This window comes from Streptomyces sp. NPDC096205 (genome assembly GCF_044763135.1).
Taxonomy (GTDB): Bacteria; Actinomycetota; Actinomycetes; order Streptomycetales; family Streptomycetaceae; genus Streptomyces.
On sequence record NZ_JBIWFS010000005.1, the window covers coordinates 284,747 to 400,089 of the forward strand.

Consider the following 115,343-nt stretch of genomic DNA (forward strand, 5'->3'; position numbering starts at 1 on the left):
CCGCGCCTCGGCGAGCTGCCGGGCACGGTCGGGCCGTACCCGCACCGCGAACAGCATGGTCTCGGCGTGGTCCAGGGGTCCGGTGAAGTACTTGTCGGCCAGTTCCTCCGGGCAGATCGGCGCGACCGGCCGGAACCACTCGCGCTGCTTGATCGTCTCGGAGACGTACCGGCGCGCCCCGCTCCAGTGGGCGGAGACCAGCAGCGACCGGTGGCCGAGGGCCCGCGGCCCGGTCTCCAGGCCGCCCTCGAGCCAGGCCACGCACTTCCGGTCGGCGAGCAGGTCGGCGACGCGCTCGACGAACTCCTCGTCGTCGGCGGCGCGTTGCGTGGATCGCCCGGGTCCGGCCGGGATGGTGCTGTCGGCGTCCAGCGCCTCCAGGCCCGTCAGCGGTGGTCCGGCGTAGGCCAGGGGCGCCCAGCGCGTGCGGCCCAGCAGCGCCGGGCGGTCGGCCGGGTCGGCGACGGCCAGCGCCGCGCCCAGTGCGATCCCCGAGTCGTCGCAGCAGGTCGGGACGGACACCCGGGTGATCTGGCCGGACTCGGCCAGGCGGGCGTTGGCGGTGATGTTCAGCGCGCAGCCGCCCGCGTAGCAGAGCGTGGCGTAGCTGGGGAACCGGCGGCTGATGCCAGTGACCAGCCGGACCAGGTCGCCTTCCACGGCGCTCTGCAGGGTGGCCGCCAGATTCCGACAGACCCGGTCGTCGGGAGAGCCGCCGACCAGGACGGTACGGCCGTCCGCCGCGCGGATCTCGTCGGGGAACACCGAGCTGAAGGAGTGCACGACGTCGTCGTCCGAGGAGTCCGCGAGACCGGCGTCCAGATACCCGCCGCTCACCGGGTCGTACTCCCACCAGGTGTCGCCGTAGCGCAGCGCGGTCCCGGCGAGCAGGTCCTCGGCCAGCACCTCGTACAGGTCCGGGGCGGCACGCCGGGTGGCCTGGGGTACGAGCATGACGCGCAGCACCGGCAGCAGGGCGCCGTCGGTGTCCCCGGTGGCCGTCAGCCCGAGCAGTTTGCCGGTGTCGAACTGGCTGCCGTGGACGCGCCGGGCCAGCGCCTCGAAGACCAGGCCGAAGCGCGGGCCGCCGCGGTTGTCGAAGGACATCACCGGGGTGAGCTGGTCGCCGTCGCCGAGGCAGACCATGCCGCACTCGGCGTAGTTGCCCGTCCCGTCCAGGGCCAGCACCAGGGCCTTGCGCGCGCCGGAGGTGTAGTACGCGAGGGCGGCGTGCGCGTAGTGGTGGCGCACCGCGGTCAGGGTGATGTCGCCGAGGCCCTGGGCCAGCGGCCAGTCCAGCGGCTTGATCACCCGGGTCACGGCCTCGGCCAGGCCGGTGCCGCCGGGGGCGGCCCAGCGGGCGTCGCCGTTGACCAGCTCGACCAGCGCGGGCGGCAGCACCTGGCATCTCGGCGTGTACCAGTCGGCCACGGCGATCCGCGTGACCGGGCTCGCCGCCCGCTCCCGCAGCTCGCTCAGCCACTGGGCGGCGGCCGCCGGGAAGGCGCCGTTGCCGCCGCACACATGGCGCAGGCCCAGTCGGCGCTCCGCCTCGATCACCCGGTAGCCGCTCGCGTCGGTGAGCGCCGCCCCGGCATCGTGGCCGAAGTGCATTCCGATCGTTGCCATGGAACCAGTCGCCCTTCCTGGCCCGGACCTGGGTCGCGGGAGCCGGGTCGTGGATCGGCGGGCCGCCGCGCGCGCGGCGGCCCGTCACGGAGTTCGTCGGGGCCGGGGTCAGGTCAGGGTGGCGAGACTGCAGGCGTGGTGGCGCTCCAGCAGGCCCTGCACCACCTCGCGCATGTAGGCGCAGTAGCCGGGCGACATCACCTGGATCGAGCCGTTCTCCTCCTCCAGCGCGCCGGCGGACCCGCCCGAGCAGGTGCCCTGGAGCTCACAGCCCTGGCAGCCGGGGCCGTTGGTGTAGGCGCGCATGCCGTAGTCCTGGTAGGCGGGGGAGGTGAAGATGCCGCGCCAGTCGTCGATGGAGCCCAGCTTGCGTGCGGTGGCCTTGCAGGCGAAGACGCTGCCGTTGGGCTCGATGGACAGCTGACGGCCGACCGCCGGGCAGGTCTTGTAGTCGGCCTGCTCGGCCCACTTGGCCTCGTCGATGATCATCAGGAAGGTCTGGTACCAGTAGCCGCTCAGCTGGACGCCGCGCTCGCGTCCGTAGTCCACGGCTGCCAGCAGCCGCTGTGCCACGTCGTGCGGACTGTGCTGCTGGAAGAACTCCTTGGCCTGGAAGGACACGATGACGTCCAGGGCGTCCAGGCCGGCCTCGGCGACGAAGTCGATGAGCGGGGTGCCCCACTTGTCCCAGGTGTACTGGGAGAGCACGGAGGTGATGCTGACCGGGACCCCCGCGGCCTTCATGTCGAGGATCGCCTTGCGGACCACCGCCCAGGGGGTGCGCTGCTGCTGGCCGCCGCGGAACTCGCCGGTCTCCGGGACCAGGTAGTCGATGGAGACGGTGGTGTCGACGTGGTGCTCGGCGAGCGCCGCCAGCAGTTCGTCGTCGATGCGGGAGCCGTTGCTGGTCAGGTCGTAGGAGAGGGTGACCCCGTCGTGGCGGTCGCCGAAGGTGCGCAGGACGTGCAGGATGGTGCCCCGCGCCAGGGTGGGCTCGCCGCCGAAGAACGACACGGTCAGATGGCCTCCGCCGTTGGCCTTGCGTAACGCGATGGCCTCCTTGACGGTCTTCTCGGCGACCTCCCGCGACATGTGCATCGAGGGGTTGCGGCTCTCGTCCGAGCCGTGGTTCCAGTCGCCCCGGGCGAGGGTGGGGCCGGAGTCCGCGCGGCCGGGGACGTCGTCGCGCGAGCGGCGCAGTTCGACGAGGACCGGTCCGGGTTTCACCGACTCGCCGGAGGTGTTGCGCTCCTCCACGCCGCCGTCGAAGTTGTAGGCGAAACAGCCCTGACAGGAGAAGTTGCAGGCGTTGGTGAGGACGAGCTGGATGGAGGAGTGGAACACGCCGCTGCCGAGCACGTCGCGCCGGCTCTCCAGCAGGGTGTCGATCTCCCTGGCCTCGTCGTGCCCGGCCTCGACCAGGAAGCGGGACTCCACGAGGTCGCGCAGCGAGTCCTCGTCCACGCGTGCGCGCAGCCGCTCCCAGCTGATGCCCTCGGCGGCCTCCCGGAGCAGTTCCACGATGTCCCGGTCGATCAGCCGCGCATTTCCGAAGAGTGAATGAAAGGCCATGGTTCGTTCGTCGCCCGCATATGCGTCGAGCCGACCCCCGAATGAGCTGAAATCCTGATCGTTCGCGGCACGCAGAGTGCGGACGTAGCGCGAGGACTGGTACATCGAATTCTGCATGGCTGAAGCCTTCTCCCTGCGGGGCACGAATTCCGGCGCGACCGACGACGCGGCCACGGGCGCACGGCACGACGCGGTGCAGCGCGACGACGGCGTCGGGGAGGTCGGGAAAGGCGCGCACCGGCGGCACGGCCGCGGGGGCGGTTCGCTCACAGCTCGCGGCCCGGCGCGCGACGGCACCGGGGCCCAGCCGACGGGCGGGCCCCGGGGTGGCTCAGCCCTTAGGCCGGCTCACACTCTTTCCGCTGCTCAGCGGAGGACGAGACGGTCTCCACCTGCTGACGCGCGGGCGTGATCGTCGGGGCGTTGCCCTTGTCCGGCGACACGAACGCGCACGGACGGGGGGACGACGCGCTGACGGGACGGACGACCTTCCTGACTTCGGCCATATGGCCCTCCTCAGTGGGTACGGCACACAATGCGCCTTACTGAAGCAGAAGACGAAGAGGCCTATGAAGACGCGAACCGGCCAGGGTGGATTGACTGTTTCTCACGCGGTCGGCCGGCCTTTTCGATCATTCGATATCCGCCACGCGACTTCCTACATGCCGCATACATCTGTCCACTCACGCTTTGATCAAGCGTGCGAGAGCACGATTATGTCAGCGGGGTTATTTCCGGCCTCTCACGGGGGCTGAACACGGCGGCCCAGCATGCGGCCCCATGCGTGGCTCGGAGCTTCGATGTAACGGTACGTCAGGAGGCATACGGGCAGCAGCACGGCGAAGAACGCTGCTTCCAGCGCGAGGTTCTCCTGCCACCGCCGGGCGATCGTGCCGCCGATCACCGCCAGCAGGACCGGGTGAACCAGGTAGACGGAGTAGCTGATCACTCCCAGCCCGGTCAGCAGCCTCGGCGGACGCCGACGGCGCAACATCAGACCGATGCCGAAGGTGAGCACGGCCAGCAGGAACGCCAGGATCCAGCCGCGCCGCGTGAACAGGTCCCCGTCGCCGTACCGGTAGGCACTCCATACGGCGCAGCCGACCACCACGATCGCTGTGCCCGCTGCGCGCCACCAGGTGCTCTGGCCGTGCTCGGCCCGGTGGACGGCCGTGCCGAGGAACATCACGGCGAGGATCATCAGGCCCTCCCACAAAGGGACCGTGCCGTTGAACACCAGGACGAGCGCCAGAACCCCGCCCAGCACTCCCCCGAACACGCGAAGTCCGCGTGATGCGGCGCTCGCACAGCAGACGGCGACCACCATGGCGGTCGCACCGCATGCGATCAGCGGGCCGGTCCCGGTGACGCCCGACAGGGCGGAATCCTGGAGCACCACCCCGGCCGTCGTACTGACAGCCCCCAGCACGGCCAGGGTGACGGCGACCGCCGCGGGCTGCTGCACCCGGACGGTGAACAGGGCGACGACCAGCAGGTAGAAGGCCATCTCGTAGGAAAGCGTCCACAGGACCAGCAGGACACTGGGCGTCCCGAGCAGTTCCTGGAGCATGGTGAGGTGGGCGACGGCCAACGCCCCGCCGCTCTGCGCCCCGAGGTCCCGTATCTCCGCGACACCGCACAGGCCCAGCAGGAGGCTGACGGCCACGACCGCCGCCCACAGCGGGTAGATGCGGAAGACCCGAACGATCCAGAACGTCCGGACGCAGCCGTGACGTTGCAGCGACGCGGGGATGATGTAGCCGCTCACGAGGAAGAACACCATGATGCCGTACCGGCTGAGGCTGAACTCCGGCAGCAGCTGCCGCCTGAACTCCGCCATGAAGACGTACGAGGAGTGGTCGAAGGCGACGACGAGTGCCGCGATGCCCCGCAGGGCGTCCAGCCAGCCCAGCCGCGCGGGACCGTTCACGGTGGACGCGGACAGTGGTCGCATGAACGCTTAGCGTAAGGGTGTCAGTAGGGCAGGCCCTCCGCGGCCGCGCGCAGCGCGGCGTGCAGGCACGAGGCGAGTTCGCCGTCCGAAGCACCGGGCTCCTCCGCGCAGCGCAGGGCGAAGTCCTCGGCCGCCGCACGCAGGGCACCGTTGAGGGTGGCCGCGTGCACCCTCACCCGCAGGTCGCCGACGTCGGCACCGGAGCGCTCGGCGAGGAGGCCGGCGAGGACGGGCAGGGCGTCGTCGTGCGCCTGGAGCCATACGGCGCGCAGCGAGGGCTCGGTGCGGGTCATGCGGATGAGGTCGAGGACCGCGGGGTCGGCGGTGGGCAGGGTGCCGTGCCGACAGGCATCGGTGAGGAACCGCAGCAGCGGAGTCTCGCGCGGCCAGTGGCGCAGTGCGTCGACGGCGACGTCGAGGCCCGCCGTCAGCAAAGGCCGTACACACCCTTCTTTGCTGGGAAAGTGCCGCCACAGGGTGCGCGTGGAGATGCCGACGGCCTGCGCGATCTGGTCGCCCGTCGTACCGGTGACGCCCTGTGAGGTGAAGAGGCGGACGGCCTCCCGGGCGATGTCCAGGCGCAGCGCGGTCCTGCGCCGTTCGCCGAGTGACGGCCTGGAGGCGGGGTCCGTCGCCGCCTCGTCCGAACGTGCCACATCGCGCACCGCCCGCCCCACCACCCCTGTCCGGCCGACGCGAGGAGCATACCGAGAGCGCGGGAAATGGCATTCGCCGACATCTTGTCACTGAGTGACACACGACCCTACCCTCTCGATGTGACCGACAAGTAACTACCGCTTTCGGTCAGCGACTTCAGCGATGCCTACGACCGCCGACGGGGCGGTGGAGCCGCCGCCGGGCGCCCAGCGAGCGCATGGCGACAACAGCCGCCTGAAGCCGCGCCGACCGCCCCACCGGGCAAGGCCGGCGGCGTGCGAACCATGCCTTGCGTACCGATCGACAGACAGCCCGCCCCCGTTCAGGGCTGCCTGAGCACTCGCCGGCCGACAGCGCCACCCGGCGACATCGCCGCACCTTCCGACGAAGCAGGGAGTGAGCCGCATGACCCGACCCCGCTCCACCACCGACCAGCCGGACCCGCCCGGGGAATACCCCTGCCCGCAGGGAACCGCGTTCCCGGCAGGCCGCAGACCGACCGTCCCCCTCCGGGGCCGCGCCCTGACCACCGCGCTGGTGGCCCTGGCGTGCCTGACCGCGCAGGGCATCGCCGTCACGGGCGCCACCGCCGCGGACGAGGTGGTCTCGCGGGGCGTTCCCATCCCCGCCTTCTATCAGCCGCCCGTCTCCCTGCCCTCGGCGGACGGCGCCCTCGTCCGTACCGAACCGCTTCGGCTCGCCCTGAGCCTGCCCGGCCTCGACGGCCGTCCGCTGCCGGGCACCGCGACCCGCCTGATGTACAAGTCCACGGACTCGGGCGGCGGGCCCGTCGCGGTGACCGGCGCCTACATCGAGCCCTCGACCGCGTGGAAGGGCACCGGTCCGCGCCCGCTCGTGGCCGTGGCGCCCGGCACCATGGGGCAGGGCGACCAGTGCGCCGCCTCCATGGGGCTGGAGCACCCCGTCGTGCTGAACGGCGAGACGGTGTCGGTCGGTTACGAGGACCTGGCGATCTACCGGCTGCTCGCCTCCGGCGCGGCGGTGGTCGTCACCGACTACGCCGGGCTCGGCGCGACCGACCGGCTCCACACCTACGTCAACCGCCTCGACGGCGGACACGCCCTGCTGGACGCCGCACGCGCGGCCCGTTCGGTCGCCGGGGCGTCCGTCACCGCCGACTCCCCCGTCGGCCTCTTCGGCTACAGCCAGGGCGGTGGCGCCAGCGCGGCGGCCGCCGAACTCCAGCCCACCTACGCCCCGGAGCTCAAGCTCGCCGGCGCCTACGTGGGTGCTCCTCCGGCGAACCTGACCGAGGTCGTCGACGGAATCGACGGCAGCGCCCTGGCAGGCGCGCTGGGCTGGTCGCTCAACGGCTTCCTCCAGTCCGACCCCGAACTGCGGACCATCGCCGACGCCCATCTCAACGCCGCCGGCAAGGCCGCCCTGCGCGACCTGTCCACGATGTGCGTCGGTGACGCGATCTTCGGCTACGCCTTCAAGAAGAGCACCGCCTGGACCACCAGCGGCAGGTCCGTCACCGACATCGTCGCCGGCGAGCCGAAGCTCCGGGCCGTGCTCGACAGCCAGCGCATCGGCAGGCTGAAGCCCACCAGCCCGGTCCGCGTGGCGACCGGCGTCCAGGACGACATCGTCCCGCACGCCCAGGCGAGGCAACTGGCCGTGGACTGGTGCCGCAAGGGCGCCAACGTCACCTACGACGCGATCAACCTGCCCGACCTCGGCGACGGGCTGCTCACCAACCACCTGGTGCCGCTCCTCACCGACCAGGGCGACGCCATCGCCTGGCTGAGCGACCGGCTCTCCGGCAAGGCCGCCGCTTCCAACTGCTGGACGATGCCGCTGCAGCCCTGACGCTTCCCGCTCCCCTCGCCCTGACGCTCCCCTCGTCGCGCAACCTTCAGGTTGCACATCACTCCTCGATGTGCAACTCTGAAGTTGCACCATACGACGACATTCGAGGAGCCCGTCATGAGCGAGGACCGCATCGAGCGCGACACCCTGATCTCGGCGCCCCTGGAGCGGGTCTGGACGCTGGTCGCCCAGCCAGGGTTCTGGGTGGCCGACAAGGCGAGCCTGCCGGGCACGGTGGCCAGGGAGGGCGAGACGATGGTGGCGAAGAACCCCGAGCACGGGGACTTCCCGGTGCGCGTGGAGAAGGTCGAGCCGCCGACCTACCTGGCGTACCGCTGGACCAGCGCCTTCCCCGGCGAGGAACTGCGCGAGGACAACTCCACCCTGGTGGAGTTCACGCTGACCCCGGAGGGCGACGGAACGCGGCTGCGTGTCGTGGAGAGCGGGTTCGCCGCGCTGGCCGGTTCGCAGGAGCTGCGCAGCCAGAACCACAAGGACCACAGCGCCGGCTGGCCCCTGGAACTCGACGCGCTCAAGTCGCGCGCCGAACAGCCCGCGGCATGACGGAAGAACGACCCGGCGCCGAGTCCGTCGACAGCGTCCTCGGCGCCCTGGCCGACCCGACACGGCGCCGGCTGCTCGACCTGCTCGCCGCGCACGGCGAGGCCACCGCCACGACGCTCGCCGGACAGCTCCCCGTCTCACGGCAGGCCGTGGTCAAGCACCTCGCCGTCCTGGACACCGCAGGACTGGTCTCGGCGAGCCGGGTCGGACGCGAGGTGCGCTACGCGGTGCGTCCCGCGGCGCTGGACACGACCGCGCGCTGGATGGCGTCGCTCGCCTCCGAGTGGGACCGCCGGCTCGCGCGCATCAAACGGATCGCCGAGGCGGCGGAACAGGCTCCGGACGATCCCACGGCCCCTGGCTGAGAGAAGCAGCTCATGGACACGGCACCACTGCGGGACGCCTGCACCACACTCCCCGACGCGGCCGCCCTCCCCGGCCTCGGCGAGCCCCACGACGGCGGCTGGCACGCCGACCTGATCCTGGCTCATCTCCTGAGCGTCGACGCCTCGACCGCGGCGGTCGCCGGCGCGCGCCCCACCTTCGACAACCGGATCTGCCTCGACCAGTGGAACCTGCACCGGATCGTCGCCGAGCACTCGGGACGGGCCGACCTGATCGCACACGTCCGCGGGCAGGCCGACCTGCTGTGCGCCATCGCGGACCGGCTCAGCGAGGAAGCCGCCTCGGTCCTCGTACCGTCACTGCTGCTGTCCGACGACACGGTCCTGCTGGACCAGCCGGTCCCGCCGGCAGCCCTGATCCAGGGCCTGGCCGACAACCACGTACCCGAGCACACGCGACAACTCCTCGCGCTCGACCGCGGGCCGTCACGCACAGCGGCGGTCATTCGGCCCTGATGCTGTCCACGTACACCACACCCTCGGCCGGGCCGCCGCTGCCGTGGCCGAGGTACAGGTTGAACGTCGCCACCTTGGCGAGATGGGCCGCGTCGAGCACCTCGCCCGCGTGCGCGGTGTCCCAGGGGGCAGGCTTGAACTCGCTGAAGGGCGCCCGGATCTCACGTCCGGTCGTGTCGGACAGCGGGACGTTGTACTCGAAGTAGGCGCCGTCGGACACGATCTGCAGCGTGGCGCCGTTCGCCGAACCGTCGCCCAGCAACCACAGCACCAGCGCGGAGAAGGCGGTCCAGTCCGCGTCGACGGTCCTACCGATGCCGGTGTATCCGGCGCTGCTGAAGTCGTAGGAGTAGGCCAGGCCGTACGAGCCCGAGGCCTTGTGGGCGGCCGACAGGGTCGTGGTGTTGGCGTTGACGTGGCTGTAGGCCTCGCTGAGCGTGGCGTCGTCCCCGGCGTACCCCTCGAAGTCGTCCACCCATCCGGCAGGGAGGGGGGCGACCTCGCCGAGGAGGACGAGGGCCGAGTCGGTGAGGGTCCTGCCGTTCACCCGGGCGTCCACCGAGAGGGTCACCGACCGGTTGTCCAGCCAGGCCGGGTCGATCGGCCAGTCACCGGAGTGGAAGCCGTCGGCGTCGAGGCGGAGCTGACGGGCACGTCCGCCGTTGACCGAGTAGGTGACCCTGCTCGCCGGCGCATGCGTGACCCGCACCCGGACGGTGGCCTCGGCGCTCGTCAGCCGCTGCCGGTCCGTGGGGGTCACGAGGTGCATGAACGGGGCGTTGCGGACGGCGGTGGTGCGTGCGGCGTACACGCCTCGCAGGTCATCGGCGAACACGGTGTAGGGGTCCTGGGCGTACCGGACGAAGTCCGCGTGCAGGGCGTGGCCCGGGGTCGGCACGTAGGAACGGGTGCTGCCCCCGAAGTTGGCCCAGGTCTCCATGTAGGTCACCCGGCGGGCCAGCGGGTCCGCCTCGATGGCGCCCAGCAGCTTCGTGAACCACTGCGGGGCACGGCCTTCTTCACCGCTCTCGCCGAACTCGGTGTAAGCCGGAACCTTGCCCTTCTCCTCGGCCAGGCGGACCACCATCGCCAGGTCCTGCACCAGGCTCTCCAGCCAGGCGTCCGACCCGGCGGAGTTGTCGTAGGCGTCGTAGCCGAGGACGTCGACGTAACCGTCGCCCGGGTAGGTCTTCAAGTAGCCCGCCGGGTCCCCGCCGAAGCTGGAGTTGGGCGAGTACGCGTAGAGCAGGTTGCGGACGTGCTTGGTGTCCCGCAGGTACTCGACCGTGTAGCGGAAGATCTCGATGTACTCCGCCGAGGTGGTGTGGCCGGCGCCCCACCAGAACCAGCCGCCGTTGTTCTCGTGGAAGGGCCGGAAGACGACCGGGATCAGGGTGCCGTCCGGCCGTCGTGCGCCCTTGACCGCTTTAGCGATGCGGTCGAGGAAGGCGTTGAACTCCGTGTGCTTCGCGCCTCCGGGGAGGATCTGGCTGACGACGCGGCCGGACGTGTCGTAGAAGTTCTCGCCGGTGACGAAGTTCGGCATATGGGCGCTGAGCGTGTTGATCCCGCCGAGGGCGTCCGCCTGCCGGATGCACCGGCTGAGCGCGGCGATGTTCTCGGCCTCGGTCGCGTCCTTTCTGCCCGGGCGTTCGTCGCCGTCGAGGATCAGGGTGTCCCAGCCGAACAGCGCGGGGTGGTCGCCCACCGCCGCCTTGGTGTCGGACGACCTGCCGTCCTGCGTGGTGAAGGTGACGCCGTAGGACAGGGCGTGCTGGTGGCCGAAGAGGATGCCGTTGCCCTGCTGCCGCATCAGGTACGCGAACAGCGCGCGGGTCGCGGAGGTCGCCTTGTCGTCGACGATCCGGACCGGCATCGGGGCGCCGGCCGGCACCGCGGTGGGGGTCGGGGTCGCCGCCGAGGCCATGGATGTCCCGGCGCCCGCCGCCATGGCGGTCGTGGCACCGAGGAGGACGAACGAACGGCGGTTCACGGCAGGTCTGTGCATGGCTGTCTCCTTGGACGTGGCCGGCTCTCGCGACGGAAGGCGGTTCACCGCAGGCCCGGACCGGGAACGCGCATCACGCACTACGCCTCACGCACCGACGACCCGCTCGTCGGTCTCCCGGCGCGTCCGTTCCTGTGACCTGTGGTGCGGGTCGTGCTGCCGACTGTGCCGGATGGGCGACAACGTTGTCTACGCTGTTGCGGGAGTTAAGTAACCGGTTTAGTGGATTGCCTGCCAGGAGTGCCTTTTTATGTCGCTCTCGTCAGGCCTCGACGCCTACCCCAAAGCCTGAAGGCCGGTGACGCTCTCACCGAGGGTGCGGCGGCAGTAGGCCAGATGGTCGGTGCCGTAGCCGCGAGGCCCGCACTCGACGACGAGGAGCAGGCCGAGGTAGAGGCGGTACAGGGCCAGGCGATGGTGGAGGGCCGGGGTGAAGTCGAGGGTGCCGCCGGCCTCGAGGTAACCGAGGACGAGGTCGCTCTCCGGTCCGGTGTCGCCGCCGAAGCCCAAGGAGACCAGCTCGGCGGCCGGGTCGCCCCAGAACGCCCGCTCGTGGTCGATGAGTCCGGTGATCCGGGCGGACCCGCCGGAGCCGGGGGCGTCGACGAAGATGTTGCCCGGCCACAGGTCGAAGTGGACCAACCGGGGGTCAGTGACCTCGTCCAGCGTGTACGCGCCTTCGGCGACCAGTGCCCGGATGCTGTCGGGTGACACGTCGAGCGGGGACCGCCAACGCACCGCCTCGTCCAGAAGTGCTTCCACCATGTCGGTGAAGGCTGTTCGCCAACTGGAGGCGGACAACCCCGACTCGGCGGCCGGGTAACCGAAGCGACCGTCCTCCGGAGTCAGGGTGTGCAGGCGTGCGACGACCGCACCCAGGTCCCGGCGCAGCGCCGCCTCGGAGTCGGGCGACAGCTGTGCGGCCGCCTGGTCCCAGCGTGTGCCGGAGAGCACCGAGAGGGCGAGGAACTCCGCTCCCGCATAGAAAAGGGCGGGAGTCGGAATGCCTGGCTCCGGCAGGTCCGCTATCCGGCGGTAGACCATCGCCTCCGTCGCCATGATGCCCCGCTCGTACCGCAGGACCGCCGCGTCGGCCGGTGGAGCGAGCTTCACGATGGCCGGCCGGCCGTCGTCGAGCAGCACCCGGTATGCGGTGTTGAACCAGCCGTCGGTCAGCTCGCTCTCCACTCGGCAGCCGCTGCCTGTCGATGTACGCAGCAGCATGTCGAGTTCGTCCGGCGACATCCGACGCTTGGTGAGGCTCTGCATGAAGGCTCTCTTCTGGAAGGGCTGCCCGGGGAGCGCTCCCATGGTGCCGAGGCTCCGGTCGGCTCGTCCAGACAGACAGGAGGGCCCTCTGTTCGGTGAGGACCAACGCTGCGGTCCGGCGCCGGCGGCTTCCTCCTCGAGGAGGCACACCAGGTCCATCGGCGGGTCCTACCAGGCGGATCACCTGCTACCGCTGGTCAGCACGTCTCCGCATGGAAGGGCCGCGCTCCGCTCGCGTGAGTCGCCGTCATTCTTCGGTGTCACAGTGTGTGACGGTCCCGGTGGGCCCCCATCGTGGGTGCGGCCCGTCGACCAGGGCCTCAGCTGCTTGTGCCCGGGTCCGGTGCCCGCTGCCCGAGCTCATTGCGGAGGGGTTCGCCTGTGGCCTCCGGAGGCGACGGACCCGCCGCCTCCGGGACGTCGTGTGTCAGGCGACGCCGGGGATGCCCCGGGCCTGGAACGCGGCGCGGACCGTGTCCGCCGCGCTCTTGCCGTACATCTTCTGCGCCGTCGCCACCGTCGTGTTCGCGGCCGCCGAGAAGCTGGTGTCGGGGGCGAAACCGAACTGGGCGTTGACGATGATCCGGTCGGCGACGCGCGCGCCGAGGCCGGTGCGGATGTCGAGCAGCGCGCGGGACCAGATCTCGCCGTCGGCGTGGACCTCGCCGACCCGGTCCGCGTACGTCTTGTCGGAGTCGATCCGGCGCAGACAGTGCGGGGCGTCGCTGTAGGTCACGGAGTCCCAGTCGGCGACACAGGCGACGTCGGTCTTCAGCGGCCAGCCGTAGCGCGCGGCGGCGTGCTCGCCGACGGCGACGGCGAGATAGTCGCCGAACGCCTCGCCGATGGAGCCGGCCTCCAGGGAGGTGCCGAAGCCGGGCACCTGGGCGTGGTGCACGGCATGGCCGTACTCGTGCACGACGACCTCGGCGTCCTCGGCGTCGTCCACACCGCCCTTGCCGAAGCGGATCTCCGCCTTCTTGTCGGTGAAGAAGGAGTTGTCGGCGCCCCACTGGTTGATACGCACCGGCTGCACCCGGTCGTTGGCGCCGGGCAGCTCGCTGCCGAATCCGAGGCCCTGGAGGTACTCCTGCGCCTCGTTGACCCAGAAGTACGCCATGACCTGCTCGAACTGGTCGTCGTGCCGGTCGTACGAGGTGGCGTCGGCGAGCCGCGCGGAGGCGCCGGTGTCGGAGCGGACCGAGGCCCAGCGGCCGGAGAGTCCGCCGCTGCCGTCCAGGTTGCGCAGCGCGACGGTCGCGTAGGCGGTGGCGGGAACCGCGTCGGCGGCGTCCTTGCCGTCGGTGAGGGTCTGGTCGCCCGAGGACTGGACGGGGTTGACCATGAAGACGCGGGCCTGCGGGCCGGCCGCTGCGGGGGCGGTGGCGGAGGCCGCCCCGGCCGTCATGAGCAGGGCCACGGTGGCGGTTGCCCCGGCGAGCAGACCGCGGGGTGTGCGGTGAGCCATGTACATCCTCCGGTGGTGGGTGACGTGGATGCGGTGGTGTGATGCGGGCGCGATCTTCGCGCACCGACCCCGCTTTTGACCAGGTCCATGGCAAACAGCGCGGCGCTGGGGGTGGCTGTCAGCGGCGCAGCGAGGGGTGGCGGTGTCCGCTTCGGCGTACACGCACGGGCCGGGAGACCTGGCCCGGACGAAAGCACAGACCAAGTCGGCTCCCGTCTTCGACGAGGACAGGTACCTGGGTGATTCGCGCCATCGTGACCAACTCGGCGGTCGGCACGGCACTGGGCACTGGGCACTGGGCACTGGGCACTGGGCACTGGGCACTGACGGGAGCAGCCCGCACCCCGTCATCGGAAACGTGCCGGCGGACCCGCGACATCGCCGACTCCGCGCGTCCGGTCGACAGCGCCACCGGCAGCGCCGCGGAGCACGATCGGGCCGATGGCGCCGATCGCCTGAAGTGTGGGCTGTGCTGGGCCACTTGACGCCGCGCTGAGCGAGTTCCGGGGGGTACCCGAACGCCCCTTGTCGGAGGGCGGTACGGGATCACTGGGCCGCGAGGACCTCTTGCGCCATCTGAAGCTCCGAGACCGCTCCCGGAGGTGTGGCCACGCGGAAGGGCACCCCGAAACCACTGAACGACTCGTCGAGGTCCTTGGCCGGGTGCGTGACCCGCAGGAGGAAAGGAATGCCCTCGGCAGCGATATGGAACTCGAGTGGACCGCCCTCACGCCTGTACGTGATCGTGGTGGTGGGTTGCCCCCGCACCACCCCCGGTCGCTGCGCCGGTGTCGCCTCGGCGAGTTCGTCCAGGGACGGGATACGGTCTTCCAGCCACGTCCGCTGAGCTTTCGACTCGCACATTTCACGCATGATGCTGTACGCCCCGACGTTGCGCTTCACCCACCTGTCGGCCATCACCTCCACGCGTACCGGGTCCGCCCTTGCTTCGGGCGACAGCCTGAGCGCTTCCTCGCTGCCTCGTGAGTAGAGCGCCGATGCGGTGACGACGAAATCGAGTGAGGCTGAACCTTTTCCGCTGTGAGCCTCGCATACCGCTCCGCCACCGGTCATGGCGCTGCGCAGGACAGTCGTCCCCTCGGTCTCCTTGCGCCGGGTCGAGACGAGGTAGTCCTGGTCGAACGTCACCTCAAGGGCCTTGCTGATCAATCCGGCTGCCTCGGCACCGGGCGACCGGCCGCTGTCCGACGACGCGGACCCGCTGGCAGCGGGCCGCCCTTCCGACTTGCCGCTCTCCTCCGCTTCGCCGTCCCCTGTGCCGCATCCGGCCAGTACCACGAGTGCGACGGCGACGGCCACAGCGGCCGCCGTTGATCTTCGGGCACGCCGGACGGTGGTGCTTGGCATCAAGTTCCTCCATGGGAGCACGACAGAAGAGGCCCGCGGCGGCGAGACCGTGACCGTGCTCGACCATAACGCCGATGTCGCCGCGGAAACGAAGCCAGGTCGAGTTGGGGCTGATCCGGCATCGCCTTGCGTCAGCTACTGACGTACGAACAATTCCAGGTACCGTACGTCGTCGACTTCACCGAGTCACCGGAGATACCGTCGACGTACACCGAGCGCATCCGGGCGCGGATCCCGGACTCGCCGGAGCGTCGGCTCACCTACGCCTGACTCACGCCCACGGTGGCGGCGAGCACGGTATGGCGACTCACCCGCCGAGCAGACATCACCGTCCGTTCAGGCGCCGCTCGTCCCGCCGCACAGCAGGGCCTCGGCCTCGAGCTCGACTTCTGACAGGTTCTCGCGGATCCCACACTTGAACAGCGCGGAGTACGTGGCCGGCGACCATGTGGTGAGGGTGCCCCGTACTGCTTCCCGGCCGGAGGTGTCGCAGCCGTAGACGAAAGGCGCTTCGACCGTGTCGACGCCCACCACGGCCACCAGCACGCCGTCGAACTTGCCCGATGAGGTGGTGAGGGTCTTGTCCCCTTCTGTGAGGGTGAACGTGGTGCCGACCTTCATCAGATCCAGCCCGGTCAACTCCGCAAGGGAGTCGACGGCCGCCTGCTCGTCCACTGCACCGTGTGGGAGTGACGGGTAGACAGACGCCTTCAGGGTGCGCAGCGGCACGAGGTTGAACGTCGACCTGGCCGTCTTTCCCGCCGGGATGTGCACTTCCTGGGGGTCGGACACCGCTGCAAGCGTGTCGTGCTCGGTCACTTTGCCCCAGCGGAATTCTCCGGCTCGACAGGGCCCGTTCTGCGGGAGCGGTCGGCTGCCGGCGGATGTCCTGCCGACTGACGGGTGGGCTGTCTGCCGCTCAGTCTTTGCGGCACAGGACGCTGTCGCCAGCACGGCGGCGAGTACGGTGGTCAACGCGACTGTGGTGCGGGTCGGAACCACACCCGTCACCATCCCCGGAGACCCGCCGTGCTTTCGTCGAACTCTCCCCTGCTGATCCGGCCCTGCTCGGCCTGGGCCCGACCCGCTCACTTCCGTCCCGCGTACAACTCCCGAGTCGCCGTCGTGAACCGGGCAAGCGCGTCCGGCAGTGGGTCGATGCCGATGCCCGGGGCGGTGGGTACGGGCAGGTGGCCGTCCTGGAGGACGAACGGCTCGGTGATGTCCTCGGCGAAGTACCGGCTGGAGGCGGAAGTGTCGCCGGGGAGGGTGAAGCCCGGGAGGGCTGCGAGTGCCAGGTTGGGGGCGCGGCCGATGCCCGTCTCCAGCATGCCGCCGCACCACACCGGCACGCCGTGTGCGGCGGCGACGTCGTGGATGCGTCGGGCCTCTGGATAACCGCCGACTCGGGCCGGTTTGACGTTGACGACCCGGCAGGCGTCCATCGCGATCGCGGACGCCGCGTCGCGCGCGGAGTGGATCGACTCGTCGAGGCAGACCGGGGTGGCCAGACGCTTCTGGAGCTGGGCGTGGGCGTGGAGGTTGTTCTCCTCCAGCGGCTCCTCGATCAGCAGCAGCCCGAAGTCGTCGAGCCTGCGCAGGTGCTCGGCGTCGGCGAGCGTGTAGGCGGTGTTGGCGTCGACCTGGAGCGGGAGCGCGTCGCCGAAGCGTTCGCGTACGGCGCGCACCGGCTCGACGTCCCAGCCCGGCTCGATCTTGACCTTGATGCGGATATAGCCCTCGGCAAGGTACCGCTCGACGTCGTCGAGCAGTTCGGGCACGGAGTTCTTGATGCCGACCGAGACCCCGGCGGGCACCCGTTCGTGGACCGCGCCGAGAAAGGTCGCCAACGACATCCCGTAGGCGCGCAGTTCGGCGTCCAGGAGGGCGGTTTCGAGGGCGGCCTTGGCGAGTTCGTGGCCCTTGACGGAGGCCATGGCGGGGGCGACGGCCGCGGTCGTCGGTTCGGGCAGGGCGGCGATCCGCGGCAGCAGGAAGTCCCGGATGACCATCTCGGCGCCGGCGACGAATTCCGAGCAGTACAGCGGCTCCGGGTCGGCGGCGAACTCGGACCAGCCCTCGGCCTCGTCGGTCACCACGTGCAGCAGGAAGGTGTCCTTGCTGGTCATCGTCCCGAAGGAGGTACGGAAAGGGGTGACGAGCGGGAGGGCGACGTGGAGCAGTTCGACGCGTTCGAGCTTCACTTCTGCTCCTCGCAGGCGGATTCGGAGGGGACCTCGGCAATTGCTTCAGGACAGGTCTCGGCGGCGGCCCGCGCCCTCAGAAGGCCGGGGGACGGGCGGGTCAGCAGGTACCAGCCGTCGCGGGACATGGCCGTCGCGCGCAGGCCCTCGGCGTACGCCTCGGTGAAGACCTCGCGCACGGCGTGCCGCCAGTCCAGTGCGAGCGCCGGGTCGGCGGCGCGCAGCGCGACGATGTCCTCGGGCACACGGCACCACAGCCTGTCCGCGTCGCTCAGGGCGAGGGGGCCGCCGTCCGGTGCCCGGCGAACGATCTCGGCGGCGGCACGGCCCTCGGCGGGGTCGTCCGTCCGCGTGGTCCCTGTCACCAGATTCCACACGACGGTCAGCCGGTCGCTCTCGTCACCGTTGTTCACGCCGTCGTTCATGGGTCCGTAGAAGTCGACCAGGTATTCGCTGCCGACGGCGCCGAGCTTGACCAGGTTGAAGCGTGCGTTGCGGCTGACCAGCGGGTCGAAGGTCCAGCGCATGGTGGTGGCGCCCTGTTCCAGCGCCCACAGCCGCTGCGCCTGCTTGACCGCGAGCCCGACGCCCCGGCCGGAAGCGGTCGCCGCCGCCACGAACGAGTACACGTCCCGCTCGGCGGGCGGCCCGAACACCGCCACCGCCGCCCCGGCGAGCCGTTCGCCCGACGGCCCGGCGGAGTACGCCGCGTGCACCGCGCCACCGGCGTGCACCAGGCTGTGCAGCACCTCCGCGGGGTAGGGCGGGGTGGCGCGCGGCGTCTGCCACACATCGGCGAAGAAGTCGGAGACGGAACGGATGCCGGCCACGTCGTGCACGGTACGGACCGTGACTCCGGCGGAACGGGCCGCGGCTTCGGCGGAACAGGCCGCGGCTTCGGCGGTACGGGCCACGGCCTCGGCGACGGCCTCCCGGGCGATGCGGGCTGTTTCCTCGGCCGTGCGGGATGCCGTAGCGGCCGCCGCCCCGGGACCGGCAGCGGAGATCGTCACAGGTGTCATGGCTCGAGTCTCCTGGGCCGCAGCCAGGAGGCCATTGTCGTCCGGCACAATGGAGCCCTGTATTGATGTTGCGATCGGCCAAGGTCGTGAGGGGTCACCCTCCGATAAACAGGCCATCTCCCCCTGTCACCGTCCCCCGCCGGAGAGTCCGACCGCCCATGGACGCCTGCACCCTCCAGGAACTTCTCGACACCCTCGGCGAGCCCGTGCTCCGTGTGCTCACCGCTCCGGCCGGCCTCGCCGCGCCCGTCTCGGAGGTGCTGCTCTACGACGCCGGGGCGCCGTTTCCGCGCAGTGCGCCGGGCGCCCTGCTGCTGACGGTGGGGGCGCGCGCGGGTGAGGCCGGGCTGCTGGCGCGCGATGCCGCGGCAGCCGGCATGGCCGGACTCGTCGTACGGGAAAAGGACGGGCGGCCCGACACGGTGGCGGCGGCGAAGGCCCACGGGCTCGCGCTGCTCGCCGTCGACGAGGATGCCGCCTGGCATCACGTCCATCTGCTGCTGGCTTCCGCGATCGCCTCCCGGCCCGGCCCGGTGGGCGGCGGGGCGGGCTTCGGCGACCTGTTCGCGCTCGCCAACGCGGTGGCGGCTGCCGTGGGTGGCGCGACCGTCATCGAGGACGCCCGCCAGCGGATCCTGGCCTACTCCACGCTCCCCGGGCAGGTCGTCGACGAGGCCCGGCGGCAAGGCATCCTGGGCCGCCAGGTGCCGGGCAGCCCCGAGAACAGCGAGCAGTACCGCGTGCTGTTCGCCGCCCCCGGACCCGTACGCCTCGCCGCACTCGACGGCGACGAGCTGCCGCGGCTCGCCGTCGCGATCCGGGCGGGCGGCGAGACGCTGGGGTCGCTGTGGGTGGTCGACGACGGGCATATCGGCGCCGATGCCGAGGACGCGCTCACCCGGGGCGCGTCGACGGCCGCCCTGCTCCTGCTGCGGGCACGGGCGAGCGAGGAACTGTCCCGGCATCTGACGAGCGACCTGCTGCGCCGTCTCCTGGACGGCACCGCCGATCCCGCGAGCGCCGCACACCGCCTCGGCCTCGCTGCCGACACCCCCGTGCGGGTCGCGGCGTTCGCCCTCGACGGCCCGGTGTCCGCGCCCGACGGGGAGCAGACCGCGCTGCGGCTCCTCGATCTCGTACGGCTCCACTGCGCGGCGCGGTACGGGCGGCACGCGTGCGTGCTGGCGGACGGGCGCGTGTACGCGCTGCTGCCGGTCACCGGTGAGCGCGGTGGGGAACGGCACAAGCGGCTCGCCGAGGACATCGTGCAGCGCGCGGGTCAGGCGCTGCGGGTGAGGGTGCGGGCCGGGCTGGGCGAGGTGGTCGCCGGCCTGGTGGCCGTGCGCGGCTCGCGGGACGACGCCGACCTCGTCCTGCGGGTGCTCGGCCCGGACGAGGACGTCGCCGCTGTGACCGAGGTACGGGCCCGGGTCACGCTGCTCCGGCTGCGCGAACTCCTCGGCGCGGAGCGGGCCTTGACGGCGGGTGCCTGGCGGGAGGTCCTGACGTACGACGCCGAGCACGGCACCGAGTACGCCAGGACCCTGGTGTGCTGGCTGGACGCCGGCTGCGACATGGCGCGGGCGGCGAAGCTGCTCGCGGTGCACCCCAACACCTGCCGGTACCGCCTCAGACAGGCGCAGCAGCACCTCGGCATCGACCTGGACGACCCGGACGAGCGGTTGGTGCTGTGGCTGCAGCTGCGCACGCTCGGGGGGCTGCGGGGCGGCCCCGCCGACCGGGGCTGACCCGCAGCATGCCTCCGGCAGGGCGCTCCGTCGGGTTCAGCCGCTCAGCCAGGCCGCGAGCCGCGCCTCGCACTCCCGTAGCTGCGCGACGGGCACGTACTCCCCGGCGGTGTGCGCGAGGGTCGGGTCACCCGGGCCGTAGTTGAGCGCGGGCGTGCCCAGCGCGGCGAAGCGGGCGACGTCGGTCCAGCCCAGCTTGGGGCGGGGCGTCGTACCGAGGACTTCGACGAGCGAGGCGACCGGGCCGTGTCCGAGTCCCGGCAGGGCGCCGGGCACGACCTCGGTGACCTCGACCTCGTGTTCGGGGAAGAGGCCGCGCAGATACGCCTCGGCCTGCTGGGCCGAACGGCTGGGCGCGAAACGCAGGTTGACCGTGATCACACAGCTGTCGGGGACGACGTTCTCGGCGATGCCCGCGCGGACCGCGACCGCGTTCAGCCCTTCGCGGTACTCGAGCCCGTCGATGACGATCCGCTCGGCGGTGTGGTCGTCCAGGCGCTGGAGCACGGCGGCCGCCCGGTGGGCGGCGTTGACGCCCATCCAGGAGCGGGCGGTGTGGGCGCGCTCGCCCCGTACGGTGATGTCCGCGTTCAGGACACCCTGGCAGCCTGCCTCGACGCCAGCGTCGGACGGCTCCATGAGGATCGCGAGGTCCGCCTTGAGCAGGTCGGGGCGTTCGGCGGCGATACGGTTCAGGCCGTTGCGGTCGCCGGAGACCTCCTCGCACTCGTAGAAGACGTACGTGATGTCGCGTACAGGTGCGGTCAGGGTGGCCGCGAGGCGAAGCGCGACGGCGACGCCGCCCTTCATGTCGCACGCCCCGAGCCCGTACAGCAGCTCTCCGTCCAGCCGGGAGGGCAGGTTGCCCGCGGCCGGGACGGTGTCCAGGTGGCCGCCGATGACCACCCGCTCGGCATGGCCCGAGTCGGTGCGGGCCACGACGGAGTTGCCGAAGCGTTCGACCTTCAGGTGGGAGCACGCGCGCAGGGCGCACTCCACGGCGTCGGCGAGACGGGCCTCGTCGCCGCTCTCGGAGGGGGTGTCCACCAGGGCCCGGGTGAGGTCCACCAGGTCGGCGGTCGGGTTCAGCGAGGTCATGCGGCGCTCTCCTCCTGCGGGGCGGGCCGGCCCAGCCGGGATTTGTTGATGCCGTACAGCGCGTAGATCACGAACCCGACCGCCATCCACAGGCCGAACGCGATCCAGGTGTCCGTGCCCAGCCCCCACATCACATAGCCGCAGCACAGCACGCCCAGCACGCAGGTGAGTGGCGCGAGCGGCACCCGGAAGCTGCGCGGTGCCTCGGGGCTGCGCCGGCGCAGGATCAGGACGGCACAGTTGACCAGCGCGAACGCGAACAGTGTGCCGATGCTGGTGGCGTCGGCGAGCGCGCCCAAGGGCACGAGTGCGGCGAGCACCATGATGAACGCGGACACGATGACCGTGTTGGCGCGCGGCACCCCGGACTTCGGGTGGACCTCGGCGAACAGGGGCGGCACGAGCCCGTCGCGCGCCATCGAGAACAGGATGCGGGTCTGCCCGTACTGCACGGCGAGGACGACGCTCGTGGTGGCGACGACCGCGCCGACGGACAGCAGGACCGGCCACAGGCTGCCGCCGCCGACTGTGCGGACCAGTACCTCGCTGAGGGTGGCCTCGGTACCCGCGAACTTCTGCCACGGCATCGCGCCGACCGCCGCGATCGCCACCGCGCAGTACAGCGCGGTGATCAGGCCGAGGGAGAGGAGGATGGCGCGCGGCAGGTCACGCTGCGGGTTCTTCGCCTCCTCACCGGCCGTCGACGCGGCGTCGAAGCCGATGTACGAGAAGAACAGCGAGGCGGCGCCCGCGCTCACTCCCGCCATGCCGAGGGGGAACAGCGGCTGGAAGTTGCCGGAGCGGAATGCGGTGAAGGCGACGGCGCAGAACATCACCAGCGCGGCCACCTTCACCGCCACCATGACCGTGTTGACGACGGCGCTCTCGCGGGCCCCGCGCAGCAGCACCACCATGGCCAGGACGACGATCGCGGCGGCCGGAACGTTCAGCACGCCGCCCGCGCCCGGCGGCGCGGCCAGGAACTCGGGCAGCGTCCAGCCCACGGTGAGCTCCAGCAGCTCGTTCACGTACTGGCCCCAGCCGACCGCGACAGCGGCCACCGAGACGCCGTACTCCAGCACCAGACACCAGCCGCAGACCCACGCGACAAGCTCGCCGAACGTCGCATAGGCGTAGCTGTACGAGGATCCGGCGCCCGGGATCATGCCCGCCAGCTCGGCGTAGGACAGCGCCGAGAACAAGACGGTGATCCCGGCGAGGACGAAGGAGACCACGACGGCGGGGCCCGCCTCGGGCACCGCCTGGCCGAGGACGACGAAGATGCCGGTGCCGAGGGTGGCGCCCACACTGAGCAGCGTGAGCTGCATGAGCCCCATCGTCCGGCGCAGTTCACCACCACGGGCCTCGGCCACGAGATCGGCGACGTCCCGCCGCCGCGTCAGCCTACTTCCGCCTCCGGCCTCTCCCGCGGTTCTCCGCGGGCGGGTTCGCACAGTGTCCACGCGTCCACTCCTCTCACAGCTCCACTCCGGCCCCTGATGATGCTGAACGGCGGGACGGAGAGGGCTGGGCGTGGCGGCCAAGACGGTGAGGGACGCTTTGGCTTTCCGGCCAATGCCGGAGGGGGGCGTGGTCGGCATCTCGAAGCCGCCGGGTCGGCGCTTGACCCTCACCTAACGTCATGCCGCATGGTCGAGACGTGGAAGAGCTGCAAGAGCACTTGACCGTGGGGCGTGTGGCCGAGCTGACCGGCGTGAGCGTCCGCACGCTGCATCACTACGACGGGATCGGCCTCGTGCGGGCGTCCGCACGGACCGCGGCAGGATACCGGGCCTACTCGGCGGACGACGTGGAACGGCTGCGGGAGGTACTCGCCTACCGGCGGCTGGGCTTCGGACTGCGCGAGATCGCGGACCTGGTGCACGACCCGACCACCGACGCGGTCGCACACCTGCACCGGCTGCGCGGCCTGCTCCTGGAACAGCGCGACCACGCTGCCGCCATGGTGACGGCCATCGACCGGGAACTGCAGGCCCGGGCCAGGGGAATCAGAACGACACCGGAGGAGCAACTCAAAGTGTTCGGCGCCCAGTTGTACGACACCATCGGCTCGGCCTATCCCGCGACGCGGCGCACCGAGCCGCGTATCGCCGCGAGGATCTGGGAAGCGCTCGGGGACGCGCGGACGGTCCTCAACGTCGGGGCCGGAACCGGCTCCTACGAGCCCACCGACCGTGACGTCACGGCGGTGGAACCGTCGGCGGTCATGCGGGCACAGCGTCCCGCGGGCGCGGCGCCGTGCGTGGCCGCCAGTGCGGAAAGCCTCCCGTTCGAGGACCAGTCCTTCGACGCCGCGATGGCGGTCAGCACCGTTCATCACTGGCCGGACCCGGTCGCCGGGCTGCGCGAGATGCGGCGCGTGGCCCGCCGCGTGGTGGTGTTCACCTACGACGCCAGTACGCCCGGCTGGCTCGACCGGTTCTGGCTCACCCGCGACTACCTGCCGGAATTCGCCGGCCTTCTCACCGACTGGCCCTCACTGGCCGACCTGACCCACGCGATCGGGGGCCGGGCGGAGCCGTTGCTCATCCCGTGGGACTGCGCCGACGGCTTCTTCGAGGCCCACTGGCGCCGGCCCGAAGCGTACCTGGACGAGCAGGTACGCCGGGCGGTGTCGGTGTGGACCAGAGTCGGGCCGCAAGCCGAGGAGCGGGCGGTGAACCGACTCCGCGACGACCTCTCCTCCGGCCGGTGGGCCGAACGCAACCGCGACCTCATGGCCCTCGACGCGGCCGAGCTCGGCCTCCGCCTGCTCGTCGCCTGAACCGCGTACGCGATCCTGCGACTTCAGCGGCGAGATCGACGACGGTGAGGCTGCCGTCGGCTCGTGAGGGGACGTTTGTACGAGCGCAGATGGTGCACACGATGAGCTGACACAGTCTTTATACGACGAGACGGAGAACGCACCATGGGCATCATCGCGTGGATCATCATCGGCCTGCTCGCCGGCGCCATCGCCAAGGCCATCATGCCGGGCAAGGACCCGGGCGGCATCATCATCACCATGCTCATCGGCGTCGCCGGCGGCCTGCTCGGCGGCTGGCTCGGCAAGGCGATCTTCGGCGTCGACTCCATCGACGGCTTCTTCGAACTCTCCACCTGGATCGCCGCGATCGTCGGCTCCCTCATCCTCCTCGCCCTCTACCGCCTCTTCACCGGCACCCGGCACACCCACCGACACGCCTGACCCGCCGGCGCCGGACACATCCGAGACACCTGCGAACGGCTCCCACCCCCGGTGTGCGGGGAGGGAGCCGTCGGCGTGTTCCGACCGCCGGCCAAGGGGGGCCGGCGCCTTGGCCGGTCACCTGCCGTTCGGGCTGCGTCGAGCTGACGTGAGGCAGCTCTGACAGGATGACGCAATGTTCGACTTCGGCATCGCGGGCTACCATCCGCTGTGGCTGAACCGCCGAGGTGACGTCGTGCGGGAGCACGCGCATCGGCTGCGTGGACTTGCCGGCCGGCCCCTCACAAGAGTCTGGATGGTCTGGGACTGCCAGGATGACGAGTGGTTCTGTGACTGCCCGGTCTTGTTCGACTTCGAGGGCGAGCAGGTCGAGATCAACCATCACAAGCTCGACGATCTTTCCCTCTGGCCGCCCCCCTCGGCGGTGCCGACCGCTGGTACTTGTTCACCGCGTAGGTCATTTCGGGCCCGTGGAAGTCGACCTTGCCCTCGTAGAGCTGGTAGTTCTTCCACGCGAACGACGACGTGCTGAAGCTGCACCACAGCGATGTCAGCAACGGTGACACGGTCGCCTGGAAGAACGGGAACGGGCCCGTCATCCAGTGGGGCTGGACCCGCGCAACATCGACAAGCTCCGCGTGAACAACACCCACGTCATCCACAACCGGATGTACTGGAAGGACGTCAAGTACAACACCTGCATCCTCAACTCCAGCGAGAAGTGGACCCTGGCCGGCTGACTCCGGACCGGTGGCCGTCGGCGCACCCGCACCGCCGACGGCCTCCACTCGCAGCAGACCATGCGCTCTGGCCCGGGCAGGGGCCACTGAGGCAGGCTCAGGCAGTGGCGGGCTGCTGGATGAAGGCGCGTTCCAGGAGCGCGTAGAGGGTGCTCCGCTCCTCGTCGTCGAGGCGGTCGAGCCCGGCGCGCGTGGCGTGCATCTTGCCGCGGATCACATCGATGACGCGTCCGCCCTCGGTGGTGATGACGACGTTCTTGACGCGCCGGTCGGTGGGGCTGGGCTCGCGCTGCACCAGGCCGCGCTTCTCCAGCCGGTCGATGATCCCCGTCATGTTGGAGGCGTCGCAGGTCAGGATCGAAGCGAGGACGCGCATGGCGGCGGGCCCCCGGCGCAGCACGTTGAGTGTCTTGGCCTGGCTGGCGGTCAGGTTCTCGCTGGCCGCGGCAGCCGTGAAGTCGCCGTAGTAGGCGGCGAGCGACGCCGAGAGCATTTCCATGAGCTGGGCTGTGTCGGCACCGCGGGTTCCGGTCATGGGCCCACTCTACGCCGAGAAGCTTGACTATCTCAACTATTGAGGTCTACCGTCAGGGCGATTGCTTGAGGTTCTCAAGCATTGCGGTTCTCAAGCATTGCGGTACTCAAGCATGCGGTTCTCACACAGTTAGGGCAGAGCTCCCGTGTCTCACTCTCAGCAAGCGGCGCCGTCCAGACCATCCGGACATATCGGGATCATCCTGGTACTCGGCCTCGCCGCCATGGTCGTCTCGATGATGCAGACCCTGGTCGTGCCGATCCTGGGGATCATCCAGAGCGACCTGAAGGCCACCACGGCCAATGTGAGCTGGGTGACCACGGCCACGCTGCTGTCGGCCGCGGTGTTCACCCCGCTGCTCGGCCGCTTCGGTGACCAGCACGGGAAGAAGCCCACGCTCGTCGGTGTGCTTGGCGTGATGATCGCCGGCTCGGTCCTCGCCGCCACCACCACCTCCCTGACCTGGCTGATCGTCGGGCGGGTGATGCAGGGTGCCGCGACCGCGATCTTCCCGCTCGCCCTGTCCGTACTGCGTGAGGAGATCAGGCCGGAGAAGCTGCATGGAGCGATGGCGCTGGTCAGCGGCACGCTCGCGTTCGGCAGTGGGCTCGCGCTGGTCGGCGCGGGCCTCCTGACCCAGGGCTCCGACCCCGACTACCACCGGGTCTTCTGGCTGGCGGCCGTGCTCGCGGTGGTGGCGCTGGCGGGCGTGCTGTTCGTGGTGCCCGCTTCCCGTACGAAGACGGGTGGGCGGACCGACTGGCTGGGGGCGCTGACGCTCGGGATGCTGCTGGTGCTGGTGCTTCTGCCGCTCTCGCAGGGGCATGAGTGGGGCTGGACGTCGGGTCGTACGCTCGGCGCCTTCGCCGGCGCGATCGTCATGACCGGCATCTGGGTCCTCACCGAGAGCCGGGTCAAGGAACCGATGGTGGACATGAAGATGTTCGTCCAACGGTCCGTTCTCTTCACCAACCTGGCGGGTCTGCTGCTGGGCTTCGCGATGTTCACGCAGTTCATCGGCGTCTCGTACCTCGTGCAGATGCCGGAAGACCTCGTCGGCTACGGCTTCGGCGCGTCGGTGCTCGCCGCGTCGGTCGTCTATCTGCTGCCGACCACGCTCGTCTCCCTCGTCGGTGCCCAGGTGGGCGGTGTACTGGTCGGCAGACTCGGCGCACGCGTCACCCTCGCCGCGGGCGCAGGCTTCGGAGTGCTCGGCTTCGCCTGGCTGACCGCCGCGCACGACACCAGCGCCTCGGTGATCGGCTCGGGCATGCTCATCGGCCTGGCGATCAGCTTCGGTTACGCCGCCATGCCCGCGCTCATCGTCGCCAGCGTCCCGGCCGGCCAGACCGGCATCGCCAACGGCCTCAACTCCATCTCCCGCTCCGTGGGCAGCGCTGTCGCGAGCGCCGTGATCACCTCGCTCCTGGCGTCCAAGACCATCGAGCTGCCCGCCGGTATGCCCGCCCTCCCCCAGGAGAGCCAGTTCACGACGGGCTTCGCCATCGCCGGTGCGGCGTTCGTCCTGGTCGCCATTGTCGCTCGCTTCGGTCTCAGGCAGGCGCCCGCGCCTTCCACGGCCGGAGTGCGGAAGGCCGTCCCCTCCGAGACAGCAGAGCTGGCACAAGCTCAGTCCCAGGCCGAGCCCGTCTGATCGGCCCGAGTGCTCGCACCGTGACCGGCGAGGTGGCCGTACGTGCCAGGTACGGACCCCTCGCTCGCCAAACTCTCTCCCCCGCCGCAGAAGGGCACCCACGTTGAACCCCTCGAACCACAGCGACAACCGACCGGCTCCGGTCGACCACCGCTCGGCGGTCACGTCGGAGACGGCCCGCTTCGTCGCAGCGCTCCAGCACGCCGACCTGACGACTCCCGTGCCGAGCTGCCCCGGTTGGACACTGGCGGATCTGGTCAAGCACACCGGCAGCGTCCAGCGATGGTTCGCGGCTCTCCTGCACGCGCGCATCCAGGAACCCCCGCGCAGCCGTGAGGTCGACCTTCAGCTCCCCGACCGGCACGACGGATACGTCGACTGGCTGGCCGAGAGCGCGACCGTGGCCGAGCAGGCCTTCGCCGCCACCGACCCGGACCTGCCCATGTGGGCCTGGGGCGTCGACCAGCACGCCCGCTTCTGGGCACGCCGCATGCTCTTCGAGACCCTGGTGCACCGAGCCGACGCCGAACAGGCCCTCGGCCTGCGGCCCGTCATCGACCGCCCGCTTGCGGTCGACGGGATCGACGAGTTCCTCGTCAACCTGCCCTTCGCCACCTTCTTCGCACCCAAGGTCGCCCACCTGCGCGGCCCCGACAGCACCATCCGCTTCCAGGCGACCGACGGCGACGACACCTGGCTCGTCCGCCTGCGGCCCGACGGCTTCGGCCTCGACACGGACCCTGCGACGACTGCATCCGCCGATGCGACCGTACGGGGAACCGCGTCCGACCTGTTGCTGCTGGTCTACGGCCGCCTCCGCCTCGACGGGGATGCCTTCACGCACGACGGAGACGAAAACCTGCTGACGCTCTGGTTCTCCAACTCCGCGTTCTGAGGGGCGGTCGCGCCGCCGGGCCGTTCGGGACGCGGCCCGGCGGCGGCCGGCGTGGAGCTCAAAGTCAGCAGTAGACGGTGGCCCGGGTCGTGTCCCCCGGAAGGTGTTGAACCAGACGTACCTGGTCTCCCCACCCTGGGTCGCCGAATAGGGCGACCAGCCGGACGCGCCCAGTTCCCGGGCCCTCAGCTCTCGCGCGTCCTGACGGGTTGCTGGCCGGCCTTGTCGACGACCGCTTGGTCCATGAGCGCGGTGCCGGACAGGAGCGTGCCCTTCTTCCCGTACGAGGTGTCCTCGACGAGGTAGCTGCGGGCGCCCAGGAACGCGAGGCCCCGCTGATCGAAGACCCACTCCGTGCGGGTGTGGAAGGTGGTGTCGGTACGGGCGATGCCGACGCCGTGCCGGCCGATGACGTCGTGGGCGGCGGGGGCCTCGGTGACGCCGGGAATCTTCGCGGCGGCCTTGTAGAGCGCGGCGGCGGTCTTCGGAGGCATCAGCTCGCCGAGCAGGTCCCCGATGCGGTCGAAGACGGCCTGGTGGCGCTCCTGCGCGTCGGTTTCGGGCGACTTGGCGTACAGGTACGCGAGCAACTCGTCGGGGTCCGTGGGCAGGGAGGCCAGCCAATGATAGGTGGGGCGTCCGAAGCCCGCCGGTGTGCCGTCGGTGTCGCCCAGTTCGGCGTTGAGGGGGAACGTCTGGCCGTTCTCCTTGCCGAGACCGAGTTTGTGCAGCGGACCGGGCTCCTGCGCGAGCCACCTCTCGGACTCCGTCAGCGGACCGACCACTGCCTTGCCGCTGGTCAGATCCGCGCCCCGGACCTTGGCCCGGGTGTAGGCGAACTGGTCGTCGCGCACTGTGAGGGCGTCACCCTTGCCTGCGGCGTCAGAGATCTGGTCGAGCAACGCGACGCCAGGCTGCACGTTCCGGGGCGCCGTGATGCTCGGCGGTACGCGGTCGTCCGACCTGAGCGTGATGCCTGCGGTGAGGATGCCGCTGAGGGCGAGAGCTGTCACCGGAATCAGGAAGGCGGGGCGCAGCAGGCGCCTGGCGGGGCGGCGGGCGTCGGCGTTCTGGTCACGGTCGATGTGCTGCATCAGCTGGTCCTTGTAGTGAAGGTGCTGCGCGTGCGGGAGGTCTTGGCGCGCCGGAGCCGGCAGCAGCCGGGCGATCTCGGCGACGTCGGCGTCCGTGGCCGTGTCGGCACGTCCGTCCACGCGAAGGTTCTTGTCGGTCATGCCGTCTCCTCCCGCACGGGCAGGGCCGCGAGCGCGGCTTCACCCTTCATCTCTCCGCGAGTGGTGCGCGGTTCCGGATTTCCCTCGCCTGCTGGGGCGACCTCGTCAGCGAACCGGGCGAGTTTGGCGCGGGCTCGCGACAGCCGTGAGCGCACCGTGCCGATGGGCACACCCAGGGCCTCGGCCGTCTGCCGGTAGTCGAGGCCCGACCAGACGCACAGGCTCAGCACTTCCCGTTCGTGGCGCCGCAACCGGTCCAGTGCGCTCTGTACGGCCTCAAGGCGGCGTGCGTCGTCGATACGGCCGGCGACCGCGGGGGCGAAGTCCTCGACGACAGGCGACTGGCGTTGCCGCGCCAGGAACGCCAGGCGGCGGCGCAGGCTCCGGCGGGCGTTCTCCGCCTTGTGGGTGGCGATGCCAAGGAGCCAGGGGCGCAATGACCCGCCGTCGTCATGCAGCCGTCCCCGCGCCTGCCATGCGGTCAGGAACGTCTCCGACATGATGTCTTCGGCACTCGCCCGGTCGCCGGTGAGCCAGAGTGCGTGCTGGTGAACGGCCTGGGCGTATCGCTCGTACAGCTCGGCGAACGCTTCGCGCTCACCGGCTCGCACGCGTGCGCGCAGCTCGTTTTCTGAGTCTTTCACAGTGACTATCTCTCCGCCGTCCCGGCGAAGTTCCTGTGACCTGCGCCATGCCGCCCGTACACCACGGCAACCGGCTTCGCGGGCCGCACGATCTCGTCCTCCCCGGCAGCCGCCGCCGTTGTTGCCCACACATCAGCCACGGCGCCTGCGTTCATCACGACAGCAAGCCCCTGACCGCACTCCCCCCGGTTCAACTTGCGACGTCGGATCAGAGCCCCTTCATGCACAGAGGCCACCACACGACGCAGCATCCCACCATGCCTGCCATGAGAATCAGTCAGGGACGGACAACCTGTGCCACCAATGACCGCAGCCATCGGAGCAGAAACGCTCGCGACGGCGTTGGTCGGCGATCGCGAGTACCGCGACCAGCAGCCGGAATGCCTTACGGCGTTCGTCGAGAGGGGTGAGAGAGGCGATCTTTCCCAATTGGTGTTCGATCCGGCCCCGCGAGATCAGGACCGCGGGCGTGTGGGTCGGGCGCAGCCCAGCCCGGCGGATGCTCTCCGGTCCGTCCTCGCTGACGGCACGCGCCTGGACACAGTGGTGACTCAGGAACAGCAGCACCTCGGACTGTTCCTCCGGACCGAGTGCGTCGAACCAATCGATGCCTTGTGACATCGGGCGCAACCCTTGCGCGAGTTCGTTGAGCATGACGTCGCGTTCGGTCACGACTGCCTCCTGTCGGACGATCGGCGCTCGGCCGTGCAATTGAGGCAGGCGAGGGCGTCGTAGGCGTTGTCGCTGAGGGTCGGAAGCGTCGACGGCGGCGTGCCAAATGGAGTCCTCATCGGTAGGGGTCCCAGAGGCGGGCACCTGGGCGACTCGATCATCCTCTGCCTTCGGTAGACATGCGGGCATTCTGTCTGCACGACTCGAGACGAGGCACTTGCTTTTCCTCCGGCCTGCCGCGCCATCTGAGCAGCGCGCCCGAGGGTCCCAGCCGACTCCTATCACGGCACGGGGGTGCCTCGACGCAGGGCTGCGTCGAGGGCGACGACCGATCAGGTGAGGCTCTGGGGATGGGAACTGACCGCCTGCACCCGTGTCGATCTCGAACTGTCCCTCTCAAGCGCTCACACGGTGGGGACGCGCGGTCAGGGACATCGTTCGGCCGCCGTCGGCTGTGCTCAGCGTCGACGGCAGCTGCCCGTGACTCATGTCACCGGACCGGCCGCGGGCCGCTGCGACTCAACTCCTGCGGCGACCAACCAACCGGCGATGGCCGCGGCCTGCTCGGGGTGCTCCGCCAGCCATCCGTCGAGGTGCTCCCGGAGGCCTTCCCCGACGCAATTGCGCACTGCAGCGTTGCCCAGCACACGACGGGTGGCGCCTTCGAACTCGGGACGGTCCAGCTTCAGCGACACAACCGCCGTCAGGCCCTTGCTGATCCGATCAGCACTGACGTCGGGTTCCCCCCGTGCAAGCAGGTGCAGCTTGCGTGCGTAGGCGTTGACCGCATCCGCCACCGCATCACGGAAGCCTTCTACATGTGTGCCGCCATCGGTGGCCCAGCTGTTGACGAAGCTGCGCACTCGCTCCCCACCGACGCCGCACCATCGCAGAGCCACCTCCGCCCTCCCCTGCATTCGCTGGTCCTCCCAGCCGAAGGCAACGACGTCCGGGTGAATGGGCACTCCGACCGACGCGTCGAGCAAGGCGACGAAGTCCCGCACCCCGCCCGGGTACCGGAACCGAACCGACCGCGGCTCACCCGGGACGCGTGCGTCGGTCAGTGACATCTCCAGGCGCTGGTTCAGCAAGGCCAGTTCTCTGAAGTGTTCCTCCAGCACCGCGAACGAGCAGTCCACGGTCTCGAAGATCTCGGAGTCGGGCCAGAAGGTGATGGTCGTCCCGCTGCTCGCCGTCGGCCCCACGGCGGTGGGCGGGGCGACCGCGACTCCGCGCCTGTACTCCTGGACCCAACGCATCCCATCGCGCCACACTTCGGCAGTCAGGTGGCTCGACAGGGCATTGGTGACACAGGGCCCGAGGCCGAAGAGACCCAACGACACGGTACTGCGGCGACCAGGCACCGCCGCTGTCCGCATGCGGGTCAGCAGAGCTTCGAGCCCCGGACCATCAGTGTCCGCCGCCTCCTCCGCAGGTACGCCCGGTCCGTCGTCGGCGACCCTCACCCCGCCATCGGCACCGAGGGCGACATCGACGCAACTGGCACGTCCGGCCAGAACCTCGTTCACCGCCCGGCTCACCACCTCGAACACCGCCTGATGCAGGCCCCGTTCACCGACCGAGCCGACGTACATCCCAGGCCGCTTCCGAATGGCCTCCAGTCCCGTCAGCACCGTGATGTGGGCGGCGTTGTAACCGTGAACGTCCTCACGCACCAAGTCCCCCTCCTGCTGGGTCCAACAGATCCGCCCAGCCTAGGCGAATCACTGGAAAAGACCAGGTCAGAGCCGTTTCAGCGAGGGCGTGAGCTGGCCGGTGAGCGCCTGCCCTCCTGTCGGCGGCCTGGAGCCTCGGACACCAGCCAAAATGCGGCCGGACCCCCGCCCAAACCCTCCAAGGCCCCCTTCCCGACGGCTCCGAAGCCCCCGATTTCCATGCCCCGCCACACGGGCCGCCACAACGGTCTGCCGCCTCCGCCTCGGTGACGCTCCCACAGGCCGCGGGCGACGATCTCCACGGAAATGGCGTCGCGGGCGACCGCGTAGTTGGTGAACTCACGGAGGACCAGCTGGGTGGCGCGTTCGTCTCTGTTGCCGATCAGTGCGTTCTAGACAGGGCACGTGGGCGGCAACACGACCAACGGCAGGTGATCAAGACGGGACCCTGCATCGAGTGCAGACCACCAAGATGTCGGGTGGACGGGATAGGCCGACGCAGATCCATGCACAGCAGTACCGGCCGACGACAGCGGCAGGGTCGGGGGCAGGGTCAGGGTCACGCTGCCCGAAACCGCCCCTCCTCCACCTCCGCGACCCGCCCCTCGCCCAGGAGCCGGTCAAGGTGCTGAACCGCCGTCCTGTGTTCCACCGGCCGCACATGGGGGCCTTCGACGTGCGGTCGGTAGACCAGCCGATGGTCGACGATCTCCTCGACGCTGCGCGGCTCGGCGAGGAACGCCAGCAGCGCCGCGTCGCGTTTCTCCATTACGCCGGCGAAGGCGTCGAGGCGGCGCCGGAAGTCTGCGGTGCCTTCGATCACGCCCTTCTGGTGGGACGTGCCGTACCAGCGCGCGTCGATCTCCCGGCAGAGGCGCATCGACGCCTCGAAGTCGGTGAGGCTGCTGCCGGGGTCGCCGTAGTACGGGCCGAAGGAGGTCAGGTCGATGTCCGCGAGGAACAGGAAGCCGTCGGGCTCGATCAGGAAGCCGCTGTGGCCCGCGGTGTGGCCGGGCAGATGTATCACGGTCACGGTGCGCCCGCCCAGGTCGAAGACGGCGCCGTCCTCGAAGCCGAGTGCGTCCGGACGTCCCTGTACGTGGAAGTCGTCGCGGAACGCCGCCTCCAGTTCCTGAGCCGCGTCCGGCGGGAGGCCGAGCCCGGCGACCATCGCCTCGCGGGAGCGCAGTGCGGCGAGGTCGGCGTCGTGGACATGGGCCGGTACGGCGTCGTAGCTACCGAGCCCGGCGATGTGGTCCTCGTGGGTGTGGCTCACGAGTACCAGGTCGGCGGACGGTGCGTCCTTGACGAGCGACAGCGACGGGTCGACGACCAGGGTCTCCGCCGCGCCCCGTACGAGCAGCGAGTTGGCGTACGGATAGGCGCCCCGCTCGGGGCCGACGAGCACGTCGACCCCGCCGTACGTGGCTGCTGTGTATCCCGGGGTCTGCGCGTCCACTACTGTCGTGTCCTCCGATCGGACCGGGCGGCGCACCGTGCTCACCCGGAAGGCTGTCCGGCCGGTGACGGCGCGGCCGATGACCATGCGCGACCATAGTGCGCATGGACGCCTTCATCGACAGGCTCGACCCGGACATGTGCGTCGTCACCGCTACGGCGGGCGACGAACAGGCCGGCTGTCTCGTGGGGTTCGCCTCGCAGTGTTCCATCCGGCCGGTGCGGTTCGTGGTGTGGCTGTCCAAGGTGAACCGGACCTATGAGGTGGCTCGTGGCGCCGAGTTCCTCGCCGTGCATCTGCTGACACGGGACAAGCGGGAGCTGGCGGAGCTGTTCGGTGGCGAGACCGGCCATCGGGTCGACAAGTTCGCGCGCACGGCCTGGACCCGCGGGTACGGCGGGGCCGCTGTCCTGCAGGACGCCTGTGCCTGGTTCGTGGGAAGGATCCAGCAGCGGATCGACGGGGGCGACCACGTCGGGTTCGTCCTGAGCCCCGAGCAGAGCGGCGAGCACGAGAAGGCCGACGGGCGGCCATTGCTGCGGCTCGCCGATGCCCTTTCCATCGACCCCGGGCATCCGGTCTGACGGGGCTTTTCGCGGGCCGGTCAAGGAGTTCCCTCCGCCGCAGCAGGCTGCGCTCCCCAGGCCGCAGCGCACAGCGTCCGGTCGATCTCCGCGGTGTAGTGGGCGGCGGCGAGCCAGGCGCGTGCGAAGCGGTCGAGGTCGGCCGGGACGAGGCGGCCGAAGGCGTCGCGGGTGCGGTCGGCGGCCGCCGCGTGCAGTTCGTCGAGGAGTTCGGCCGCCGTACCGAGTCCGAGCCGCCGCAGGCGGCTGCTGTCGGCGGCGCCGTCCCCGGGAAAGGCGAGCACCCGGCGTCCGCCGGACACCGCCTGGTGGACGCGGCGGCGTAGAAGGTGCACCGGAGCCTCGTCGGGTGCGGGCCGCGCCGCGACCGGTCCGGCCTGCGGCCGCTCAGGCAGGTCCGCCTGCTGCAGGCGGTCAAGACCTACGTCGAGTCGGGCCTTGGGGTCGCTGGGATGGCTGACGGCGAGAAGCAAGGCACGCGCGTGCGCGGCCGGGACCAGCCTGGCGATGACGCGTAGTCGGCTCCCCCGGGCTGCGGCCAGCAGACGCAGGTTGTCGCGGTGGGGAAGCGCAGGATGGTCGTGGGCGGCGGCGAGCCGGACGGTCAGACCGTCGCAGTCGGCGAGCAGACAGTCGCCCGCCGCCTCACGGACCGTGCCACCGAGGGTGACGTCCAGGAACAGCAGGTCGTGGTGGCCGTCTTCGGTGAGGGCGCGTACGGCCTGATCGGCGGCAGGCACGGCCCACAGCCGGTCCAGTGGCTCGGCGTGCCAGTCCGCGCCGGGCGCGCGCACCGCCCGTACCCCCGCCCCCGCGCCGAGACGACCCGTCGGGGAGACGGTCGCCCCGGACACGGCCAGCCCCGCCCGTGACAGCTCACGGTGCGTCAGGGCCGTATCGCCGACGCGGACGGCACGGTCGGCCGCACCCACCGCTCGGCCCGGGCCGCCCGGCGCTACGTCGGAGACCGTGTAAAGGCGGCCCTCGGCATCGGCGGTCCACGTCACCGCCCCCGCATAGCCGGTCGTCGTGAGGACCGGCTCGGTGAATAGCCCGTAAAGACGCAGCGAGCCGTCCGGACGGTAGGGCTGTCGCACGCTGCCGCGCAGCGCCGCCAGCTCCGGGCCGACGGCACGCGGGATGCCATACGCGGTGCCCAGGACGTCCTGGAGCGTGGCGACGAGGTCGGCGAGGCGGTACGACGGGTCTGCGGCGCGGGCCGCGCGCAACCCGGTGACCGTGGACACCGCGGAGGCGGCGGCCCGGGGCAGCCCGGCCAGCCGCGCGGTGTGCGCGGCACGCAGCAACTCCGCCTGGGGGACGGCGCCCGCACCTTCTGTGCCCGCGTCGAGCACCCGGGCCGCGGCGGTGTGGAGGACCTGGGCTGCCGCGTGCTGGGCGGGGGTGGCGGTGTCGGGAGCCGGGACTGGCTCGCGCTGCGGGTCCGGCTGCGGGGCGGACTTCGGTGCGGAAGCGGGCTCGCGTGCGGAAGCGGGCTCGGGTCCGGAAGCGGGCTCGGGTGCGGAAGCGGGCTCCGGCCATGAAATGGGGTCTGGTCCGGAAGCGGACTCCGGCTTTGAAGCGGACTCCGACCCGGAAGCGGGGCCAGACCCCGAATCGGGCCCCGACCCGGCGGGGCCCGACCCCGAAGCGGGCCCTGACCCGGGAACGGGCCCCGACCCCAAATCGGGCCCCGACGCTGAAGCGGGCACCAACGGCTGAGCGACGTCCGCCTCCGACGCCGTAGCCGTTGCCCCGCCCAACTCGGCTACCCGTCCCCCAGCCGACGCACCGTCCGACCCGGCCACCATTGCCCCAGCCGACGCACCGTCCGACCCATCCCCCAATACCCCAGCCGACACACCGTCCGACCCGCCCACCAATACCCCAGCCGACACACCGTCCGACCCGCCCACCAATACCCCAGCCGACACCCCGTCCAGCTCCCCCACCCCGATCGCCCCCTCCGCGACCGGCGCCGCCGAAGCCACCGCCGCTCGGTGCAAGCAGTTCGGCGCGAGCAGGCAGCCGCAGCGGATGGCGTCCGAGTCGGTCACCACCCCGCCCGGGGCGTGGAGTTCGAGGTCGGTGTCGTCGTCGACGGCGAGGCGTACGGTGTCGCCGTCCACGACCACGGGGCGGCCCGACAGCTTGGCGACACCGGCGTCCAGCCGTTTGCGGAGCCGGGGCGACAACGCCCCGACCAGCTCGGCGGTCACGGACGGGGCGACCGCGGGAAGGGCCGGGCTCATGCGATCTTCTCTCCTACCCAGCGGGCGAGTTCGAGCGGACTGAGGGCGGCGACCGGCATGCCCGCGGCGACGAGCTGCCCCGCGACGCCGGTGGAGTAGCGGGGGCGGCCCGCGTCGTCGAGGCTCGCGCAGCCCAGCACATGGCAACCGGACCCGACCAGGGCCCGGACCTCGGCGAGCAACCCACCAAGGGGGTAGCCCTCCTCGAAGTCGCTGACCACCACGACGAGCGTGCGCGACGGCACGGTGACGAGGTCACGGGCGTGCCGAAGCCCCGCGGCGATGTGCGTACCACCGCCGACGCCGACCTCCAGCAGCAGGGACAGCGGGTCGTCGACATGACCGCTGAGGTCGATGACCTCCGTGGAGAAGGCGAGGAAGTGCGTGGACAGCGTGGGCACGCCGGCCAGCACCGAGGCCGTGAGCGCGGCCCAGACCGTGGAGGCCTCCATCGAGCCGGACACGTCGGTGACCAGGATGAGCCGCCAGTCGGCGGCGCGCTTGGCGCGGGTGCGGAAGACCGGGCGTTCGGGGATCACCTGGATGGTGCCGTCCGGGGCGCGTCGCGCGGTCGCCAGGTTGGCGCGCAGGGTGCGTGGCAGGTCCAGGCCGCCGCCGGGCCGTCGGCTGGGGCGGGGCAGCGCCGTGCCGTGCAGTGCCGGGCGCAGTCGGGTGGCCAGCTCCCGGGTCAGTGCGTCGACCAGACGCCGGACGAGCGGACGCAGCGCGGCCAGCCGGGCCTCGGGCAGCCCGCCGGCGTGTTGGAGCACCGTGCGCAACAGGTCGACGGACGGGCGCACGCGGTCCGGATCGAGCTCGGCGAACACATCGGTGCGGCCGGACGCGGCCGCGGCCGCCAGCACCTCCTCCCGGATGCCGGGCCCGAACAGGGCGGCCAGTTCCTCCGACCACTCCCGTACGCCGGGGTACGGCGCCTCCCTGCCACCGCCCGCCCCGCCGCCGGGCAGTCCGCCTCTGCTGCCTTCGCCGCGTCCGCTGCCGTACAGCTCGTCCAGCGCGGTGGCCAATCCGGCGGCGGAGGGCGGCAGTCGGTCGGTACGACGGCCCAGCACCAGCCGCCAGCGGTCGGCGGGGGCGAGAAGGCCGTCCTCGGGGGGCGCGGCAGCGGGGGCCTTGTGAGGCTCCTGCGACCTGTCGCCGGCCGGGGGTGGCAGCAGTCCCAGCGCCCGGAGCGTCGCACGGGCCGCGAGGTCCGCGCCGGTCCAGGCGGCGAGCGCGGCGGGGGCGACGCCACCGGTGTCGGCCAGGTGCGTGGCGCCCAGGCGCTCCTCGACGACCGTGAGGAGGCGGTCGCGGGCAGCGGGGCTGAGGGTGTCGAAGCCTCCGCGCAGCGCCGGGAGCCGGTCCAGGAAAGGCCGGTCGGGCAGGCTCGCCACCCGGTCGAGGAGTGGCTCCAGCGCGGACGGCGCCGCCTCCAGCAGCGGTCCGGCAGCCGTCAGCACTCCGGCGAGCCGGGCGGTGAGGGCGGAGCGGGACTCGGGATCGGTGGCCGAGTCCACCCAGGAGGCGACCCGGTCGCCGAGCGCCGAAGGCTCCTCATGGCCGAGCAGCACGCGTACGGCGCCCGCCGCACCGCGCATCAGCGGCGAGCCGTCGGCGGCCAGCCGGGCGAGCGCGTCGGTGAGCCGGATACCGCCCGACACGTCGGCGCGATGGGCGAGTTCGAGCAGGGCGTGCGCGTCGGCGGGGTCGTCGGAACCGGTGAGGCCGTCCACCTGGCGCACGGCCGCCGCGGTGAGCAGTTCGGCCACGGCGACGGCCCGGGACGCTCGCTCCTCGTCGGTGTCGAGCCCGGCGATGTGACCGGCCCGCAGCCGGTCCAACAGGGCGAGGCTGTCGAGGAGTTCGGGGAGCGTGCCCGTCTGCGGCACGGTGTCGGCGAGGTCGGAGAGCCGTTCGTCCACCAGCTCCGCCAGGCCGCACTCCGCGGCTTCCCGCAGTCCTTGCAGGACCTGCGCGGCTGTCGATCCGCCCTCGTCGCGCTCCGCCCGCCGACGCTCGCGCAGCACTCCCTCGGCCGCCTGCGCGGGCGTGACCCCGCGTGCCGCCGCCGCGGTCAGCATGGCCGCCGTGGCGGGGGTCCAGCGGACCTCCCAGCGCGAGGTGAGCGCCTCGGCCCCGCCCGCGCCGACGACCTGCTTGGCCTGCGCGTACGGCACACCGCACACCGTCAGCCGGCGCAGCAGCAGCTCACGGCGGCGGTCCAGGTCGGAACGGAGCGGATCCAGCCGCAGATCGCGCGCGGCGTCGGCGCCACGGCTGTCCGGTCCGGGCAGGCCCAGAGCCGCCACCTCCGACTCCACCGCCGGAGCGAGGCCGCTGCGCGGCGCGCCGGGAGCGGGACGGCCGCTGCGCGTGCCGACGAGCACCCGCTCCATCGCCCGGGCCACGGCCCGGCCCCGGCCGTACGGCTCGCCCTGGGTGAGGACCGTCTGCACCGCTTCCACCAGCTCACCGCGTCCCGCGGCGGGCAGCCCGCGCAGCCGGGCCAGATCACCGGCCAGGCGGGTGATCTCCCGGGCGTCGGCGGGCCCCGAAGGATGCCCGAGGGAACGCAGCTCCGCACACACCCGCACGGCCGCCCGCGTCAGCGCCTCCTCCAGCGCGGCCGGGTCCCCCGCCGCGCGCAGCACCAGGTGCTGCCACTCCGGGTCCCGGATGCCCGCCGGGTAGCCGGAGCGCTCGTCCAGCAGCGCGTAGGTGTACGGGATGAGCGAGGTCACCCAACTCCCGCGCACAGCGGGCTCCTCAAGCGGCTCGGGCACCTCCCCGACGCGGCCGGCGGCCCCGGCTGCCTCGGCTGCCTCGGCGGACAACAGTGCAGGGGCGTGAAAGGCCCCGACCAGCACGGCGGCCCGTTCGCCGTTCGCGGTGGCCGCGGCCAGGCGGTCACGCATCCACCGCTCGCGCCGCAGATCCGGCTCGGGAACCCCGCCGGAGGCGGCCGCGTCCTCCCGCAGCGCCCAGCCCGTGAGCAGCGCCGCCCGCCGTAGCGCCTCGGGCGGCGAGCCCGGAGCGGTGGCCTCGACGAGGCGGTCCCACAGGTCCTCCCCGGGGCGGCCGGTGAGCCGCTCCCGCAGGGCATCGGTGAGCCCGGGACCGCCGGCTACCCGCCCCGCCGTACCGCGCCCCTCGCCCCACGCCCGGTCCGCGAGCGGCAGATCGCACGCGAGGACCGGGGTTCCGCGCCGTACGGCCCAACGGACAGCGGCGAGTTCCGGGGAGAAGTCGGCGAAGGGGTAGAAGGCGGGGCCTCCCCCGGTGTCGGGCGCGGCGGCCAGGGCGACCGGCGCGCGCGTGTCCTCGTGGCCCAGCCAGGGCAGCCACCGCTGCATCTCGTCGGGGAGCTCGACGAGCAGCACGTCCGGCTTCGCCTCGTCCAGCAGCGCCGGCACGGCGGCGGCCAGGGACGGCGCGTGGTGCCGTACGCCGATCAGGTAGGGCGCCGCCGGGTCGGTGAGGGCCGCCACGGCCTGGTCCGGGGTGAGGGGCACGGTGCTCAGCCCTCCAGCACCGTGCGCAGGTCCCACAGGGTGCGCCAGGTGGCGGAGCCCTGTTCGGCGCGGCGCCGGACCGGGCCGTCCCAGTAGCCGCGCAGCCGGGCCGCGTCGGCGGGGTCGTCCTTGCGGACGACGCCGAGTAGATGCCCCGGCAGCAGGCCGAGCACATCGCGGTCGCCGGGGAAGTACGCGGCGGCCAGCCCGAGCGCGCCCGCGACGGACACGGCCTCCGCGGTGCTCATCACGGTGGACGGCCGCTCCACCTCCCAGCCTTCCGCCGACCGGCCCTCCCGCAGGTCCCGGAAGGCCGTCACGAGGGCCTCCAGTACGGCGTCGTCGACCTGGAAGGGCGCCCCGGCGCGCTCCACGGAGGCCCGCGCCTGGCTGCGTACCAGCGCGCACTCGGCGTCCAGGTCGGAAATCGGGCCGACGGTCTCGAAGTTGAAGCGGCGCTTGAGGGCGGCGGACATCTCGGAGACGCCCTTGTCGCGCAGGTTGGCGGTGGCGATGAGGTTGAAGCCGGGCGCGGCGTGCGCCAACGCGTCCTCGCTGCCCGCCAGTTCGGGCACGGCGATGCGCCGCTCCGACAGCAGCGAGACCAGGGAGTCCTGCACCTCGGGCAGACAGCGCGTGACCTCCTCGACCCGGGCGATGGCCCCCCGGCTCATGGCGGTGAGCACGGGTGAGGGTACGAGGGCCTTGCGGCTCGGTCCTTGAGCCAGCAACAGGGCGTAGTTCCAGCCGTACTTGAGCTGGTCCTCGGTGGTGCCCGCGGTGCCCTGCACGACCAGCCCGCTGGTGCCGCACACGGCCGCCGAGAGCAGCTCCGACAGCATGGACTTGGCGGTGCCGGGCTCGCCCACGAGCAGCAGGCCGCGCTCGCCGGCGAGCGTGACGACACAGCGCTCGACCAGGGCCCGGTCGCCGACGAACTTGCCCGACACGGCCAGGCGCCGCGGCACGCCGTCCGGCACCTCGGCGGCGTCGGGCAGCCGCAGCGCCTGACCGCCGCTGCCCATGACGAACGTGACGACGGCACGGGGCGTGAGCCGCCACGCGGGCGGGCGCGGCCCGTCGTCGTAGGCGGCGAGGAAGGCCAGCTCGGTGGCGTACAGGTCCTCGGGCGGGACGATCTGGCGGACTGTGTCGGGAGTGAGAGTGGCGGTCATGGGCTGCGGGTCTTCCGGTCGGTCGGGCGGGGAGGGGGCCTGGGCGGTCGTCATCGGCCCCGCCTCTTGCGCGTGGCCCGCGTGGTGAGTTCCTCGTAGGCGGGCGCGTCGCCGCCCTGCACGCGCTCCCAGGCGCGGGCGAACAGGTCGGGGACCGGGAGCATGGGCACGGTGCGCAGGCGTTCGTGGATCGGGTAGAGGCCCTCCTTCCAGGTCTCCACCGGCAGCGCGGCGCCCTTCAGGTCGCGCCAGCCGCAGGGCAGGAAGAGCGTGCGCCCGGCCCGCGCCCGCTTGGCCTCGACGACGAGGTCGGTCGCGGCCAGTTCGGCGCGGACCTTCTTCAGCCGGGCGGGCTTCCAGCCGGTCCAGCGGGCGCAGTTGCGGTCCGTGGGATCGGGCAGGGCCAGCAGCTGGAGGTAGAGCGCCGCCGCATCCTCGCCCAGTCCATGGGCCGCGGCGACCTCGGCGACCAGCGCGGGCGCGCTGACCAGGGGGTCCTGGGCGTACCCGACGGGCGCCTCGGGGCCGAGGCCGGCCGCGAGGGTGCGGGCGAGGTCGCCGGCCAGGATCGTGCGCAGCGCCCGCAGCCCGGCGCCCCGCCCGGGGCCGACCAGTCCCTCCAGCAGACCGAGCACGGCGTCGTCGGGACCGGTGAGCCCGACCGGGCGGACCAGTGTGCCCTCGTTGTCGCGGTGCGACGGCCGCAGCACCAACGCCTCGCCGACACGCGTGAGTCCGTGCGCGTCGGCGCCGCCGGTGGCCGGGAGCCCGTACGCCTTGCGGATCTCGACAGCGGTCGGGCTGCCCTGCTCCGTCCACTCGACGTCCAGGTCCAGCAGCAGTTCCGGGTCGGCGATACGGCGGCGTACGGCGGCGAGGCCCTCGGGCAGGGCGGCGCGCAGCGGGTGGCCGTAGGGCAGGCCGTAGGCGAGCGAGGCAAGGGAGGCGACAGCCGACACCAGGTCCCCTCTGGCAGGGAGGGCCTCGGGATCCTCCGGGGCGAGGTTGCCGTCCTTGTCGGGCCGCAGGACCGTGGTCCGGCTGATCCAGGGAGTGCGGCCCGGGTTGAGCACGGCCTCGGCGGAGGCGCAGGGCAGACCGGCGAGGTCCGCCGTGACGTCCTCGGGCAGCCGTACGACGGACCCGAGCCGTTCGGCCCACACCCGGCCGGCGGCGTCGATGTCCGGCCCGGTCGTCCACAGTTCGGCGGGGTCGGCGGGCAGCAGCGCGCCGAGGAGCGCCCTCCGGTCCTCGGCGGACAGCGAGCCCAGCATGCCGTTGGCCTGGTCCATCTGGCGCGGCTTCAGGCCCATCAGGTCGAGCGCGTCTGCGTCGCGGCCGTGCGGCTGGGCGGCGAGCAGCACGGTGGCCTGGAGCGGCCCCAGCCCGCCGCGGGTCGCGGTGGCGAACGCGTCGACCGCCTCGGGCCACCACGGCGCGGCACCCTTGTCCCGGATCAGCCGGGCCACGGCGGCGAGCCCGTCGGCGGGGAACGCCGACCGGTGGCGGGTCTCCTGAGCCAGGGTGAAGTGGGCGATCGTGCCGAACGCGCCGGTGGGGTCGTGGTCCAGGGCGAGCCAGTGCACCTGGCCGCGGGCGGTGTCGACACGCTGACAGCCGAGGACGACGACGGTACGGCCGTCCCGGCGCAGCACCTGGCCCAGGCGCTGCTGCTTCTCCGCCGGCTCGGTCAGGACGATCTCGCGAAGGGAGTCCCCGGGCGCGGCGAGCGGTCCCTCGGCCAGTGCCTCGAACAGCAGGAGCAGCGCCTCACGTTCGGCGTCCGGCACGGTCGGCGAGGCCGCGCGGTAGGCGAGCGGCCGCAGTACGCCCAGCAGGGACGGCCAGATCGTGCCGATGCCGGGGACGCTGAGCTCGTCGCTGGTCCAGCCGTCGCCGAGCGGGGCGGGACGTCCCTGCTCGGCGGGCAACGGCTTGCCCTCCGCGGGGTGCCCGGACAGGACGTGGTTGACCGCCCTGATCTGGCGGAGCACGCTCCACCGTTGCTCGCCGTGCCAGCCGCCCCACAGGCGGGCGATGCCGGCGGTGGCCTCGCGCAGTGTCCCGTCGTCGCCGTGCTCGGGGCTGTAGTCGGCGAACATGCCCTCGGTGCGCCGCTTGTCAGACGCGGCCGGCCGGGCGGCAGGCGCCGCGAGAGCGGTGGCCCACTCGGTCAGCCGCAGCGCCGCGCGGACCAGGGAGGAGACGCCGATGAGCAGCCGCTCGTCGGTGATGTCGGGCAGAGCCGAGGCCACGGCCCGCAGGACGAACTGGTCAGCGGTCGCGACACTGACGCGCGCGGCCTCGTCAGCCGCGGCGAACTGAGCCTGACGCTCCCCCAGGGCGGCGGCGCCCGCGCGCAGGAGCTCGGCCGCGCGCTCGTCGCTCAGGGCGCGCAGCACGGCCGAGCCCCGCTCGTCGCGAGAGCGCAGGACGTGCCAGTAGGGAACCGGCGGTACGTACCGGCTGCCGGCGGCGAACTCGCTGCCCCGGTCCCCCAGCGTCACCCGGCCGAGCAGGCCGCCCTCGGAGGTGTCGTCGGCCGCGAACAGGGCGACGTGTCCGTCGAGGAGCGCGGCGACGGGCTCGGCGCCACGCGGCAGCCTCAGGGTGCCGAGCGGAATTCCGCGCGTCATGGTGACCGTACGGCCGTCGGGGGTGCCGGTGGTCGTGCGCTTCTCGTCGCCGTCCTTCTCCGTGCGCACCCAGCGCCCCAGGACGGCGCCGTCGGTGCCGAACGGGCTGTGTTCCAGACCGGGTTGCAACGGCAGGACCTCGCACACCGCGTGATGCAGCGACGCGTCCTCGTGGACGCCGGACGCCAGGAGGGCGGGCAGCGAGGCACGCCCGTGCGTACCGGTCGCCGGGTCGTACTCCAGCCACACCTGCTGCTTGCCCTGCCTGCCCTGGCGCCACAGGGTGGTGCCGTCGCCGATCACCGGGCGGCTCGGCGGCAGCACGGTGTCCCCGGCGTGCAGGGTGCGGCCGCCGGTGGCCCGGCCTCCGCCGGGCAGCGGGATCGAGGGCAGGCCGACGTGATGGCCGTACCAGTAGCCGAGTCGCTCGCCGCCGAGGGTGAACACCTCCGAGGGCCGGGCGGACCAGTATCCGAACTGCTTGCCCTCGTGCTGCCACATGACCAGCAGTTCACCGTCGGTGTAGCGGAACTGGGGGCGGCTCCAGCGGTCCAGCTCCACGGGCAGCCGCAGGTCGTGTTCGAGCAGCACCTTCTCCGGGCCGACGACGAACGCCTTGTGCCCACGGGAGACGATCAGGGCCGGCCAGGCCTCCGTGACTGTCAGGTCGTTCTGGTGACCCTTGGGGCGGGTCTCGGCGTCGAGCAGCCGCAGCGCCTCGTCGAGGGCGGACCAGCCCAGCTCGTCCATGATGCCCGCGCGCAGGGTGCGGCCGAGCAGCGGGGCGATCTCGTGGGCGGCCACCTTGGCGACGGCGTCGGCGTCGACCCGGGCCGCCAGGGGGCGGAACGGCCGCAGCCGGTCCAGGGCCGCGCGGGCGCCGGGCAGGCCGGTCGCCCGGGTGAAGTCCTCGGCCCGGTCGGCGAGCCACTCGCGCAGTACGACGCCCAGCACCGGGTGCGCGGCGAGCGTCTCCAGCAGCTCGGACGAGGCCCGGTTGCCGCCCAGGGCGCCGATCGCCTCATGGAGCAGGCGTCGCAGCCGTGGGTCGGCGGCGGTGGCCGTCAGGTCGCGGCGGCCGGGGCCGGTCTCGCGCAGCCAGCGGTCGAGGGCCAGGTGGACGGGCGTGTCCGGGTCGGGGACGGACAGCGGGATGCCCTGCGCCGCGCACAGGTCCAGCAGGTCGAGGTCGGCACCCGCGTGCCAGCGGCCGTTGAAGAGGTCGACCGTCCGGCCGTCCGCGCGCAGGCGTGGCGCCATCCGCTCGACGAGCGCGAGAGTGGCCGGGGAGCGGTCGGAGAACGAGCCGCCGTGCTTGCGGTGCGTCGCCCAGCGGCCGAGCCACTCGGCGGCGTCGACCGACTCGGCCGCCTCGGTGTCCTCGCCGGTCAGCAGGCGGTCGGCACCGGTCTCCGCCAGCAGCGCCAGCCAGAACTCGTCGTCCTCCACGTCGCGCCCCAGGCCGTTCGGCATGATCTCCAGCAGCCGCGTCCGCGCGGACGGCTGCTGTTCGGCGAGGACGGACAGCGTGGCCCGGTAGGTGTTCCAGAAGGAGGCGGGAGCGCGGACCGCGGCCGGAGAGGCGATCAGGTCGGCGACCAGGGAGCACTCCTCGGTGACCCGGGACAGTCCCGCCGCCTTGATCAGGCTCCGGGCGTCCTGCGGCAGCGAGGCGTACGGCGGCATGCCGGCCGCGCAGCGCTCCACGGTCAACTGCCGGTACTGCGCCCACGCCTCGGCCGGGTCGAGCCGGCGGGCGAGGTCCTTCACATGTTCCTTGAGGGCCTTGACCGTCAGCGCTCCCGCGAACGCGAACTCCAGGAACACCGCCCGCTGCCGGTCCTCGTCGACGGCGAGCGCGTGCACCCGCTCGGCCTCGCGCGCCTTGCCGAAGAAGGCCGAGGCGTACGTCGTGTTCTCGTGCTGGAGGAAGATGCGTGCCGCCTGCTCGTAGAAGGTCGGCAGGAAGTGCGGGACCGCGCGGCCGAGCCGCTCACCGAGGGCCTCGAAGCCCTCCTTGGCGGTGCCCGGGCGGGACTTGGCCTGGCGGGCGAGCCGTTCGACGTCCTTGACCAGGGCGAGTGCGTGATGGCCGTTGGCCGGGTCGTTGACCAGCGCCCAGGCGGGGAAGCCCAGGGTCTCCCGGCGCACCTGGCCCACCTCCGGCGCCTCCGGCTCCCGGGCGAGGCCGAGGAACTCCAGGGCGAGGTCCTCGGCCTCGCCGAGGGTGCCCGGCACGAGCCGGACGACGCTGCGGTCGTCCAGGGCGGGGTGGGTGTAGGTGCGGACGGTGAGCGTGTCGGCGTCCTCGCGCGCGGTCGTGCCCGGCGGCAGGACGGCACCGGCGTCCAGCAGCGCGGCCGCGGTGGTCTCGTCGTACGTGCTCATGCGGCCTTCTCCTCGTCCTCGACGTCGCGCCCGGCGTACAGCGCGGCCGCCATGCGCATGCCCTCCGACCAGACCACCGGCCCGACCTGACCGGGCCTCAGCGCGCGTCCCGAGCCGTCCGTGAAGGTCAGCGGGCCGGTCTCGGTCTCCATGTACGTGTCGTAGTCGCCGATCCAGACCCTGGCCTCGATCGCGCGGCCGTCCTCGCGCAGGGAGCAGACGGCGTCGCCGCCACGGACGCGGTAGCCGAGCTGGGTGGCTCTGGCCTGCAGGAAGCGCAGTTCCTTGAACGCCCCGCCCGCGTAGTCCTCGACGGCGTGGGCGTCGGAGTCGAGATCGTCGGGGCGGTGCCAGACCTCGCGGAAGAGCTGCTGGGCGCGCTGCTCCAGGCCGAGTTCGACAGCGAACTCCCGCAGCTCCTCCAGGTCGTCGAGGAGCACCGGGTGCGGGATGCGGACGAGGTCGGGGCGGATGCGCACGGTGTCGCCGTCGAGGTCCACGAGACCCAGCCCGCGGTCGAGGCCCGCGTCCCGGAGGAATCCGGCGACCTCGCCGTCGGGTCCGGTGACCACGAGATCGCGCAGCGCGCTCCGCCAGGCCGGATCCGGCCACACCCGGGCGATGACGGCGAAGGGCACCGGGAGCGAACGCACCATCCACCGCTCCACGTCGGCCAGGCACTGCCGCTCGTGCCGCTCCAGCCATTCGGCGAGCTGACGCAGTCCCACCACGGCGGGATCGTCAGCGAGCTTGACCGGTACGGACTTCAGCCGCCGGCCCGCCGCATTGCGGCAGACCACTTTCCCGGCGTCCAGCGCGACCTCGTAGTCGCCGGCCGTCACCCACCCCACACGTGCCTCCCGCACTTCAGTGATCAAGTGACGGGAACTCTAGGGCAGGGCACTGACAACGCCCTCCGCAACCTCGTACTACCCCTTCCCTCCGGCCGCACCTGACGTGATGTGTGTCTCAGGGGCAACCCCGTCCCCGCGGTCGACGTCTTGACCGACAACAGACGACGCCCCGGCCCTTGAGCCAGGGCTACTTTTTCAACGCTCTATACACACTATGTATACACATCGTGTATACGCGCGAGGTATACCTGGTGTGGCAGACGGATCGAAAGGCATCGATGTACGGCAAGGCATTCGCCCCGGAGTACCAAGGCACGCTGACCACCCTGTCCGTCAACTCCTCGCTGACCGACGTCCTGGCCGCCGGTACCGAGCAGTTGGAGGCGGCCGAGCGGGCCGGGAAGCCCGGTGAGGCGGCGCGTTCCGGACTCGCGGTGGCCGAGGCGCACCGTCGGCTCGGCCGCGTCGAGGAGGCGGACCGGGCGTGGAAGGCGAGTTACCGCGCAGCACGGGAGGCCGGGGACGTCGCCGCGATGGCCTGGGCGCTGTGGAGCGGCGGCACCCTCGCCCGCCAGCGCGGGGCGTTCGCCCTCGCCCGGCGGCTGCTCGGGCTCGCGGCCGACCTCGGCGAGCGCGGCGGCGACATCGTCGTCCGGGGCTACTCGCTGGCAGGGCTGGCCGAGACGGGCCGTATCCAGGGCGACTACGAGGCCGTGGGCAGACTGCACGAGCAACTGCTGGCCGAGGCCCGGCGTCGCGGCGAAGCACGACACACGGTGTGGGCACTGGAGGGCATCGCGCAGATGCACCGCAACACCGGCGGCTACGACACCGCGTACGGCCTGTTCGAAGAGGCGGCCCGCATCGCCGAGGCCGCCGACGACCGGCGCGGCCACGCCTGGGCACTGCGCGGGCTCGCCGACGTGGTGTCCGTACGTGACGGGGACACCGAGCGTGCACTGGCCCTGCTGTCCGAGGCCGAGACGACGTGCCGGGCGATGAAGCTGTCCAGCGCTCTGGCCTACAACCACAAGATGCGCGGCAACGTGCTGTACCGCGCCGGTCGTTACGCCGAGGCTCGCGCGCTGTACGAGCAGGCGCTGGCGGAGTTCCGCGCCATGCGCGAGCCCCGCGGGGAGGCCCTGTCACGGCTGGGTCTGGCCAAGTCACTGGCCCAACTGGGCCGTGACCGGGCAGAGACCGCCGCCGAACTCGCCGATCTGGCATCGACGTTGGGCCGCATCGGCCTCAAGCATGCCCGGGAGATGGTCGCCCGGGCGCAGAAGGAGTTCGGGTTGGGCGCGGACGGTGACGGAACGAAGGACATGGGCACGACGGCGGACGGAGACGAAGCAGGACACGCGCGTAGAGCGGCGGACGGAGACGAAGCCGGACACGCGGGCACGGCAGCGGACGGAGACGAAGCACGACCCGCGCGTACGGCGACGCACGAAAGCGAAACACGACCCGCGGCTAGGGCAGCGGACCGAGGCGCGGTGACCGATGCCCGTGCGGCGTCGCACGGCGGCGCTACAGCGGACGCCTGCGCAGCCGCCGGTATACCGGCGGACACCGACACGCCCATCACCGCCCACTCCCCCGCGATGGTCTCGCGGTGACGGCGACGTCCTCCACGGCACCGACGGCCTCCACGGCACCGGCCGACGCTCCCGCCGTCCTGGACCGCTGCCGGGCGCTGGTGCGGCCCGCGCTGGCCTCGGCTGTCGCTGAACTGCACCCATGGGTCGGCGAGATGGCCGCGTACTCACTCGGCTGGTGCGAGGTGGGCGGTGCTCCGGCGCCGGCGCCCGGCGGCAAAGGCGTACGGCAGGCATTGGCCGTGCTGGGGGCCGAGGCCGCCGGTGCGCCCGGGCGAGCCGGAGTCGCCGCCGCCGTAGCGGTGGAACTGGTGCACGCCTTCTCCCTACTGCACGACGACATCATGGACGGCGACGCCGTCCGACGACGCCGCCCGGCCGTGTGGAAGGCCTACGGCACCGGACCCGCGATCCTCGCCGGTGACGCCCTGTTCGCTCTGGCCGTCGAGACGCTCGCCGCGCAGCCGGGCGGTGCCGGCGCGGTGCGGAGGCTGTCCGTGGCGCTGAACGACCTGGTACGCGGGCAGGCCGACGACCTGCTGTTCGCCGCGCGCCCGTGGACGGGCCCGGACAGGGTGACACCCGCCGAGTACCGGGCCATGGCCGAGCACAAGACCGGGGCGCTGCTGGGCTGTTCCGCCGCGCTGGGCGCGGTGCTCGGCGGTACGGCCCCCGGTACGGCCGCCGCGCTGGACCGGGCGGGGCGGCACCTCGGGGTCGCCTTCCAGATCGTCGACGACGTGCTGGGGATCTGGGGTGATCCAGCGGTCACCGGGAAGCCCGTCCACGGTGACCTGCGGGAACGCAAGAAGACGTTCCCCGTGCTGGTGGCACTCGGGTCTCCCGCGGCCGGGCGCCTCGCTCCGCTCCTCGACAGCGATCCGCGGGGTGCCGCGGCGCTGATCGAGGAGGCGGGCGGGCGGTCGGCGGCGCTGGCCGAGGCGCGGCGGCATCTCACCGCTGCGGAGTCGGCCCTCGCCGAGGTGCCGCTGCGGACGACGGCGGTCGACGAGCTGCGGTCTCTGCTCGGCTTCTTCGTCAGCCGGGAGCTGTGACGCCGGCGCCGGGGACGGTCGTACGCCTTGGGCACGATGCCCAGGATCGTGAAGCCGCCATGAAACGGGGGTCGGCAACGCCCCCGCCGCACCGCCCACGTCTACCTACCCACAGCCGCCGCTCCGAACGCACAGGGCGCATCACCCGCCCACCCCGAGCATCAGGCCGAGACCGGAGACCAGTGCGAAGACCAGCACGAACAGGCGCATCTTCCGGGCGTCCAGACGGTGGTGCACCAGGCGGCTGAGCCACGCGCCGACGGCGATCGCCGGGAGCAGGACGGCAGCCTGGCCGAGCTCCGCGACCTGCGCCTTCCCGGTACCGAACAGCAGGAGAAGGGAGGCGACTTCACCGACTAGGAAGCACGCGGCGACGGTCGAGCGCAGTTCGGCGGGCGGCCGGTGCTGGTAGACCAGCGCGAGCGGAGGCCCGCCGACACCGGTCGCGGTCTCCGTCAGCCCGGTCACCGCGCCCGCGCCGACGTAGGCGGCCCGGCCGGGCGTGAACGCGGGCGCGGCCAGACTCACGACGGCCGCGAGCACAGTGGCGACACCCACGAACACACCCAGGCTGCGTTCCGGGATGAGCCAGAGCAGTGCCAGTCCTGCCGGGGTGGCCGCGAGGCGCGCCCCGGTGATCCAGCCCGCGCCCCGCAGGTCGAGCGAGGCCCGCTCCCGCCAGGCGACGTAGAGGTTGAGCGGGATCATCGCGGCGAGGACGAAGACCGGGACCAGCCGGGGGTCGAGCATCCCGGCCACGGGCGCGACGATCAGCGCGAAGCCGAGTCCGCTGCTGCCCTGGACGAACGCGGCCACGGCCACCGTGACGGCGAGGACGGTCAGCATGTCCGAGGTCACTGCGGCGTGCTCCACTCTCGTGCCTGCTGCAACGCCCTTGCCGCCGTGGAGGTGGGATGCGCCCGGGAGACGTCCGCTCTGCCGACGGCGGCGCGGGCCAGTTCGGCCGCACGCCGCACCAGTGCGGGCCCGTCCCAGTCGGTCGGCGCGCCCTGCCACAGGCGCAGGCGTCCGGCGACGAAGACGGCGGTGATCTGGTCCCGGTTACCGCGCCGTACGAGTTCCCAGGGCAGGTCCCAGGAGAGCGCGAGTTCAGGGGTGTCGACGTCGACGAGGAGGAAGTCGGCCGCCATGCCCTGGGCGATGGTGCCGGTGCGGGCGCCCAGGCCGACGGCGTCCGCTCCACCGTGGTGGGCGTGCTCCAGCCATGTCCAGCCGGCACCGCACGAGGAGTCGCCGGTGCCGAGGCCGTACGCCAGCCGCTGCGCGAACTCGGCGGCCTCCGCGAGCCGGAAGCCGTCGCCGCGGGTGCCGTCGGTACCGAGGCCGAAGCGGATGCCGCGTTCGGCCATGGCGACCGCGGGCGCGACGGCGTTGCCCTTCCACGCGCTGGCGACGGGGTTGTAGCTGACGGCGGTTCCGGTGTCGGCGAGCAGGGTCAGCTCGTGCGGGGTGAGGAGCGTGGCGTGCGCGGCGAGCAGCTGGGGGCCGAGTGCGCCGATGCGGTGCAGGTGTTCCAGAGGCCGCAACCCGTGCCGGACCAGGGATCGTTCCACGCCTGCGAGGTGTTCGTTGACATGGATCTGTACGACGGCGCCGGCCTCGGCGGCCAGCCGGGCGGTGGCGCGCAGTGTTCCTTCGGTGGCCGCCTCGGGGATGGAGACGGCCAGGGAGGAGTGGACGAGCGGGTCGTCGGCGTACCGGGCGAGGTGCTTCTCGGCCTGCTCCAGCACGGCGGGCTGATCCGCCTCGCCCTCGGCGTCGTTGCAGACGAGGCCCAGGACGCAGCGGATTCCGGCGTCGCGTGCCGCCGAGGCGACCACGTCGACGTCCACGTCGGCACGGGTTCCGGCGTCGGCGACGGTGGTGAAGCCGCCGCGCAGCGCTTCGAGTGCGGCCAGCTTGGCCGCTGTGTAGGCCGACTCCTCGTCGAGCGCGCCCTCCAGGGGCACCCAGACCCGGCGGAATATCTCCGAGGGTTCGCCGAAGGCGAGTGCGGCGCCGAAGCTCTGGGTGAGGTGGTGGTGGGCGTCGACGAAGCCGGGCATCAGCAGATGGCCGGGCAGCCGTGCGGGCGTCAACTGCGGGTGTGCGTGCCTGAGTTCGTGCGCCGGTCCGACGGCCTCGAAGCGGCCGTCGTCGATCACCACAGCCCAGCCGTCGGCGGGACCTTCGGGGAGCAGGACCGCGTCCGGTTCGAGGAGGAGGGGACCGGGTGCGGCGAGGGAATCGCGGTCGGGGTGGTTCATCGGTTGCTTCCTGTGCGTACGGTGGTCAGGCGGGCGGCGATGCCCGGCCGGACGTGGTGGAAAAGGATGTTGAGGACGGCGGCGACGAACGCGCCGACGGCGACGCCGCTTTCCAGCAGGATGCGGACGTTCGCGGGGAAGTGGCCGTACACGCCGGGGATCAGGATCGGCAAGAGCCCCAGAGCGAGGGCGACGGCGCAGATGAACGTGCTGGTGTGCTGGTCGAGGTCGGAGCGGCCGAGCATCTGGATGCCGAGCACGGTGATGACGGCGAAGACGACCATGGCGGTGCCGCCGATGACCGCGGAGGGGATCAGGCTGATCGCCTCGGTGACCGGGGCGAGGAACCCGATGACGATCAGCACGACACCGGCCGCCGCGGTGACGAACCGGCTGCGGACGCCGGTGACCCGGACGATGCCGATGTTCTCCCCGCTGGTGACCATGAGCGGCAGGCCGAAGAAGCCTCCGAAGAGGGAGGTGAGGGCGTCACCGCGGACGGTCTTCGGCACGTCGGTCCGCTTGTCGATGTCCTTGCCGACGGCCTCGGCGTTGATGACGGTCTGGCCGGTGGCCTCGGCCATGGAGGCCAGGCTGTAGAGCATCAGCGGCAGCGCGGCGAGGAGGTTGAACTGGGGTGAGCCGAAGGGCAGCAGCTGCGGCAGGCTGACCAGTCCTCCGCCGGTGCCCGCGGTGTCGATCGCGCCGAGCGCGGCGGCGAGCGCGGTGCCGGCGAGCAGGCCGAGCATCACGGCGAGCTGGCGCAGGATCCCGGCGAAGAGCAGGTAGAAGACGACGGTGAACCCGATGGTCGCCATGCCGAGCCCGAGGTTGAGGGGATCCGCGAAGCCGGGCGTGCCGGGGCGTCCGGTGACGAGGATCGCGCCGACCTTCACCAGGTTGACACCGACGATGACGATCATCGTGCCGATGACCAGGGCGGGGAAGAACTTGAGCAGACGCGAGAAGACCGGCAGCACGACGAAGTAGAACGCCGCCGTCAGGATCACCGCTCCGCTGGCGGTGCGCAGTCCGTGCTGTTCCGCGATCGCGAGGAACAGGATGAGGGGCGCCCCGCCCGGCAGCATCACGAACGGCAGCCGCGGCCCGAACTTCCAGGGACCGAGCGACTGGATCAGCGATCCGACGCCGGACAGCACGAAGGCGGCGGAGAGAAGCTCGACGGTCAGCTCGTTGCCGAGCCCGAGCGTGGCGCTCATCAGGAAGATCGCCGAGATGGGCGTGGCGGCCATGACGAGGACGTGCTGGATTCCGAAGAGCAGGATCTTCAGGACCGGGCGCGATTCGTCCACGGGGTGGGTTCCGGGCCGGGCGCCGCCCTCGGAGGGCGAGTGGGTCTCGTCGGCGGGGGCGGTTTCGCCCTCCTCGCGCGTGACCACCGTACGGCCGGGGGCGGGGAGTTGTCCGGCTTCGGGCCGGCTCTGGCGGGGACTGGACACGGTCGGGCTCCGTTCGGGCGTCGGGAACGCTCGGAATTTCAGCCGCGATCTGGCCCCGGACGGTGAGCCAAATCGATTTGGCCAAATCGATTTGGCCGCCAGTATGTGAGGCTGTGGGCGCACCGTCAAGGGTCGCCGCACCGGATAGGGAACAAGGCTGTGATCACTGGGACCGAGATCGGCGAAGATGGTGGGATCAACCGTTCCTGTCCGCGAGGAGTGTCCGAGCACATGGCTACGTCCGCCTCCGGTCGGAAACCGCCGACGATCGCTGATGTCGCACGCGTCGCCGGGGTTTCCCGCACGACCGTGTCGCACGCCCTCAACGGGCTCGGCAAGGTCGACCCCCGCACGCGCGAGCGCATCAGGCAGGTCGCGTCAGAGCTCGGCTACCGCCCCAACCTGCGGGCGCAGCGGCTGCGGCGCGGGGAGGCGAAGGCGATCGCTCTGGTCTCCTCGATGCCGTTCGCCGTGGCCGGTGGCCCGTCCCGGCTCGGGTTCTACATGGAGGTCGCGGCCGCCGCGGCGGAGAGCGCCCTGTCGCACGACTACGCGCTCGTGCTCGTCCCGCCCGTGCAGTCGGGCTCGGCGCTGTACTCCCTCGACATCGACGGGGCCATCGTGGTCGAGCCGGACGTCGAGGACGCGGCGGCGGCCCAGCTGCGCGAACGCGGACTGCCGTATGTGACGCTCGGCCGGCCGGTGTCGCCGAAGGAGGACGCCCCGTACGTCGATCTGCGCGGCAGGCTGGTCGCCGAGCTGCTGCTGCGGCACCTGCACGAGCAGGGCGCCGTCCGGCCGGCCCTGATGGTGGGCGCCGGCTCCCGGCACTCGTCGGTGGACGCGGTCGCCGCGTACGAGGGCCTGGCCGAGGAGTACGGCTGGACGCCGCTCGTGGTGAGAGTGCCGGAGTCGGGTGGTGAGCAGGCGGGGTACGAGCGATGTGCCGCCCTGCTCGCGGAACATCCCGACGTCGACGCGGTGTGTGCGCTGGTGGACGCCTTCGCGGTGGGTGCGGTGCGGGCGATACGGGAGAGCGGGCGTGCCGTACCCGACGACGTCCTGGTCGTCACGCGCTACGACGGCCTGCGCGCCCGCACCTGCCAGCCGCCGCTGACGGCGGTCGACCTGCACCTGGACCGGGTGGCGTCCGAAGCGGTGGAACTGCTGCTGGGGCAGCTGCGCGGGGACACCGCCACGCCGCCGGCGGCGGTGTCCCTCGAGCCACGGGTGATCCCTCGCGCCTCCTCCGTCCGGGCGGACCGGGCCTGAGCCGGGCCCGCCGAGTTGTCCGCGGTCGGCGCCCCGCGCGAGCAGAGCAGTCGCCGGATCCGTGATGAGTGGCACCCGGTGCGGTCTGTTCCTCAGGAGCCGTCACTCCCCCGCCCCCGCCAACCGCCTCCCCACCCGCGCGGCCGTCTCCCGCAGCCAGATGTGGGCGGCGTCATGGGTGTGGACCGGATGCCACCACAGGGCCTCACGCAGCGGGACCGCCTCGTAGGGCGGTTCGAGGACGCGGACGGCGGCGAGTGGTGCGACGAGGTGGGCGAGGCGGGCCTGGACGAGGGCGATGCGCCGGGTGCCGGCGACGAGCAGGGGCAGCAGCTGGAAGCTGTCGACGGAGACCTCGACGCGCGGTTCGATGCCGAGCATGCCGAGCTGGCGGACGGCCGGGGCGTCGTAGGTGCGCTGGTAGGTGACCCAGGGCAGCCGGGCGAGGTCGTGGCGGGTGAGCCGGTCGTGGACGCTGGGGTGGTCGTCGGCGACGAGGAAGACCCAGCGGTCGTCGTAGAGGTCGGTGGCGGGGAAGTCGCTGATGACGCCGTGCGGCATGAGCAGGCCGTCGGTGGCGCTGAGCAGGGTGGCCGTGTCGTCGACGACGGTCGCCGGGGTCTGGGTGAAGCGCAGCCGGATGCCGGGGGCCTCCTCGTGGACGACACGGGCGAACTCGGCACCGAAGACGGCGACGGCGTAGTCGGACGCGATCAGGCGGAACTCGCGGCTCTCCTTGGCGGGGTCGAAGTCGGCCTGGCTGGCGAAGAGGCGCTCCAGCACGTCGTAGGCGGTGGCGGTGCGGTCGAGGAGGACCTGGCCGAGGGCGGTCAGCTCGTAGTGGCCGCCGACGCGGGCGAGCAGGTCGTCGTCGAAGTGGCGGCGCAGCCGGGCGAGGGCGGCGCTCATCGCCGGCTGGCTGAGGCCGACCCGCTGCCCGGCGCGGGTGACGTTGCGCTCCTCCAGCAGGGCCCGCAGGGCGACGACGAGGTTGAGATCGAGCCGGGTCAGATTCACGGGACTTCTCCTTGCTCCAGGCCTCCCACCTGCAGTGAATAAACCACATGGATGACGATCATCCACACAATCTATTTCCCTGATCCCGGGGGCCGGGTCCAGATTAGTGCCACCGCAATCAGGAGGACATGTCCGTGAAACCTGAACCCGTGTCCGCGCTCTTCGCCGGACCCTTCGCCCTCGCGACGCTCTCGGCCCCGGACGGGCCCGCTTTCCCCGCTCTGGTCACCCCGGACGCCCAGGTGCTCGACCTGCGCACCGCCCTCGGCGCGTCGCGGGCCACCACCCGCACGCTGCTGGACGAGTGGGAGACGGTCCTCCCGCGGTTGCGGGCGCTGGCCGACGACCGGGGTGGGGACCTGAGGCCCCTCGCGGACTTCCGGGTGCACGCTCCGGTGGAGCCGCGTCAGGTCTTCCAGTCGGGGGCGAACTACCGGCAGCACGTCATCGACCTGCACGTCGCGCATCGCGCCCCCGGTGACGACCGGCCCGAGGGTGAGCGGCGCGCGGAGGCTGCCGAGATCATGGACCGCCGGGCGGCCGAGGACCTGCCGTACGTCTTCCTCGGCCTGCCGAGCGCGATCACCGGCCCCTACGACGACGTGGTGCTGCCCGCGTGGGCCGAACAGCCGGACTGGGAGCTGGAGTTGGCTGCCGTGATCGGCCGTCCCGCCCACCGCCTCTCCGTCGAGGACGCGCTGGAGTACGTCGCCGGGTACACGATCGCCAACGACCTCACCGACCGCGCCACCGTCTTCCGCCGGGACATGCCGCAGATCGGCACCGACTGGCTGCGCAGCAAGAACGCGCCCGGCTTCACGCCGCTCGGCCCGTGGATCGTGCCCGCCGAGTCGGTCGTGAACCCCGACGACCTGCGGGTCACACTGAAGCTGAACGGCGAGACCATGCAGGACGAGTCCACCAAGGACATGATCTTCAAGGTCGCCCGCATGGTGTCCTACGCCTCCCAGACCGCGCAGCTCCTGCCCGGCGACCTGGTGCTGACGGGTTCCCCCGCCGGCAACGGCATGCACTGGGGCCGGCTGCTGCGCGACGGAGACGTGATGGAGGGCTCGATCACCGGCCTCGGCGTCCAGCGCACCCGGTGTGTCGCCGAGGACGCCTCATGAACCGCCACGACCCCGAGGGGGCGATCGCCGAGGCCGCCAAGGCGTACTCGAACTGGGGGCGTTGGGGCGAGGACGACCGCCTCGGCACTCTCAACTTCCTGGACGAGGCGGGGCGCCGTGAGGGCGCGGCCCTGGTGCGGCGGGGCGTCAGTTTCTCGCTGTCGCAGCGGTTCGACATGAACGGCCCGCAGAAGGGCTGGCGGCGGCGCACCAACCCGGTGCACACCATGCTCGACACGGGCGTGGACGCCGCGCTCGGTCACCAGGGGTTCCCGCACGGGCTCGGCGGCGCCGACGACGTCATCGCGATGCCGTTGCAGTGCTCCACCCAGTGGGACGGGCTGGGGCACATCTTCGACCACGGCATCGCCTGGAACGGCCGGCCGGCCCAGCAGGTCGTCACGTCCGAGGGCGACCTGGTCACCGGCATCGAGCACATGGCGCCGTATGTCGCCGGGCGCGGCGTACTGCTGGACGTGGGACGCGTGATCGGCGAGAACGGCGAGCTGCCCGACGGGTTCGCGGTCACCGAGGAGCACCTGAAGGCGACGGCCGAGGCGCACGGCGTGCGCGTGGGCCGCGGGGACATCGTGGTCGTCCGCACCGGACAGCTCACGCGTGTGCGCCGCGAGGGCTGGGGCGACTACGCCGGCGGTCCCGCGCCCGGACTGTCCTTCTCCACGGCCGGCTGGCTGCACGGATCGGAGATCGCCGCGATCGCCACCGACACCTGGGGGTTCGAGGTGCGGCCGAACGAGTTCGAGCATGCCTTCCAGCCCCTGCACCAGGTCGCCATCCCGCACATCGGCCTGCTGATCGGCGAGATGTGGGACCCGGACGCCCTCGCCGAGGACTGCGCGGCCGACGGCGTGTACGCGTTCTGGCTCACCGCCGCTCCCCTGCCCATCACCGGAGCGGTCGGCTCCCCCGTCAACCCGATCGCCGTCAAGTGACCGGCGGAACGAAGGAGTTCCCCTCATGAGCACATCCCGAACGGTCCTGGTCGTCGGCGGTGGCGCGGCGGGCAACGCCGTCACCGTCCTGCTGCGCCGGGCCGGTCTGGCCGTCGACCTGATCGAGGCGAAGGACGACTGGAACGCCACCGCCGGCTCCGGCATCACCCTCCAGGGCAACGCCCTGCGCGTGCTGCGCGAACTCGGCGTGTGGGAGCAGGTGAAGGAGTCCGGCTTCGCCTTCGGCTCGGTCGGCATCACCGCCCCCGACGGCACCGTCCTGCATGTCGCCCGGGACCTGCGCACCGGCGGCGACGACCTGCCCGCCACCGTCGGCATGCAACGCCCCCGGCTCCAGCGGATCCTCATCGACGCCGTCCGCGCGAGCGGTGCGACGGTGCGGCTGGGCACCACCGCCGAGACCCTGGACCAGGACGCGGACGGCGTGACCGTACGCTTCTCCGACGGCACCGAGGGCCGCTACGACCTGGTGGTCGCCGCCGACGGACTGGGCTCGGCCACCCGCGCCGCCATCGGCATCCCGGACAGACCTGAGCCCACCGGCATGGCCATCTGGCGCATCGCCGCCCCCCGCCCGGCCGGAGTCGTCCGCACCGACCTCACCTACGGCGGCCCCGCCTACATCGCCGGGTACTGCCCCACCAGCGACGCCACCCTGTACGCGTACGTGGTCGAGGCCAACCGGGACCGTGCCTCGATCCCTCCGGAGACGTACGCCGACGAGATGTGGCGGCTCGCCTCCGCGTACGGCGGGTTCTGGAAGGAGATCGCCGAGCACATCACCGACCCGGCGCAGGTCAACTACACCTGGTTCGACCGGCTGTTGGTGGAGGGCTCCTGGCATCGCGGCCGGGTGGTCCTCGCAGGCGACGCCGCCCACTGCTGTCCGCCCACCCTCGCCCAGGGCGCCGCGCTGTCGCTGGAGGACGCGTGGGTGCTCGCCCAGATGCTCACCGGCGCGGACACCTGGGACGACGCGCTGCTCCAGGCGTACTACGAGCGGCGCATCGCCCGCGTCCGCCCGGTCGTCGAGGCGTCGGTGCAGCTCGGGCAGTGGCAGCTCGACGGGGTGCGGGACGCCGACGTCCCCGGCCTGATGGGGCGCACCATGACGATGCTCCGGGAGCTGCCGTGACCACGCCCACCGTCGACGTGCACGCCCATGTGCTGCTGCCCGAGGTCGACGCGCTCGTGGCCGGGCTGCCCGGCCGTACGGCGGCGAGGGAGCTGGACGCCCGGCGCAACGGCCCGGCGGCCCTCGCCGTCAACGGACCGATGGTGCGCGAGCGCGTCCCGCGGCTGACGGACGTCGCCGTGCGTCTGGCGGCGATGGACGCCCAGGGCGTGGACGTACAACTGGTCAGCCCCTCCCCCTCGCACTACCACTACTGGGCGGACCAGGAGACGGCCGAGAAGGTGTACCGGCTGGCCAACGAGGCGACGGCCGCGCACTGTTCGGCCGCTCCCGAGCGGCTGCGCGGACTCGGACTGGTCCCGCTCCAGCACCCGGAGCAGGCGGTGCTCGCTCTGGATCACGCGCTGGAACAGGGCCTGACCGGCGTGGAGATCTCCACCCACGCCCCGGGACGCGAGCTGTCCGATCCGGCCTACGAGCGCTTCTGGTCACGCGCCGAGGACACGGGCGCCCTCGTCTTCCTGCACCCCTTCGGGTGCACGCTCGACGAGCGGCTGGACCAGTGGTACCTGTCCAACACTGTCGGGCAGCCCGCCGAGAACGCCGTCGCGCTCTCCCATCTGATCTTCTCCGGTGTGCTGGACCGGCATCCCGGCCTGAGGGTGATCGCGGCGCACGGCGGCGGTTACCTTCCCACCCACATCGGCCGCTCGGACCACGCCTGGCGGGTCCGTCCCGACGCCCAGGGCTGCGCCCATCCGCCCAGCAGCTACCTGAAGCGGCTGTACTTCGACTCCCTCGTCCACGACCCGCACGTGCTGCGGGAGTTGGTCCGCGTCGCGGGCGCCGACCGCATACTTCTCGGTTCCGACTTCCCCTTCGACATGGGCACCGAGGACCCGCTCGCGGACCTGCGCGCGGCCGGTCTGTCCGACACCGACCTCGAAGCCGTACGCGGCGGCAACGCCTCCGCCCTTCTCTTCACGGAGTGATCTCATGCGTCTGCTCACCCACCTGCGGCACGTCGACCTCGCCGTGCCCGACTACGACAAGCAGCTCGACTTCTACTCCGGCGTCTGGGGACTGACCAAGGTCGCCGAGGACTCCGGCATCTCCTTCCTGGCCGCCGAGGGCAGCCCGGAACAGTACGTCGTACGCCTGCGCAAGGCGGAGGAGAAGCGCCTCGACCTCGTCTCGTACGGGGCCGCGAGCGCGGCCGACGTCGACACGCTCGCCGAGCAACTCCTCGCCCAGGACGTCCAGTTGATCTCCCGGCCGGGGAAGGTCGACACTCCCGGCGGCGGCTACGGCTTCCGCTTCTTCGACGTGGACGGCCGCACCATCGAGGTCTCCGCCGACGTCGAGGTGCGCCGGCATCGCAAGATCGAGGAGAAGGAGTCGATCCCGGTCAAGCTGAGTCACGTCGTCCTCAACTCCCCCGACCTGAACCGGACTCGGGAGTGGTACGAGCGCCACCTCGGCTTCCGTCTCTCCGACACGCTCAGCTCGCCGCACATGGGCGAGGTCATGCACTTCATGCGGATCAGCAACCAGCACCACTCCATGGCCATCGCGCAGGGACCGCACACCTCCCTGCACCACGTCTCCTTCGAGATGCGCGGCATCGACGAGTACATGCGCGGCTCCGGCCGGGTGATGCGGGCGGGCTTCCGCAAGGTCTGGGGGCCGGGCCGGCACATGGCGGGCGACAACACCTTCACCTACTTCCTCGACCCGCACGGCAACACCGTCGAGTACACCACCGAGCTGGAGTGCCTGGACGAGGACACCTGGCACCCGCACGTCTACGACTTCTCCCAGCCGGAGGTCACCGACCAGTGGGGCACGGCGAACCCCATGAACGAGCTGGTGGCGAAGGAGTCCTTCAACGACCCCGACCGGGGCGTCTTCGTCGCTCCGCCCGTCTGATCCTCCGTCCCCGATCTCCTCCCTCACCAGGAGCCCCCATGCGCTTCGCCGCCTACGAGCACCACCACCGCCACCGGGTGGCCGTCCTGGAGGACGACGGCACCCTGTACCCGCTGCCCGGCGTCACCTCGCTCACCGCGCTGCTCCAGGAGACCGGCGGCCTGTCCGGGCTGCTCGCCGCCGGCGCGGCGGCCCTCGACGTTCCGCCCGGCCCGCACGTCTCCCAGATCCGTCTGCTGCCTCCTCTCCAGCCCGTCTCGGTACGGGACTTCGTGACGTTCGAGGAGCACGTCGAAGGGGTCCGCAGATCGGTGCAGGGCACGACCGGCGTGCCCGAGCAGTGGTACGCGGCGCCGACCTTCTACTTCACCAACCCGCACGCCGTCTACGGTCCTCAGGACGCGATCCCGGTGCCGCCCGGCTCGGCCGTGCTCGACTTCGAGCTGGAGGTGGCCGCCGTCATCGGCCGCGAGGGCCGGGACCTCACTCCCGCGCAGGCCCGCGACCACATCGTCGGCTACACCGTGTTCAACGACTGGTCCGCGCGCGATCTGCAGGGCGCGGAGATGCAGGTGGGCCTCGGCCCCTGCAAGGGCAAGGACACCGCCACCACCCTCGGCCCGTACCTGGTCACCGCCGACGAGCTGGAGCCCCACCGGGACGCCGACGGCTTCCTGCGCCTGGCGCTGCGGGCCGAGATCAACGGCGAGACGGTCGGCGAGGACCTCCTGTCCAACATGAGCTGGACCTTCGAGGAGATGACCGCCTACGCCTCCCGCGGCACGCGCGTCGTGCCGGGTGACGTCCTCGGCTCGGGCACCTGCGGCAACGGCGGCTGCCTCGCCGAACTGTGGGGCCTGCGCGGCGAACGGACCCCGCCGCCGCTCGCGCCCGGCGACACCGTCTCCCTCACCGTCGAGGGCCTCGGCACCCTCATCAACACCGTCGTGCCCGGCGCGGAACCCGTGCCCCTGCCTGCCGGCCGGCGCCGCACCCGGGAGCGGCCGTGAGCGGCCTGCACCCCAAGAGGCTCCTGGGCAAAGTCGTCGTCGTCACGGGTGCGGCCCGGGGCCAGGGCGCCGCCGAGGCCGGGGCCCTGACCCGGGAGGGCGCCCGCGTCGTCGCCACCGACGTCGCACCCGCGGACGGCTGCCGCCGCCTCGACGTCACCCGCGACGAGGAGTGGGCCGCCCTCGCCGCCGAACTGCGGGAGACGTACGGGCAGGTGCACGGCCTGGTGAACAACGCGGGCATCACCTGGCGCGCCCGCGTCGGCGAGGTCCGCCCCGAGGACATGGCGCGCGTCCACGCGGTCAACGTCACCGGCCCGCTGCTGGGCATCCAGCACCTCGCGCCCCTCATGCCGGCCGGCGCCTCGGTCGTGAACGTCGGCTCCTCGGCGGGACTCACCGCCCACTACCCGGTCGCCTACACGACCAGCAAGTGGGCGCTGCGGGGCCTGTCGAAGACGGCCGCGCTGGAACTGGGCCCGCACGGCATCCGCGTCAACACGATCCACCCCGGCTACATCGAGACCGAGATGACCGCCTCCGCCGCCCCCGCCTTCCGTGAGGCCAACGTCCGGGAGACCCCGCTCGGCCGCGTCGGCACCGTCGACGAGGTCACTGCGCTGGTCGTGTTCCTGCTGTCGGAGGAGTCGTCGTTCATCACCGGCGCGGAGATCCCCGTCGACGGCGGGCTCACCGCCCACGGCGGTGTGAAGTCCGTTTCCGACGCCCTGCGTACGGGGGCGTCGTGAAGCGGCTCGAAGGCGAGGTCGCCCACCTCCTGGTCGACGGCGGACGGTCCACCGTCGTGCCCGGTGCCTGCCCCTGACATCGCTCGTGGAAAGGAACACACCCATCGTGGACAAAGTCATCGGCAGCGCCGCCGAGGCGGTGGCCGACATCCCCGTCGGCGCCTCGCTGGCCGTCGGCGGATTCGGCCTCAGCGGCGTCCCTGAGGTCCTGATCCGCGCCCTGTACGACCAGGGAGCGAGCGGTCTGAAGGTTGTCTCCAACAACTGCGGCGTCGACGGCCGGGGGCTGGGCGTGCTGCTCGCGGCCGGCCGGATCGCCCGGGTGACCGGCTCCTACGTGGGCGAGAACAAGGAGTTCGCCCGCCAGTACCTCGCCGGTGAGCTGGAGGTCGAGCTGGTGCCCCAGGGCACGCTCGCCGAACGGCTGCGGGCGGGCGGCGCGGGAATCCCCGCCTTCTACACACCGGCCGGCGTCGGCACCCAGGTGGCGGACGGCGGCCTGCCCTGGCGCTACGCCGACGACGGCTCGGTGGCGCTCGCCTCGCCGCCGAAGGAGACGCGCACCTTCGGCGCGAGCGCCTACGTCCTGGAGCATGCCATCGCGACCGACTACGCCCTCGTACGGGCCTGGCGCGGCGACCGCCACGGCAATCTCCGCTTCCGCAAGGCAGCCGCCAACTTCAACCCCCTGGCCGCCACGGCGGGCAGGGTGACGATCGCCGAGGTCGAGGAACTGGTCGAGCCCGGTGAACTCGACCCGGACGAGATCCACCTGCCCGGCGTCTATGTACAGCGCGTCGTCTCCCTCACCCGTGAGCAGGCCGCCGACAAGCAGATCGAGAAGAGGACCGTACGCGCATGAGCTGGACCCGCGACCAGATGGCCGCCCGCGCCGCCGCCGAACTCACCGACGGCTCCTACGTCAACCTCGGCATCGGCCTGCCCACCCTGATCCCCGGCCACCTCCCGCCCGGCGTCCACGTCGTGCTGCATTCCGAGAACGGCATCCTCGGCACCGGCCCCTACCCCACCGAGACGGAGGTCGACCCGGACCTGATCAATGCCGGCAAGGAGACGGTCACCGTCCTGCCGGGCGCCGCCTTCTTCGACTCCGCCCTCTCCTTCGGCATGATCCGCGGCGGGCACATCGACACCGCCGTGCTCGGCGCCATGCAGGTGTCGGCGTCGGGCGACCTGGCCAACTGGATGATCCCCGGCAAGATGGTGAAAGGCATGGGCGGTGCGATGGACCTCGTGCACGGGGCCCGCCGCGTCATCGTCCTCATGGAGCACACCGCCAAGGACGGCAGCCCGAAGATCGTCGAGGAGTGCACGCTCCCCCTCACCGGCGAGCGCTGCGTCCACCGGATCATCACCGACCTCTGCGTCCTCGACGTCACGGACGACGGCCTCACCCTCGTCGAAACCGCCCCCGGAGTCACCGTAGAAGAGGTGACGGCTCGCACCGACGCTCCCCTCGGGCCCGTTCTCAGCGGGCCGCCGGGCCAGTGGTGAAGAACTCGACCATCCGCTGCAGGCCGTTCTCGCCGAACATCGTCTCCAGGCTGCCGGCGGACTCGGCGGCGGACGCCTCGCTCCGCGGGAACAGCGCCTCTTCGTAGGCGGCCAGGGCGGCCTCGGTGTCGCCGGGGTGGGCGGCGACGGCCTGGGCGAGTTCGGCTCCGTCGAGCATGGCGAGGTTGGCGCCTTCACCGGCGAAAGGGGACATCAGGTGGGCGGCGTCGCCCAGCAGGGTCACGCCCGGGACGCGGTCCCAGCGGTGGCCGACGGGCAGGGCGTGGATGCGGCGCGGGGTGATCGTGTCCGCGTCGGCGACGAGGCCGCGCAGGCCCTCGTCCCAGCCTTCGAAGTGGGCGAGGACCGCGGCCTTGGCGGTGGCGGGGTCGCTGAAGTCGATCGTGTCGAGCCAGCCCTCGTCGGCCCGGAGAGCGGTGTAGACGTGCAGGCTGCCGTCGGATTCGCGGTGGGCGAGGAAGCCGCGCTCGTCGTGGAGGCTGATGAAGAACCCGCCGCCGACGAAGGCCGCGCTGCGCGGGTGGCGGGTGTCGGCCTCGTACAGGTCGGTCTCGGCGAAGGAGATCCCGGTGTAGGCGGGCTCGGCGTCCGAGAGGAGCGGCCGGATGCGGGACCAGGCGCCGTCCGCGCCGATCAGGAGGTCGGTCGTGACGGCCGAGCCGTCGGCGAACGTCACCTCATGGCGTCCGTCGCCCAGCGGCCGGGCGCCGGTCACCTTCCGGCCCCAGCGGACCGTTCCGTCGGGCAGGGAGCCCAGCAGCAGGTCCCGCAGGTCACCGCGGTCCACCTCGGGCCGGTCGCCGGCACCGTCGTCCTCGGCGGACACATGCACCGTGCCGTCCGGGCCGAGCAGGCGCATGGCCTGGCCGCCCTCGTGGACGAGCGCGCGGAAGCCGTCGTAGAGGCCGGCGGCGTGCAGGGCCTTCTGGCCGTTCTCCGCATGGATGTCGAGCATTCCGCCCTGGGTACGGGCCTCGGGTGATGCCTCCCGTTCGAAGACGGCCGGCTCGATGCCGTTGATGTGCAGGACACGAGCTGCGGTCAGGCCGCCGAGGCCTGCGCCGATGATCGCGACGGGGTGGTGGGTGCTCATCCGACTTCTCCGATGCATGAGGGATTCCGGGCCGGCACATCCACCGTAACGAACATGTTCGTCGCGAACAAGTTCGCCGATGGATGTCGTAGCTTTCATCGGCGAGGATGCGGTGAGAAGGCCCGGCCGCCCCTGTCAGGCGGCGCCGGGCGGCAGCGGAGTGCCGGTGATCCCGTGGATCAGGACGTCGAAGCCCCACGACAGCCGGGCATCGGCCGAGCCGCTGAGCAGGTCCGGCAGGAGTGCCTTGATCGTCGGGTGGGTGGCTTCGTCCACGTCGTGCACGGCCCGGGCGAGCGCGTTCCACTCCTCCCGTGAGGTGGGGCTGCCCTCCTGCGTCCCGTGCTCCGCGGCGGTGGCCGTGGCGTACTGGAGCAGGTTGTCCACTCCCCAGGCGACCTGTTCCCGGGGGGCCCCGCTGCGCGAGAGCAGGTCCAGGACGCGCTCGACGAGGTTGAGGTAGTTCTCGCCGCTGGGCCGTGACACGAGGGCCGAGCGGGCGAGCTGGGGGTAGGCGAAGAGAACGAGGGTGTAGGAGGTGAGCACCGCCACGAGCTGATCGCGCCAGCCCCGACCGGCCTGCCCGACGGACAGGTCGACCTCGCCCAGCAGGGCGTCGAGAACGGCCGCGTGCAGTTCGGCCGTGTTCGCCACGTACACGTAGAGCGAGGCCGGACCGGTGTCCAGTTCCTTCGCCAGCCGGCGCATGGTGACCTTCTCCAGGCCCTCCGCCCGCATGATCTGCACGGCGGTGTCCACGATCCACCGCCGGGTCAGGGCGGGCTTGGCGGGACGCTCACGGCGGCTGATCGGTTCTTTCGCGGCAGACATCCGCCGATCGTAGCGAACACGTTCGTGCGTCCCGGCCTCCCCGTCAGCGATGCGCGGCCCTCTACGGTGCCTCGGCGAACGCGGCGGACGGTTGGTCGCCGTTCTGGGCCTGCGCCGCACGCTCGGCCACCGCGCGGGCGATGCCCGACAGGACCGCCGAGTCGAGTTCGTCGTAGCCCCCGCCGTAGCTGACGCGGATGACCACGGTCCCGGCGCGGACGACCGTCGCCATGGCGTACGTGTACGCCGAGCCGGTGTACTCCTGCTGGGAGAACGCGGTGCTCTCGTCACCGATCTGCTCCAAGGACATCGACGCCACATCGTCCCCCGAGCCGACGTTGCCGACGCGCTCCTCGTAACCCTTGACCGCGGCGTCCACGGTCTCGTAGGCCTCGACCTTGATGTCGGCCCGGTCGGACCCGTCGGACACGGCGTACGTGACGTCACCTTCGCTGAGCAACCCCCCGCAGTCGCCCGAGCAGTTGTCCGAGGTCACTTCCTGGGTCTCCGCCTCCTCGGCCAGCGACCACCCGGCCGGCATGCTCTGCAGATCGGGCAGGATGGCCTTGGCCAGCTCGAGGTCTCTCACGGGCGCAGCTTCGCCACCACCGCCGTCCTCCGCTCCGGCCTCGCCACCGCCGTCCTCCGCTCCGGCCTCGCCACCGGTCAGCGGAACGTCCGACCCGTCGCCGTACGCCCCTCCGATCACACCGGCCGAAGCACCCTCGCGCGACGCGGCACGATCGCCCCCGCCCGCCGCCTGCACCAGACCGTAGACGGCGAGTCCGAGGACGAGCGCCACGGCCATCAGCAACGCGGTCACGGTGGTGGGTGTCAGCTGGTCCTTGCGCAGGGTGAGCGGCCCGAACGCGATGGTGTTGTTCCTGGCGCGGTCCCCGATGTGGGCCTGGTTGATGTTCCGGCCGGCGTACGGCGCCACCGAAGGCTGCCGCTGCGCCAGTTCACGCAAGTGCTCCAGTCGGCGGGCGAGATCGGGATCCGCGTCGAGTACGGCAGTGACCTGCCGCTCCGTCTCGCCGGCAGCCCCGTTCTCCGGGCCGAGGGCCGCGCGCCCTTCGGGGGAGGCCTGCAGTCGGTCTCTCACCAGTCGGGACGCCTCGGCTCCGGCCGCCCCGCCGATGGCACCCGCCGCCCCGTTCGATGCCTGGGTCAGCAACGTCACGACCCAGGCCGTCAGTTCGGATGCTTCCATGAGGCAGAGTATCGCCATGTCCCTGACCAACGGAGGGTCTCTTTTCGGCCCTTCGGGGCCTCCGTCCGGCCGACTCTGCGGGCTTGAAGAGGACCGGCGCCGACCACAGACAGTGGCGGGCGCCGGGGATGGAGATGCCGGTCAAGTCGGCGTCCTGGACGGGTACTTGACCGAGGGCTGGACGATCACCCCTGCCTGACCGGGCTGTCAGCAGCCGATGGGTGTGGAGCCGACGGCCACGTCGTCGAACCACAGGGTGTCGTCGCCCGTCCCGTAGCTCTCCCAGCCCAGGCGCAGGGCGGTCGGCCGGGGCGGGGTCGTGCGGGCGAGCCACTGCTGGTCGACGTCCTGGGTGGGGACGCCATCGGCGTGCAGGCCCGGGATCTGCTCGTCACCGAGCCAGGTGTCGAGCTTGGGGGCGGCCGTGTCGATCGCGAACCGCAGGCACTGCCAGCTTCCGGTCGACAACGGCCGGCTCAGCGCCACACCGGCCGGGCTCTGCGCGGGCAGGGTGGCGTCGTCGCTCTCCCTGTTCCATTGCAGGGCGCCGTTCTGGCCCCCGACGCGCAGGCTCCGCCCGCCCTGGGAGGAGTCGGGCAGGGAGACGAAGGTGACATGGGCGGCGGGCAGCGCGGTGGTGTGCCGCACCCACATCCGTACGTACATCACCGGGCCGACCGAGGACAGGTCCGCGGTGGCGGCGACGAATGCGTGGTTGCAGTAGCCCGCCCTGCCGTCGACCCGCAGCGAGGTGCTGCCCCTGTGCGCGACCGCGGTGTCGACGGCGGCCGTGCCGGTGCCCTGGCAGTCGGGCGCGGTGAACCGCCAGGCGCCGGACGGGGTGGGGCCGGCCTGGTCCTCGAAGTCCGAGCAGATCACGGCGGAGCCGCAGTCACCGCTGGGAGGGGTGGTGGGCGGCGGGGTGGTCGGGGGCGGTGTGGTCGGCGGCGGGGTGCCGGTGCCGCCGCAGGACACGCCGTTGAGGGCGAAGTCGCTCGGCGCGGGGTCGGACGAACGCCAAGTGCCCTGGAGGCCGAAGTCGGCGGTGCCGCCCGTGGCCAGCGCGCCGTTCCAGCCGGTGTTGACAGCGACGACGTTGCTGCCGGTCTGCGCGACCGTGGCGTTCCACGCCGAGGTCACCTGCTGGTCGCCGGTGTAGGTCCAGGTCAGACGCCAGCCGGTGAGGGCCGGGCCGAGGTTGGTGATCTTGATCTGCGCGGTGTAGCCGCCCGTCCACCGGTTCACGGTGTAGTCGACCCGGCAGCCGGACTCCGCACCGCTCGCGGACAGGGCGGTCAGGCCGGACATGAGCAGCGCGACGGCCGCGAGGATCGTTGCCGCCGTCCAGGGGTGGCGCGCGCGTAAGAGCGGGAAGGGGATGCGCATGGGTGCCTCCGGGGTGGATGTGCGCGAGGGCGGGAGCGCCCCCAAGTGGATTGGGAGCGCTCCCGAAATGTCATTCCAGGGCCTTTCAGGAGTTGGCTCGAATGGCTCTGCCTGGGGATCTGCTGGGAAACGGCTGGATCTGCCGGTGGGTCAGCCGGTCGGGAAGGAGTCGGGGGTGCTGATCCGGCTCTTGATCAGCGCTCCCGACTCGGTCAGCACACCGCTGCTGCTGTAGTCACTGCCGTTGCAGGTGCCCGGCCTGAGTGTCGCGCTGCTCTCGTCGGCGTCGGAGTAGGTCCAGTTCGCGTAGCTGATCTTCAGCTGGTCGAGCAGGTCCAGCCAGGCCGTGGTGCTCGTCCGGTCCATCGCCCCGCCGCCGGTGGCGCTCACCGTGCCGAACTCGGTGACGAACAGCGGCAGTTTGGCGGCCGCCCGGCTCACCGTGGTGCGGTAGTTGTCCTTGTGGCTCGCGGCGTAGAAGTGGAACGCGTACATGATGTTGGTGGCGTTGACCGGGTTGTTGACGACCTCGGTCTCGTTGGAGCCGTCCGAGACGCCCAGCGAGGACCAGCCGCGGGTGCCGACGATGACGACGGCGTCCGGGTCGGCGGCGCGGATGACGGGGATGACCTGCTCGGCGTAGTTCTTGACGGCCGTCCAGCTCACGCCGTTGGGCTCGTTGGCGATCTCGTAGATCACGTTCTTCTTGGCCGCGTTGCGCGCGGCGACGGACGCGAAGAACGTCTTGGCGCGGTCGAGGTTGTAGTTCGGGTCACCCGGCGTCAGGGTGTGGAAGTCGATCAGCGCGTACATGCCGCGGGCCTCGGCCATGTCGACGTAGCTGTTCACGCGGCTGGTGAAGCCGGCCGGGTCGGTCTCGTAGCCCTGCTCCTGGACGTACATGGCGATGCGCAGCAGGTCCGACTTCCAGTTGGTCGCCAGCGCGTCCAGGGAGGCGTTGTTGTAACACTTGCTGAACCACTGGATGCCGTGGGTGCTCATGCCCCGCAGCTGGATGGGGCGGTTGTACTGGTTGCACAGGTTGACGCCGCAGACCTTGAGCTGGCCGTTGATGCTCACAGGGGTGCCGGTGCCCGGGTCCGGGTCGGGCGGGGGCTCCTCGCCGCCGACGGAGCCCGTACAGGCCACGCCGTTGAGCGTGAACGCGGCGGGCTTCGGGTTGGCGCCGGTGAACGTGGCGGTGAAGCCCAGGTCGGTGCTGCCGCCGGTGGCCAGGGTGCGGTTCCAGTCCACGTTGGTGGCGCTGACCGTGGAACCCGACTGCGACCAGGTGCCGTTCCACCCCTGAGCGACCTTCTGACCGGCGTCCGGCCAGGTCCACTTGAGCGTCCAGCCGCTGACCGCGTCCCCCAGGTTGGTGACCTTCACCCCGGCCTGGAAGCCGCCCTGCCACTGGCTGGTGATCGTGTAGTCGACTCTGCAGCCGGTGGCGGCCGCCGCCTCGGGGCCGGCCAGTGCCGTCAGGCCCAGGGCCGTCGCGCCGGTCGCCAACAGGGCCAATATGCGTTTCAAGCGTTCCTCCTCGTGTCCCTACGAAGCGAAGCTGAGTGGAGCGGGTGGAGCGGTGACGCGAGAATGGGAGCGCTCCCAAAGTCCGTCGGGCCGAGACCGTACACCGGTGCGTCGGCCGCGTACAGACATTGGGCCGTCGAACGGTTTCGACGGGGCGGTGACCGGAGTTCCGTAGAGCGAAAGGCGGGCGACCCGGCTTGAGTACGGCCGGAGTCGCCCGCTCGCGAGTCGGTCAGTCGGGCAGGCGGTCGAGGAGCCAGGTGCAGAGTTCCGCGGTGACCTTGGTGTGGCGTTCGTTCTGTGACGCGCAGAGGAAGTCGTCGACCTGGGACTCGTCCGGGGGCAGGGAGTCGATGTCCGCGTACAGGTCTTCGTGGGTGTCGAGGCCGCGGATGGCGACCGCGCTCACCGCCGGAACGAAGCAGTGGTCCTTGATCGGGTTGTCGACGCCGAGACCGATGACCTTGTTGAGCGTATCGGCGAGGATCTGGAAGCTTTCGAGGGTGCCGCCGGGGGCGCCCTCGATGTCCGGGAGGCGCTCAGCGAGGACCTCGTTCTTCTGCGGCGTGATGACGCGGAGCGTCGCCGCGAGCGTGTCGCTGCCGATCGGCATGGTGCGCAGGTCGGTGCCGACGATGCCGAGGCCCTTGCCCTTGACCGCGGTCGTGCCGGGCTTGATGCCGTTGCCCGAGCCGTCGCCGGCGCCGTTGGCGACCGCGAGGATCTGCGGAATCCGTGGCCAGCTGCCGACCCTCTCCAGTTCGTCGAGGAACTGAGTGCGCATCGGGCTGACGCCGGGCTTGTCCGACCAGTTCTCGATGTGCCGCCACAGCAGCTGCTGCGCGGCCGGGCTGTTCATCTGGTCGGAGAACCGGCTGTCCATCTTGCGGATGTAATGCGCGAACGCCTGGAGGGAGATCGGGATGTGGGCGCCGTTGTGGGGGCTGTCGTAGGAGAAGTACACGCTGACCTGGTGGTCGATCCGCTGCATCTCCATCCTGGCGAGCGCGTAGCGGGTCACGAGTCCGCCCATGCTGAAACCGCCGACCATCAGGCGGGTGTGGCCCAGCCGTTCGGCGACAGCCCGGAGGATGGCCGCTGTGGCCGTTTGCGCGTTGTCGAGGATCGACGCGCTGCGCTCGTCGAAGCCGATGAGGACGACGTCCCGTCCGCGGCGACGTAGTTCGCTGATCAGCGGGTATGCGGAGTTCTCCAGGCCCGCCCAGAGCTCGTCCAGCGAACTCGGGCCGCTGTTGAAGCCGTCGGCCATGAGCACCGGCCGGACGAGGCCCTGGTTGCGCTCGCCGTAGTAGACCCAGGCCGTGCCGCCCGGGAGCGGCCATGTCTCGTCGGGCTTGGGCGCGGGTGCGACGTCCTGCTGGGGCGGAGTGGCGGCCAGCACGATCGGCGCGGCTGCCTTGAACGCGTCGGTGACTTCACGCTCGGTGGGTTCGGGCATGCGTTTCCCCTGACTTGGGACGGAGACTGGGACGGAGCGCCGATACGCGGCGCCGCAGCCATCCTGAACCGACCGATCTCCGGCATGCCGAGCTCCGACCAGGAATGTCACTCGTGCAGGTGGCGCCCGCATGGCCCATCAGGAGGCGCCCTTGAGGATGCTCTTCACCTGTGCGGCCACGACCATCGCTCAAGTGACAGCCCACCGCGGGCGCGCAGAAGGCTGTCCGCTCCCCCGCGGAGGGCAGCCCTCTGCGCGCCGGTCCGGGTGGCTCAGCCCTCCGCCCCGCACAGGGGGTCGTGCACGGCTGTCACCGTGTACGGCGGGACGCCGGGTGGGTCGTCGTTCTGGCTGTTGACGACGTAGAGGCGGCAGCCGCGGCGGGCCAGGGTGGTGGGCAGGTCGAAGCTGTCGCCGGTGATGCGGTGGACGACGCTCCCGCTGCGGAGCTGAGCGTCCAGGCGGGCGATGTAGACGCCGTGCGGGGCGCCGTAGTTGAGGACGGCGTAGAGGTGACGGCCGTGGAGCACCATGCCGTCCGCGCCGAACGAGGTGTCGCCCAGGTCGAGGCGGCTCACCTCGCGGGTGGAGGTGTCGATGCGCCAGACGGCCTCGGTTCCGTTGGAGGCGACGAGGAGGGTACGTCCGGCCGGGTCGGCGACGATGCCGTTGAGCAGCCAGTAGCGGTCGGGAAAGCCGGGGAACGCGGCGCGTACGTCCGCCCACGGCTCCAGCGGGCCGATGTGGCTGCCGTCCAGGGGCGCGCGCAGGACCACGGGGTTGGCCCAGTCGGTGACGTAGACGGCGTCGGGGGTGATGACCAGGTCGTTGAGGTCCGGGGGGCCGAGGGGGCCGTCGGGGGCGTCGACTGCGGCGAGCAGGTGCCCGTCCGGGGCGTGCACGGTGAGCCGGCCTGCGCCGACGGAGAACACCCGGCCCGAGCGGTCGGAGTGGATTCCCCGCGTGCTGCCGCGGACGGTCGCGTCCTCGGCGTGGAAAGGGCGTAGTTCCGGTGCTGTCACCCGGCCCCGGTACAGGGCGCCCGTCGCGTCGGAGGACACGTACATCGTCCCGTCGGGGCGGACGTCGATGCCCTCGGGGAGCACACCGGGCGCGCGGGCGACGACGTACTGGTCGGGCAGGGCGCGGCAGGCGCCTGCGGCGGGCACCGCCGCGCTGCACAGCAGCAGGGTCGCGGCCGCCAGGGCCGTCACGACGACACGGCACGGTACGGGCATTCGGCCTCCCAGGAGGGTTGTCCGGCTCCGGCGGATGCCGGGCACGCATCCGAGGATCACCGTCGGCGGCGGTCGGCGCCGCTCTTTTCGGTCCTGGCCGAAATCAAGGGCCGCTCCGGTAGCCTGCACCGCGTGTTACGGATACGGTTCTCCCCCGCCGACCTCGCCAGTGTCACCGTCGCCGCGACACCCGACGTCCTGCTGGAAACCGCCCTCAGCGTCCGCCACTTGGCCAACCCGACCCCCGGGCCTGCCGCACGCCGGGGCGAACTCGCGACGTGGCGGCGTACCGTCAGGCCGGGGCTGGCGGAGCGGGCGGGTGTCCTCGCCCGGCTGGTCCCGCCCGCCGGCTACCTGCCCGACTTCTTGTACCAGCCCACAGCCCGGGACGCCGCCACCGCGGCCGAACTGGCCGCCCGGACCCCGACGACGCAACTGGCCGCGGAACTCGAGCCCCTGCACGTGGAGCCGCGGGCGGCCGTGACACGCGAGCTGGCCGAGGGCTCGAACAGAGCGCGGCGCGGGCTGTTCGAAGACCTGACGCGCTATCACCGCTCCACGATCGCTCCGCTGTGGCCCGTCGTACTCGGCGCGGCCGCCGCAGACCGGGCGCTGCGCTCGGAGACCCTGATGCGGGGCGGCGTGGCCGCGCTGCTCGCGACCCTCGCGCCGGGCTGGCGCTGGGACCCTCCCGAGCTGCTGGTCCCCTTCAGGACCTCCCACACCGTCGAGCTGTGCGGGCGCGGACTCCACCTGCTCCCCTCCTACTTCGCCGCCACCGCGATGCTCATCTACGACCCGGCCGCCCCGACGGTGCTCATCCGCCCGCTGCCGGCCGCTGATGTGACGACGCGGCCCGGTGACGTACTCGGGGCACTGCTCGGACGCACCCGCGCCAAGGTGCTCGCCTCACTTGCCACACCAGCGGGGACCACCACGCTCGCCGAACGGGCCGGGGTGTCGGTCGCCACCGCCAGCGAACACGCCACCGTCCTGCGCGCGGCGGGCCTGATCACCACACTCCGCGACGGCAGCCGGGTCCTGCACACCCTCACTCCGCTCGGCCACCAACTCCTCGCCGGTGCATGACAGTCGAGGCGGCCAAGGGGAACGCGGATCGGCCACATACCGGCGTACGCAGGCCGAAACACGTCGTTCCCGGGGTGGTCGCCGCCGCGACAAAGGCACTATGGCCGGAGTTTCCCGCCCGAGAGGGGTGCAGCGCATGAGCATCGTCGACCTCGCGTCACTGGGTGAGTCCTTCACCCGCGACCCGTATCCCGTCTACGCCCGGCTGCGCTCGCAGGGTCCGGTGCACAGGATCCGTATGCCGGAGGGCGGTACGCAGGCGTGGCTCGTCGTGGGATACGAGGCCGGCCGCGCAGCGCTCACCGACGACCGCCTCTCGAAAGACTGGGGCAAGGCGTCACCGAGTCTGGGACTGGGGGCCGTCTCGGCGGGACCGCACATGCTGCGGGCCGACCCGCCGGACCACACGCGGCTGCGCAAGCTCGTGGCACGGAAGTTCACCGCGCGCCGCGTGGAGGAACTCGCTCCGCTCATCCAGAAGACGACCGACGTCCTCCTGGACCGGATGCTCACCGCCGGCGAGGGCCGCGCCGACCTCGTCGAGGCGCTGTCCTTCCCGCTGCCCATCGCTGTGATCTGCGAGCTCCTCGGGGTTCCCGACCTGGACCGCGACTCCTTCCGCGCCTGGTCGAACGACGCCATCAGCGCCACCGACCCCCTGATCCGCAAGACCGCCGCCGAGACCATGGCCCAGTACATGCGGGAGCTGGTCCAGGACAAGAGCCGGCATCCGGGCCAGGATCTGCTGAGCGCGCTGATCCAGGGCTCGGGCGAGGACCCGGACGGGCTGTCCTTCGAGGAACTGGTCGGTATGGCCTGGCTGTTGCTCGTCGCCGGGCACGAGACGACGGTGAACCTCATCTCCAACGGGGTCCTCGCCCTGCTCACCCACCCCGACCAACTCGCCGCCCTACGCGCGGACTTCGGTCTCATCGACGGGGCGGTCGAGGAGATGCTCCGCTACGACGGCCCGGTGGAGACGCCCACCTACCGTTTCACCACCGAGCCGGTCACCATCGGGGACACGGAGATCCCCGGAGGCGGCGAACTGGTCCTCGTGGCGCTGGCCGACGCCAACCGCGACGCGGCGCGCTTCCCCGCTCCCGACCGCTTCGACATCTCCCGCAACGCCCGCGGCCACGTGGCCTTCGGCCACGGCATCCACTACTGCCTCGGCGCGCCCCTGGCCCGCCTCGAGACGCGCATCGCCATCCGGACACTCCTCCAACGCTGTCCGGACCTGCACCTCGACATCCACCCCGCGGCGATCAGCTGGCGCGCCGGACTGATGATCCGCGGCCCGCAGTCCCTGCCGGTGCGGTTCACCCGCTAGGCGGCCTCGCCGAGCAGGCGCCGCCATCCTTCGCAGGAGCCCCGCACACGGACGCGTCGGAGTTTCTTGACGCGTCGGATTTTCCCGACGTAATCTGAGGTCATGCCTACCGACGTGTTCGGCGTGCTCGCCAACCCAGTACGGCGCAGACTGCTCGAAAGCCTGCGGGAAGGGCCTCGCTCCACGGGCGAGCTGGCCGGCCTGTTCGAGCTCGGGAGGCCGGCGGTCTCCGAGCACCTGGCGGTGCTCCGCAACGCCGGACTCGTACGGGAGGAGCCGCGCGGCCGGCACCGCTTCTACCACCTCCAGCCGGCCCGGCTGGCCGAGGTGGGCGAGTGGCTGCACCCGTTCGAGCACTACTGGAAGCAGCGCCTGGACGCCCTGTCCGACCTCCTCGACGAAGGAGAGGAAAACGAGAGATGACCGTGAACAACACCATCACCTGCGAGAAGTTCCTGCCCCACCCTCCGGCGGCGGTGTGGAAGGCCCTCACCGACCCCGACCTGCACGCCCGCTGGTGGGCGGCCGGCGACGTCAAGCCGGTCGTCGGCCACCGCTTCACGCTCGACATGGGCAACTTCGGCAGCCAGCCCTGCGAAGTGACCGAGGTCGAGGAGGAGCGCCTGCTGGCCTACCGGTTCGCCGAGGGCTCCCTCGACACCACCATCACCTGGACGCTCCACCCCAAAGGCAACGGAACCCGCCTCGTCCTCGACCACAGCGGCTTCGACCTCGACTCCCCCATGGGCCGACAGGCCTACGAAGGCATGGGCAAGGGCTGGCCCCACGTCCTGGAGCGCCTCGCCACCGTGCTGGACGAGACCGTCTGACGTGTTACCGCGAGGTCGGCTCTGCCGGGTTCGCTCACCCGCGGGACCACCTCTGACCGGCCCCTCCGTTGCAGGTCCACAGCACCAGCGGCGTCCCGTTGGCGGTGCCGGCCCCGTTCACGTCGAGGCAGAGCCCGGCGTGCGCGTTGCGGATCGAGCCGTCGGAGCCGACCGTCCACTTCTGGTTGTCCTGGCCGTTGCAGGGCCAGGTGATGACACGGGTGCCGTTGGTGGTGCCCTGGTTGTAGGCGTCCAGGCACTTGTCGCCGTAGACGCGGATCTCGCCTCCGGCCCATGCGGTCCACAGCTGGTTGGCGGCCGTGTGGCAGTCCCAGATCAGTACGGTGGCGCCGGCGGCCGTGGACGCGTTGTCGACGTCCATGCAGCGGCCCGAGGCGTTGCCCCGCAGACGTGACGTGGTGGCGGCCAGCGGGCTTCCCCCCTGCACGCGGAACACGGCGACGCCGTGCGCGGGGACGCTCGCCGAGATCTGCCCGGACGTGCTCGACGTGCCGCCGGTCCACAGGTCGGTGAGGGTGAACGGGCCGCCGGACAGGCCGACTTGGGCGGCCGTGGTGGTGACCGTGGCGGTGCCCTCTCCCCGGTTGAACAGGCCGACCGCGACCGAACCGTCCGCCAGGGGCTTGGCGAACACCTCGGTGCTTCCGTCGTCGCGCACCCTGCGTCCGCCCGCGCCCAAGGAGTCCTGGTTCACCGCCAGCAGGCGCGGGTTGCGCAGGACGGCGCTCACGTCGGCGGACATGGTGCGGATGTCGTTGCCGGCCATGAGCGGGGAACCCATCAGCGCCCACAGGGCGAAGTGGGAGCGGGACTCGGTCAGCGACAGGCCGGGACGGCCGACGACCAGCATGTCGGGGTCGTTCCAGTGTCCGGGCCCGGACTGGGCCGCCAGCGGCGCGGTGACGTCCAGGACGTTGCCGACGCCCATCGGGTAGCTGTTGGTGTTGCCGTTCTGCCAGATGTCGAGCAGGTCCTCGGTCGTCCGCCACAGGTCGGCGACCTCGCCCCAGTTGTACGAGGCTCCGGTGATGGCGTGGAAGCTGTTGGGGTTGATGCTGTAGACGATCGGCCGACCGGTGGCGCGCAGGGCGTCTCGCATGAGCGTGAACCGCGCGACCTGCTCGTCGCGCGTGCCGCTGGACGAACACCAGTCGTACTTGAGGTAGTCGACGCCCCACGAGGCGAACGTGGCGGCGTCCTGGGCCTCGTGGCCTCTGCTGCCGGTGGACCCGGGGTAACTCCCCACGGTCTGGGCGCAGGTGCGCTCGCCCGGCACCTGGTAGATGCCGAACTTCAGGCCTTTGTTGTGGATGTAGTCCCCGAGGGCCTTCATGCCGCTCGGGAACTTCGTCGGGTTGGCCCGCAGGTTGCCCTGTGCGTCACGCTGCGGGTCGAACCAGCAGTCGTCGACCACCACGTACCGGTATCCGGCGTCCCGCATCCCGGAGGACACCATCGCGTCGGCGGCCTGGCGGACCTGGGCCTCGGTGATGCCGCATCCGAAGCTGTTCCAGCTGTTCCAGCCCAGGGGTGGAGTGAGGGCCGGGCTGCCCGGCGCAGCCGAGGCGGTGGGGTGGGGCAACGCCGTCACGGACGCGGTGATGGTCAGCGCTGCGGCGGCGAGGAGGCGGAACAGTCCGCCTGAACGTCTGGGCACCAAGAGCTCCTTTTTCTGGGAGGGAGCCACACAGGAAAGACGTCCGAAATTTCGGACGCCATTCGGAAACTCGTGCAGTCACGGATAGTAGAGGGGCGACGGTGCATGTCAACATCGCCGGCCGAACTGGCCCGCCACCTGCAGCGACTCGACGCCCGCATGGGCGAAACTTTCGACGTGTTCGGCGAATCCTGCGCGAGGGATTGACGGCACCTTCTGCCGACCTATCATCCAGATTGCTCGACCATCCGATCCATGTTCGCCATCCCGAACAACGAGCCGCCGCCACACCGAGCCACCACCGCAACGACCGCCATCACAACGGACCGCCACCGCAACGACCGCCATCGCAAGGAGCAAGCTGCTCATGGATCTGTCATGCACACATCACTGCTTATCCCGCCGTCGCGCGCTGACGGCGGCCGTCGGCCTGGCCACCGGCACGCTCCTCCCCCTGGCGGGGACCGCCCGTGCGGCCGCCGCACAGTACGGGAACCCGGTGATCTGGCAGGACTTCGCGGACATCGACGTCATCCGGGTCGGCGACACCTTCTACGCCTCGGCATCGACGATGCACTACTCCCCCGGCGCACCCGTCCTGCGCTCGTACGACCTCGTGAACTGGGAGATCGCCGGCCACTCGGTGCCCGCCCTCGACTTCGGCGCCAAGTACGACCTGAACGGTGCCCGTGGCTATGTCAGAGGCGTGTGGGCCTCGTCGCTGGCCTACCGTCCGAGCAACAGGACGTTCTACTGGCTGGGCCAGATCGACTTCGCGCGGACGTACGTCTACACCGCCACCGCCGTCGAAGGACCGTGGAACAGGCTCACCAGCATCAGCACCCCGTACTACGACGCCGGACTGCTGGTCGACAGCGACGACACCCTCTACGTGGCGTACGGCAACACCACGATCAGCGTGGCCCAGTTGTCGCCCGACGGCCGCAACCAGGTCCGCACGCAGCAGGTGTTCACGACCCCGTCGAGCGTCGGCACTCTCGAGGGCTCGCGCTTCTACAAGATCAACGGGCAGTACTACATCTTCCTGACCCGCCCCGCGAACGGGCAGTACATCCTCAAATCGTCGGGCGGCCCCTTCGGCCCGTACGCGATGCGCCAGGTGCTGCTCGACCTGCGCGGGCCGATCCCCGGCGGGGGCGTCCCGCACCAGGGCGGGCTCGTACAGACACAGAGCGGCGCCTGGTACTACATGGCGTTCGTCGACGCCTACCCCGGCGGCCGGATGCCCGTACTGGCACCGGTCACCTGGACGCCGGACGGCTGGCCCGTCGTGCAACTGGTGAACGGCGCCTGGGGCACCTCGTATCCCAGCCCGGCCCTGCCCGCGCCGCCCCGCCAGGTCGCCCCCATGACCGGCGTCGACACCTTCGACGGCACCACCCTCAAGCCGAGATGGGAGTGGAACCACAACCCGGACAACACCAAGTGGTCGGTCGGCAACGGCCTCACCCTGAGCACAGCGACCGTCACCGACGACCTCTACTGGGCGCGCAACACGCTCACGCACCGCATCCAGGGCCCCACCTCCACCGCCACCGTCCAGCTCGACCACTCCGCGATGCGGGACGGCGACCGGGCCGGACTCGCGCTGCTGCGTGACTCGTCCGCGTGGATCGGCGTCAAGCGCGACGGCGGAACCACCCGGGTGGTCATGGTCAGCGGGCTGACCATGGACAGCAACTGGAACACCACCGGCACCGGTCACGAACTCGCGAGCGCGGCCGTGGGGGGCAGCCGTGTCTGGCTGCGCGCGAGCGCGGACATCCGCCCCGGCGCGGCACGCCCGGGGACGTTCTCCTACAGCACCGACGGCGTCACGTTCACCCGCCTCGGGCCCGACTTCTCCATGGGCAACGACTGGCGGTTCTTCATGGGCTACCGGTTCGCCCTCTTCAACCACGCCACCCGGGCGCTCGGCGGCGCGGTCCGCGTCACGCGGTTCGAGCTGTCCACGCCCTGAACGCAGCGGCGAGTACCCACCTGCTGTTCGACCGCTACGGCAACAAGAAGCCCGCGTACAACGCGGTGCTGACGACGCCGGGCGGCACGCCCGCCGCCACCCGCGGTGCCGACACGGCGGCCGCGGTGCCGTCCCGCTTCTCCTGGAGCTCCAGCGGCCCGCTGGTCTCGCCGAAGCCCGACGCCCCGCACAACGTCGCCGGGATCAAGGACCCGACGGTCGGAACGGCGACAACGGCTACTGGGTCGCCATGTGGGTGACCTGCGACAGCGCCAACTGCTGCCTGTTCTCCTCCGGTGCAGGGCAGCAACCAGTACCTGCTCCTCGTCGAGGCCATCGGCTCCGACGGCCGGCGCTACTTCCGCTCCTGGACCGCCGGCAGCCTGGCCGGCCCAAGGCCGGAGTCGACTACAACCTCCTGCCGTGGCGGCTCGGCCTGCTCACCCAGACCGACTCCACCTGCTGACCGACGGCGGGCTCCCGGCTGTGAGCGGCCGGGAGCCCGCCCCGGCCAGGAACAGGCGCGAGCGGTCAGCTCTCAGCAGGCGGCGAGGACGGATTCCGCTACGGAGGTACGGGCGTACAGCACGGTGCGGCCGGCCCGGTGGGCGGTGACGAAGCCGGCGTCGCGCAGAGCGGTCAGGTTCTGGGAGACCCCGGCCATGGAGATTCCGGTGCGGTGGGCCAGTTCTGTCGTGGTGGCGGGGGTTTCCAGTTCGGTGAGCAGGAGGGTGCGTGAGCGGCCGAGGACAGCGCTGATCGCTTCGGTGCCGGTGACGGCCCGGCGTTCCCAGAGTGTGCCGGTGCCGCGTGCCCGGTAGGCGAGCTGGGGCGGGTCCGGTGGGGCGACCCGCGTGGACAGGCCCGCTCCCTTGAAGGCCGAGGGGATCAGGAGCAGCCCGGCGCCCGCTGTCTCCCGGGTCAGGGTCCGCTTCCGGCGGACCAGCCGCAGCACGTCGGCGTCCCAACTGACCAGCGGGTGCAGTTCGTTGAAGAAGTGGCCGGCCCCGTGCTCGGCGACCTGCCTGGCACGGTGGAGGACGTCGGCGTCGAGCACGGTGCGGATGCGCGCCCAGTAAGGGGCGAGCGCCAGTTGCCAGTAGGCCTCGATCTCCTCCGCGACGCGTGCCAGGCGGGCCCCGGGGTCGGCGTACAGGGACCGCAGCCGGGGGCCGAGGCCGCCCTGGTGGTGGCTGAGGTGGTCGAGGTCCTTGCGGACATGGTCGGCGGGAGTGGCCGTGATCGCGGTCAGTTCGTCGGCCAGTGCGGGGGCCGGCCCGGTGGGTGCCGGGTTGAGGAAGTCCGGGATGTAGCCCGAGGGCGGGACGAGTTCGGCGAGCCATCCTCTGTGCAGCCCCGCCGCCGCGACGCGTGGCCGTACCTGCTCCAGCCAGCGCCGGTGCACCGCGTCCGGGACACCGGAGTTCAGCAGCCGGAAGCTGGTCCCGACCTCCCACATGGGTGAGACGGCGAACCGCATCTGCGCCAGATCGCTTGCCGAGAACGTCAGCTCCGCCAGGACAGTGCCCCCTTCCAGGATTCATCCATACCTGAATCGATGGCGGTCACCCTACCGCGCGGTGATCATTCCGGCATGACCTCACAGACGATCGACGCCGCGGCGTCAGGCACCTGGAAGCTGGGAGACCTCCCGGTCCGTCGGATCGGCTTCGGGGCGATGCGCCTGCCACAGACCGGCGAGGCCCTCGTGCCCGACGCCGTCCCGCGTGACCGCGACCAGGCGATCAGGGTGCTGCGCCGGGCGGTCGAGCTGGGCGTGAACCACATCGACACCGCCGCGTTCTACTTCTCGCCGCTGCGGTCGGCCAACGAACTGATCAACCGGGCCCTGGCCCCCTACCCGGACGACCTGGTCATCGCCACCAAGGTCGGGCAGCCGCGGGACCCGTCGGGTTCCTGGCTGCCGCATGCCACACCGGCGCAGTTGCGCGGGCTGGTCGAGGAGAACCTGCGCCAGCTCGGCCGCGACCATCTGGACGTGGTGAACCTGCGCATCGTCGGGACCGATTCGATCGCCGAACGCTTCGGCGTACTGGCCGAGTTGCGCGAGGCCGGGCTCATCCGCCATCTGGGCCTGTCCAACGTCCTCCCCCATCACCTCGCCGAGGCCCGGGCCATCGCGCCGGTGGTGTGTGTGCAGAACATGTACGGCCTCGGAGTGCGGCCCGACCAGGACGCCTTCGTCCGTTCCTGCGGTGAGCAGGGCGTCGCCTTCGTGCCGTTCTACGCGATCGCCGCCTCCGGGCGCCAAGCCGGGGCGAGCGACAGCGACCACCAGGAGGTCCGGGTCGTCGCCCGGGCGCACGGGGTCGGTCCCGCCCAGATCCGGATCGCCTGGACGCTGCACCGCGGCCCCCATGTGCTGGCCATCCCCGGCACCGGCGACCCCGACCATCTGACCGCCAACGTCGCCGCCGGCGCCCTCCGGCTCACGGACGACGAGCTCGCACTCCTCGACTCCGTCCACCGCCGGCCACAGAACGGCTGAACCCCCCGGGCCTTGCCCCGTCCGAGGGCAGCGCTTATTGCCCTACCGTGGACAGAACGGGCAGAGGGGGAAACGGTACGTGTACGACGACGTCCGGCGGGTGACCGAGGACTTCTGGCACAGCGGCGACATCGACGCGCTGCTCGCGGCCAAGTTGCCGCCACCGCAGCGGTGCCCGCGTCGTCTGCGGCCGATGCTCGCCCAGGTGCACCAGCTGAGGTTTCAGGCGCAGGGCGGGTTCGCCGGGCTGGTCGAGCGGGAGATCGCCGCTGTCCTCTTCGATCGATCGGGTGATCCTGCGGTCGCCCGTGTCACCGCGCTGCCGGAGTATCGGTCGCTGGAGGCGGCACGCAAGGAGTACGGCGAGCACCGGGACCGCGCTTCGTCGGCACGGCATGCCGACGCCCACATGAGGTTGATGAACGCGGTGGACGACGAGCGGCTGAAGGCCGCGATCGCCGCCGACTACGCCACGGCGTTGTCCACGCTCGACGAGCTGTCCGCCACCGGCCGGAACCGTCAACTCGTCCTGGACCTCCTGAACTGGACGATCGCCCGCACTCCGCACGACGACCCGCAGCGGGCCCGAAGGCTGCTCGCCCGGGCGCGCGCGAAGTCGGCCGCGGGTGCGCGCCCGCTTCAGGTGCTCGCCGACTGCCGGGCCGCTGCCCGGCTCGCGTTGCGCGAACGTCCGGTGTGGCGCGATGTCGTGCTGGCGCTCGCCCGGTTCGAGGCCGACCTGTACTCCCAGGGCGCCCCGCTCATCCACCTCGCGGGTGCGCTGGTCGCCTGCCGGGACCTCGCCGAGGCGGTGCGGCGCGACTTCGGCGAGAAGGCGGAGGTGCCCGTACTCCGTGAGCTCGAGGAGGAGGCGACGCTCCGGCTCGGTGCCGAGACGACGCGCTGGCTGATGACCTGTCACCGCGATCCCGCCGCGCTGGCAAGGCAGTACGACGTCATCGCGCTGCTGCGCAAGGTGCCGATCCGCTCGGGTGTGCTCGAAAAGCGCCGCGACCAGGCGTGGGTGCTGGCGACCGGACTGCCGCTGAACCACCCGGACAGGACTGCCGCGTTGCTGGACCTCACCTACGCGCATTCCAACCTGTGGGAGATCGGCGGCGACCCGGACTCGGCCGCGCGGGCCCACGACACCGCCGCCGAGGCTCTGTTGACGGCCTCACCCGGCGACCCGCTGCGGGGCAGGCTGCTGGTGGCGTTCTCGCACTCCGGCATGACACTCGCGAAGCAGACCCACGACACCGACCTGGCCGGAGAGGCGGTCGCGGCGGGGCGGGCCGCGCTCGGCCTGGCCGACGACGACCCTGGCGAGCGGGCGCTGCGCCAGTCCGAGTTGGCGTACGCGCTGATCACCCAGTACGAGCTCGGCGGCAACCCTGCCGCGGCCGGGGAGGCGGCCGCGCTCGCAGCCGAGGCCGTCGCCCTGACCGGCGCCGATGACCCGGACCTGCCCGTGCGTTGGGCAGTGCTGTGCACCGCGGCCAAGGCAGCCGCCACGGCGGGCGAACCCGGCTTGCTCGCAAAGGCGGTCGAGGCAGGCAGGCGAGCGGTGGAGACCCTCCCCGCGGGTGACGCTCGCCGCCCCGTCATGCTCTACAACTACGCCGACACCGTGAAGACGCAGGCGGTGACAGCGGAGACGAACGAGCCGCGCCTGTTCGACGAGGCCGAACGTGCCCTCCGGACCGCGCTCTCGCTGCTGGAGCCCGGCCACCGCGACCACACACGCTTCGGTAGTGCTCTGGCCGATGTGCTCTACCACCGGTATCGGCAGTGCGGCGACTTCGGCGCGCTCGAGGACTCGCTCGGACACGCGCAGAAGTCGGTTCGCGGGACCGCACCCAACCACCCCCTGTACCCGGCCCGAGCGCTCACCCTCGCCCGCTCGGCCCGCGAGCTGGCGCGCACCGGAGGGCCACGCGCCGACGAGCTGCGCAAGCTCGCGATCAGCCACTACCGGGCCGTCGGGACCCACCCGCTGGCCGACCCCGAGCAGCGGATGACGGCCGAGCAGGCACAGGCTGCCCTGCTGGCCGAGGCCGATACGGCTTCGTGGCTGGACGCGCAGGAACGCGTGATCGCCGTGATTCCCGAGTTCGTCAGCCGCGCCCTGCCCAGCCACTACAGGCTGGAGGCCGTACGCGGCCTTGACGGTCTGGCCGACCGGGTGGTCGACGCGGGTGTGCGGTCCGGCCAGGTCGACCGGGCTCTGGAGCTGCTCGAACGCTGCCGGGCCGTGCTCTTCGGTGACGCCTGGGGCGTCCGCCGATGCTGGACGCTGCTGCGCGAAACCGCGCCCGAGCCGGCCCGACGGCTCAGCGACGTCGAACGACTGCTGGCCCACAACGACCTCTACGCCAACGTGACCATCCGGATCTCGGACCCTGAGGACCCCGCCTCCGCAGTACACAGTGACCAGAGGCCCCGGACACTGGAGCAGATCCGCCGGCTCGCGAAGCAACGCGACAGGCTCCTCGCCGAGGTACGTGACCTGTCGGGCATGCAGGACCTGCTGTCCCCGCCGGATGTGCACACCCTGCGCGGACGGCTGGCCGGGCACACAGCCGTGGTGGTCAGCGTGGCAGGCAGTGCCCTCGTCGTTCCGCCCGATCCGGCCCAGCCCCTCCAAGTGGTCCCGATGCCAGGGATGAGCGAGGCGGCCGCCCGCGATCGGGTTCGGCAACTGCGTACCGCGCTGGCCGACGCGAAGGACCTGGCATGCTCCTTCGACCGACGTGAACAGGCCCAGCGCGAGGTGCACGCGGTGCTGGAGTGGCTGTGGGACACCACCGCAGCGCCGGTCCTGGACCGGGTCACGGCGTCCCGGCTGTGGTGGTGCCCGCTCGGCGTCGTCTCCCAACTCCCGCTGCACGCGGCGGGACGGCACCGCGAGCGCTCCGGGCGGACCGTCTTCGACCGGGTCGTCTCCTCCTACACGCCGTCGCTGACCGCGCTCGCCGACGTCCTGACCACGCCGCGGCCCCGGCACGCCGACCCCACCGCACTCGTCGTAGGTGTCGGCGAGGCGAAGGGTCACCCGACGCTGCCGAACGCCGGCGCCGAGGCCACGGCAGTGGCGCGGCTCCTTCGCGACGCGACGGTCCTCATCGATACCGACGCCGAGCGGGAGGCCATCAAGAAGGGCTTGCTCCAGCACGAGATCGCCCACTTCGCCTGCCACGGCCGCGCGGTCAGCTCGACCGAGCACCCCGACCTGGGCGGGCTGTTGCTGAGCAAGGGCATGATCACGCCGTCGTTCGTGCACGACCTGCGGACCACACGCGCGCAGCTGGCGTTCCTGTCCGCATGCGACACCGCCGGCGCCGACCCCGAGCTGCTGGACGAGCCGTTGAACCTGGCCTCGGCGTTCCACCTGGCCGGGTTCCGGGGTGTGATCGGCACGCTGTGGCAGACCGGGGACAACACCAAGACAGCCGAGGCGTTCTACACCGCGCTCACCGAGGGCAGCAGCCAGCCTGTCGACCTGGCCGAGGCGGCCACCGCCCTCAACGAGACCTTGCGCCGCATGCGGGATGCGTACCCGGCCGTGCCGACCAGATGGGCCGCTCATGTCCACGTCGGCGACTGATCCCTCACCGCGCCTGTTCGGGGCCGGCCGTGACGGTGAAGACGTCGCTGTCGGGATCGGACTCCGAGGCGAAGCGACATGCGCTGGGGTGCGGAAGCCGCGTGCCCAGCACGGTGCGTGTCCTGGAGCGGAGCGCCTACATCGTGCTCAGCCGTATCCGTACGCAGGGCCCGATGTCGATCGGACAACCTCGACCTCATCATGGCCGACTGGCCGGAGGAGGACATCGCGGCCTTCGCCGGCTACCTCCTGCGCTTCAACTCGGACATCGAGCGCCTCCACGGGATGCCGTGGCCCCGCCTGGAGCAGTGAGCAGCCTCGGGCGGGCGATGCGTCATGCGGGCCCGGCCACCAGGACTACGTGAGGGCCTGCCCGTGGCGCGCGGCCAGGGCCGTCACGTCAGGGTCGCCGAACTCCGCGCGCAGGGCGCTGAAGACTTCGGTCTTCTCGTTGCCGAAGCGCGCGACATAGCGGGCGTAGGTGGCGGCGGACAGGAACTTCGGGGGTGTGCTCTTGGTGTGGAACTTGTCGGCGTACATGACGAGTCGTTCCTCGACGGTCTCCGCGAGGTAGTCGCACGCGGGCAGGGGCAGGCCCTGCGTGACGACGTCGTGCTTGGTCAGGCCCACGCCCGTGTGGCAGGAGGCGAAGCGGCGGATCGCCTCCGGGAAGCCCTCCTGTCGAAGGATCTCGTGCCCCAGCACTCCGTGGCGTATGTAGTTCGCGTGGTCGAGGTGTCCGTGGGCGTCGACGAGCCGGTAGACGCCGATGTCGTGCAGCAGGCAGCCCGTGCGCACCAGGTCGACATCCACGGGCGTGTCGGCGATCAGGGTCTCGGCGATGTTCCACACGATCTCGCAGTGCGTGTGCACGAGGTCGAACGCCTGCCGGGTGGGCGCGTACTTCTGGTGCAGGGCCCGGATGTCGTCGACGCTGGGGAGAGTCACCGGCGGAGGCTAGCAGGCGGTGGTGGCCGGCTTCGCCGTGCGGGGCCCCGCGCCTGCCTGGTCCTCGTACCGGAACCGGTCGGAGCACAGGCGCGGGGCCGGGCCTCACTTGTCGGTCAGTCTCACCGGCAGCTCGAACAGGTCGTTCTGGGTGACGACCGGCTTGTTGCGCAGTTCGGCGGCGGGTACCGCGAGGTCGAGGTCCGGGAAGCGCTCGTACAGGGCGGGCAGGGCCACGCCGGCCTCCAGGCGGGAGAGCGCGGCGCCCGGGCAGACGTGGGGGCCGTGGCCGAAGGAGATGTGCCGGGTCACCGGGGTGCGGGTGATGTCGAACTGTCCGGCGGTCGGGCCGTGGGCCTGCTCGTCCCGGCCGAGGGCGCCGTAGGAGACGATGAGCGCGTCGCCGGCGGGCAGGACGCGGTCGCCGACCGGTACGTCCTCGGTGGCGAAGCGGATCAGTACGTGCGACGTGGGCGTCGAGTAGCGCAGGGTCTCCTCGACCACGGCGGACCAGTCGACCGCGCCGGACAGCACCAGGGCTCGCTGTTCGGGGTGGGTGGACAGGTTGACGACGGCGTTGACGATCAGGGAGATGGTCGTCTCGTGGCCCGCCGCCACCATCAGCTGGAGGGTGGAGACGATCTCCTCGTCGGTGAGCCGGTCACCGTCCTCGGACGCGGCGATCAGCGCGCTGGTGAGATCGTCACCCGGCTGCTGCCGCTTGCCGGCGACCGTCTCGGCCATGATGCCGGCGAGTTCGGTGAGAGTGGCGATGACCTCGTGCGGCGGGGTCTGCGTGGAGAAGAACTTCTCGAACAGCACCTTCAGCCGGGGCAGCCGGGCTTCGTCGATGCCCATCAGGTCGGCGATCACGTACATCGGCAGCGGGTAGGCGAACGCGGCCTTGAGGTCGACCACTTCCCCGTCGTCCGGCAGCTCGTCGAGCAGGGTTCGGGTGAGGTCGGTGATGCGCTCGCGCATCTGCTCCACGCGGCGCGGCGTCAGGGCCTGTGCCACCAGGGTGCGCAGCCTGCGGTGGTCGGCGCCGTCCACGGTGAGCATGGACCGGCCCGGGTTCGCCAGCCCGATGAGCGGCCAGTCGGCGGGGATCTCGCCGCGCTGCCAGGCTCCCCAGACGTTGATGTCCTTCACCAGGCGGGGGTCGGTCAGCAGTTGCCGGGCCTCGGCATGGTGGGTGACCGCCCACACCGGCACGCCGCCGGGCAGCTCGACCGCGGCGAGCGGGCCCGCCTCGCGCAGCCGTGCGCTCTCGGCGTCGAGGTCGGTGACGAAGGGGTCCAGGGCGATACGCGGCAGTTCGGTGCCGGTCGTCATGTGGGGGTGCCTCCAAGGGCGGGGGTCGGGGTGAACCGCACGGGCAGTGACGTCAGCCCTCGCAGCCAGGGCGAGGGGCGACGGGTCAGGGAGTCGGCCGGTACCGCCAGGTCGATGTCCGGCAGCCGGTCCAGCACGACTTCGATGGCGGTACGGGCGATGACCTCGGCGACCTCCTGGGCCGGGAAGGGGCACCGGTGCTCGCCGTGGCCGAAGGAGAAGTGGGCCTGGTTGCCGCCGGTGAGGGTGGCACCGTCGGTGCGGACCTGCGGATCGTCGTTGGCGCCCTGGAGACCGAGCAGTAGCATGTCGCCGGCGCGGATCGGCCGTCCGCCGAGCCGGGTGTCGCGCGAGGCCCAGCGGCCGGCCACGTTCTGGGTGGGCGTGTCCTCCCAGAGCACTTCGCTCATGGCCTCGGCGACGCTGTTGCGGCCGCCGAACAGGGACGCCGCGAAGCGGGTGTCGGTGAGCATCAGCCGCAGGGAGTTGCCGATCCAGTCGGCCGTCGGCTGGTGACCGGCCGCCATCATCACCATCAGGTCCTGCGCGATCTCCTCCGGGGTGAACCCGCTCGTGTCGGCGAGCATCCGGGAGACGACGTCGCGGGCCGGCGCGGCCTGACGCTCCGCCAGCAGGGCCGCCATCGACGCGGCCAGGTACTGCTGGCCCTCGATGGCCCGCTCCCGCCCGTCGATCATGTCGTTCAGCGCGGCGACCAGCGCGGGCCCTTCCTCCTCCGAGAAGCCGTAGAGCCGGGCCAGCACCCGTACGGGAAGCAGCATGGCGTACTCCCCGACGAGGTCGGCCTCGCCCTTGCCGCACAGGCCGTCGATCAGCTCGTCCGCGAACCGTTCGCAATGGGTGCGCAGTTCGAAGGGGTCGACGGCCTCCAGGGCGTCGCTGATCATCCCGGCGCGCTGCCGGTGCCGTTCGCCGACGGTGTAGAGGATGGACGGCTGCTTACGACCGATCATCGGCAGCAGCGGCCAGTCGCCGGGGATCGAGTCCCACTGGTTCCACAGGTCGGAGTCGCGGCTGAAGAGGACCGGGTCGCCGGTGACCTGGTGCAGTTCGCGGTAGCCGACCACCAGCCAGGCGGGTACGTCGCCGTCGAGCAGCACCGGGACGACCGGCCCGTGCTCGCGGCGCATCTCCCGGTAGAGCCGGGCCGGTTCGGTCTGGAACCGGGGCCCGCCCAGAGGTACGGGGATGCTGTTCACGGGACCAGCTCCTGAGATCGGCCGGGGTGCGGGACGGCGTACTGGTTGCTGATGTGCTCGACGAGCGCGATCAGCACCTGCTTGCTGGACTCGCGGGAGCGGGCGTCGCAGTGCAGCAGGGGGACGTGCGGGTCCAGGTCGAGTGCCGCGCGGATCTCGGCGGGTGTGTGCGCGGGGCCGCCGAAGTCGTTGCACGCGACGACGAACGGGGTGCCGTGGTGCTCCAGGCGGTCGATGGCGTACCAGGAGTCGTCGATTCGGCGGGTGTCCACGAGGACGACCGCGCCGAGGGTGCCCGAGAAGAGGCGGTCCCACAGGAACCAGAAGCGCTCCTGGCCGGGCGCGCCGAACAGGTACAGCACGTTGCGGGCGTCCAGGGTGATGCGGCCGAAGTCGAAGGCGACCGTCGTCGCGGTCTTGCCGCGCACCTCACGGATGTCGTCGACCGACTCACCGGCTCGGGTCATGGTCTCCTCGGTGTTGAGCGGGCGAATCTCGCTCACCGAACGGACCATGGTCGTCTTGCCCACGCCGAAGCCGCCGACGATCACGATCTTCAGACCGTTGTCGGCGGAGGCGGCCAGCGGGGTGCGGGCGTCAGAGGTTGCGGAGTCCAACGAGCACCTGTTCCAGGATGTCGGGGGCGGGGAAGCCGGAGGACGTGGGCTTGCGGGGGTGGCGGGCGCTGACGCGGCCCTGGTCGAGGAGGTCGGTGAGCAGGATCCGGGTGATGCCGACCGGCAGCCGCAGCTCCGCGGCGATCTCGACCACGGCCGTGGGACGCTCGGCCAGCCGGAGGATCGCCGCGTGCTCGGACTGCATGCCCGGCACCGGCGCGGACTCCGCGACGACCAGCGTCACCAGGTCGAACGGGGAGTCCGGTGCGCTCCGGCTCCGGCCGCCGGTGACGGTGTAGAGCCGGTCGGGCGCGTCGTCCCGGCCGGGGCGGCTCATGACGTCCGCGGCTCGGCGCGCAGGTGATCGCCGAGCTGCTCCACCAGCTCGTTCATGTGGTGGCCGACCAGCCCCGGGTCGGCTTCCTCGGTGGTGACGACCGCGAGGTGGGCTCCCTCGCCGGCCTCGACGATGAACAGGACACCGCCGTAGAACTCGGTCATCGCCGAGCGGACGCCGCCACTGCCGTCGCCGAACTCCATCGACGCCCCCTGGGACAGCGACTGGATGCCGGCGGCGATCGCGGCGAGCTGATCGGCCTGGTCCGTGGAGAGTTCCGGGGTGCGGCACAGTTTCAGACCGTCACGGGAGAGGACGAGCGCGTGCCGCGCGCCGGGGGTGCGCTCCAGCAGGCCCTCGATCAGCCAGGTGAGTTTCTCGTCGGTGGTGGTGCCGGTCATGGGGTGGTAGTGCCTTCCGGATACGAGGGGTGATCGGCGCCCGCCGGGACAACGCCCGGCGGCAGACGGTTCGTACGGACTGTGCGGCCTATACGGAGGGAGTCCCGGGCTGGGCTCCGGACTGCTGCGCCGGTGAGTCGCCGTCGTCCAGGGAGCCTGGGGCCGCCCCGCGTACCGCCTCACGGAAGCTGCTGAACCTGGCTGCTCGCGTGGGGATGTCGGTGGGCGCCGCGCTCTGCTCCGCCGTACGGGCGGAGTGTGCGCGGGACCGCTCGGCCTCGGCGAGGGTGCGGCCCCGGCTGCGCCGCGGCAGGCCTCCGGTCGCGCTCGGCTGCTCGGCGGAGCCGCTTCCGGCCTCGGCTGGGGCGGAGCGCGCAGGGAGATCGGCAGGAGCCGCGGTGGTGTGTACGGGTGTGTCGTGCGGGTCCGGGGCAGCGGTCTCGGCGACGTCGTGGGAGGCACCGGGCGCAGTCGCCGGCGGAGCCAGGGGCGGCTCGTCCCGGGCGGTGAGGATGTCCTGCGGCAGCAGCACCAGTACGCCGGTGCCGCCCCGGGCCGACGGGCGGAAGGACACCTTCAGCCCGTGCTTGCGGGAGAGCCGGCCGACGACGGCCAGTCCCAGCCGCGTGCCGGTCAGACCGCCGAGCCCGGTGATGTCGCCCGACACCGCGCGTTCGGCGCGCCGCAGCTGGACATCGCTCATCACCAGCCCGCTGTCCTCGACCGAGACGAGGACGCCGGCCGGCACCTCTTCCACGTAGACATGCACCTCGGACGTCGGCGGGGAAAAGTTCGTGGCGTTGTCCAGAAGTTCGGCCAGCACATGCATCACGCCCTCGGCGGCATGTCCGACGACCGCGGTCTCACTGGTGGAGTGGACCCGCACCCGCCGGTAGCCGCCGATACGGCCCATCGCGCCCCGCAGGATCGACTCCATGGGGATGGGACGGGCCCAGCGCCGGCCGGAGCGGGCGCCGGACAGCACGGCGACGGAGTCGGCGACGCGACCGGCCTGCGCCGTACGGTGGTCCAGGTGGAGCAGGTCGGCCAGCACCTCCTCGTCGCTGTGCTTCTCCTCCATCGTGCGCAGGTCGGCGAGAATGCCGTTGGCCAGGGCCTGAAGTCGCGCGGCGGCATTGGCGGTCGCGGAGATCGCCGCCGCACGCTCGGACTCCGCCTGGCGGGCCCGCTCGGCCAGCCGGGCGCTCTCACCGCGGACACCTTCGAGCTCCTCGGCCGCCCTACGCCGGTCGAGCGCGGCCTCGTCGGCCCGGCGCTCCAGCTCCTGGTCGAACTCCGCCTGCATGCTGGCCTTGTCCTGCAGCAGCCGTCCGAGGTCGCTGCTGACGGCGTCCAGCCGGCCCTGCAGCACGCGGGCGGTGATGCGGTGATGCGCGGCGACCGCCACGGCGGCACCCAGCAGCACCGCGAGCGTCCCGCCACCCGATGCGAACTCCATGCGCGCTTCCGGCGGAACGATCGTCATCGCCGTACCGCCCACCAACGCGAGGGCCGGCACGGCAGCGGCCAGGGCGGGCGGCAGCACCGTTCGTATGCCGGGGCGTCGGCCCGGGCGGCTGGGCGCAGTCATGCAGCGTGGTCCTCTGCGGTGGCCCAGCGCGGGATCGGCGGCGCGAATCCGCCGGTACGGCAACTGGTGTCCACAGTTGTTGAGTTGGTGGGTGAGGGCGAGTGGATTCTTTGTGGTTGTCATCAGTTATGTCAATCCACTGTCCATCCGCCGCCTGCCCGAGCTGATGTTCGTCGAATTGGGGCCGATCCCAGCAGGAGCCGAAGGGTTCTTGCCATACCTCGGTGAACGAGGGCCCCGTTTCCGTACCATCACTACGACATGCCTGTGCAGCAGTAACCGCTACAGGTCGTGCGGTACCAGGCGGAACAGCAGACGCGTTGGACTTCGCATACGTCACAGGCTCGCTCGCCGCGAGCGGTGACATCAAAGAAGGGTGGCAGAAGCATGGCCGAAACGAGTACGGGCACAACGGACGTGGCCTCGCAGTACAGCGCCCAGGTGACCAGTGACCTGGAGCGCAACCTCAAGGAGCAGGAACGTCTCAGTGGTGAGATCGAGGCCCTTCAGGCGCAGTTGACGGCCCTTCAGCACAACCAGAGTGTCCTGGCCTCCATCCAGCAGGCCCTGGGCACCTCGGCGGAGACCGCCGCACCCGCACCTGCCACGGCGGTGCCCGCTCCGCGGAAGAAGCCTGCGGCGAGGTCCGGTCCGGCCCGGCAGAGCAAGGCCCAGAAGCCCGCAGCGGCCGCCAAGAAGCGCCCGGGCAGGAAGAGCACCACCACGCAGGCCGCGACTTCACAGCCCGCCGCCCCGAAGCTCGTCGCCCTCGTCCGCGAACACCTCGCGGACCAGCGGGAGCCCCGCTCCGCCGCCGAGGTCGCCAGCGCCCTGGAGAAGCAGCACCCCGAGCGCACCATCAAGACCAACGTCGTACGCACCACACTCGAAGGACTCGTGGCCAAGAACCAGGCCCAGCGCAGCAAGCAGGGCTCATCCGTCTTCTACACCTCCGCGGGCACCGCCGCTGAGCCGGACGCCCCCGCGCAGGACGCGCCGTCCGCCGGAGACGAGTGAGCCGAGGAGGGTGACGTAGGGCAGGAGGTCCGCTGCGCTGTCTGCCCGTCGGGCCGCACGTCACCTTGAGACGCCGGCTTCGATGCCGTCGAGCAGGAAGTCGAGGCCCATCCGGAAGGTGTCGTCGGCGTCCAGGTGGGCGGCGTCGCGCACCACCGTGGCCAGCGCGGGGAATCGGCCGGTGGCGAAGGTCCGCTCCAGATAGGGACCGAGGGAAGCCTGCCAGCGCTTCTCGTCCATTCCGGTGGCCCGCTCGGCGCGCTTCGCGGCGATCTCGCGGCGCACGGCGCCGATCACGTACGCGTCGACCGCGGTGACCACCGGCATGACGGCGTCCACGTCGACGCCGTCCAGCGCGGCCACGACGGCCTCGCCTCTGGCGAGCGCGTGCGGTCCGAGCTGCGGTCGCCCGCCGAGCAGATCCGCAAGCCATTCGTGCTCGTGTGCGGCCTGGCGGGTGGTTTCGGCAAGGGACCGAAGCACCTCGCGCCAGCCGTTTCCGACCGGCCGGATCTCGGCATAGGCCGCGTCGACCATCAGGTCGAGCAACTCCTCCTTGCTGTCGATGTAGCTGTACAGCCGCATCGGCCCGACGCCGAGCGCGGCGGCGACCTTGCGCAGCGACACCGCCTCCAGGCCGTCCGCGTCGGCCAGCCGGATCGCCGCTCGCACGATCCGCTCCCGGTTCAGCGGGGCCGGCACAGGTCGATTCGGCGGCTCCGGCCTTTCCCACACCAACATGCGGCCAACAGTACATCGCATGGCGCGATACAGTGTATCGGCCTATACGGCGTATCGAAGGGGAGGCAACCATGACCATCGCCATCGTCGGAGCCGGGCTCGGCGGCCTGGCTCTCGCCCGTGTGCTGCATCTGAACGGCATCGACGCCCTCGTGTACGAACGGGAGCCGTCGCGCCACGCGCGCGGGCAGGGCGGCATGCTCGATCTGCACGCCGGGACCGGTCAGCGAGCGCTGCGTGAGGCCGGCCTGATCGACCAGTTCAAGGCGGTTGCCCGTCGCGCAGGCCAGGACCTGCGCCTTCTGGAGCCGGACGGCACCCTGCTGCTGCAGGAGGACACACCCGACGACGCCCCGCTCGATCGACCCGAGGTCGACCGCGCCGACCTCCGTGACCTGCTGCTGGATTCACTGCCCGAGCATGTGGTGCGTTGGGGGCACGCGTTCGCACACGCCGAGGACGGCCTGCTGCACTTCACCGACGGCAGCAGTGCGACGTACGACCTGCTGGTCGGCGCCGACGGCGCGGGCTCCGCTGTCCGGCCGCTGCTCACCGACGCCCGGCCGGCGCACACCGGCCAGAACGTCGTCGAGCTCGGCATTCCCGACATCGACCGCACCCGCCCCGACCTCGCGGCGATGGTCGGACGGGGCAACTACTGGGTGCTCGGCGACGGACAGTCCCTAGCGGCGCAGCGCAACGGTGACGGCCGCGTACGCGTCTACCTGAGCTTCTACGACACAGGCGAGGACTGGTTCGCCACCAGCGGGATCCCCTTCGACGACCCCGCCGCCGCCCGGACGCGGCTGATCGACCTGTTCACCGGCTGGGACCCACGATTCACCGCACTGATCGCAGCCTGCGACGACACGGTCCTGCCACGGTCGATCACCACGCTCCCGGTCGGTCTGACCTGGCCGTCGACGCCGGGCGTCACCCTGCTCGGCGATGCCGCGCACCTGATGCCGCCGGTGGGGCAGGGCGCCAACATGGCGCTGCTCGACGGCGCCCTGCTGGGCCTCGCGCTGGCCGCGCACCCGGACGACTTTCCCTCCGCCGTCAAGGAGTACGAACGCGAGATGTTCGAACGCACCAGCGCCGCCGGCCGGCAGTCCGCGCACATCCAGGAAATTCTGGCATCGCCCGACGCCGCCCGGAAAATGCTCGCTTTCTTCCAGCCTGACCCTCGTCAGTGATGGCGCGACGGCCGGCGGTCCTGGGTCACGATGCGGAGTCGGCGGTGACGTCGAGGCCGCGGGTGGTGACCAGGTGGGCACTGCCGTCGGCCAGCCGGTAGGACAGGCCCACCACGGCGGTCTTGCCGGCCTTCACCTGGTCGGCGAGCACCCGGGAACGGTCCAGCAGCAGGTCGACGGTGTGCCGGGTGTGCTCGGCGATGATGTCGCTGTCCCCGGTGAGGCCGGCGGAGCGGGCTGCCAGCACGCTGGGCGTGACCCGCTCGATGACGTCCCGTACGTACCCGGGCGCGGTCACTCCGTCCTCCACGGCGGCGCGGGTGGCCGCGACGGCGCCGCATGAGTCGTGGCCGAGGACCACCACCAGGGGGCAGTTCAGCACGCTCGCCCCGTACTCGATGCTGCCCAGCACTTCCGGCCCGGTCACGTGGCCGGCTGTACGGACCACGAACAGGTCGCCGAGCCCCTGGTCGAAGATGATCTCGGCGGCCAGGCGGGAGTCGGAGCAGCCGAAGAGCACCGCGAAGGGGTTCTGGGCCGGTGCGATCTCGGAGCGGCGTTCGGCGTCCTGGTTGGGGTGTTCCGGTATGCCTGCGACGAACCGCTGGTTGCCGGCCAGCAGCATCTCGAAGGCTTCACGGGGAGTCAGCGTCGAGGTGTCAGTCATGGCCGCAGATTACGACCTGGCCCAGGTCACCGCGCCAGGGGGTGAGACCTGTCGCCGCCATCGGTGGTCTCGGAGGGCGGGCCAGGGCGGCCAACAGCCCTGTCCGCCTCTTGGCCTGGAGCACCCGAAACCAGTCCGTGGAAGGACCGTCCCGGGGTACCCGCGGCAGGTGTCCCGACCCATCACGAGGAAGAGATCACAGGGGCAATGGATCACCACGTCCCACTCTCCGGGTAACGTCAAGGTATGAGTCATCCGCACCCCGAGCTGAAAGCCGCGCCACCCCTGCCCGAGGGAGGGCTGCGGGTCACTGCCCTGGGCGGCCTGGGGGAGATCGGCCGCAACATGACCGTCTTCGAGCACGCAGGCAAGCTGCTCATCGTCGACTGCGGCGTGCTGTTCCCCGAGGAGACACAGCCCGGCGTGGACGTGATCCTGCCGGACTTCACCTCGATCCGGGACCGGCTGGACGACATCGTGGCCGTGGTGCTCACCCACGGCCACGAGGACCACATCGGCGGCGTGCCGTACCTGCTGCGCGAGCGCTCCGACATTCCCCTCGTCGGCTCCAAGCTGACGCTGGCGTTCCTGGAGGCCAAGCTCAAGGAGCACGGCATCCGACCGCGCACCGTGCGGGTGCGCGAGGGCGACCGGCGCGGCTTCGGTCCCTTCGACTGCGAGTTCGTGGCGGTCAACCACTCCATCCCGGACAGCCTCGCGGTCGCGATCCGCACCAGCGCCGGCATGGTGCTGCACACCGGCGACTTCAAGATGGACCAGTTCCCTCTCGACGAGCGCATCACCGATCTACGCGCCTTCGCCCGCCTCGGCGAGGAGGGTGTGGATCTGTTCCTCACCGACTCCACCAACGCCGAAGTACCCGGCTTCACCACCTCCGAGCGTGAGCTGAACCCGGCGATCGAGCAGGTGATGCGCACCGCGCCGCGTCGGGTCATCGTCTCCAGCTTCGCCAGCCATGTGCACCGCATCCAGCAGGTCCTGGACGCCGCCCACCAGTACGGCCGCAAGGTCGCCTTCGTCGGCCGGTCGATGGTCCGCAACATGGGCATCGCCCGTGACCTGGGCTATCTGAAGGTCCCGTCCGGTCTGATCGTGAGCACGAAGGAGCTGGAGAAGCTCCCGGACCACAAGATCACTCTGGTGTGCACCGGCTCGCAGGGCGAGCCGATGGCCGCGCTGTCACGCATGGCCAACCGCGACCACATGATCCGTATCGGCAAGGGCGACACCGTCCTGCTGGCCAGCTCGCTCATCCCCGGCAACGAGAACGCCATCTACCGGGTGATCAACGGTCTGACCCGCTGGGGCGCCCACGTGGTCCACAAGGGCAACGCCAAGGTGCACGTCTCCGGGCACGCCAGCGCCGGCGAGCTCGTCTACTGCTACAACATCGTCAAGCCCCGCAACGTCATGCCCGTGCACGGCGAGTGGCGCCACCTGCGGGCCAACGGCGACCTCGCCATCCGTACCGGTGTGGACCCCGACCGGGTCGTCATCGCCGAGGACGGCGTCGTCGTCGACCTCGTCGACGGGCGCGCGTCCATCACCGGCAAGGTCCCCGCCGGCAACGTGTACGTGGACGGCATGGAGGTCGGCGGCGCCACCGAAGCCTCCCTCAAGGACCGCCTCACCCTCGCCGCCGAAGGCGTGGTCACGGTGGTGGCGATCGTCGACGCGGACACCGGCGCCCTCGCCGAGGCCCCGGACTTCCTGGCCCGCGGCTTCGTCCACGACGACGCCACCTTCGAGCCGGTCATCCCCGTCATCGAGAAGACCCTGGCCACCGCGGCCGAGGAAGGCGTCGGGGACGCGCGCCAGCTCGAACAGCTCATCGCCCGCTCCGTGGCGAACTGGGCGTTCCGCACCTACCGTCGCAAGCCGCTCATCATCCCCGTCATCATCGACGCCTGAGCCACAGCACGGCCACCCGGGCGCCCGTGCCCTCCAGCACGCGCGTCCGGGGCCGCTCTGTCATCGGCGGGTCCGTCGGAACGGCGACCGCGGCCGCTACCCCGCCGTGGTCTCCGGAATCCGCATCCCCGTGCCGCTCACCCGCACGCGCGCGTCGCCGGCGTGCAGCGTGACATGCAGTTCGCCCGGGCGGCCCATGTCCTCGCCTTGGTGCAGGACGAGTGCCGATTCCTCGGGCACCAGGCCCAGTTGGCGTGCGTAGGCGCCGAAGGCCGCGGCTGCGGCGCCCGTCGCCGGGTCCTCGACCACCCCGCCGACGGGGAAGGGGTCGCGCACATGGAAGACCGTCTCGGACTCGCGCCACACCAGTTGCACGGTGGTGAGGTCCAGAAAGGTCATGAAGGCCTTCAGCCGCTCGAAGTCGTAGTCGAGGTCCGCCAGTCGCGCGCGGGTCGCGGCGGCCAGGATCAGATGGCGGGCCCCGGCGTAGCCGATCCGCGGCGGGAAGGCCGGGTCGAGGTCGGCGGCGGACCAGCCGAGCGCCTGGAGCGCCTCGGTGACGTCCTTCTCCGTCACCTCGTGGACGGCGGGCTCGACGCTGGTCAGGGTCGCGCGCAGGGTGCCGTCAGGCGCCTGAGTCACCGTCACCGGGACCGTACCGGCGAGCGTGGCGAGGACGAGGTCGCCGGGGCCGTGGCGTTCGCCGTGGGCGACGGCCGTGGCGATGGTGGCGTGTCCGCAGAAGGAGACTTCGGCTTTCGGGGAGAAGTAGCGGACGGTGTACGCCCGTTCGTGACCGGCGAGTTCCCTCGGTGGCGCGGTCAGGAAAGCGGTCTCGCTGTAGCCGAGTTCCGCCGCGATCGCGAGCTGGTCCTCGTCGGTCAGCCCTGTGGCGTCCAGGACGACACCGGCGGGGTTGCCTCCTGCGGGGTCGGCGGAGAACGCGGTGTAGCGGAGTATCTCGGGGCTGCGGTGCGATGACGTCATAAGGGGCAACTCCTTGCGGTCCAGGGAACAATGGGCGGGGACGTCGAGGACTGTCTCCGCGGCGGTCAGGCAGGCACTCCGTCGGCTCGGCGCCGGGCCGACAGGGCGAGCAGACCACCGAGGGCGAACGTACCCGCCGCGACAGCCGCCGACAGATGCAGGCCGGAGGCGAAGTCGTCCGCCGTGGCGGCGAATGTGCCGAAGAGGGCCACGCCCACGGCGCTGCCGATCTGCCGCGACACATTGAGGACGGCGGTGGCGATCCCCGCGTCGGACGGCGGAGCGGCTTCGACGACGGCGGAGACGGCGGCAAGGGCCGTCATGGTCTGGCCGAGGCCGGTGGCCATCAGCGCGAAGAGCAGGACGGGATACGGTGCGCCGGGCCCGGCCGGCAGCCAGCCGAGGAAGCCGACGGTACCGAGGAAGAGGCCGGCGGCCATCGGGACGTACGGCCCGGTGCGTGCCGCGATGCGGCTGAACAGCGGAGCCGTGGCCAGCCCCATGCACACCGAGGGCAGCAGGGCCAGGCCGGTCTCCAGGGCGCTCAGGTGGTGCTCCTGCCGGAAGTACAGGGTGGCGATGAAGAGCATGCCGTAGTAGCCGAGGCTGATCAGCATGCCGATCGCGACGGTCGAAGTGAAGGCGCCGGAGCGGAACATGGACGGCCGGAGCAGCGGAGCGCGCCGGGTGCGGCCCTGTGCGCAGCGCGATTCCAGGGTGCGTTCGAGCAGTACGAAGGCCACCAGGGCCGCGGCGCCGGCGCCGAGGACCGAGAGGGCCAGTGGGGACGTCCAGCCGTACGAGCCCGCCTCGTTGAGGCCGCCGGCCACGCCGAGGAGGCCGATGACGGCAAGCACCTGGCCCATCGGGTCCGCCTTCCGCCTACTCGACCGGGGCGCGGAGGCCGGAATGTGACGTAGCGTCAGCAGGACGGCGAGCGCGCCGAACGGCAGGTTCAGCCAGAACACCGAGCGCCAGTCGAAGCCCGAGACAAGCAGCCCCCCGACCGCCGGCCCCGCGCCGAAGGCGAGCGACGCGACGGCTCCCCAGACCGCGATGGCGCGGGACCTCGACGCGCGGTCGGGGAAGGTGACTTGGAGCAGGGCGAGGGAGGCGGGCACGAGCAGGGCCGCTCCGGCGCCCTGGGCGAGCCGTCCGGCGATGAGCGGCCCGGAGGCGGTGGCCAGGCCGCAGGCGGCGGAAGCCGCGGTGAACAGGCCCAGGCCACAGAGGAACACGCGGCGGTGCCCGAACCGGTCGGCCGTTCCTCCGCCGAGGAGCAGAAGTGCGGCGAAGACGGTGCTGTATCCGTCGACGATCCACTGGAGTGCGGAGTGGCCCGTGCCCAGCGAGGTCCGGATGTCGGGGATCGCCACGTTCACGACGGTGACGTCCAGCATCACGAGGAAGTAGCCGAGGCTGAGCGCGATCAGCGGCGCGCGGGCGAGGGGGGCCGCCTTCCCGGTGGCGGCGCCGGCCGGTGCCGGGTCCCGGTCGCCGGGCCGGTCCTGGACCGTGGTGGGAACGGGTGCGGTGGGGGGAACCGGTGCGCTGGTCATGAGCAGAGCATCGCCGCCTGATACTTCGTCACCCGACGAAGTATCGCCGTTCTACGCTGAGTCCATGCCGAACGTCAGCCGCCCCGACGAGCCGCGCTCGACGGCCGCCGCCGTGCCGTCCGGGCGCCAGGGCGGGCCGCCGCTCAGGCACCAGACGGACATCGCCCGTGCCGCCGCTCTCATCGCCGACCCGTCGCGCGCTCGGATCCTCAAGTGCCTGGGCGACGGACGCGCACTGCCCGCGAGCGCCCTGGCCGGTGAGGCGGGCATCGGTGCCGCGACCGCCAGCGTGCACCTGGCCAAACTCGTCGAAGGCGGACTCCTCACCGTCGAGCGGCAAGGCAGACACCGCTTCTACCGGCTCGCCGGCCCGGACGTGAGCGCCGCTCTGGAGTGCCTCGCCCTGATCGCGCCACCGCTGGCCATCACCTCGCTCAAGCAGAGCAACCGCACCAACGCCCTGCACCGCGCCCGCTCCTGCTACGACCACCTCGCCGGCCGGCTGGGCGTGGCTCTGATGCGAGGCCTGCTGGAACGGGGCGTCCTCACCGGTCACGACGGCGTCCACCGGCCCCACGAAGCCGTACGCGACCGGCCGTCGTCGTACGGCCACGACGTCCGGTACGAACTCACCCCCGCCGGGCCCGCAATGCTCGCCGAACTGGGCGTGGACACCGACCGCCTGCCCCCGCGCCGCCCCGCGATCCGCTACTGCGTGGACTGGAGCGAACACCAGCACCATCTCGCCGGAGGACTCGGCGCAGCCCTCACGGCGCGGCTGTTCGCACTCGACTGGGTGCGGTGGGGGCCGATCCCGCGGGTGGTGCACCTGACCGACGAGGGCGCCCTCGGGCTCGAGCGCACCCTCGGAGTGGTGGTCGCCGACCAGTAGACCGGCCAGTCGCGCCCACGCGGCGCGTTTTGTGCGATGGCGCAAAAGGAACGCATTAGCGATCATCGATCACTTGAGCCCGCCGCAAAGCCTCAACACAAATTCCACACATCCCCTCTTCATAAGGGCCTCCATGGTCTAGATTGACCGTGCTTCAGCTGTTCGGGCGTGAGGCGACCAGTAATGATCTTTAGGTCCGGCGCTGCGTGAAAGCCAGCAGTCGCGTCTCCGGCGGCCGGACGTGGGGGTGATCAATTCCTGGAGCCCTGGAGGGGCCTTGGGTGCGGGGAGCACCCGGGGTTTCGACGGGGTCCAGGTCGTGCGTTCTGCTGCCACCAGGGTTGGTTGTTCAAGCAGCTCTCAATGTGCCGGCATGTCATGCGCGGGGGGTGGACCGCCCCCGCTGGGGAGGAGCAGCGCGGCGCGGGAGGCGGGGGCCTCCCGACGGGGGGCAGTGTTTGGCGACCACGTCGAACCACTGGGGACCTGGGGGGTTCTGTGCGGCAAGGGGGAATTGTCAGCCCGTTTCCGTCAGCGAGCGGGCATGTGGCGAGCGGGGCGATCAGTCGGCCCGCGCTCGACTGGGAGCAGCGGTACCGACGTACCGTGATCACCAGCGATACGGTGGCCACCGCGTTCGTGGTGGCGGCGATCGGCAACTTTTTCGGGGCCCGGGACGCGGCCAACTGGCACGAGAAGTGGGGAATTCTCGCATTCGGCACCGAACTGCTGGTGCTGGGATCTCTTGCGGTGAGCCGCGCATGGGCGCCGGCCGTTCTCGGCCAGGGCGCAGAGGAATTCCGCCGGCTCGGACGTTCACTTTTCACGGCGACCGTCGTACTGGCGCTCGGTGGAATCGCTCTCACCTCGCGCAACATCAAACTCTGGATCTTCGTCGCGATCCCCGCGATCGCACTGGTCACCATGACCGCGCGTTATCTGCTGCGCCTGTCGCTGCACAAACAGCGCAAGGACGGGCGGTGCCTGAGACCGGTGCTCGCCGCCGGGAGCCGGGACACCGTGCGCGATCTGATCGCCCGGACGCGCAAGTTCCCGCACCTCGGCTGGCGGGTGGACGCGGTGTGCACGACGGACGGTCTCGGGCTCGTCGACGACGAACTGGACGGGGTGCCGATCGTCGGGCGGCTGGCGGACGTGGCCCATCACGTCCGCCGCGACGGCTACCGGGTCGTCGCGGTCACACCCGACCCGCACTGGTCACCGGACCGGCTGCAGCGGCTGGCCTGGAACCTCGAGGGCAGCGACGCCGAGATGGTCGTGGCGCCCGTGCTCATGGAGGTGGCCGGCCCGCGGCTGCACGTCGACGCGGTGCTCGGGATCCCGTTGCTGCGGGTCAGCATGCCGGCCTTCACCGGGGGCCGCCGGGCGGTCAAGGAGGTCGTCGACCGAGTGGGCGCGGCGGTCCTGCTGGTGCTGTTCGCGCCGCTGATGGTGCTCGTCGGGCTGCTCGTGCTGGTGGACAGCCGGGGCGGGGCGTTCTACCGCCAGCGCCGAGTCGGCAAGGACGGCCGCGAGTTCACCATTCTCAAGTTCCGCACCATGGTCTCCGGGGCCCACCGGGCACGTGCCGAACTGGCCGACCGCAACGAGGGCGCGGGCCTGCTGTTCAAGCTCCGCCGGGATCCGCGGGTGACCCGGGTGGGAGCGGTGCTGCGCCGGTACTCGATCGACGAGCTCCCGCAGCTCTTCAACGTCCTCACCGGCTCGATGTCGCTGGTCGGTCCGCGCCCTCCGCTGCCGGAGGAGTGCGCCGCGTACGGGCCGGACATCCGGCGCCGGCTGCTGGTCAAGCCCGGCCTCACCGGCCTGTGGCAGATCAGCGGACGCAGCGACCTGCCGTGGGAGGAAGCGGTCCGCCTCGACCTGCGGTACGTGGAGGACTGGTCGCTCGCCCTGGACACGGTGATCTTGTGGAAGACGCTGCGTGCGGTCCTCCACGGGCAGGGGGCCTACTGATGCGCGGGGGGCAGCTGCCCAATGGTCCCGCAGGCCGAGAAGGCCTGCCTGGGGGGAGGAACGCGTCATGAGAGTCAGCGTTTTCGGGCTCGGCTACGTGGGCTGCGTGTCGGCCGCGTGCCTGGCCAGCATGGGTCACGAGGTCATCGGGGTGGACGTCAACCAGGTGAAGGTCGACCTGGTCAACGACGGCAAGGCCCCGGTGGTCGAGGAGCGGATCGGCGAACTGACCGCCGAGGTCGTACGGACCGGAGCCCTGCGCGCCACCCGCGACGTCCGCGAGGCGGTCATGGGCAGCGAGGTGTCGCTGGTCTGCGTGGGCACCCCGTCGGAGCCCAACGGCAGCCTGTGCACCACGTACTTGGAGCGGGTCACCGAAGAGATCGGCGCCGCGCTCGCCGAGCGGGGCGGGCGGCACACCGTCGTCTTCCGCAGCACGATGCTCCCCGGCACCTGCCTGAACCTGCTGGTGCCGATCCTGGAGAAGTACGTCGGCGGTACGGCCGGGGTGGACATCGGGGTCGCGGTCAACCCGGAGTTCCTGCGCGAGGGCACGAGCGTGCGGGACTTCTTCGACCCGCCCAAGACCGTCATCGGCGAACTCGACCCGGCCAGCGGCGACGCGGTGCTGGCGCTGTACGACGGCCTGCCCGGCGAGGTGTTCCGGGTGCCGGTCCCGACGGCCGAGGCGATCAAGTACGCGGACAACGCCTTCCACGGCCTGAAGATCGGCTTCGCGAACGAGCTGGGCGCGGTGTGCCAGGCGCTCGGGGTGGACTCGCACCAGGTGATGGACGTGTTCCTGGCCGACCGCAAGCTGAACATCAGCCCCGCCTATCTGCGGCCCGGCTTCGCCTTCGGCGGCTCCTGCCTGCCCAAGGACCTGCGCAGCCTGGTCCACGCGGCGCAGCGGGCCGACGTCTCGGTGCCCATCCTGTCCCATGTGCTGCCCTCCAACTCCGACCATCTGCAGCGCGCGGTGGAGCTGGTCGAGCGCACCGGCAAACGCCGGGTGGGGCTGTTCGGGCTGTCGTTCAAACCCGGCACCGACGACCTGCGCGAGAGCCCGCTCGTCGAGCTGGCGGAGCGGCTCTTCGGCAAGGGGTACGACCTGAAGATCCACGACGCCAATGTGAGCCTCTCCCGGCTGATCGGCGCGAACCGCGAGTACATCGAGACCCGGCTGCCGCACCTCGCGCAACTGCTCGCGGACTCCGTCGACGAGGTGCTCGAACACGCCGAGGTCTGCCTGGTCGGGACCAGGGACCCTGCTGTCCTCGCTGCGCTGCCCCATGGCGGCGGCCCGGTGATCGTCGACCTCATACGCCTCCCCGACGCCGAGGCGCGTCGGGCCGAACCTGGGTACGTGGGCCTTGCTTGGTGATGCAGTCAGCGGCGACCGGCCTGACCGGCGCGCGCTGATTCTGGTGGAGAACCTGTCGGTGCCGTTCGACCGGCGGGTGTGGCAGGAGTGCACGACCCTGCGCGACGCGGGCTGGACGGTGCACGTCATCTGCCCCCAGGGCAGCAAGCGGGACACGGAGCCGGAGGCCGTGATCGACGGGGTGCGGATCCACCGCTACCCGTTGCGCGCCGCCACGGGAGGGCCGGCCGGCTATCTGCGGGAGTACGGATCGGCGCTCTGGCACACGCTCCGGCTGGCCCGCAAGGTCGGCCCGGTCGACGTGGTCCACGCCTGCAACCCTCCCGACCTGCTGTTCCTTCCGGCCCTGTGGCTGAAGCGGCGTGGAGCACGCTTCGTCTTCGACCAGCACGACCTGGTGCCCGAGCTGTATCTGTCCCGGTTCGACCGCGGCGAGGACCTGCTCTACCGCGCCGTGTGCGCGCTGGAACGGGCGACCTACCGGGCCGCGGACGTCGTGCTCGCCACGAACGAGAGCTACCGGGACGTCGCGGTACGCCGTGGCGGCCGACGGCCCGAGGACGTCTTCGTGGTGCGCAGCGCGCCCCAGACCGACCGGTTCCAACCCGTGCCGCCCGAGCCGGAGTTGAAGCGCGGCAAGCCTCATCTGCTGTGCTACCTCGGCGTCATGGGCCCGCAGGACGGCGTCGACTACGCCCTGCGCGCCCTGGCGAAGCTGCGCGACGAGGCCGGGCGGACCGACTGGCACGCGGTGTTCGTCGGCTCCGGCGACGCCTTCGACGCGATGGTGGAGCTGTCCCGGCGGCTCGGGCTCACGGAACAGGTGCAGTTCACCGGGCGCGTTCCGGACGCCGACCTGGTGCGCTACCTGTCCACCGCGGACGTGTGCCTCTCCCCCGACCCGCGCAATCCGCTCAACGACCTGTCGACCATGAACAAGGTCCTGGAGTACATGGCGATGGGGCGGCCCATCGTCTCGTTCGACCTGAAAGAGGCGCGCGTCTCCGCCGGTGACGCCGCCGTCTACGCGCCCGCGAACGACGAGGCCGAGTTCGCGCGGCTCGTCGCGCTGCTGCTGGACGACCCGGAGCAGCGGGCCCGTATGGGAAAGATCGGCCAGGAGCGGGTCAACGGGCCGCTGTCCTGGCGGAATTCGCAAGCGTCGCTGCTCGCCGCCTACGCCGCTGCCTGCCGTGACCACCCTCCGGTGCCGTCGGGCGCCCCGGGCCGGGCAGGGAAGAGGCCGCGCCGTTGAGCGATGACACGATACGCCTGGTCACGGTCGGGCGGATTCTCCGCCGGCGCCGGCGGCTGCTCACCCTCCTCGTCGTGGTGGGTGCGCTCGTCGGCTACGGCACCTCGCTGGTGTTCCCGCCGCGCTACACGACGTCGGCATCGGTCCTGCTGCCGGGCGCGTGGGAGGAGCGCGAGCTGCTGACCCAGGCGGAGATCGCGACCAGTTCGGTGGTGGTCGACCGCGCGGCCGCCGCACTCGGCTGGCCCGGGGTGGGGGGAAGCGACCTGCGGGACCAGGTGAGCGCCAAGGCTGCCGACGGCAACATCATCAGGATCTCGGGTACGGCCGACACCCCGGCGCGCGCCCAGCAGCTCTCCGACCAGGTGGCCCAGGAGTTCGTCGCCTTCGCCGCGCGGCTCGCGGGCGACAGCGCCGACCCCGAGGCGGCGTCCGGGCCCGAGGCGCTGCGCAAGGCGGTGGAGCGGACCAACCGCCGCATCACCGACCTGGCCGAGGCGGCCGATCCGGGGCAGACCGTGGAGAGCGTGCAGGCCCGCACCGAACTGGAGAAGCTGCGCACCACGCTGCAGGAGGCCATGAAAAAGCTGGACGAGGCCGACTTGGCGACGAACAGGGCCACCATGGTCGTCATGGGGCCGGCGGCCCGGCCGACCGGTGAGGCGGCGCCGACGCGGGTGCAGTTCATCGTCGCCGGGGCGCTGCTGTTCTTCCTGGCCGCGGTCATCGGCCATCTCGCCGCCGCGCGGGTGAGTCGCCGGCTGCGCACCGCACCGGAGATCGCCGCGGCGCTGGGCTCCACGCCGCTGGGCACCGTGGACGTACCCGCTGAACGGCCCGCGCACCGGCCGCAGGGCAGTGGCCCGCGGGCCCGGATGCGACGGCTGCTGGGCGTCGACACCCGGTGGGACGTACCGACCCCGCAACCGTCCGGCGGCGAGGCCGGACGGCAGCTCCGCTACCGGCGGGTGTGTGCGCGCCTGCGGGAGCAGGTGCCTGCCCCGCGGCGGCTGCTGGTCGTCGTACCGGACGGCGACGAGGTCGCCCGCCGGGCCGCCGGGCAGCTCGTCGCCGAGGCCGAGGGCGATCCGCTGCTGCGGATGGTGGAGGTCTCGGTGTCCCGGCCGCTGGTGCCGGACCGCGACACCGAGTCCGGTGCCCTCGTGGTCCTCAGCGCGGGCGGCTGGACCGCGGAGGAACTCGCCGGCGTCGCCGAGGCGTGTGCGGACGCGGGGCACGAGGTCGTCGGCACCGTCGTCGCCGGCCTGGTCCGGGCCCGTCCGGCGCGGTCGGCCGGCCGTCCCGCGGACGAGGCCACCGTGGCGCTCGCGGTGCGCGGCCACGCGACGGGAGGTTCGGTGTGACGACGGGCAAGACTTCGGAGTCGGCCGCAGCTCCGCTGCTGGATCTGCAGGCGCTGGTGGTGGCGGTGCGCAGGCGCCGCCGCCTGTGGTGCTCCCTGGCACTGCTGGGGCTGCTGGTCGGCGCGGCGGTCGCGGTCCTGCTGCCGCCGGCGCCGACCGCGGTGACCACGGTGCTGGTCGCCCATGAGGAGGACCAGCCGAACGACACCGGAACGCTGATCCGCACCGACGTCGAGCTGCTGCACACCACGCGGATCGCCGGCCAGGCCCTGCGGGCCCTCAACTCCCCTGAGAGCCCGGCGGACTTCATGCGGGACTACCGGGGCACCGGCCTGACCAACAACCTGCTACGCATCGATGTGACGGGTGACAGCGACACGGAGGCGGTGGCCCGGGCCGAGGCGCTGGCCGACGCGTTCGTCGCGGACCATGTGCGGCGGATGCGGCAGACCGCTGCGGCCGAGGCGAAGGCCCTGCTCGACCAGCGTGACCGCATGAGCAAGGAACTCGCCGAGGTCAACGAGGCGATCGGCGACGGACCGCCGCAGAGCGACCCGGAGGCGTCGGCGAACCTGGAGTCGCTCTTCGCCCGCCGCGCCGAACTCACCTCGCGGGTCGCCGACTTCGACCAGCGCGCCGAGGAAGCGCGCATGGGAACGCCCCGGCTCGTCGCGGGCACGCAGATCGTGGACGCCCCGCGCGCGGTACGGCACTCCCTGCCCAGGGCCGCCGGCACCGACGGCGCGATCGGGCTGGTCCTCGGGCTGGTCCTCGGGCTCGCGGTGGCCGCGGTCGGCGCCGTGGTGGCGGACCGGCCCGTACTGCGCCGGGAGATCGCGGCGAACCTCGGCGCCTCGGTGATCGCGGAGCTGCCGCGCGCGCCCCGCGGGCCGGCCCGGTTGTGGCAGCGCCGAAGAACCCGGGCGGCACGGACACGGCTCACCACGTCCCTGGCCCGCACCGTGCGCGCCTCCGTGGAGCCGGTGTCGCTGCTGGAACTGGGCTGTGCGCGCAGCACGAGCGTGATCGCCCTGGACCTCGCCGGGGCGCTGGCGGCGGAGGGGCCCGTGGTCGTCGTCGACGGTCTGCCCGGCCTGCCGCTCGCAGGCCGCCGCCCGAAGCCGGGAGCCCCGACGGTGGTCGACGGCGAGCGTGCCGCGGCTGTGCCGCACGACGAACTCCGGGTCGGCGTCGGCTCGGTGGCACCCGGCACGGCGTGGACCGACCTCCGCTACCTCGGCACCCGGACCGTGCTCGTCGTGCGTGCCGGGCACGGCAGCGCCGCATGGCTGCACACCGTGGCGCGGCAGCTCGCGGACCAGCGCATCTCGGTGATCGGTGTGGTGCTGATCGACCCCGATCCGGGTGACCGGACCGACGGCACGCTGTGGGACGGGCCCCTCACCGCGCTGCGCGGTCAGAACGAGCGGCCGGTCCGGCAGAGCGGCACAGTGCGGCGGCGGACGGAGCGGCCGCCGATGTGGGCGGCGCGGGTTCCGGACAGCGACCAGGAGGCGCGGTAGGACATGTGTGGCATCGCAGGTACTTACCGCTGGCCGGACGGGAAGGCCGTGACCGACCGGCTCACCCAAGTCCTCGCCCACCGCGGCCCGGACGGGGCGGGCCGCTACGGCCACCCGGCCGGTGACGGCGACGTGCAGCTCGGGCACCGCCGGCTTTCCATCATCGACCTGTCCGAGACCGGCGCCCAGCCGATGGTCAAGGACGGCCTCGCCCTCACGTACAACGGCGAGCTGTACAACGCGCCCGAGCTGCGGACCGAGCTGACGGCCGCCGGGGTGCGCTTCCGCGGTACCTCCGACAGCGAGGTGCTGCTGGAAGCCTGGCGGCGTTGGGGCACCGACTCCCTGCCCCGGCTGCGCGGCATGTTCGCGTTCGGGATGTTCGACGAGCGCACCGGCGAGCTGGTGCTCGTCCGCGACCAGCTCGGCATCAAGCCGCTGTTCCTGCTCCGGCGGGGCGAGGGCCTGGTGTTCGCCTCCGAGCTCAAGGCGCTCGCCGCCGCGACCGGCGGGTCGCTGGAGGTGGACCCCGGGGCGCTGGTGGCCTCGCTGCTGTACTACTGGGTGCCGGACTCGCGGTGCGCGTTCCGCGAGGCGGAGAAGCTGCCGCCGGGGAGCTGGCTGCGGTGCCGGCCCGACGGCCGGGTGGAGCGCGGCCGGTACTGGAACCTCCGGGATGTCGCCGCCGAGGCCCGGGAGAGCGAGCCGCCGGATCTGGCCGCTGTCGTGGAGGAGTCGACCCGTCGGCACCTGCTCTCCGACGTACCCGTGGCGACGTTCCTGTCCGGCGGCCTCGACTCCAGTTATCTGACCGCGCTGGCGGCCCGTCACCAGCCCGGGATCTCCGCCTACACGATCGGGTTCCGCGCCGAGGACGCCAAGTTCGAGGCGATGCCGGACGACCTGCGCTATGCCCGGCAGGTGGCCGCGCGGTTCGGCGTCGACCTGCACGAGATCGAGATCGCTCCGAACGTGCTCGACCTGCTGCCGCGGATGACGTACCACCTGGACGAGCCGATCGGCGACCCCGCCGCGATCAACACGTTCCTGATCTGCTCGGCCGCCCGGGAGGCCGGGGTCAAGGTGATGCTCTCGGGGATGGGTGCCGACGAGCTGTTCGCCGGGTACCGCAAGCACCTGGCCAACCTGCTCGCGCTGCGCTACCAGCGTGTCCCGCGGCCTCTGCGGCGCGGGGTGTCCGCGGTCGTGGACCGGCTGCCGGTCGCGACGAGCCGCCGGGGGTACCGGTCGGTGCGCTTCGCGAAGCGGTTCCTCTCCTTCGCCGAGCTGCCGGAGGAGACCGCGTTCCGGCGCAGCTACACCATGTACGACCGAGGCGAGCTGCTCGCCCTGATCGACCCGGATCTGGCCGCCACGGTCGACGACGTGCTGACCGAGCACGCGGACGTCTACCAGGACAACGACCTCGACGACTTCGTCAACCGCATGTGCCTGGGCGACGCCCGGATGTTCCTGCCGGGCCTGAACCTCGCCTACACGGACCGGGCGAGCATGGCCGCGTCGACGGAGGTGCGGGTGCCGTATGTGGACGTCGAGGTGGTCAAGGCGGCGTTCGCCGTGCCCGGCGACCGGAAGATCGTCGGCCGGCAGGGCAAGGCCGTCCTCAAGGAGGCGGCCACCTCCCTCCTGCCCCGGGAGATCGTGTACCGGCCCAAGGGCCTGTTCAGCGCCCCCTTGCGTGCCTGGATGAGCCGGGATCTGGCCCCGCTGGTGCGCGAGGTGGTCAACGACGGTGAGATCGTCCGCTCCGGGTTCCTGCGCCGCGACGCGCTGGCGCGGATGGTCGCCGAGGACGCCGCCGGGCAGCGGGACTTCTCCAAGCATCTGTGGCACGTGCTGACCCTGGAGCACTGGTATCGCGGCGCGACCTCACGGTCCGGCGAGGCCCCTTCCCTGACGGCGTAGAGACAAGAGGACTTCGGTGAAACAGGTTGTGCAGAACTACAAGAGCGGCGAACTGGCGCTGCTCGACGTGCCGGTGCCGGGGTGCAAGGCGGGGGGTGTGCTGGTCCGGAGCGCCTACTCGCTGATCTCCACCGGGACCGAGCTGATGAAGGTGTCCGAGGCCGGCATGTCGATGCTGGGCAAGGCCCGCTCCCGGCCGGACCAGGTGGCCAAGGTCGTGCAGAGCGTGGCCGCCAACGGGGTGCCCGCCACCTACCGCAAGGTGATGGGCAAGCTGGACTCCTACACGCCGCTGGGCTACTCGCTGTGCGGGGTGGTCGAGGAGGTCGGCGCCGGGATCGACGATGTGGCGGTCGGTGACCTCGTGGCCTGCGCCGGCAACGAGCACGCGCTGCACGCCGAGCTGAACTGGGTGCCGAAGAACCTCTACGCCCCGGTGCCGGACGGCCTCGCGCCGCGGCACGCGGCCTTCGGTACCGTCGGGTCGATCGCGCTGCAGGGCGTCCGCCAGGGTGAGCCGCAGCTCGGCGAAGTGGCGCTGGTGGTCGGTCTCGGGCTGATCGGGCAGCTGGTGGTGCAGCTCCTCGCCGCCTCGGGGGTCCGCGTCGTCGGCGCCGACCCCGACCCGGCGCGCTGCGAGCTCGCCGAGCGCCTGGGCGCGGCGGCCTGCGGCGATCCGGCCTCCGCGGCCGTGGAGAACGCCGTCGCCGAACTCACCGGCGGCCACGGCGTGGACCAGGTCTACCTGGCCGCCGGCGGCGGCAGCAACCAGCCTGTCGAGCTGGCCGCGCGGCTGAGCCGGGACCGCGGCCGGGTCGTCGACATCGGCAAGTGCCGCCTGGACCTGCCGTGGAACGCGTACTACGAGAAGGAGCTCGACGTCCGGTTCTCGCGTTCGTACGGGCCCGGGCGCTACGACCCTTCGTACGAGCTGGAGGGGCGCGACTACCCGATCGGCTACGTGCGGTGGACCGAGCGCCGCAACCTGGCGTGCTTCCTCGATCTCGTCGCCCGCGGCAGCGTCGACGTCGAACCCCTGATCTCCCATGTCGCCGACTTCGACGACGCCGTAGAGACGTACCAGCGCCTGAAGGACGGCGAGTTGAAGGCCGTGACCGCGCTGTTCCGTTACCCCGAAGCGGAGGTGGAGGCGGTAGCCCCGGCGGTGGCCGTGCCCGCGGTGAACGGGAAGCCGAGTCCGGCCCGGGCCACCAGGACTCCGGTGAGGGTGGCGTTCGTCGGCGCGGGCAACTACGCGACGTCGATGCTGCTGCCGCACCTGGCGCAGCGCGACGGCGTGGAGCTGGCGACGGTCGTCACCACGACGGCGCTGTCCGCGGCCAACGCGCAGCGCAAGTTCGGCTTCGCCGAGGCGACCACCGATCTCGACGCCGTCCTCGGTGACCCGTCCATCGACGCGGTGTTCGTGGTCACCCGGCACAGCTCGCACGCCGAACTGACGCAGAAGGCGCTGCTGGCCGACAAGGCCGTGTTCGTGGAGAAGCCCCTGGCGCTCACCGAGGACGAGCTGGCCGGCGTGCTCGCTGCGGTGGAGAAGTCCGGCAACGACCGGCTGCAGGTGGGCTTCAACCGCCGGTTCGCGCCACTGCTGCAGGAGGCCAGGAAGCAGTTCGGCACCCGGACCGGTCCTGCGAGCCTGCGCTACCTGGTCAACGCGGGCAGGCTGGAGCACGGCAGCTGGTACCTCCAACAGGGCACCCAGGGCTCGCGGTTCGCCGGCGAGGGCGGGCACTTCATCGACACGGCGAGCTGGCTGCTCGACGCGGACCCGGTGTCGGTGTACGCGATCACCACGCCCGGCAACGAGGACCTCCAGGTCGTGCTGCGCTACCCGGACGGGTCCACCGCCACCATCAGCTACGTCACCACCGGTGCGCCCGGCTTCCCCAAGGAGACGCTGGACCTCATCGCGGACGGCAGGGTGCTGCGGCTCGACGACTTCGTCCGCGCCTCGGTGTACGGCCGTAAGCGGTGGGTCAGTTCCCGGCTTCCCAAGGCCCGGGACAAGGGCCAGAACGCCGAACTGGCCGCGTTCATCAGGGCGGTGCGGACCGGCGGGCCCATGCCGGTGCCGCTGGAGTCTCTGGTCGCCACCACGGCGGCCACCCTCGCCGTGCAGGCCGGCCTGGCGAGCGGGGCGCCGGTGACGCTGGCGAGGGCCCGATGACCATGGACGCGGGCTGGTACCTGCGGCGGCTGTCCCGGATGGGACCGCAGGAGGTCGCGGGCCGGGTGGGCGACACGGTGCGCAGGCGGCGCTGGCGGTCGGCGCCGCCGGCCTGCCCGAGCGTGACCGGCGCCCGCTTCACCGCCGTACTGCCCGCGGGGACGCTCGACGGGGTGGCGCCGGACGCCGCGAAGCGTCTGGTCGCCGAGGCGGACCGGCTGATGGCCGGGCACGCCGAGTACTTCGGCGTGGAGCGCGACGACCTGGCCGACCCGGACTGGTGGTACGACCCGAAGACCGGGCGCCGGGCTCCGGCGGGCTACGCCTTCGACGTGCCGTACCGCGACGAGGACGCGGTCGGGGACATCAAGCAGATCTGGGAGCTGTCCCGGCATCAGTACCTCACCGTGCTCGCCGCCGCCTACGCGGTCACCGGGGACGAGCGGTACGCCGAGCGCGTCGCCGGGCATCTGCGGTCGTGGTGGACGGCCAACCCGCCGCTGCGCGGGGTGCACTGGACCAGCGGCATCGAGCTGGGCATCCGGCTGCTGTCCTGGGTGTGGGTCCGCCGGCTGCTCGACGGCTGGCCGGGCGCGGCCGGACTGTTCGAGGGCAACCCGGTGGCGCGGAACCAGATCTGGCACCACCAGCGCTGGCTGGCTGCCTTCCCCAGCCGGGGGTCCTCGGCCAACAACCACGTCGTCGCCGAGGCCGCCGGGCAGTTGGCCGCGGCCTGCGCGTTCGGGTGGTTCCCCTCCTCGGCGCGCTGGCGGGCCGACGCGCTGCGGTCGCTGGAGCGGCATCTGCGCGGCAACACCTTCCCCTCAGGCCTCAACCGTGAGCTGGCATCCGAGTATCACGGACTGGTGCTGGAGCTGGGCCTGGCCGCGGTGGCCGAGGCGGATGCGGCGGGCGCGCCGGTCCCCGCGTCGGTCCGGCTGGTGCTGCTGCGGATGACCGACGCGCTCGCGGCCGTGGTGGACAGCCGGCTGCGGCCGCCACGCCAGGGGGACGCGGACGACGGACACGGTCTGGTCGTGGACGGCGCGGGCACCGACCGCTGGGGCTCGCTGCTGGCCACCGGTGACGCCGTGTTCGGCCGGCTCGCCTGGTGGCCGCAGGTGCCCGGCACCGATGTCCGCACCCCGCTGCTGGCCGCGCTGATCAAGCCCACCGAACTGTCCGTGGCCCGCCCGGCGAGCCGGCCGGCGCACTTCGCCGACGCGGGCATGACGATCCTGCGCGGTCCGGGCGAGATCTGGTGCCGCTGCGACGGCGGTCCGCACGGGTTCCTGTCCATCGCCGCGCACGCCCACGCGGACGCGCTGTCCGTGGAGGTCCGGCACGACGGCGTCGACGTGCTCGCGGACCCGGGGACGTACTGCTACCACGGGCAGCCCGAGTGGCGGCAGTACTTCCGGTCGACCCTCGGCCACAACACCCTGCGACTGGACGGCAGTGACCAGTCCGTCTCCGGCGGCCCGTTCCTGTGGACCCGGCAGGCCCGCAGCCGTGTGCTGGTCGCGGACGAGGGCGCCGCCCGCTGGTGCGCCGAGCACGACGGCTACCGGCCGTCCGTGCACCGCCGCCGGGTGGAGCTGGCGACCGGAAGCCAGGAGCTGAGAGTGGTCGACGAGGTACGCGGCCCGCGCCGGGCCGCCGTGCAACTGGTGTTCCACCTCGGCCCGGCGATCGCCGTGGACCTGGTGGACAGCCGGGCCGAGCTCACCTGGACCCGCGACGGCGAGGACCGCTCCGCGGTGCTCGACCTGCCCGGGCAGCTGAGCTGGCGTGCGCACCGTGGCGAGAGCGACCCGCCGCTGGGCTGGTACTCCCCCGGCTTCGGCCGCAAGGAACCCGCCACCACGCTGATCGGCACCGGCTTCGCCGACGGCGCGGCGGCGTTCAGCACCGTACTGAAGTTCCGCGGCTAGGGGGGCGCGTGGGGATCAAGTGGCGGCACCGGGTGCTGCCGGCGGCACCGCTGGCGCTGGCCCT

90 protein-coding genes and 4 pseudogenes (2 of these 94 running past the window's edge) are annotated in these 115,343 nt (G+C 71.7%); 46 read left to right on the top strand and 48 right to left on the bottom strand.

Annotated features, from left to right (window positions below; translation table 11 throughout):
* From ACIQ6Y_RS20515 to ACIQ6Y_RS20530, 4 genes are all read right to left on the bottom strand, one after another.
* On the bottom strand, positions 1–1,629 hold the 5' portion of the coding sequence (locus ACIQ6Y_RS20515; protein WP_404040747.1) for a carbamoyltransferase C-terminal domain-containing protein. The gene continues 231 nt to the left of window position 1, outside the view; 1,629 of the gene's 1,860 nt are visible here — the first part of the coding sequence; it begins with the start codon at positions 1,627–1,629; the stop codon falls past the left edge of the window.
* A 108-nt stretch (positions 1,630–1,737) separates the two neighbouring features.
* Positions 1,738–3,201, bottom strand: coding sequence for a radical SAM protein (locus tag ACIQ6Y_RS20520; RefSeq protein ID WP_404040749.1), 1,464 nt, complete (start codon positions 3,199–3,201; stop codon positions 1,738–1,740).
* Between the two features lie 742 nt (positions 3,202–3,943).
* On the bottom strand, positions 3,944–5,155 hold the full coding sequence (locus tag ACIQ6Y_RS20525; protein ID WP_404040752.1) for an acyltransferase family protein: 1,212 nt from the start codon (positions 5,153–5,155) through the stop codon (positions 3,944–3,946).
* 20 nt (positions 5,156–5,175) lie between these two features.
* Positions 5,176–5,811 (bottom strand): TetR family transcriptional regulator, encoded by a 636-nt coding sequence (locus ACIQ6Y_RS20530; RefSeq protein ID WP_404040754.1) that lies wholly within the window; start codon positions 5,809–5,811, stop codon positions 5,176–5,178.
* Positions 5,812–6,217: 406 nt separating this feature from the next.
* Between ACIQ6Y_RS20530 and ACIQ6Y_RS20535 the strand changes: the two genes are divergently transcribed.
* From ACIQ6Y_RS20535 to ACIQ6Y_RS20550, 4 genes are all read left to right on the top strand, one after another.
* Positions 6,218–7,645 carry a lipase family protein gene (locus ACIQ6Y_RS20535; RefSeq protein ID WP_404040757.1) on the top strand — a complete coding sequence of 476 codons (1,428 nt, stop codon included), beginning with the start codon at positions 6,218–6,220 and terminating at the stop codon, positions 7,643–7,645.
* Positions 7,646–7,762: 117 nt separating this feature from the next.
* Positions 7,763–8,209, top strand: coding sequence for an SRPBCC domain-containing protein (locus tag ACIQ6Y_RS20540; protein WP_404040760.1), 447 nt, complete (start codon positions 7,763–7,765; stop codon positions 8,207–8,209).
* Entirely contained in the window at positions 8,206–8,574 is a 369-nt protein-coding gene (locus ACIQ6Y_RS20545) for an ArsR/SmtB family transcription factor (RefSeq protein ID WP_404040763.1), read from the top strand. The genes ACIQ6Y_RS20540 and ACIQ6Y_RS20545 overlap by 4 nt, the downstream gene beginning before the upstream one ends.
* Before the next feature lie 12 nt (positions 8,575–8,586).
* Complete coding sequence (locus ACIQ6Y_RS20550) at positions 8,587–9,069, top strand: hypothetical protein (protein ID WP_404040766.1); 483 nt, start codon at positions 8,587–8,589, stop codon at positions 9,067–9,069.
* Here ACIQ6Y_RS20550 and ACIQ6Y_RS20555 read toward each other — a convergent pair.
* The 4 genes from ACIQ6Y_RS20555 to ACIQ6Y_RS20570 form a co-directional block, all read right to left on the bottom strand.
* Positions 9,056–11,077, bottom strand: coding sequence for a glycosyl hydrolase (locus ACIQ6Y_RS20555; RefSeq protein ID WP_404040769.1), 2,022 nt, complete (start codon positions 11,075–11,077; stop codon positions 9,056–9,058). The genes ACIQ6Y_RS20550 and ACIQ6Y_RS20555 overlap by 14 nt on opposite strands.
* A gap of 276 nt (positions 11,078–11,353) precedes the next feature.
* Positions 11,354–12,388, bottom strand: coding sequence for a phosphotransferase family protein (locus ACIQ6Y_RS20560; protein ID WP_404040772.1), 1,035 nt, complete (start codon positions 12,386–12,388; stop codon positions 11,354–11,356).
* Between the two features lie 385 nt (positions 12,389–12,773).
* Positions 12,774–13,814, bottom strand: coding sequence for a M4 family metallopeptidase (locus ACIQ6Y_RS20565; protein WP_404040775.1), 1,041 nt, complete (start codon positions 13,812–13,814; stop codon positions 12,774–12,776).
* Positions 13,815–14,360: 546 nt separating this feature from the next.
* Positions 14,361–15,182, bottom strand: coding sequence for a hypothetical protein (locus ACIQ6Y_RS20570; RefSeq protein ID WP_404040778.1), 822 nt, complete (start codon positions 15,180–15,182; stop codon positions 14,361–14,363).
* Between the two features lie 126 nt (positions 15,183–15,308).
* On the opposite strand from ACIQ6Y_RS20570, the gene ACIQ6Y_RS20575 reads away from it, so the two are divergent.
* Complete coding sequence (locus ACIQ6Y_RS20575; protein ID WP_404040781.1) at positions 15,309–15,452, top strand: hypothetical protein; 144 nt, start codon at positions 15,309–15,311, stop codon at positions 15,450–15,452.
* A 66-nt stretch (positions 15,453–15,518) separates the two neighbouring features.
* Here ACIQ6Y_RS20575 and ACIQ6Y_RS20580 read toward each other — a convergent pair whose 3' ends face one another.
* The 3 genes from ACIQ6Y_RS20580 to ACIQ6Y_RS20590 form a co-directional block, all read right to left on the bottom strand.
* On the bottom strand, positions 15,519–15,974 hold the full coding sequence (locus ACIQ6Y_RS20580) for a hypothetical protein (RefSeq protein ID WP_404040783.1): 456 nt from the start codon (positions 15,972–15,974) through the stop codon (positions 15,519–15,521).
* 296 nt (positions 15,975–16,270) lie between these two features.
* Entirely contained in the window at positions 16,271–17,386 is a 1,116-nt protein-coding gene (menC, locus tag ACIQ6Y_RS20585) for an o-succinylbenzoate synthase (protein ID WP_404040786.1), read from the bottom strand.
* Positions 17,383–18,408, bottom strand: coding sequence for a chorismate synthase (locus tag ACIQ6Y_RS20590; RefSeq protein WP_404040789.1), 1,026 nt, complete (start codon positions 18,406–18,408; stop codon positions 17,383–17,385). Before ACIQ6Y_RS20590 ends, menC begins: the two co-directional genes overlap by 4 nt.
* A gap of 158 nt (positions 18,409–18,566) precedes the next feature.
* Here ACIQ6Y_RS20590 and ACIQ6Y_RS20595 point away from each other — a divergent pair, with 158 nt between their 5' ends.
* Positions 18,567–20,156, top strand: a complete 1,590-nt coding sequence (locus ACIQ6Y_RS20595; protein WP_404040792.1) for a PucR family transcriptional regulator — start codon at positions 18,567–18,569, stop codon at positions 20,154–20,156.
* 36 nt (positions 20,157–20,192) lie between these two features.
* Here ACIQ6Y_RS20595 and dapE read toward each other — a convergent pair whose 3' ends face one another.
* The gene (gene dapE / locus ACIQ6Y_RS20600; protein WP_404040795.1) at positions 20,193–21,254 is read right to left on the bottom strand and encodes a succinyl-diaminopimelate desuccinylase; all 1,062 of its coding nucleotides are present in this window, start codon (positions 21,252–21,254) and stop codon (positions 20,193–20,195) included.
* The gene (locus ACIQ6Y_RS20605; protein ID WP_404040797.1) at positions 21,251–22,717 is read right to left on the bottom strand and encodes an amino acid permease; all 1,467 of its coding nucleotides are present in this window, start codon (positions 22,715–22,717) and stop codon (positions 21,251–21,253) included. The genes dapE and ACIQ6Y_RS20605 overlap by 4 nt, the downstream gene beginning before the upstream one ends.
* Positions 22,718–22,950: 233 nt before the next feature.
* Between ACIQ6Y_RS20605 and ACIQ6Y_RS20610 the strand changes: the two genes are divergently transcribed.
* The 3 genes from ACIQ6Y_RS20610 to ACIQ6Y_RS20620 all read left to right on the top strand — a co-directional run bounded on the left by ACIQ6Y_RS20610 (position 22,951) and on the right by ACIQ6Y_RS20620 (position 25,202).
* A complete protein-coding gene (locus ACIQ6Y_RS20610; RefSeq protein WP_404041530.1) occupies positions 22,951–24,039 on the top strand; it encodes a methyltransferase domain-containing protein in 1,089 nt (362 codons plus the stop codon).
* Positions 24,040–24,183: 144 nt separating this feature from the next.
* Positions 24,184–24,462, top strand: coding sequence for a GlsB/YeaQ/YmgE family stress response membrane protein (locus ACIQ6Y_RS20615; protein ID WP_404040800.1), 279 nt, complete (start codon positions 24,184–24,186; stop codon positions 24,460–24,462).
* Between the two features lie 602 nt (positions 24,463–25,064).
* Entirely contained in the window at positions 25,065–25,202 is a 138-nt protein-coding gene (locus ACIQ6Y_RS20620) for a hypothetical protein (RefSeq protein ID WP_404040803.1), read from the top strand.
* A 97-nt stretch (positions 25,203–25,299) separates the two neighbouring features.
* Here the strand turns inward: ACIQ6Y_RS20620 and ACIQ6Y_RS20625 are convergent, their stop codons facing one another.
* Entirely contained in the window at positions 25,300–25,737 is a 438-nt protein-coding gene (locus ACIQ6Y_RS20625; protein WP_404040806.1) for a MarR family winged helix-turn-helix transcriptional regulator, read from the bottom strand.
* Between the two features lie 145 nt (positions 25,738–25,882).
* On the opposite strand from ACIQ6Y_RS20625, the gene ACIQ6Y_RS20630 reads away from it, so the two are divergent.
* Entirely contained in the window at positions 25,883–27,391 is a 1,509-nt protein-coding gene (locus ACIQ6Y_RS20630) for an MFS transporter (RefSeq protein ID WP_404040809.1), read from the top strand.
* A gap of 103 nt (positions 27,392–27,494) precedes the next feature.
* The gene (locus ACIQ6Y_RS20635) at positions 27,495–28,286 is read left to right on the top strand and encodes a maleylpyruvate isomerase family mycothiol-dependent enzyme (RefSeq protein ID WP_404040812.1); all 792 of its coding nucleotides are present in this window, start codon (positions 27,495–27,497) and stop codon (positions 28,284–28,286) included.
* A 185-nt stretch (positions 28,287–28,471) separates the two neighbouring features.
* Here the strand turns inward: ACIQ6Y_RS20635 and ACIQ6Y_RS20640 are convergent, their stop codons facing one another.
* The 5 genes from ACIQ6Y_RS20640 to ACIQ6Y_RS20660 form a co-directional block, all read right to left on the bottom strand.
* On the bottom strand, positions 28,472–29,521 hold the full coding sequence (locus tag ACIQ6Y_RS20640; RefSeq protein WP_404040815.1) for a CU044_5270 family protein: 1,050 nt from the start codon (positions 29,519–29,521) through the stop codon (positions 28,472–28,474).
* A complete protein-coding gene (locus tag ACIQ6Y_RS20645) occupies positions 29,518–30,144 on the bottom strand; it encodes an RNA polymerase sigma factor (RefSeq protein ID WP_404041532.1) in 627 nt (208 codons plus the stop codon). Before ACIQ6Y_RS20645 ends, ACIQ6Y_RS20640 begins: the two co-directional genes overlap by 4 nt.
* A gap of 294 nt (positions 30,145–30,438) precedes the next feature.
* Positions 30,439–30,837 (bottom strand): DUF5958 family protein, encoded by a 399-nt coding sequence (locus ACIQ6Y_RS20650; RefSeq protein ID WP_404040818.1) that lies wholly within the window; start codon positions 30,835–30,837, stop codon positions 30,439–30,441.
* Between the two features lie 485 nt (positions 30,838–31,322).
* Complete coding sequence (locus ACIQ6Y_RS20655; RefSeq protein ID WP_404041533.1) at positions 31,323–32,513, bottom strand: ATP-binding protein; 1,191 nt, start codon at positions 32,511–32,513, stop codon at positions 31,323–31,325.
* Between the two features lie 559 nt (positions 32,514–33,072).
* Positions 33,073–34,059: an MBL fold metallo-hydrolase gene (locus ACIQ6Y_RS20660; protein ID WP_404040821.1), complete on the bottom strand. Its 987-nt coding sequence runs from the start codon at positions 34,057–34,059 to the stop codon at positions 33,073–33,075.
* Positions 34,060–34,067: 8 nt separating this feature from the next.
* On the opposite strand from ACIQ6Y_RS20660, the gene ACIQ6Y_RS20665 reads away from it, so the two are divergent.
* Positions 34,068–34,556, top strand: a complete 489-nt coding sequence (locus tag ACIQ6Y_RS20665; protein ID WP_404041535.1) for a flavin reductase family protein — start codon at positions 34,068–34,070, stop codon at positions 34,554–34,556.
* A gap of 20 nt (positions 34,557–34,576) precedes the next feature.
* Here the strand turns inward: ACIQ6Y_RS20665 and ACIQ6Y_RS20670 are convergent.
* The 5 genes and pseudogenes from ACIQ6Y_RS20670 to ACIQ6Y_RS20690 form a co-directional block, all read right to left on the bottom strand.
* Positions 34,577–36,124: pseudogene (locus ACIQ6Y_RS20670) on the bottom strand (hypothetical protein); the annotation flags it as partial.
* Between the two features lie 680 nt (positions 36,125–36,804).
* A complete protein-coding gene (locus ACIQ6Y_RS20675; RefSeq protein WP_404040824.1) occupies positions 36,805–40,323 on the bottom strand; it encodes a DUF5682 family protein in 3,519 nt (1,172 codons plus the stop codon).
* A 5-nt stretch (positions 40,324–40,328) separates the two neighbouring features.
* Positions 40,329–41,498: an AAA family ATPase gene (locus ACIQ6Y_RS20680; RefSeq protein ID WP_404040826.1), complete on the bottom strand. Its 1,170-nt coding sequence runs from the start codon at positions 41,496–41,498 to the stop codon at positions 40,329–40,331.
* Between the two features lie 50 nt (positions 41,499–41,548).
* Positions 41,549–46,522 (bottom strand): hypothetical protein, encoded by a 4,974-nt coding sequence (locus tag ACIQ6Y_RS20685; protein ID WP_404040829.1) that lies wholly within the window; start codon positions 46,520–46,522, stop codon positions 41,549–41,551.
* Positions 46,519–47,373 (bottom strand): DUF4132 domain-containing protein, encoded by an 855-nt coding sequence (locus ACIQ6Y_RS20690; RefSeq protein WP_404041537.1) that lies wholly within the window; start codon positions 47,371–47,373, stop codon positions 46,519–46,521. The genes ACIQ6Y_RS20685 and ACIQ6Y_RS20690 overlap by 4 nt, the downstream gene beginning before the upstream one ends.
* Positions 47,374–47,654: 281 nt before the next feature.
* Between ACIQ6Y_RS20690 and ACIQ6Y_RS20695 the strand changes: the two are divergent.
* Both ACIQ6Y_RS20695 and ACIQ6Y_RS20700 read left to right on the top strand, forming a co-directional pair.
* Positions 47,655–48,683: pseudogene (locus ACIQ6Y_RS20695) on the top strand (tetratricopeptide repeat protein); the annotation flags it as partial.
* 308 nt (positions 48,684–48,991) lie between these two features.
* Positions 48,992–50,029, top strand: a complete 1,038-nt coding sequence (locus tag ACIQ6Y_RS20700; RefSeq protein ID WP_404040832.1) for a polyprenyl synthetase family protein — start codon at positions 48,992–48,994, stop codon at positions 50,027–50,029.
* A gap of 141 nt (positions 50,030–50,170) precedes the next feature.
* On the opposite strand, the gene ACIQ6Y_RS20705 is transcribed toward ACIQ6Y_RS20700, so the two are convergent.
* From ACIQ6Y_RS20705 to ACIQ6Y_RS20715, 3 genes are read right to left on the bottom strand one after another with little or no spacing between them, the layout of a single operon-like run.
* The gene (locus ACIQ6Y_RS20705; protein WP_404041539.1) at positions 50,171–50,875 is read right to left on the bottom strand and encodes a sulfite exporter TauE/SafE family protein; all 705 of its coding nucleotides are present in this window, start codon (positions 50,873–50,875) and stop codon (positions 50,171–50,173) included.
* An 8-nt stretch (positions 50,876–50,883) separates the two neighbouring features.
* Entirely contained in the window at positions 50,884–52,296 is a 1,413-nt protein-coding gene (locus tag ACIQ6Y_RS20710) for an amidohydrolase family protein (RefSeq protein ID WP_404040834.1), read from the bottom strand.
* The gene (locus tag ACIQ6Y_RS20715; protein WP_404041541.1) at positions 52,293–53,609 is read right to left on the bottom strand and encodes a uracil-xanthine permease family protein; all 1,317 of its coding nucleotides are present in this window, start codon (positions 53,607–53,609) and stop codon (positions 52,293–52,295) included. The genes ACIQ6Y_RS20710 and ACIQ6Y_RS20715 overlap by 4 nt, the downstream gene beginning before the upstream one ends.
* A 378-nt stretch (positions 53,610–53,987) precedes the next feature.
* On the opposite strand from ACIQ6Y_RS20715, the gene ACIQ6Y_RS20720 reads away from it, so the two are divergent.
* Positions 53,988–55,028: a substrate-binding domain-containing protein gene (locus ACIQ6Y_RS20720; protein WP_404040836.1), complete on the top strand. Its 1,041-nt coding sequence runs from the start codon at positions 53,988–53,990 to the stop codon at positions 55,026–55,028.
* A gap of 102 nt (positions 55,029–55,130) precedes the next feature.
* Here the strand turns inward: ACIQ6Y_RS20720 and ACIQ6Y_RS20725 are convergent, their stop codons facing one another.
* The gene (locus ACIQ6Y_RS20725) at positions 55,131–56,045 is read right to left on the bottom strand and encodes a LysR family transcriptional regulator (protein WP_404040839.1); all 915 of its coding nucleotides are present in this window, start codon (positions 56,043–56,045) and stop codon (positions 55,131–55,133) included.
* 128 nt (positions 56,046–56,173) lie between these two features.
* Between ACIQ6Y_RS20725 and ACIQ6Y_RS20730 the strand changes: the two genes are divergently transcribed.
* From ACIQ6Y_RS20730 to ACIQ6Y_RS20770, 9 genes are all read left to right on the top strand, one after another.
* A complete protein-coding gene (locus ACIQ6Y_RS20730; protein ID WP_404040843.1) occupies positions 56,174–57,175 on the top strand; it encodes a fumarylacetoacetate hydrolase family protein in 1,002 nt (333 codons plus the stop codon).
* Positions 57,172–58,128: a cyclase family protein gene (locus ACIQ6Y_RS20735; RefSeq protein WP_404040846.1), complete on the top strand. Its 957-nt coding sequence runs from the start codon at positions 57,172–57,174 to the stop codon at positions 58,126–58,128. Before ACIQ6Y_RS20730 ends, ACIQ6Y_RS20735 begins: the two co-directional genes overlap by 4 nt.
* Positions 58,129–58,153: 25 nt before the next feature.
* Positions 58,154–59,284 (top strand): FAD-dependent oxidoreductase, encoded by a 1,131-nt coding sequence (locus tag ACIQ6Y_RS20740; protein WP_404040849.1) that lies wholly within the window; start codon positions 58,154–58,156, stop codon positions 59,282–59,284.
* Positions 59,281–60,276, top strand: a complete 996-nt coding sequence (locus tag ACIQ6Y_RS20745; protein ID WP_404040852.1) for an amidohydrolase family protein — start codon at positions 59,281–59,283, stop codon at positions 60,274–60,276. Before ACIQ6Y_RS20740 ends, ACIQ6Y_RS20745 begins: the two co-directional genes overlap by 4 nt.
* Positions 60,277–60,280: 4 nt before the next feature.
* Positions 60,281–61,213, top strand: coding sequence for a VOC family protein (locus ACIQ6Y_RS20750; RefSeq protein ID WP_404040855.1), 933 nt, complete (start codon positions 60,281–60,283; stop codon positions 61,211–61,213).
* A gap of 38 nt (positions 61,214–61,251) precedes the next feature.
* Positions 61,252–62,223 (top strand): fumarylacetoacetate hydrolase family protein, encoded by a 972-nt coding sequence (locus ACIQ6Y_RS20755; RefSeq protein ID WP_404040858.1) that lies wholly within the window; start codon positions 61,252–61,254, stop codon positions 62,221–62,223.
* Entirely contained in the window at positions 62,220–62,972 is a 753-nt protein-coding gene (locus ACIQ6Y_RS20760; protein WP_404040861.1) for an SDR family NAD(P)-dependent oxidoreductase, read from the top strand. The genes ACIQ6Y_RS20755 and ACIQ6Y_RS20760 overlap by 4 nt, the downstream gene beginning before the upstream one ends.
* Before the next feature lie 106 nt (positions 62,973–63,078).
* A complete protein-coding gene (locus tag ACIQ6Y_RS20765; protein WP_404040864.1) occupies positions 63,079–63,834 on the top strand; it encodes a CoA transferase subunit A in 756 nt (251 codons plus the stop codon).
* A complete protein-coding gene (locus ACIQ6Y_RS20770; protein ID WP_404040867.1) occupies positions 63,831–64,487 on the top strand; it encodes a CoA transferase subunit B in 657 nt (218 codons plus the stop codon). The genes ACIQ6Y_RS20765 and ACIQ6Y_RS20770 overlap by 4 nt, the downstream gene beginning before the upstream one ends.
* On the opposite strand, the gene ACIQ6Y_RS20775 is transcribed toward ACIQ6Y_RS20770, so the two are convergent.
* The 7 genes from ACIQ6Y_RS20775 to ACIQ6Y_RS20805 form a co-directional block, all read right to left on the bottom strand.
* Positions 64,462–65,601, bottom strand: coding sequence for an FAD-dependent oxidoreductase (locus ACIQ6Y_RS20775; RefSeq protein WP_404040869.1), 1,140 nt, complete (start codon positions 65,599–65,601; stop codon positions 64,462–64,464). The two genes, ACIQ6Y_RS20770 and ACIQ6Y_RS20775, sit on opposite strands and share 26 nt — an antisense overlap.
* Positions 65,602–65,736: 135 nt before the next feature.
* Positions 65,737–66,432 (bottom strand): TetR/AcrR family transcriptional regulator, encoded by a 696-nt coding sequence (locus ACIQ6Y_RS20780; RefSeq protein WP_404040872.1) that lies wholly within the window; start codon positions 66,430–66,432, stop codon positions 65,737–65,739.
* Between the two features lie 61 nt (positions 66,433–66,493).
* Complete coding sequence (locus ACIQ6Y_RS20785) at positions 66,494–67,645, bottom strand: hypothetical protein (protein WP_404040874.1); 1,152 nt, start codon at positions 67,643–67,645, stop codon at positions 66,494–66,496.
* A 207-nt stretch (positions 67,646–67,852) separates the two neighbouring features.
* Positions 67,853–69,031 (bottom strand): cellulose-binding domain-containing protein, encoded by a 1,179-nt coding sequence (locus ACIQ6Y_RS20790; protein ID WP_404040877.1) that lies wholly within the window; start codon positions 69,029–69,031, stop codon positions 67,853–67,855.
* Between the two features lie 150 nt (positions 69,032–69,181).
* Positions 69,182–70,564, bottom strand: a complete 1,383-nt coding sequence (locus ACIQ6Y_RS20795) for a cellulase family glycosylhydrolase (RefSeq protein ID WP_404040880.1) — start codon at positions 70,562–70,564, stop codon at positions 69,182–69,184.
* A gap of 232 nt (positions 70,565–70,796) precedes the next feature.
* Positions 70,797–72,023 (bottom strand): esterase/lipase family protein, encoded by a 1,227-nt coding sequence (locus tag ACIQ6Y_RS20800; RefSeq protein WP_404040882.1) that lies wholly within the window; start codon positions 72,021–72,023, stop codon positions 70,797–70,799.
* Between the two features lie 272 nt (positions 72,024–72,295).
* Positions 72,296–73,261 carry an SMP-30/gluconolactonase/LRE family protein gene (locus tag ACIQ6Y_RS20805; RefSeq protein ID WP_404040885.1) on the bottom strand — a complete coding sequence of 322 codons (966 nt, stop codon included), beginning with the start codon at positions 73,259–73,261 and terminating at the stop codon, positions 72,296–72,298.
* Between the two features lie 132 nt (positions 73,262–73,393).
* Here ACIQ6Y_RS20805 and ACIQ6Y_RS20810 point away from each other — a divergent pair, with 132 nt between their 5' ends.
* From ACIQ6Y_RS20810 to ACIQ6Y_RS20825, 4 genes are all read left to right on the top strand, one after another.
* Positions 73,394–74,350, top strand: coding sequence for an ArsR/SmtB family transcription factor (locus ACIQ6Y_RS20810; protein WP_404040887.1), 957 nt, complete (start codon positions 73,394–73,396; stop codon positions 74,348–74,350).
* A 136-nt stretch (positions 74,351–74,486) separates the two neighbouring features.
* Positions 74,487–75,683: a cytochrome P450 gene (locus tag ACIQ6Y_RS20815; protein ID WP_404040890.1), complete on the top strand. Its 1,197-nt coding sequence runs from the start codon at positions 74,487–74,489 to the stop codon at positions 75,681–75,683.
* 102 nt (positions 75,684–75,785) lie between these two features.
* The gene (locus ACIQ6Y_RS20820) at positions 75,786–76,106 is read left to right on the top strand and encodes an ArsR/SmtB family transcription factor (protein WP_404040893.1); all 321 of its coding nucleotides are present in this window, start codon (positions 75,786–75,788) and stop codon (positions 76,104–76,106) included.
* On the top strand, positions 76,103–76,513 hold the full coding sequence (locus tag ACIQ6Y_RS20825) for an SRPBCC domain-containing protein (protein WP_404040895.1): 411 nt from the start codon (positions 76,103–76,105) through the stop codon (positions 76,511–76,513). Before ACIQ6Y_RS20820 ends, ACIQ6Y_RS20825 begins: the two co-directional genes overlap by 4 nt.
* Before the next feature lie 34 nt (positions 76,514–76,547).
* On the opposite strand, the gene ACIQ6Y_RS20830 is transcribed toward ACIQ6Y_RS20825, so the two are convergent.
* On the bottom strand, positions 76,548–78,191 hold the full coding sequence (locus ACIQ6Y_RS20830; RefSeq protein WP_404040898.1) for a glycoside hydrolase family 27 protein: 1,644 nt from the start codon (positions 78,189–78,191) through the stop codon (positions 76,548–76,550).
* 367 nt (positions 78,192–78,558) lie between these two features.
* Between ACIQ6Y_RS20830 and ACIQ6Y_RS20835 the strand changes: the two genes are divergently transcribed.
* Positions 78,559–80,172 carry a glycoside hydrolase 43 family protein gene (locus ACIQ6Y_RS20835; protein ID WP_404040900.1) on the top strand — a complete coding sequence of 538 codons (1,614 nt, stop codon included), beginning with the start codon at positions 78,559–78,561 and terminating at the stop codon, positions 80,170–80,172.
* 5 nt (positions 80,173–80,177) lie between these two features.
* Positions 80,178–80,638, top strand: a pseudogene (locus ACIQ6Y_RS20840) (non-reducing end alpha-L-arabinofuranosidase family hydrolase); the annotation flags it as partial.
* Between the two features lie 72 nt (positions 80,639–80,710).
* Here ACIQ6Y_RS20840 and ACIQ6Y_RS20845 read toward each other — a convergent pair.
* Positions 80,711–81,631, bottom strand: coding sequence for a helix-turn-helix domain-containing protein (locus ACIQ6Y_RS20845; RefSeq protein WP_404040903.1), 921 nt, complete (start codon positions 81,629–81,631; stop codon positions 80,711–80,713).
* A 135-nt stretch (positions 81,632–81,766) separates the two neighbouring features.
* Between ACIQ6Y_RS20845 and ACIQ6Y_RS20850 the strand changes: the two genes are divergently transcribed.
* The 3 genes and pseudogenes from ACIQ6Y_RS20850 to ACIQ6Y_RS20860 all read left to right on the top strand — a co-directional run.
* Entirely contained in the window at positions 81,767–82,681 is a 915-nt protein-coding gene (locus tag ACIQ6Y_RS20850) for an oxidoreductase (RefSeq protein ID WP_404040906.1), read from the top strand.
* A gap of 79 nt (positions 82,682–82,760) precedes the next feature.
* Positions 82,761–86,288 (top strand): CHAT domain-containing protein, encoded by a 3,528-nt coding sequence (locus ACIQ6Y_RS20855; protein WP_404040909.1) that lies wholly within the window; start codon positions 82,761–82,763, stop codon positions 86,286–86,288.
* A 186-nt stretch (positions 86,289–86,474) separates the two neighbouring features.
* Positions 86,475–86,600 (top strand): annotated as a pseudogene (locus tag ACIQ6Y_RS20860) (MarR family transcriptional regulator); the annotation flags it as partial.
* Positions 86,601–86,645: 45 nt separating this feature from the next.
* On the opposite strand, the gene ACIQ6Y_RS20865 reads toward ACIQ6Y_RS20860, so the two are convergent.
* From ACIQ6Y_RS20865 to ACIQ6Y_RS20895, 7 genes are all read right to left on the bottom strand, one after another.
* Entirely contained in the window at positions 86,646–87,236 is a 591-nt protein-coding gene (locus ACIQ6Y_RS20865) for an HD domain-containing protein (RefSeq protein ID WP_404040911.1), read from the bottom strand.
* Positions 87,237–87,341: 105 nt separating this feature from the next.
* Positions 87,342–88,571, bottom strand: a complete 1,230-nt coding sequence (locus ACIQ6Y_RS20870) for a cytochrome P450 (protein WP_404040914.1) — start codon at positions 88,569–88,571, stop codon at positions 87,342–87,344.
* Complete coding sequence (locus ACIQ6Y_RS20875) at positions 88,568–89,791, bottom strand: cytochrome P450 (RefSeq protein ID WP_404040917.1); 1,224 nt, start codon at positions 89,789–89,791, stop codon at positions 88,568–88,570. Before ACIQ6Y_RS20875 ends, ACIQ6Y_RS20870 begins: the two co-directional genes overlap by 4 nt.
* Entirely contained in the window at positions 89,788–90,408 is a 621-nt protein-coding gene (locus ACIQ6Y_RS20880; protein ID WP_404040920.1) for a GTP-binding protein, read from the bottom strand. The genes ACIQ6Y_RS20875 and ACIQ6Y_RS20880 overlap by 4 nt, the downstream gene beginning before the upstream one ends.
* Positions 90,389–90,745, bottom strand: coding sequence for a DUF742 domain-containing protein (locus ACIQ6Y_RS20885; protein WP_404040923.1), 357 nt, complete (start codon positions 90,743–90,745; stop codon positions 90,389–90,391). The genes ACIQ6Y_RS20880 and ACIQ6Y_RS20885 overlap by 20 nt, the downstream gene beginning before the upstream one ends.
* Positions 90,742–91,146 (bottom strand): roadblock/LC7 domain-containing protein, encoded by a 405-nt coding sequence (locus ACIQ6Y_RS20890; protein ID WP_404040925.1) that lies wholly within the window; start codon positions 91,144–91,146, stop codon positions 90,742–90,744. The genes ACIQ6Y_RS20885 and ACIQ6Y_RS20890 overlap by 4 nt, the downstream gene beginning before the upstream one ends.
* 88 nt (positions 91,147–91,234) lie before the next feature.
* A complete protein-coding gene (locus ACIQ6Y_RS20895) occupies positions 91,235–92,737 on the bottom strand; it encodes a sensor histidine kinase (RefSeq protein WP_404040928.1) in 1,503 nt (500 codons plus the stop codon).
* A gap of 387 nt (positions 92,738–93,124) precedes the next feature.
* On the opposite strand from ACIQ6Y_RS20895, the gene ACIQ6Y_RS20900 reads away from it, so the two are divergent.
* Positions 93,125–93,754, top strand: a complete 630-nt coding sequence (locus ACIQ6Y_RS20900; protein WP_404040931.1) for a hypothetical protein — start codon at positions 93,125–93,127, stop codon at positions 93,752–93,754.
* A 60-nt stretch (positions 93,755–93,814) separates the two neighbouring features.
* Here ACIQ6Y_RS20900 and ACIQ6Y_RS20905 read toward each other — a convergent pair whose 3' ends face one another.
* Positions 93,815–94,495, bottom strand: a complete 681-nt coding sequence (locus tag ACIQ6Y_RS20905) for a TetR/AcrR family transcriptional regulator (RefSeq protein WP_404040934.1) — start codon at positions 94,493–94,495, stop codon at positions 93,815–93,817.
* Between the two features lie 71 nt (positions 94,496–94,566).
* On the opposite strand from ACIQ6Y_RS20905, the gene ACIQ6Y_RS20910 reads away from it, so the two are divergent.
* A complete protein-coding gene (locus ACIQ6Y_RS20910) occupies positions 94,567–95,691 on the top strand; it encodes an FAD-dependent oxidoreductase (RefSeq protein ID WP_404040937.1) in 1,125 nt (374 codons plus the stop codon).
* Positions 95,692–95,716: 25 nt separating this feature from the next.
* On the opposite strand, the gene ACIQ6Y_RS20915 is transcribed toward ACIQ6Y_RS20910, so the two are convergent.
* Positions 95,717–96,358, bottom strand: a complete 642-nt coding sequence (locus ACIQ6Y_RS20915) for a carbonic anhydrase (protein WP_404040939.1) — start codon at positions 96,356–96,358, stop codon at positions 95,717–95,719.
* A 246-nt stretch (positions 96,359–96,604) separates the two neighbouring features.
* Here ACIQ6Y_RS20915 and ACIQ6Y_RS20920 point away from each other — a divergent pair, with 246 nt between their 5' ends.
* Positions 96,605–98,290 carry a ribonuclease J gene (locus ACIQ6Y_RS20920; protein ID WP_404040942.1) on the top strand — a complete coding sequence of 562 codons (1,686 nt, stop codon included), beginning with the start codon at positions 96,605–96,607 and terminating at the stop codon, positions 98,288–98,290.
* A 96-nt stretch (positions 98,291–98,386) separates the two neighbouring features.
* Here the strand turns inward: ACIQ6Y_RS20920 and ACIQ6Y_RS20925 are convergent, their stop codons facing one another.
* On the bottom strand, positions 98,387–99,277 hold the full coding sequence (locus ACIQ6Y_RS20925) for a PhzF family phenazine biosynthesis protein (RefSeq protein ID WP_404040945.1): 891 nt from the start codon (positions 99,275–99,277) through the stop codon (positions 98,387–98,389).
* A 65-nt stretch (positions 99,278–99,342) separates the two neighbouring features.
* A complete protein-coding gene (locus ACIQ6Y_RS20930; protein WP_404040948.1) occupies positions 99,343–100,836 on the bottom strand; it encodes an MFS transporter in 1,494 nt (497 codons plus the stop codon).
* Between the two features lie 64 nt (positions 100,837–100,900).
* On the opposite strand from ACIQ6Y_RS20930, the gene ACIQ6Y_RS20935 reads away from it, so the two are divergent.
* The 10 genes from ACIQ6Y_RS20935 to ACIQ6Y_RS20980 form a co-directional block, all read left to right on the top strand.
* Positions 100,901–101,728, top strand: a complete 828-nt coding sequence (locus ACIQ6Y_RS20935; RefSeq protein WP_404040951.1) for an ArsR/SmtB family transcription factor — start codon at positions 100,901–100,903, stop codon at positions 101,726–101,728.
* Between the two features lie 498 nt (positions 101,729–102,226).
* Positions 102,227–103,705, top strand: coding sequence for a sugar transferase (locus tag ACIQ6Y_RS20940; RefSeq protein ID WP_404040954.1), 1,479 nt, complete (start codon positions 102,227–102,229; stop codon positions 103,703–103,705).
* Between the two features lie 67 nt (positions 103,706–103,772).
* On the top strand, positions 103,773–105,089 hold the full coding sequence (locus tag ACIQ6Y_RS20945) for a nucleotide sugar dehydrogenase (RefSeq protein ID WP_404040957.1): 1,317 nt from the start codon (positions 103,773–103,775) through the stop codon (positions 105,087–105,089).
* Positions 105,079–106,344, top strand: a complete 1,266-nt coding sequence (locus tag ACIQ6Y_RS20950; protein ID WP_404040960.1) for a glycosyltransferase family 4 protein — start codon at positions 105,079–105,081, stop codon at positions 106,342–106,344. The genes ACIQ6Y_RS20945 and ACIQ6Y_RS20950 overlap by 11 nt, the downstream gene beginning before the upstream one ends.
* Positions 106,341–107,708, top strand: a complete 1,368-nt coding sequence (locus tag ACIQ6Y_RS20955) for a Wzz/FepE/Etk N-terminal domain-containing protein (protein WP_404040963.1) — start codon at positions 106,341–106,343, stop codon at positions 107,706–107,708. Before ACIQ6Y_RS20950 ends, ACIQ6Y_RS20955 begins: the two co-directional genes overlap by 4 nt.
* Positions 107,705–109,231 (top strand): Wzz/FepE/Etk N-terminal domain-containing protein, encoded by a 1,527-nt coding sequence (locus ACIQ6Y_RS20960; RefSeq protein ID WP_404040966.1) that lies wholly within the window; start codon positions 107,705–107,707, stop codon positions 109,229–109,231. The genes ACIQ6Y_RS20955 and ACIQ6Y_RS20960 overlap by 4 nt, the downstream gene beginning before the upstream one ends.
* 3 nt (positions 109,232–109,234) lie before the next feature.
* Complete coding sequence (gene asnB / locus ACIQ6Y_RS20965; protein ID WP_404040969.1) at positions 109,235–111,157, top strand: asparagine synthase (glutamine-hydrolyzing); 1,923 nt, start codon at positions 109,235–109,237, stop codon at positions 111,155–111,157.
* 16 nt (positions 111,158–111,173) lie between these two features.
* Positions 111,174–113,345: a bi-domain-containing oxidoreductase gene (locus ACIQ6Y_RS20970; protein WP_404040972.1), complete on the top strand. Its 2,172-nt coding sequence runs from the start codon at positions 111,174–111,176 to the stop codon at positions 113,343–113,345.
* Positions 113,342–115,279 (top strand): alginate lyase family protein, encoded by a 1,938-nt coding sequence (locus tag ACIQ6Y_RS20975; RefSeq protein ID WP_404040975.1) that lies wholly within the window; start codon positions 113,342–113,344, stop codon positions 115,277–115,279. Before ACIQ6Y_RS20970 ends, ACIQ6Y_RS20975 begins: the two co-directional genes overlap by 4 nt.
* An 8-nt stretch (positions 115,280–115,287) precedes the next feature.
* A protein-coding gene (locus tag ACIQ6Y_RS20980) for a right-handed parallel beta-helix repeat-containing protein (RefSeq protein ID WP_404040978.1) crosses the window boundary here: on the top strand, positions 115,288–115,343 show its 5' end (the start). Its footprint extends 1,465 nt past the window's final position; 56 of the gene's 1,521 nt are visible here — the first part of the coding sequence; the start codon lies at positions 115,288–115,290; the stop codon falls past the right edge of the window.

Coding starts and splice junctions, on each gene's coding strand:
- ACIQ6Y_RS20520 (WP_404040749.1), bottom strand. CDS start 3,201: ATGGCCTTTCATTCACTCTTCGGAAATGCGCGGCTGATCGACCGGGAC.
- ACIQ6Y_RS20525 (WP_404040752.1), bottom strand. CDS start 5,155: ATGCGACCACTGTCCGCGTCCACCGTGAACGGTCCCGCGCGGCTGGGC.
- ACIQ6Y_RS20535 (WP_404040757.1), top strand. CDS start 6,218: ATGACCCGACCCCGCTCCACCACCGACCAGCCGGACCCGCCCGGGGAA.
- ACIQ6Y_RS20540 (WP_404040760.1), top strand. CDS start 7,763: ATGAGCGAGGACCGCATCGAGCGCGACACCCTGATCTCGGCGCCCCTG.
- ACIQ6Y_RS20545 (WP_404040763.1), top strand. CDS start 8,206: ATGACGGAAGAACGACCCGGCGCCGAGTCCGTCGACAGCGTCCTCGGC.
- ACIQ6Y_RS20550 (WP_404040766.1), top strand. CDS start 8,587: ATGGACACGGCACCACTGCGGGACGCCTGCACCACACTCCCCGACGCG.
- ACIQ6Y_RS20555 (WP_404040769.1), bottom strand. CDS start 11,077: ATGCACAGACCTGCCGTGAACCGCCGTTCGTTCGTCCTCCTCGGTGCC.
- ACIQ6Y_RS20560 (WP_404040772.1), bottom strand. CDS start 12,388: ATGGGAGCGCTCCCCGGGCAGCCCTTCCAGAAGAGAGCCTTCATGCAG.
- ACIQ6Y_RS20565 (WP_404040775.1), bottom strand. CDS start 13,814: ATGGCTCACCGCACACCCCGCGGTCTGCTCGCCGGGGCAACCGCCACC.
- ACIQ6Y_RS20570 (WP_404040778.1), bottom strand. CDS start 15,182: ATGCCAAGCACCACCGTCCGGCGTGCCCGAAGATCAACGGCGGCCGCT.
- ACIQ6Y_RS20590 (WP_404040789.1), bottom strand. CDS start 18,408: ATGACACCTGTGACGATCTCCGCTGCCGGTCCCGGGGCGGCGGCCGCT.
- ACIQ6Y_RS20595 (WP_404040792.1), top strand. CDS start 18,567: ATGGACGCCTGCACCCTCCAGGAACTTCTCGACACCCTCGGCGAGCCC.
- dapE (WP_404040795.1), bottom strand. CDS start 21,254: ATGACCTCGCTGAACCCGACCGCCGACCTGGTGGACCTCACCCGGGCC.
- ACIQ6Y_RS20615 (WP_404040800.1), top strand. CDS start 24,184: ATGGGCATCATCGCGTGGATCATCATCGGCCTGCTCGCCGGCGCCATC.
- ACIQ6Y_RS20625 (WP_404040806.1), bottom strand. CDS start 25,737: ATGACCGGAACCCGCGGTGCCGACACAGCCCAGCTCATGGAAATGCTC.
- ACIQ6Y_RS20640 (WP_404040815.1), bottom strand. CDS start 29,521: ATGACCGACAAGAACCTTCGCGTGGACGGACGTGCCGACACGGCCACG.
- ACIQ6Y_RS20660 (WP_404040821.1), bottom strand. CDS start 34,059: ATGGTCATCGGCCGCGCCGTCACCGGCCGGACAGCCTTCCGGGTGAGC.
- ACIQ6Y_RS20680 (WP_404040826.1), bottom strand. CDS start 41,498: ATGACCGCCACTCTCACTCCCGACACAGTCCGCCAGATCGTCCCGCCC.
- ACIQ6Y_RS20685 (WP_404040829.1), bottom strand. CDS start 46,522: ATGAGCACGTACGACGAGACCACCGCGGCCGCGCTGCTGGACGCCGGT.
- ACIQ6Y_RS20705 (WP_404041539.1), bottom strand. CDS start 50,875: ATGCTGACCGTCCTCGCCGTCACGGTGGCCGTGGCCGCGTTCGTCCAG.
- ACIQ6Y_RS20710 (WP_404040834.1), bottom strand. CDS start 52,296: ATGAACCACCCCGACCGCGATTCCCTCGCCGCACCCGGTCCCCTCCTC.
- ACIQ6Y_RS20720 (WP_404040836.1), top strand. CDS start 53,988: ATGGCTACGTCCGCCTCCGGTCGGAAACCGCCGACGATCGCTGATGTC.
- ACIQ6Y_RS20730 (WP_404040843.1), top strand. CDS start 56,174: ATGTCCGTGAAACCTGAACCCGTGTCCGCGCTCTTCGCCGGACCCTTC.
- ACIQ6Y_RS20735 (WP_404040846.1), top strand. CDS start 57,172: ATGAACCGCCACGACCCCGAGGGGGCGATCGCCGAGGCCGCCAAGGCG.
- ACIQ6Y_RS20740 (WP_404040849.1), top strand. CDS start 58,154: ATGAGCACATCCCGAACGGTCCTGGTCGTCGGCGGTGGCGCGGCGGGC.
- ACIQ6Y_RS20750 (WP_404040855.1), top strand. CDS start 60,281: ATGCGTCTGCTCACCCACCTGCGGCACGTCGACCTCGCCGTGCCCGAC.
- ACIQ6Y_RS20755 (WP_404040858.1), top strand. CDS start 61,252: ATGCGCTTCGCCGCCTACGAGCACCACCACCGCCACCGGGTGGCCGTC.
- ACIQ6Y_RS20770 (WP_404040867.1), top strand. CDS start 63,831: ATGAGCTGGACCCGCGACCAGATGGCCGCCCGCGCCGCCGCCGAACTC.
- ACIQ6Y_RS20775 (WP_404040869.1), bottom strand. CDS start 65,601: ATGAGCACCCACCACCCCGTCGCGATCATCGGCGCAGGCCTCGGCGGC.
- ACIQ6Y_RS20780 (WP_404040872.1), bottom strand. CDS start 66,432: ATGTCTGCCGCGAAAGAACCGATCAGCCGCCGTGAGCGTCCCGCCAAG.
- ACIQ6Y_RS20785 (WP_404040874.1), bottom strand. CDS start 67,645: ATGGAAGCATCCGAACTGACGGCCTGGGTCGTGACGTTGCTGACCCAG.
- ACIQ6Y_RS20790 (WP_404040877.1), bottom strand. CDS start 69,031: ATGCGCATCCCCTTCCCGCTCTTACGCGCGCGCCACCCCTGGACGGCG.
- ACIQ6Y_RS20800 (WP_404040882.1), bottom strand. CDS start 72,023: ATGCCCGAACCCACCGAGCGTGAAGTCACCGACGCGTTCAAGGCAGCC.
- ACIQ6Y_RS20805 (WP_404040885.1), bottom strand. CDS start 73,261: ATGCCCGTACCGTGCCGTGTCGTCGTGACGGCCCTGGCGGCCGCGACC.
- ACIQ6Y_RS20815 (WP_404040890.1), top strand. CDS start 74,487: ATGAGCATCGTCGACCTCGCGTCACTGGGTGAGTCCTTCACCCGCGAC.
- ACIQ6Y_RS20820 (WP_404040893.1), top strand. CDS start 75,786: ATGCCTACCGACGTGTTCGGCGTGCTCGCCAACCCAGTACGGCGCAGA.
- ACIQ6Y_RS20825 (WP_404040895.1), top strand. CDS start 76,103: ATGACCGTGAACAACACCATCACCTGCGAGAAGTTCCTGCCCCACCCT.
- ACIQ6Y_RS20835 (WP_404040900.1), top strand. CDS start 78,559: ATGGATCTGTCATGCACACATCACTGCTTATCCCGCCGTCGCGCGCTG.
- ACIQ6Y_RS20845 (WP_404040903.1), bottom strand. CDS start 81,631: ATGTGGGAGGTCGGGACCAGCTTCCGGCTGCTGAACTCCGGTGTCCCG.
- ACIQ6Y_RS20850 (WP_404040906.1), top strand. CDS start 81,767: ATGACCTCACAGACGATCGACGCCGCGGCGTCAGGCACCTGGAAGCTG.
- ACIQ6Y_RS20870 (WP_404040914.1), bottom strand. CDS start 88,571: ATGACGACCGGCACCGAACTGCCGCGTATCGCCCTGGACCCCTTCGTC.
- ACIQ6Y_RS20885 (WP_404040923.1), bottom strand. CDS start 90,745: ATGAGCCGCCCCGGCCGGGACGACGCGCCCGACCGGCTCTACACCGTC.
- ACIQ6Y_RS20890 (WP_404040925.1), bottom strand. CDS start 91,146: ATGACCGGCACCACCACCGACGAGAAACTCACCTGGCTGATCGAGGGC.
- ACIQ6Y_RS20895 (WP_404040928.1), bottom strand. CDS start 92,737: ATGACTGCGCCCAGCCGCCCGGGCCGACGCCCCGGCATACGAACGGTG.
- ACIQ6Y_RS20900 (WP_404040931.1), top strand. CDS start 93,125: ATGGCCGAAACGAGTACGGGCACAACGGACGTGGCCTCGCAGTACAGC.
- ACIQ6Y_RS20905 (WP_404040934.1), bottom strand. CDS start 94,495: ATGTTGGTGTGGGAAAGGCCGGAGCCGCCGAATCGACCTGTGCCGGCC.
- ACIQ6Y_RS20910 (WP_404040937.1), top strand. CDS start 94,567: ATGACCATCGCCATCGTCGGAGCCGGGCTCGGCGGCCTGGCTCTCGCC.
- ACIQ6Y_RS20915 (WP_404040939.1), bottom strand. CDS start 96,358: ATGACTGACACCTCGACGCTGACTCCCCGTGAAGCCTTCGAGATGCTG.
- ACIQ6Y_RS20920 (WP_404040942.1), top strand. CDS start 96,605: ATGAGTCATCCGCACCCCGAGCTGAAAGCCGCGCCACCCCTGCCCGAG.
- ACIQ6Y_RS20925 (WP_404040945.1), bottom strand. CDS start 99,277: ATGACGTCATCGCACCGCAGCCCCGAGATACTCCGCTACACCGCGTTC.
- ACIQ6Y_RS20930 (WP_404040948.1), bottom strand. CDS start 100,836: ATGACCAGCGCACCGGTTCCCCCCACCGCACCCGTTCCCACCACGGTC.
- ACIQ6Y_RS20935 (WP_404040951.1), top strand. CDS start 100,901: ATGCCGAACGTCAGCCGCCCCGACGAGCCGCGCTCGACGGCCGCCGCC.
- ACIQ6Y_RS20945 (WP_404040957.1), top strand. CDS start 103,773: ATGAGAGTCAGCGTTTTCGGGCTCGGCTACGTGGGCTGCGTGTCGGCC.
- asnB (WP_404040969.1), top strand. CDS start 109,235: ATGTGTGGCATCGCAGGTACTTACCGCTGGCCGGACGGGAAGGCCGTG.
- ACIQ6Y_RS20975 (WP_404040975.1), top strand. CDS start 113,342: ATGACCATGGACGCGGGCTGGTACCTGCGGCGGCTGTCCCGGATGGGA.